Source organism: Leucobacter sp. GX24907, assembly GCF_053567335.1.
Genome location: NZ_JBSGPD010000007.1, coordinates 1 through 85,041, shown reverse-complemented (window position 1 = coordinate 85,041; position 85,041 = coordinate 1). Strand labels below are relative to the sequence as shown.

83 protein-coding genes and 2 riboswitches are annotated in these 85,041 nt (G+C 65.8%); of the genes, 43 read left to right on the top strand and 40 right to left on the bottom strand.

Annotation, left to right across the window (positions count from 1 at the left end):
- Nucleotides 1-373: 373 nt before the first annotated feature.
- Nucleotides 374-1,858 carry a serine hydrolase domain-containing protein gene (locus ACUYV6_RS11710; protein WP_449278859.1) on the bottom strand — a complete coding sequence of 495 codons (1,485 nt, stop codon included), beginning with the start codon at nt 1,856-1,858 and terminating at the stop codon, nt 374-376.
- A 122-nt stretch (nt 1,859-1,980) separates the two neighbouring features.
- Between ACUYV6_RS11710 and ACUYV6_RS11705 the strand changes: the two genes are divergently transcribed.
- Nucleotides 1,981-3,114: a sensor histidine kinase gene (locus ACUYV6_RS11705; protein ID WP_449278858.1), complete on the top strand. Its 1,134-nt coding sequence runs from the start codon at nt 1,981-1,983 to the stop codon at nt 3,112-3,114.
- A complete protein-coding gene (locus ACUYV6_RS11700) occupies nt 3,111-3,791 on the top strand; it encodes a response regulator (RefSeq protein ID WP_449278857.1) in 681 nt (226 codons plus the stop codon). Before ACUYV6_RS11705 ends, ACUYV6_RS11700 begins: the two co-directional genes overlap by 4 nt.
- Before the next feature lie 645 nt (nt 3,792-4,436).
- On the opposite strand, the gene ACUYV6_RS11695 is transcribed toward ACUYV6_RS11700, so the two are convergent.
- Entirely contained in the window at nt 4,437-5,054 is a 618-nt protein-coding gene (locus tag ACUYV6_RS11695; RefSeq protein WP_449278856.1) for a flavodoxin family protein, read from the bottom strand.
- 165 nt (nt 5,055-5,219) lie between these two features.
- Between ACUYV6_RS11695 and ACUYV6_RS11690 the strand changes: the two genes are divergently transcribed.
- Nucleotides 5,220-6,596, top strand: a complete 1,377-nt coding sequence (locus ACUYV6_RS11690) for an APC family permease (RefSeq protein WP_449278855.1) — start codon at nt 5,220-5,222, stop codon at nt 6,594-6,596.
- On the opposite strand, the gene ACUYV6_RS11685 is transcribed toward ACUYV6_RS11690, so the two are convergent.
- The 4 genes from ACUYV6_RS11685 to ACUYV6_RS11670 form a co-directional block, all read right to left on the bottom strand.
- Nucleotides 6,535-7,650, bottom strand: a complete 1,116-nt coding sequence (locus ACUYV6_RS11685) for an FUSC family protein (protein ID WP_449278854.1) — start codon at nt 7,648-7,650, stop codon at nt 6,535-6,537. The two genes, ACUYV6_RS11690 and ACUYV6_RS11685, sit on opposite strands and share 62 nt — an antisense overlap.
- 10 nt (nt 7,651-7,660) lie before the next feature.
- Complete coding sequence (locus ACUYV6_RS11680) at nt 7,661-7,948, bottom strand: hypothetical protein (RefSeq protein WP_449278853.1); 288 nt, start codon at nt 7,946-7,948, stop codon at nt 7,661-7,663.
- An 85-nt stretch (nt 7,949-8,033) separates the two neighbouring features.
- Entirely contained in the window at nt 8,034-8,393 is a 360-nt protein-coding gene (locus tag ACUYV6_RS11675; protein ID WP_449278852.1) for a hypothetical protein, read from the bottom strand.
- A gap of 131 nt (nt 8,394-8,524) precedes the next feature.
- Nucleotides 8,525-10,318, bottom strand: coding sequence for an NAD-dependent epimerase/dehydratase family protein (locus ACUYV6_RS11670; protein WP_449278851.1), 1,794 nt, complete (start codon nt 10,316-10,318; stop codon nt 8,525-8,527).
- Between the two features lie 53 nt (nt 10,319-10,371).
- Between ACUYV6_RS11670 and ACUYV6_RS11665 the strand changes: the two genes are divergently transcribed.
- The 10 genes from ACUYV6_RS11665 (at nt 10,372) to ACUYV6_RS11620 (ending at nt 16,572) form a co-directional block, all read left to right on the top strand.
- Nucleotides 10,372-10,614: a hypothetical protein gene (locus ACUYV6_RS11665; RefSeq protein WP_449278850.1), complete on the top strand. Its 243-nt coding sequence runs from the start codon at nt 10,372-10,374 to the stop codon at nt 10,612-10,614.
- A gap of 35 nt (nt 10,615-10,649) precedes the next feature.
- Complete coding sequence (locus ACUYV6_RS11660) at nt 10,650-11,660, top strand: iron-containing redox enzyme family protein (protein ID WP_449278861.1); 1,011 nt, start codon at nt 10,650-10,652, stop codon at nt 11,658-11,660.
- Entirely contained in the window at nt 11,657-11,863 is a 207-nt protein-coding gene (locus ACUYV6_RS11655) for a CDGSH iron-sulfur domain-containing protein (protein WP_449278849.1), read from the top strand. Before ACUYV6_RS11660 ends, ACUYV6_RS11655 begins: the two co-directional genes overlap by 4 nt.
- On the top strand, nt 11,863-12,819 hold the full coding sequence (locus ACUYV6_RS11650) for a glycosyltransferase (protein WP_449278848.1): 957 nt from the start codon (nt 11,863-11,865) through the stop codon (nt 12,817-12,819). Before ACUYV6_RS11655 ends, ACUYV6_RS11650 begins: the two co-directional genes overlap by 1 nt.
- An 81-nt stretch (nt 12,820-12,900) precedes the next feature.
- On the top strand, nt 12,901-13,458 hold the full coding sequence (locus ACUYV6_RS11645; RefSeq protein WP_449278847.1) for a CinA family protein: 558 nt from the start codon (nt 12,901-12,903) through the stop codon (nt 13,456-13,458).
- Nucleotides 13,452-14,135, top strand: a complete 684-nt coding sequence (locus ACUYV6_RS11640) for a LuxR C-terminal-related transcriptional regulator (protein ID WP_449278846.1) — start codon at nt 13,452-13,454, stop codon at nt 14,133-14,135. The genes ACUYV6_RS11645 and ACUYV6_RS11640 overlap by 7 nt, the downstream gene beginning before the upstream one ends.
- Before the next feature lie 187 nt (nt 14,136-14,322).
- Entirely contained in the window at nt 14,323-14,616 is a 294-nt protein-coding gene (locus ACUYV6_RS11635; RefSeq protein ID WP_449278845.1) for a DUF7882 family protein, read from the top strand.
- Nucleotides 14,617-14,809: 193 nt separating this feature from the next.
- A complete protein-coding gene (locus ACUYV6_RS11630) occupies nt 14,810-15,259 on the top strand; it encodes an SRPBCC family protein (RefSeq protein WP_449278844.1) in 450 nt (149 codons plus the stop codon).
- Nucleotides 15,260-15,269: 10 nt separating this feature from the next.
- Nucleotides 15,270-15,512 carry a hypothetical protein gene (locus ACUYV6_RS11625; RefSeq protein WP_449278843.1) on the top strand — a complete coding sequence of 81 codons (243 nt, stop codon included), beginning with the start codon at nt 15,270-15,272 and terminating at the stop codon, nt 15,510-15,512.
- Between the two features lie 121 nt (nt 15,513-15,633).
- Entirely contained in the window at nt 15,634-16,572 is a 939-nt protein-coding gene (locus ACUYV6_RS11620; RefSeq protein ID WP_449278842.1) for a glycosyltransferase family 9 protein, read from the top strand.
- 18 nt (nt 16,573-16,590) lie between these two features.
- On the opposite strand, the gene ACUYV6_RS11615 is transcribed toward ACUYV6_RS11620, so the two are convergent.
- From ACUYV6_RS11615 to ACUYV6_RS11600, 4 genes are all read right to left on the bottom strand, one after another.
- On the bottom strand, nt 16,591-17,202 hold the full coding sequence (locus tag ACUYV6_RS11615) for a hypothetical protein (RefSeq protein ID WP_449278841.1): 612 nt from the start codon (nt 17,200-17,202) through the stop codon (nt 16,591-16,593).
- Between the two features lie 131 nt (nt 17,203-17,333).
- A complete protein-coding gene (locus ACUYV6_RS11610) occupies nt 17,334-17,636 on the bottom strand; it encodes a DUF7882 family protein (protein ID WP_449278840.1) in 303 nt (100 codons plus the stop codon).
- A 22-nt stretch (nt 17,637-17,658) separates the two neighbouring features.
- A complete protein-coding gene (locus ACUYV6_RS11605; RefSeq protein WP_449278839.1) occupies nt 17,659-17,979 on the bottom strand; it encodes a DUF7882 family protein in 321 nt (106 codons plus the stop codon).
- 411 nt (nt 17,980-18,390) lie between these two features.
- Nucleotides 18,391-19,962 carry a molybdopterin-dependent oxidoreductase gene (locus ACUYV6_RS11600; protein ID WP_449278838.1) on the bottom strand — a complete coding sequence of 524 codons (1,572 nt, stop codon included), beginning with the start codon at nt 19,960-19,962 and terminating at the stop codon, nt 18,391-18,393.
- 494 nt (nt 19,963-20,456) lie between these two features.
- Between ACUYV6_RS11600 and ACUYV6_RS11595 the strand changes: the two genes are divergently transcribed.
- The 3 genes from ACUYV6_RS11595 to ACUYV6_RS11585 all read left to right on the top strand — a co-directional run bounded on the left by ACUYV6_RS11595 (nt 20,457) and on the right by ACUYV6_RS11585 (nt 26,954).
- Nucleotides 20,457-24,365 (top strand): SpaA isopeptide-forming pilin-related protein, encoded by a 3,909-nt coding sequence (locus tag ACUYV6_RS11595; protein WP_449278837.1) that lies wholly within the window; start codon nt 20,457-20,459, stop codon nt 24,363-24,365.
- A 113-nt stretch (nt 24,366-24,478) separates the two neighbouring features.
- On the top strand, nt 24,479-25,954 hold the full coding sequence (locus tag ACUYV6_RS11590; RefSeq protein WP_449278836.1) for a SpaH/EbpB family LPXTG-anchored major pilin: 1,476 nt from the start codon (nt 24,479-24,481) through the stop codon (nt 25,952-25,954).
- An 88-nt stretch (nt 25,955-26,042) separates the two neighbouring features.
- Nucleotides 26,043-26,954 carry a class C sortase gene (locus ACUYV6_RS11585; protein WP_449278835.1) on the top strand — a complete coding sequence of 304 codons (912 nt, stop codon included), beginning with the start codon at nt 26,043-26,045 and terminating at the stop codon, nt 26,952-26,954.
- Nucleotides 26,955-27,039: 85 nt separating this feature from the next.
- Here ACUYV6_RS11585 and ACUYV6_RS11580 read toward each other — a convergent pair whose 3' ends face one another.
- Both ACUYV6_RS11580 and ACUYV6_RS11575 read right to left on the bottom strand, forming a co-directional pair.
- Nucleotides 27,040-27,819 carry an ABC transporter permease gene (locus tag ACUYV6_RS11580; RefSeq protein WP_449278834.1) on the bottom strand — a complete coding sequence of 260 codons (780 nt, stop codon included), beginning with the start codon at nt 27,817-27,819 and terminating at the stop codon, nt 27,040-27,042.
- Complete coding sequence (locus ACUYV6_RS11575; RefSeq protein WP_449278833.1) at nt 27,816-28,574, bottom strand: ABC transporter ATP-binding protein; 759 nt, start codon at nt 28,572-28,574, stop codon at nt 27,816-27,818. Before ACUYV6_RS11575 ends, ACUYV6_RS11580 begins: the two co-directional genes overlap by 4 nt.
- Nucleotides 28,575-28,684: 110 nt before the next feature.
- Here ACUYV6_RS11575 and ACUYV6_RS11570 point away from each other — a divergent pair, with 110 nt between their 5' ends.
- The 4 genes from ACUYV6_RS11570 to ACUYV6_RS11555 all read left to right on the top strand — a co-directional run bounded on the left by ACUYV6_RS11570 (nt 28,685) and on the right by ACUYV6_RS11555 (nt 36,791).
- On the top strand, nt 28,685-29,794 hold the full coding sequence (locus ACUYV6_RS11570; protein WP_449278832.1) for a sensor histidine kinase: 1,110 nt from the start codon (nt 28,685-28,687) through the stop codon (nt 29,792-29,794).
- A complete protein-coding gene (locus ACUYV6_RS11565) occupies nt 29,791-30,480 on the top strand; it encodes a response regulator (RefSeq protein WP_449278831.1) in 690 nt (229 codons plus the stop codon). The genes ACUYV6_RS11570 and ACUYV6_RS11565 overlap by 4 nt, the downstream gene beginning before the upstream one ends.
- 285 nt (nt 30,481-30,765) lie before the next feature.
- Nucleotides 30,766-33,966, top strand: a complete 3,201-nt coding sequence (locus ACUYV6_RS11560) for a hypothetical protein (RefSeq protein WP_449278830.1) — start codon at nt 30,766-30,768, stop codon at nt 33,964-33,966.
- Between the two features lie 338 nt (nt 33,967-34,304).
- Complete coding sequence (locus ACUYV6_RS11555) at nt 34,305-36,791, top strand: LuxR C-terminal-related transcriptional regulator (protein WP_449278829.1); 2,487 nt, start codon at nt 34,305-34,307, stop codon at nt 36,789-36,791.
- A 203-nt stretch (nt 36,792-36,994) separates the two neighbouring features.
- Here the strand turns inward: ACUYV6_RS11555 and ACUYV6_RS11550 are convergent, their stop codons facing one another.
- From ACUYV6_RS11550 to ACUYV6_RS11540, 3 genes are all read right to left on the bottom strand, one after another.
- Nucleotides 36,995-38,014 carry a hypothetical protein gene (locus ACUYV6_RS11550; protein ID WP_449278828.1) on the bottom strand — a complete coding sequence of 340 codons (1,020 nt, stop codon included), beginning with the start codon at nt 38,012-38,014 and terminating at the stop codon, nt 36,995-36,997.
- Between the two features lie 625 nt (nt 38,015-38,639).
- Entirely contained in the window at nt 38,640-41,333 is a 2,694-nt protein-coding gene (locus ACUYV6_RS11545; protein ID WP_449278827.1) for a LuxR C-terminal-related transcriptional regulator, read from the bottom strand.
- A 188-nt stretch (nt 41,334-41,521) separates the two neighbouring features.
- The gene (locus tag ACUYV6_RS11540) at nt 41,522-42,481 is read right to left on the bottom strand and encodes an NAD(P)/FAD-dependent oxidoreductase (RefSeq protein ID WP_449278826.1); all 960 of its coding nucleotides are present in this window, start codon (nt 42,479-42,481) and stop codon (nt 41,522-41,524) included.
- A gap of 48 nt (nt 42,482-42,529) precedes the next feature.
- Between ACUYV6_RS11540 and ACUYV6_RS11535 the strand changes: the two genes are divergently transcribed.
- From ACUYV6_RS11535 to ACUYV6_RS11520, 4 genes are all read left to right on the top strand, one after another.
- Nucleotides 42,530-43,114 carry a helix-turn-helix domain-containing protein gene (locus ACUYV6_RS11535; RefSeq protein ID WP_449278825.1) on the top strand — a complete coding sequence of 195 codons (585 nt, stop codon included), beginning with the start codon at nt 42,530-42,532 and terminating at the stop codon, nt 43,112-43,114.
- A gap of 11 nt (nt 43,115-43,125) precedes the next feature.
- Nucleotides 43,126-43,746, top strand: coding sequence for a class I SAM-dependent methyltransferase (locus ACUYV6_RS11530; RefSeq protein ID WP_449278824.1), 621 nt, complete (start codon nt 43,126-43,128; stop codon nt 43,744-43,746).
- Between the two features lie 202 nt (nt 43,747-43,948).
- Nucleotides 43,949-44,809: a substrate-binding periplasmic protein gene (locus ACUYV6_RS11525; protein ID WP_449278823.1), complete on the top strand. Its 861-nt coding sequence runs from the start codon at nt 43,949-43,951 to the stop codon at nt 44,807-44,809.
- A gap of 278 nt (nt 44,810-45,087) precedes the next feature.
- Nucleotides 45,088-46,188, top strand: coding sequence for a mandelate racemase/muconate lactonizing enzyme family protein (locus tag ACUYV6_RS11520; RefSeq protein ID WP_449278822.1), 1,101 nt, complete (start codon nt 45,088-45,090; stop codon nt 46,186-46,188).
- A gap of 40 nt (nt 46,189-46,228) precedes the next feature.
- Here ACUYV6_RS11520 and ACUYV6_RS11515 read toward each other — a convergent pair whose 3' ends face one another.
- Entirely contained in the window at nt 46,229-46,531 is a 303-nt protein-coding gene (locus ACUYV6_RS11515) for a hypothetical protein (protein WP_449278821.1), read from the bottom strand.
- A gap of 52 nt (nt 46,532-46,583) precedes the next feature.
- On the opposite strand from ACUYV6_RS11515, the gene ACUYV6_RS11510 reads away from it, so the two are divergent.
- Nucleotides 46,584-47,036 (top strand): MarR family winged helix-turn-helix transcriptional regulator, encoded by a 453-nt coding sequence (locus ACUYV6_RS11510; protein ID WP_449278820.1) that lies wholly within the window; start codon nt 46,584-46,586, stop codon nt 47,034-47,036.
- On the opposite strand, the gene ACUYV6_RS11505 is transcribed toward ACUYV6_RS11510, so the two are convergent.
- The 8 genes from ACUYV6_RS11505 to ACUYV6_RS11470 all read right to left on the bottom strand — a co-directional run bounded on the left by ACUYV6_RS11505 (nt 47,027) and on the right by ACUYV6_RS11470 (nt 54,382).
- Complete coding sequence (locus ACUYV6_RS11505) at nt 47,027-48,157, bottom strand: FAD-dependent oxidoreductase (protein WP_449278819.1); 1,131 nt, start codon at nt 48,155-48,157, stop codon at nt 47,027-47,029. The two genes, ACUYV6_RS11510 and ACUYV6_RS11505, sit on opposite strands and share 10 nt — an antisense overlap.
- A complete protein-coding gene (locus tag ACUYV6_RS11500) occupies nt 48,154-48,849 on the bottom strand; it encodes a CE1759 family FMN reductase (RefSeq protein WP_449278818.1) in 696 nt (231 codons plus the stop codon). Before ACUYV6_RS11500 ends, ACUYV6_RS11505 begins: the two co-directional genes overlap by 4 nt.
- A gap of 67 nt (nt 48,850-48,916) precedes the next feature.
- A complete protein-coding gene (locus ACUYV6_RS11495; RefSeq protein WP_449278817.1) occupies nt 48,917-49,414 on the bottom strand; it encodes a MarR family winged helix-turn-helix transcriptional regulator in 498 nt (165 codons plus the stop codon).
- Nucleotides 49,415-49,607: 193 nt separating this feature from the next.
- Complete coding sequence (locus ACUYV6_RS11490; protein WP_449278816.1) at nt 49,608-50,432, bottom strand: aldo/keto reductase; 825 nt, start codon at nt 50,430-50,432, stop codon at nt 49,608-49,610.
- 116 nt (nt 50,433-50,548) lie between these two features.
- Complete coding sequence (locus ACUYV6_RS11485) at nt 50,549-51,268, bottom strand: DUF1361 domain-containing protein (protein WP_449278815.1); 720 nt, start codon at nt 51,266-51,268, stop codon at nt 50,549-50,551.
- Nucleotides 51,269-51,294: 26 nt separating this feature from the next.
- Entirely contained in the window at nt 51,295-52,464 is a 1,170-nt protein-coding gene (locus tag ACUYV6_RS11480; protein WP_449278814.1) for a GTPase, read from the bottom strand.
- 117 nt (nt 52,465-52,581) lie between these two features.
- Nucleotides 52,582-53,163, bottom strand: coding sequence for a TspO/MBR family protein (locus ACUYV6_RS11475; RefSeq protein ID WP_449278813.1), 582 nt, complete (start codon nt 53,161-53,163; stop codon nt 52,582-52,584).
- 262 nt (nt 53,164-53,425) lie between these two features.
- Entirely contained in the window at nt 53,426-54,382 is a 957-nt protein-coding gene (locus tag ACUYV6_RS11470) for an EamA family transporter (RefSeq protein WP_449278812.1), read from the bottom strand.
- Nucleotides 54,383-54,450: 68 nt separating this feature from the next.
- On the opposite strand from ACUYV6_RS11470, the gene ACUYV6_RS11465 reads away from it, so the two are divergent.
- Together ACUYV6_RS11465 and ACUYV6_RS11460 are read left to right on the top strand one after the other, a co-directional pair.
- A complete protein-coding gene (locus ACUYV6_RS11465; protein ID WP_449278811.1) occupies nt 54,451-55,308 on the top strand; it encodes a LysR family transcriptional regulator in 858 nt (285 codons plus the stop codon).
- A gap of 269 nt (nt 55,309-55,577) precedes the next feature.
- On the top strand, nt 55,578-57,434 hold the full coding sequence (locus ACUYV6_RS11460) for a BCCT family transporter (protein ID WP_449278860.1): 1,857 nt from the start codon (nt 55,578-55,580) through the stop codon (nt 57,432-57,434).
- Between the two features lie 174 nt (nt 57,435-57,608).
- Here ACUYV6_RS11460 and ACUYV6_RS11455 read toward each other — a convergent pair whose 3' ends face one another.
- From ACUYV6_RS11455 to ACUYV6_RS11435, 5 genes are read right to left on the bottom strand one after another with little or no spacing between them, the layout of a single operon-like run.
- Nucleotides 57,609-57,986 carry a RidA family protein gene (locus tag ACUYV6_RS11455; RefSeq protein WP_449278810.1) on the bottom strand — a complete coding sequence of 126 codons (378 nt, stop codon included), beginning with the start codon at nt 57,984-57,986 and terminating at the stop codon, nt 57,609-57,611.
- Nucleotides 57,983-58,909, bottom strand: a complete 927-nt coding sequence (locus ACUYV6_RS11450; protein ID WP_449278809.1) for a hypothetical protein — start codon at nt 58,907-58,909, stop codon at nt 57,983-57,985. Before ACUYV6_RS11450 ends, ACUYV6_RS11455 begins: the two co-directional genes overlap by 4 nt.
- 8 nt (nt 58,910-58,917) lie before the next feature.
- Nucleotides 58,918-60,006 (bottom strand): membrane dipeptidase, encoded by a 1,089-nt coding sequence (locus ACUYV6_RS11445; RefSeq protein ID WP_449278808.1) that lies wholly within the window; start codon nt 60,004-60,006, stop codon nt 58,918-58,920.
- Nucleotides 60,003-61,946 (bottom strand): hypothetical protein, encoded by a 1,944-nt coding sequence (locus ACUYV6_RS11440; protein ID WP_449278807.1) that lies wholly within the window; start codon nt 61,944-61,946, stop codon nt 60,003-60,005. Before ACUYV6_RS11440 ends, ACUYV6_RS11445 begins: the two co-directional genes overlap by 4 nt.
- An 18-nt stretch (nt 61,947-61,964) precedes the next feature.
- Complete coding sequence (locus tag ACUYV6_RS11435) at nt 61,965-63,425, bottom strand: aldehyde dehydrogenase family protein (protein ID WP_449278806.1); 1,461 nt, start codon at nt 63,423-63,425, stop codon at nt 61,965-61,967.
- Between the two features lie 216 nt (nt 63,426-63,641).
- Between ACUYV6_RS11435 and ACUYV6_RS11430 the strand changes: the two genes are divergently transcribed.
- The 4 genes from ACUYV6_RS11430 to ACUYV6_RS11415 all read left to right on the top strand — a co-directional run bounded on the left by ACUYV6_RS11430 (nt 63,642) and on the right by ACUYV6_RS11415 (nt 67,525).
- The gene (locus ACUYV6_RS11430) at nt 63,642-64,622 is read left to right on the top strand and encodes a LysR substrate-binding domain-containing protein (RefSeq protein WP_449278805.1); all 981 of its coding nucleotides are present in this window, start codon (nt 63,642-63,644) and stop codon (nt 64,620-64,622) included.
- Between the two features lie 215 nt (nt 64,623-64,837).
- Nucleotides 64,838-65,701, top strand: a complete 864-nt coding sequence (locus ACUYV6_RS11425; RefSeq protein WP_449278804.1) for an ABC transporter substrate-binding protein — start codon at nt 64,838-64,840, stop codon at nt 65,699-65,701.
- A gap of 22 nt (nt 65,702-65,723) precedes the next feature.
- Nucleotides 65,724-66,737, top strand: a complete 1,014-nt coding sequence (locus tag ACUYV6_RS11420; protein WP_449278803.1) for an amino acid ABC transporter permease — start codon at nt 65,724-65,726, stop codon at nt 66,735-66,737.
- A complete protein-coding gene (locus ACUYV6_RS11415; protein ID WP_449278802.1) occupies nt 66,734-67,525 on the top strand; it encodes an amino acid ABC transporter ATP-binding protein in 792 nt (263 codons plus the stop codon). Before ACUYV6_RS11420 ends, ACUYV6_RS11415 begins: the two co-directional genes overlap by 4 nt.
- A 143-nt stretch (nt 67,526-67,668) precedes the next feature.
- Here ACUYV6_RS11415 and tagD read toward each other — a convergent pair whose 3' ends face one another.
- Nucleotides 67,669-68,067 carry a glycerol-3-phosphate cytidylyltransferase gene (gene tagD, locus ACUYV6_RS11410; protein WP_449278801.1) on the bottom strand — a complete coding sequence of 133 codons (399 nt, stop codon included), beginning with the start codon at nt 68,065-68,067 and terminating at the stop codon, nt 67,669-67,671.
- Nucleotides 68,068-68,233: 166 nt separating this feature from the next.
- Here tagD and ACUYV6_RS11405 point away from each other — a divergent pair, with 166 nt between their 5' ends.
- A complete protein-coding gene (locus ACUYV6_RS11405; protein WP_449278800.1) occupies nt 68,234-68,455 on the top strand; it encodes a hypothetical protein in 222 nt (73 codons plus the stop codon).
- Nucleotides 68,456-68,512: 57 nt separating this feature from the next.
- Here the strand turns inward: ACUYV6_RS11405 and ACUYV6_RS11400 are convergent, their stop codons facing one another.
- Both ACUYV6_RS11400 and ACUYV6_RS11395 read right to left on the bottom strand, forming a co-directional pair.
- Nucleotides 68,513-69,214 carry an ABC transporter ATP-binding protein gene (locus ACUYV6_RS11400; protein ID WP_449278799.1) on the bottom strand — a complete coding sequence of 234 codons (702 nt, stop codon included), beginning with the start codon at nt 69,212-69,214 and terminating at the stop codon, nt 68,513-68,515.
- Nucleotides 69,211-70,299, bottom strand: a complete 1,089-nt coding sequence (locus ACUYV6_RS11395) for an ABC transporter permease (RefSeq protein WP_449278798.1) — start codon at nt 70,297-70,299, stop codon at nt 69,211-69,213. The genes ACUYV6_RS11400 and ACUYV6_RS11395 overlap by 4 nt, the downstream gene beginning before the upstream one ends.
- Nucleotides 70,300-70,449: 150 nt before the next feature.
- Here ACUYV6_RS11395 and ACUYV6_RS11390 point away from each other — a divergent pair, with 150 nt between their 5' ends.
- The 4 genes from ACUYV6_RS11390 to ACUYV6_RS11375 all read left to right on the top strand — a co-directional run bounded on the left by ACUYV6_RS11390 (nt 70,450) and on the right by ACUYV6_RS11375 (nt 73,486).
- Complete coding sequence (locus tag ACUYV6_RS11390) at nt 70,450-71,679, top strand: histidine kinase (RefSeq protein ID WP_449278797.1); 1,230 nt, start codon at nt 70,450-70,452, stop codon at nt 71,677-71,679.
- Nucleotides 71,676-72,296 (top strand): response regulator, encoded by a 621-nt coding sequence (locus ACUYV6_RS11385; RefSeq protein ID WP_449278796.1) that lies wholly within the window; start codon nt 71,676-71,678, stop codon nt 72,294-72,296. Before ACUYV6_RS11390 ends, ACUYV6_RS11385 begins: the two co-directional genes overlap by 4 nt.
- 75 nt (nt 72,297-72,371) lie before the next feature.
- A complete protein-coding gene (locus ACUYV6_RS11380; protein WP_449278795.1) occupies nt 72,372-72,776 on the top strand; it encodes an acyl-CoA thioesterase in 405 nt (134 codons plus the stop codon).
- A gap of 140 nt (nt 72,777-72,916) precedes the next feature.
- On the top strand, nt 72,917-73,486 hold the full coding sequence (locus ACUYV6_RS11375; RefSeq protein ID WP_449278794.1) for an HdeD family acid-resistance protein: 570 nt from the start codon (nt 72,917-72,919) through the stop codon (nt 73,484-73,486).
- A gap of 77 nt (nt 73,487-73,563) precedes the next feature.
- Here the strand turns inward: ACUYV6_RS11375 and ACUYV6_RS11370 are convergent, their stop codons facing one another.
- Genes ACUYV6_RS11370 through ACUYV6_RS11350 form a run of 5 tightly spaced genes read right to left on the bottom strand, consistent with a single transcriptional unit; the run spans nt 73,564 to nt 76,517 of the window.
- Complete coding sequence (locus ACUYV6_RS11370) at nt 73,564-74,040, bottom strand: SseB family protein (RefSeq protein ID WP_449278793.1); 477 nt, start codon at nt 74,038-74,040, stop codon at nt 73,564-73,566.
- A gap of 54 nt (nt 74,041-74,094) precedes the next feature.
- Nucleotides 74,095-74,706 carry an energy-coupling factor transporter transmembrane component T family protein gene (locus ACUYV6_RS11365; protein ID WP_449278792.1) on the bottom strand — a complete coding sequence of 204 codons (612 nt, stop codon included), beginning with the start codon at nt 74,704-74,706 and terminating at the stop codon, nt 74,095-74,097.
- Complete coding sequence (locus ACUYV6_RS11360; protein WP_449278791.1) at nt 74,703-75,479, bottom strand: energy-coupling factor ABC transporter ATP-binding protein; 777 nt, start codon at nt 75,477-75,479, stop codon at nt 74,703-74,705. Before ACUYV6_RS11360 ends, ACUYV6_RS11365 begins: the two co-directional genes overlap by 4 nt.
- A 10-nt stretch (nt 75,480-75,489) precedes the next feature.
- Nucleotides 75,490-76,152 (bottom strand): biotin transporter BioY, encoded by a 663-nt coding sequence (locus tag ACUYV6_RS11355; protein ID WP_449278790.1) that lies wholly within the window; start codon nt 76,150-76,152, stop codon nt 75,490-75,492.
- On the bottom strand, nt 76,149-76,517 hold the full coding sequence (locus tag ACUYV6_RS11350) for a CHY zinc finger protein (RefSeq protein WP_449278789.1): 369 nt from the start codon (nt 76,515-76,517) through the stop codon (nt 76,149-76,151). The genes ACUYV6_RS11355 and ACUYV6_RS11350 overlap by 4 nt, the downstream gene beginning before the upstream one ends.
- Before the next feature lie 95 nt (nt 76,518-76,612).
- Here ACUYV6_RS11350 and ACUYV6_RS11345 point away from each other — a divergent pair, with 95 nt between their 5' ends.
- From ACUYV6_RS11345 to ACUYV6_RS11320, 6 genes are all read left to right on the top strand, one after another.
- Nucleotides 76,613-77,221, top strand: a complete 609-nt coding sequence (locus ACUYV6_RS11345; RefSeq protein ID WP_449278788.1) for a TetR family transcriptional regulator — start codon at nt 76,613-76,615, stop codon at nt 77,219-77,221.
- A gap of 316 nt (nt 77,222-77,537) precedes the next feature.
- On the top strand, nt 77,538-78,752 hold the full coding sequence (fdhA, locus tag ACUYV6_RS11340) for a formaldehyde dehydrogenase, glutathione-independent (protein ID WP_449278787.1): 1,215 nt from the start codon (nt 77,538-77,540) through the stop codon (nt 78,750-78,752).
- 279 nt (nt 78,753-79,031) lie between these two features.
- Nucleotides 79,032-79,772 carry an HpcH/HpaI aldolase family protein gene (locus ACUYV6_RS11335; RefSeq protein WP_449278786.1) on the top strand — a complete coding sequence of 247 codons (741 nt, stop codon included), beginning with the start codon at nt 79,032-79,034 and terminating at the stop codon, nt 79,770-79,772.
- A 31-nt stretch (nt 79,773-79,803) separates the two neighbouring features.
- Entirely contained in the window at nt 79,804-80,448 is a 645-nt protein-coding gene (locus ACUYV6_RS11330; protein ID WP_449278785.1) for an SOS response-associated peptidase family protein, read from the top strand.
- A gap of 100 nt (nt 80,449-80,548) precedes the next feature.
- The gene (gene trxA / locus ACUYV6_RS11325) at nt 80,549-80,944 is read left to right on the top strand and encodes a thioredoxin (RefSeq protein WP_449278784.1); all 396 of its coding nucleotides are present in this window, start codon (nt 80,549-80,551) and stop codon (nt 80,942-80,944) included.
- 53 nt (nt 80,945-80,997) lie between these two features.
- Nucleotides 80,998-81,092, top strand: a riboswitch (TPP riboswitch).
- A gap of 92 nt (nt 81,093-81,184) precedes the next feature.
- Nucleotides 81,185-82,030, top strand: a complete 846-nt coding sequence (locus ACUYV6_RS11320) for a 3-oxoacyl-ACP reductase (protein WP_449278783.1) — start codon at nt 81,185-81,187, stop codon at nt 82,028-82,030.
- Here ACUYV6_RS11320 and thiD read toward each other — a convergent pair.
- The 3 genes from thiD to thiM form a co-directional block, all read right to left on the bottom strand.
- The gene (gene thiD / locus ACUYV6_RS11315; protein ID WP_449278782.1) at nt 82,020-82,883 is read right to left on the bottom strand and encodes a bifunctional hydroxymethylpyrimidine kinase/phosphomethylpyrimidine kinase; all 864 of its coding nucleotides are present in this window, start codon (nt 82,881-82,883) and stop codon (nt 82,020-82,022) included. The two genes, ACUYV6_RS11320 and thiD, sit on opposite strands and share 11 nt — an antisense overlap.
- A complete protein-coding gene (thiE, locus tag ACUYV6_RS11310) occupies nt 82,880-83,524 on the bottom strand; it encodes a thiamine phosphate synthase (RefSeq protein ID WP_449278781.1) in 645 nt (214 codons plus the stop codon). Before thiE ends, thiD begins: the two co-directional genes overlap by 4 nt.
- On the bottom strand, nt 83,521-84,453 hold the full coding sequence (thiM, locus tag ACUYV6_RS11305; protein WP_449278780.1) for a hydroxyethylthiazole kinase: 933 nt from the start codon (nt 84,451-84,453) through the stop codon (nt 83,521-83,523). Before thiM ends, thiE begins: the two co-directional genes overlap by 4 nt.
- A riboswitch (TPP riboswitch) is annotated at nt 84,444-84,542 on the bottom strand. Its footprint overlaps the gene before it by 10 nt.
- A gap of 185 nt (nt 84,543-84,727) precedes the next feature.
- Here thiM and ACUYV6_RS11300 point away from each other — a divergent pair.
- Nucleotides 84,728-85,041, top strand: a 314-nt coding sequence (locus ACUYV6_RS11300; RefSeq protein ID WP_449278779.1) for an ATP-binding cassette domain-containing protein, incomplete at its 3' end; no start/stop codon positions are given.

Below are 85,041 nucleotides of genomic sequence, written 5' to 3'. Positions count from 1 at the left end.
CAGACACACGGTCGAGTTGAGAGAGGTCGGCACAGTTAAGGGTGCCGGACTATAACGATCCTTGTTCTACCGCGTGATCCTGCGGCTAGATCAGGATCCCATCCACTCCTTCTGGCCTATAACCCCCTTGCTCAGATGGGCGGCGAAGCGGGTCACAGCCGACCGCTCCATGGTCGGTCGGGGTGACGTGGGAGTAGATGTTCATTCAGAAGAACAGGGATGAGTTAGAGGAGCCTGCGCGGAGCGGAGGAGGGAAAGCGAAGCGTTGCTGCGTTGGGCGAGTATTCAGCGCTTATCGACGAGGCAAGGCTTGGCTGCCATCGACGGGAGAGTGACTGCGCCGCGATCGACAGCAGGGTTCTACGTTTTCCGTTTACTGACCATGCTGATCTGTCGCAACACAGGCGATGAGGTGAGCGAGTCGCGCGATGGTGAGCAGGCCAACTCCGACCGCTACTGCTAGGACCGCGATGACGGGGATCGGTGCTGCAGCGAACAGGATGGGCCAGGTAGCGGCGCGCCCCAAGATAGCGGAGCCCCATACGGGAACTGTGAACAGCACCGCTGCCACGACAGCGCCGATCCCGACCGTGATGGCGGCGCGGATCTTCCCGAGACGCCTTGCCCAACGCGCGCTCCGCACAATCCCTCGCGTGCAAAGGCTGAGAAGCGCAATGGTGACGAGGGTGATCACGATGTCGCGGCCCGGCCCCGGTGCTGATGGCGGGCCCCGGAGTTCCCCGGTCGACGACGCTTCATATAGCGAGGCGGCTATCTCGTAGGGATCCGGTGCCGAACTCGCCTGCAGGACTGCTATGCCGGTCTCGCCCGGGAACAGCCCCTGGTAGGCACCGGTCCCGGCGCCGACACCGGAGTGTGAGACCCGCTCGACGCCGCCATCAGCTGGTGGGCCGCTGTACCAGCCCAGCGCATACAGGCCCCCTTCCGGTGCTTGGCGGCGGTGCATCTCGTCGCGCATTGCCGTGGACAGCACCTCCCCACCACCGGGCAGCACACCGTGCTGGAAGCGGAGCCAGATGCCCAGGTCGTGAGCCGTGGATGTCACGCCACCAGCCCCAGCGACCCAACTGTCGGGACCGGTGACTCGAACCGGTGCCCCAAACGCCTGCGCATGCCCCGGAGCACCCTGAACCTGACCGCTGGTGGACGCACTCGTAGTCTCATCCATTCCTAGCGGGTTAAGGATGTTCTGTTGCAGATAGGTATCCAGATCTTGGCCGGAGACTTTTTCGATGAGCTGGGCGCAGATCCAGTAGTTGGGATTCGAGTAGGCCCAATCCGTTCCGGGGTCGAAGGCAAGTCGACTGCGCGACAGCAGTTCGCCTGCTTCTCGCGGAGTCTGCGGTCCGGCAGCGTATTGGTCGAACCCGAGCGTCGCGTCGCTGATTCCGCTCGATTGATTCAGGAGTTGTCGCACAGTGATGCTCTCGGCACGCTCGTCATCGAGTCGCAGATCCGGCAGATACTGCGTTACCGGCACATCGAGGTCAACCCGTTTCTCCTCGACGAGTTGCATGACCGCGGTCGCGGTAAACGATTTCGAGAGCGACTCGATGCGGAATGATGTGTGCTCATCGACCGGGCGACCGTCGACCTGCCCTGCGCCAGCTTCCACCGCGATCTCGTTCCCGTGTGTGACGACGACGGCGATCGCCGGAACTCCGCTCGCGACCACCTCATCCAGCCATCCCTGGACGTCCTCCTGCGGTGCAGCCGAGGCGGCCTGGATAGGCATGATCTGCGCCATGAGCGCGAGGGCCACGCCAATGGCAGCGGCCACACGAGTGCGCGTGAATCGGGAGTGCGTCGTCGTTGCTATCGTTACCGTCCTGCTCATGTATCTCACGGTAGAAACTTGTGAACGCGCGGCGGCAGGGCCGTCCGGCCCCTCCTCGCATAGCAAAGTACCCCCGAACGGCGGGGTGTATGCGGAAAGGTAAGGCCGGGAGAATGTGAAGCATGTCTGATGTCTTGGTTTGGGTCGCGATCTCGCTGCCAGTGTCCGTCGCGGCTGTGCTTGCGGGGCGTCTGCTGCTGTTACGCCGTCAGGAGGCAGAACTTGGTTGGGAACTCGCAGCGCAGAAAGAATCGCGCGCCGTCGAGACCGAGCAGCGTATCCGTTCGGAGTATGCCGCCGAGCTTTCGCGGACGATCCACGATGATCTCGGTCATCGCCTCACGCTCGCTTCGATCGAGGCCGCCGCTCTACGCACGCGCGCAGGCACGCATCTCGCTCCCGATCTCGAACGGTTGCGCGCTTCCATCGCAGAGTGCGTCGAGGCGCTGAACCGGTCAGTCAGCGGTCTCAGCCTGGAGGCAGAAGACTCGGGATTGGAGGAAAGTATCGAACACATCGCCGATACTGTCCGTCAAACTGAGACCCCGGTGCAGGTCGATATTCAGGTCGCGAGGAACCTGGCTGGATTGACGCCGTCGTCGACCACGACCAGCACCGCGATTTCGGTGGTGCGAGAGGGATGCACGAACGCGCTGCGCCACGCACCCGGAGCACCGATCCGCATCCGTATCCGAAGCGACCGTGGCGAGGTCGTCATCGGTGTGGAGAACGATGCAGTCGATACCGCGGTCGGGCCGACCATCACACCCACAGGCGGACGCGGACTGCGAGGGCTTCGCACCCAGGTCGAAGAGTTGGGCGGTTCACTGAAAACCGGACCCAGTGGTGACGGTTGGCATATCCGAGCGAGTCTGCCGCTACAGGCCACCACCGGAGTGAACGAAGCTCGACATGCGCTCGCGCATCGGCGCCGCCGAACGCGGCGGATGCTCATCGCTCTTCCCGTGGCGACTGCCGCGCTCATGATCGCGATTCCCGTGGGCATGGTGCTCGGTCAGGCTGCGCTCTCCCGCCTTTCCGCCACAGATTTCGCCGCCATCACCGTCGGGGAATCTGAGAGCAGCGCCCGCTCCCGGCTTCCGATTGTGGAGATGGAAGCACCGCCGCAGCAAGTGGGATCAGGGGACTGCCGCCACTACGAGTCGACTTTCAGTCCCTTCGAGCGAACCGAGGTCTACGAAGTCTGTTTTACGAACGGGCAAGTGAACTCGACGACGATTATCCCAGCACCATGACCCCGGCACCGAATGTCAACGACGGTTCCCAGGCGATCCGTGTCGCACTGATCGACGACGAACCGCTCATCCGAGCGGGCCTGCGCACGATCCTCGAAAACGATCCACGCATCCGTGTCGTCCTCGAACACGGAGACGGTCTCGGCATCGTTCCCGCGGTACGAAAGGCTCAGTGTGACGTTGTGTTGATGGACGTGAGGATGCCGGGCCGATCGGGGCTCGATGCGATCGCAGACCTGCGCGCGGCAGGGGTACCTGCGCGACTGGTCGTGTTGACGACGTTCGCCGACACTGAGTATCTGCGACGAGCTGTAGAAGTGTCGGTAGACGGATATGTGACGAAAGCCAGCGCCCCGGAAGACCTGGTCAACGCGGTGCACACCGTCCAAGCTGGCGGTGCGGCATTATCGCCCGTCGTGGCCCGCTGGTTACTGGAGAACGCTGCCGGTCCGATGACGAGGCAAGCCGACGCCCACGAGCTTGTCTCACGACTCACCCCGCGTCAACACGAAGTCCTCCTCGGGATCGCACGAGGAGAGGACAACGCCCGAATCGCCAGCAGCTTGTATCTCTCCGAAGCAACAGTTAAAGGCTATGTCAGCGAAGTGCTTCAACGCCTCGGCGTAGAGCGTCGAGTACAGGCCGCCGTACTCGCCCATCAAGCCGGTCTGCTCTAGTCAACCAGACAAATGATGAGTGCTCCGATACGAACTAGCGAGTTGAAGCCTCGTAGCAGGTCGGCCAAGGGTGTAGCCCGAACCGAGGTTCCACGGTTCTCCAAGCCGCAAGAAGTGCTAACGAAAGTGCTAAACAACCTGTAGGCCGGGGTATCGAGATGGAGTTATCCACAGGTCAGATGTCGTAGATCGTCGGTTTCATGCGGCAGAACGCTCTACGAGATTCGCGGCGCGAGGGGGCCGAGGTCAGTTCAAGTCCCCCCTCGCCCACGAGTGTCCTGAGTCGCGACATCGTTGACAAGCGGTGTCGCGCTCGGGACTTTTTCGTGGGTTCATCGTGTTGACACCCGATCAGGTCTAAACACCGGCATGCGCGCGCCCGACGCCCAGGTGACGGAGTCCACCGGCGTATCTGAGGGAGAGTTTCCCATTGCGGTCGACTGCGTCGGTGCGGGATCGCCACTCCGGTGCCTGTCTCTCGTTCGGGATGGCTTTGGGAAGCGCAGTGTCGGTCTTCTCTCGGGGTACCGCAACCATCCCCTGCTGCTACGGTTCAGCTCCGCGACTGAACCATTGAGATCGACCGGACTGTTCTTGTCCGGATCTCGTTGTCGTCGCCGGGACGCTCGCGCCGAGGATATGGCGCTAGCGAGGTGACGGGTAGCCACCGTCGCGGAGACTGCCTGCGAGATGCACGGCATGTGTCGCCGCGGTCTCCATCGACGACTTGACGGTGTCGGGGGTCTCGGCGAGATCCTTGAAGTCGGTCTTGTGCATGGCCTCGCCGTTCCAGTAGACCGAACCCTGTGCGGGCACGGTGTAGCCGATGTCGTTCAGCGCCTGGAAGAGCACTGCGGTGATGTGGTGGGCACCATCCTCGTTGCCGACGACGCCGACGACCGCCACTTTGTCGAAGAGGATCGGCCGGCCCTCGTCGTCGGTTTCGCTCAGCTCGGCGTTCAGGCGCTCCAACGTCCGCTGAGCCACGCTCGAGGGCTGACCGAGCCATGTCGGCGTCACGAATACCAGGATGTCGGCGTCGAGGACCCGGCGACGCAGTTTGGGCCAAGCATCCCCCTCGCCCATGTCGGCCTCGACGCCTGGCAGTACATTGTGATCGACGACGCGGATCGCATTGCCGTCGACGCCGCGTTCCCGGAGTCCGTCGAGGAGCAGTTCGGCCATCAGTTGGGTGCTCGATTCGGCGGGCGAGGGCTTCAGCGTGCAGTTCAGCGCCAGTGCCTTCAGCTTCTGATCTCTCATGTCGGCGAATCTAGGTGCAGTGTGTGCGGCAGGCCAGGGGGTTTCGGATTCGGGGCGCAGCGGGTATGGGCACCGCCCTGCGCGACCGTACGGCACGAACCGGAGACGCGTGCGACTGTCAATCCCCTTGTCGGCGGTCGTGACATGGGGGTTCGATGTTCGACCATGACGACCGATACGCAACCCCCTGAGCGCCTGAGGCGCGCCATCACCGGTCCCCTGCTGTTCGCGTTCATCCTCGGCGACGTCCTTGGCGCGGGCGTCTACGCGCTGATGGGCGTGCTCTCCGAGAAGGTGGGCGGGCTCCTCTGGGCGCCGCTGCTGCTGGCTCTGCTGCTGGCGATGCTGACGGCGGGCTCCTACGCGGAGCTGGTCACGAAATATCCGCGAGCGGGTGGGGCGGCGGTGTTCGCGGAGCGGGCCTTCCGCAGCCCCCTCGTGTCCTTCCTCGTGGGGTTCTGCATGCTGGCCGCCGGGGTGACCAGCGCCGCGGGGCTCTCGATCGCGTTCGCCGGAGAGTACTTCGGAACCTTCGTGGAGTTGCCCGTGACACCGGTTGCGATCGCCTTCCTCGCCCTCGTCGCGGCGCTGAACGCGCGCGGGATCCGTGAGTCGCTGGGCGCGAATCTCGTGATGACGGCGATCGAGGTGAGCGGTCTGGTCATCGTCATCGTCGTGGTGGGGATCTTCGTCGCAGGCGGAGGCGGCGACACGGCGCGCGTCCTGCAGGCTCCGGAAGGAACTGGCGTCGGAGCGGCGGTGCTCGCGGGCGCGGTCGTCGCCTACTACTCGTTCGTTGGATTCGAGACGTCCGCCAACGTGATCGAAGAGGTCAAGGCGCCGACGAAGACGTATCCGAGGGCGCTGTTCGCCGCTCTCGCCGCCGCGGGCGTCGTCTACGTGCTCGTGGGCCTTGCCAGCGCCTCGGCCGTTCCCCTGGATGAGCTGCAGGAGTCCAGCGGGCCGCTGCTGGCGGTGGTCGAGGCGACCGGCGTCAGCGTGCCGTCGTGGCTGTTCAGCCTCATCGCCCTCATCGCGGTGGCGAACGGCGCGCTGCTCACGATGATCATGGCGAGCCGCTTGGCGTACGGGATGGCCGAGCAGAACCTCCTGCCCCAGGCGCTGGCCCGCGTGCTCCCCCGGCGGAAGTCGCCCTGGGTAGCCATCGTCGCCACGACGCTGGTCGCCGTGATGCTCACTCTCGTCGGCGACCTGACGACGCTCGCCGAGACGGTGGTGCTGCTCCTGCTCTTCGTGTTCCTGAGCGCGAACGTTTCCGTTCTCGTGCTCCGCCGCGACCAGGTCGAGCACGCGCACTTCCGCGTCTGGACGTTCGTCCCGGTGCTCGGAATCGCCTCTTGCATCCTGCTGCTCACGCAGCAGCGCCCCGTCGTATGGCTGTTCGGGGCGGCGCTGCTCGCCGTCGGCGTCGTGCTCTATCTGCTCGCGCGATGGGAACGGCGGCGCACAGGCGCGCGGATCACGAAGGATGCCCAGGATCGCGCTGCTGATCCGATGCCTGTGCGCAGGCCTCGGCGATGATCTGACGCAGGGTATAGGCGACCACCGACACGCGTTGCCGGAGGTGCACGTCCGTCGACTGGTCCCCGTCGAAGCTCTTCTCGACTTCGTGCAACTTCGCGAGTGCCCTCTCGCGCTGACCGCGGTCAGCGCGGTTCTGTGGATCTCGGATGAGGGCGGCGGCGCTCATGCCGGCGATCGCGAGGCTGTCCCGGATTCTTTCGGGGATGCGCGGAGCCGCTTCCTGCTCCGGCGCTTCGCCCTCGCGCGCATCGACGATGAAGGCCTGGGCGAACTCGTGGAGCTGCCTGATGATCCGCTGCAGGCTGGTGAGCACGGATTGCGTGTCGCCCACGCGCGCCTGCGAGTTACGGGCGCGGAGGTTGCCGCGTCGGCTCAGGCGGGCCAGGCGCAGATCATCGTGTGCTCCGCCCGCCGCGGTTTCGAGGTCGGTGATCAGATCGGTCCACGACGAGCCGATGCCGGTGTCGTCGCCGAGTTCGTCGACGATACGCTCCACGACATCCGCGACGCGACTGCGCAGATCCTGAACCGAGTGCTTGGCCGTGGCCGTCTCCAGCGGCGGCGGGATGATGATGTTCACCGCGATCCCGAGCACCGCACCGAGGGCGAACTGCACGGCGAACCCGAACGAGAAGTCTTTCACGTCAGGACCGCCGACGACGAAGGCGAACACCGCGGCGAGCGGGATGTAGTCGCGACCGGTGCCGAGGCCCGGGATCCCGGCGAGCATGGTGCTGATGCCGACGGCCAGGGCCACTGCGAGAACGCCGTTGACGCCCATGAAGATGAGCGCCCACGCAGCGAGCAGCCCCAGGAGTACACCGATGAGCGCCTTGATGCTCGAAGTCAGCGACGACATGATCGTCGGCGTCATCGCGATCAGCGCCCCGAACGGTGCGTAGTACGCGTAGTCGTCGAGTTCACCCGGAATCAGGTTCCCGACAACCCACGCCGTCGTCGCGGCGACCGTCATCTTCAGGGCGACCAGCAGTCGCGCCGGCCGCACCATCGCGACCGCGGCGGTGCCGACACGGTGCAGAAACTGCTTCATCCGTACCTGTTCATCCGGGCGTCGTGTTCTCGTCCGCTGCGGCGACCCGTTCAGGGTCGGCCTCCTCCGGAAGCTCCGATGCCACGCTCAGCACGACGTCCTGCACTTTCCAGTCCAGGCGTGTAATGCCCTCGGACGCCTCCTCCATGCGTCGGAGCGAGACGTGAGGTCGACAGGGTTGCACGAATGCCTCGACGTGGAACACCTGGCCCTGGTCGCGCATGCGCACCGCCGCATCGCGCACCCAGGTGAGAACTGACCGCAGTCGCAAGGATGAAGAGCGTGTCTTGGTCAGCATTTGGATAGAAGGCGAGGGAGCTCGCGAGGTGGACCTCCCGTACCGCATCGAGGGGCGCATTCGGCGGCTGCCGGCCACTCAGTCCTCAGTAGGTGCCTGTGGTCGACGTGCGCTTGCCGTCGTCGAACTGCTGATCGCGGACCCTCTGCACCCTGCGCGCCTCCTCGCGGGTCTCGCGCACTCGGGCGGCCTCGTCCGGGTCGAGGTGCGAGGCCGTCTCGGCGGGATCAGTAGCCTGGCCATCCGGCGACTTGCCCGCCGCGTTGGGCGGATCGGCGGCGTCGGTTCCGCGGGTGCCCGCATGCTCCGCCTCCTCGTACACCGACTTCTCGACGGAGTCGGGAGCGGTCGCGGTCGTACTGCGCTCGCCCCGGCCGGAGCGCGGAGTGCCGCCCTCGTCCGGTTGCGGGATCTGCGGGATGCCGTCGGGGTGCTGAGCGTCCATGATGAGTCCTCCTTCGCCGAGCCGTGGTGGCGGTCGTGCGCACGACACTACTGATCGCCTCCGCTCCGCAGGAGGGGCTTGCGCGCCGCTCCGGGCAGGCGTATGGGCGGCATCGTCCGAACGGAAGCTGCTCAGTAGTGCGCGGGAGGATCGCTGGCCGGGAAGGACTCTTCTCCCCATTCATCGGCGAGCGCGTCGGCGTGCTCGCGCGAGACCTCGTCCGTTCCCGGTTTCTCTGCGATGTCGGTGGGAGTCTTCTCGAACCCCGCAGTGTCCGCCATCGCGGCGGCATCGGCAGGGGACTTCTCGGACGCCTCCGCACCGCCTGACAATTCGTAGCCGCTCCGCAGCGCGTGCGAGCGTGCGTAGAGGTGGACCTCGTCGAGCGATGCGAGCTGACGCCGTGCCCCGTCGGAGAGGTCTTCGAAGAGCTGCGCGTCCAGGTTCAGATCCTCGGCATTGGTCGCGAGCGTTTGCCACAGGCCCAGCTTGCCCACCACCGCGCTGCGCATCAGCTCGGACTCGATCAGGAGGCTCAACGGCGAGCGGGTCAGCAGTCGGCCGTTGCTCTTCAGGCGTCCGAGGCGCTCTCCGGCCCAGGCGACCGCCTGCCGGTACGACCGCTGCCGGAGGCCGAGATCGTCTATGAGCTCGTTCAGGAAGGCCCGCTCCCAGCGCACCTCCTGCGTGAGCTCCGAAAGGCGCGCGTACACCGGGGTGTCGATGTAGGCCTCGGACATGCGCTCGAAGCGCTCCACGCCGGCCGTCGCGCCCGTGAGGTGGTCGGAGAGATAGAGCTCGAGAAGCTCGGAATCGAGGTTCTCCGAGACATACCCCGCCTCTGATGGGACCTCGTGGCCTGCGGCGCCGGTCTCGTCGAGAGGCTCGATGCTGCGCGGGCGCAACGGCACCGAGGAGGCGCCGCGTCCCTCGACCAGACCCTCGACCAGCTCGCGCAAGGCCTCCGCCGCAGACCGTTTCGGCTCCCAGCCGAGCTCCGCTTTGGCGCGGCCGTTGTCCATCAGAGGTGCGGAGACCGCGAGGTCGACCCAGCCCGCATTCGCGGCGACGAGACCGGTCTTGTGCCCGCCCGAGAGAAAGGCTCGAACCACCCGCGTGGGCAGTTCGAGGTAGCGGCCGTGATCGAGGATGTCCGCGAGATCCTGCGGGCCGAGCACGTCATCGGCGCAGATGTTGAACGCCCCTGGTGCGCGCTTCAAGACGGCGGCCGCATACGCACGGCCGAGGTCGTCCGCGTGCACGGCCTGCACGCCTCGCAGGCCCTTCGGCAGAGGCAACGTGGGAAGCGCACCCGAGCCCAGCGCCTGGACTGGCATCCGCTCGCCCAGGAAGTAGCGCTGCACCTCGGAGGCGGCGTCGGCTTGGAACACGAGGGCCGGGCGAAGCCTGGTGACGACCATTTCGGGGTGCGAAGCCGCGAACTCGTCGAGCAGCCGCTCCTGCGCCGCCTTGTCGACGCTGTAGTGGGACGTCTGCACGCCCTGGACCGGCCAACTCTCATCACGACGGCTCTGCTCCGGGTCGGGGGAGTACGCGCCCACCGATGACGCCGCGATGAGATGCTTCACGCCGGCTTCTGCAGCCGCCCGGGCAACGCGCGCTGTTCCCTCGACGTTGACGCGTCGCAGCAGGTCGCGCTGCGAGTTCGGCTGCACAAGCCAGGCGAGGTGGATCACGGCCTCTGCGTCGCCGAAGGCCTCGCGCAGGCGCGCCACGGCTTCCTCCTCCTCGGAGGCCGCCGCGATGTCGATCGCGCTCCACTCGCAGAGCGAGTAGGGCATCGCGTCGGTGTCTGGCATGCGCCGGGCGATGCCGAGCACCGAGGTCACCTCGGGCGTGGCGGCCAACGCCCTGAGCGTGGTCGTACCGGTATTGCCGGTCGCACCGACGACTACTACACGCATCAGAACTCTCCTTGTGGGGTCCGCCCGGTCAGCGGGATCTCATCTTCTGCTCGGTGGACATCGTGAAGCAGTTCTCTTCCCGCGGCGTCTCATCGCGCCCGATCGAGGACGACCTTGATGCACCCATCTTCCGCATCCAGAGGCGGTCAACACAGGGCCTGGACATCTCCGACCGCATCGCGTATTTTCGCAAGGCGCTCAGCGCGCTATCCGAACACCGTCCCCTCGTCAAGGCCTACTGCCCACAGCAAGCGGAGAGTCACTATGAGGAGGTCAACGATCGGAGACCGCAGTGAACATTCCCGCCCTCTCGCCCGACCCCGTCGCGACGATGTCGCCTCGCGGGGCGTTGAGCGAAGCCGTGCTGGGCAGACTCCAGGGAACCGGAGATACGCCCGGACATACCCTCGTCGTGCTCGCCCAGCGCACCATCGAGCAGTCGGGCGATGTCGTGAGAGACGACGACCTGCAGCTCGCGCTCTTCGCGCTGTACGCATCGTCGTACGGATCCTTCGGCCGGCTCGACGCGGAGCTTGAGTGGGACACGGGGCTCATCGAGACACGGCGCTCGATCGAGGCGGTCTTCGAGCAGGATCTGCGCGACCGCATCCCGGTTCCCGACCTTCCCGAGCCCAAGTCCGACACCGTCGCCCGAACGCTCTTCGACCTGACGGAGGCCGACTCCGGGCCCGGCCTGTCGCGATATCTCGCCAGGCGGGCGACGCTCGAGGAGGCGCGCGAGTTCTTGATCCAGCGCTCCATCTATACGCTGCGGGAGGCGGATCCCCACTCCTGGGCGATCCCGCGCCTGCGCGGGAGGCCCAAGGGCGCGCTCGTCGAGATCCAGTCGGACGAGTACGGCGGCGGCCGCCCGGAGCGCATCCACGCGGAGATCTTCGCGGCGACGATGCGAGGTGCCGGTCTCGAGGACGCCTACGGCGCCTATGTCGATGATGTTCCGGCGATCACGCTCGCCTCCGTCAACATGATGTCGATGTTCGGTCTCAACCGCCGCCTCGTGGGCGCAATCGTCGGTCATCTCGCCGCCTTCGAGATGACCTCCTCGATTCCGAACCGCATGTACGGCGACGGCTTCCGGCGTCTGGGATATGGCCAGGACGTCACCGACTATTTCGACGAGCACGTCGAGGCCGATGCGGTGCACGAGCAGATCGCCGCGAGGGATCTCGCGGGTTCGCTCGCCGAGGACCGTCCCGATCTCGTCCCCGACATCATGTTCGGGGCCGCGGCCTGCCTCGCCGTCGACGACTGGGCCGCGGAGCACATGATGGGGGCCTGGTCGCGGGGCGAGACCTCCTTGCGCAATCGGAGCGCGTTATGAGCGACGAGCGGCCCAGCATCACACCCTGTCCCGACGGACCACTCCTGATCCGCGGAGACGTCGATCTGCGTACGGCCGATGGCAAGCCGATTCCCCGGAAGCGGCGGACGATTGCACTCTGCCGATGCGGGCTGTCGAGCATCAAGCCGTTCTGCGATGGCACCCACAAGCCGGCCGGTTTCCGCACGGAAGAGGGATCCTGATGCCCGACAGACTCCGGGCCGAGTACGTCCTGCCCCTCCGCTGGGAATCGGACGAGGAGCTCCCCGAACTCACCGCCTATTTGCGCGCGCTGAGCACGTGGGTCGACGTGACAGTGGTCGACGGCTCGGATCAGGATGTCTTCGGCGCGCATGACCGCGCCTGGGGTGAGTTCGTGCGCCACATACCGGTGGACGCCCCGCCCGGGGCGAACGGCAAGGTGAGCGGCGTGCTCACCGGCCTCGCCGTCGCGCGGCACGACGCGGTGGTGCTCGCCGACGACGACGTGCGCTACCACCGCGCTGCGCTCGCCGCCGTGGTGGCGGGTCTCCATGGGGCCGACCTCGTGAAGCCCCAGAACTTCTTCGACCCCCTGCCCTGGCACGCGCGCTGGGACACCGGTCGCATTCTCGTCAATCGAGCGCTCGCCGCAGACTATCCGGGAACCTACGGCGTCCGCCGATCCCGGCTCGAGTCTGCCGGCGGCTACAGCGCCGATGTTCTGTTCGAGAACCTCGAGATGGAGAGGACGATCATCGCGGCGGGCGGGATCGTGCGCAATCGCCCGGACATCTACGTCGCCCGCCTTCCTCCTTCGGCGCGACGCTTCTGGGAGCAGCGGGTGCGTCAGGCGTACGACAGTTGGGCGCAGCCGTGGCGGCTCGCACTGGAGGCTTGCATTCTGCCGATCGGCATCTGGGCGAGGTGCAGGCCGGCCCGCATCGGATCGCTGATCGCGGCCGTGGTGCTGGTCGCGGAGTGCGGCCGTCGTCGAGCTTCGGGCGGCGAGGTGTTCCCGGCGACGAGCGCGCTCTGGGCGCCGGTCTGGTTCTTCGAGCGCGGGATCACGGCCTGGGCGGCTATCGCGCTGCGGGTGCGCGGCGGGGTGCGGTATTCGGGGAAGCGACTTGGGCGCTCCGCGAGGTCGGTCGGGGCGATCCGGCGCACGCTCTGGTAGGGGTCGGAGGACTGCAGCGCAAGCCCTGGATCGGACCGGGGGCGGTGCGATCTACTGGGATGACGAGCAGAGGAGGCGATCGTGGAATCCTGCCTGGATGAGCAGACGGACGGCTTGGTGCGTGAAGTCGCCGAACTCGTGAGCGGCCGTCGCTGCAGCGTGGCGACGGCGGAGTCGTTGACGGGCGGTCAACTCGCATCGGCACTCGCGGCGGGCGAGGCGGCCGGGGAATGGTACTGCGGCGGCATCGTCGCCTACCGCCCGGAGGTGAAGCACTCGTTGCTCGAGACACCCGACGGTCCGGTCGTCACGGCCTCCACCGCCGAGACCATGGCCTGCTCGGCAGCTCGTCTGCTGGGCAGCGACTACGCCGTCGGTGTCACGGGCGTCGGCGGCCCGGAGTCGCAGGGAGGAGAGCCGGCGGGCACCGCCTACATTGCCACGAGCATCGCAGGTGAGCAGCCGATCGCCGAGCTGCACCGCTTCGCGGGCGAGCCGCTCGCGGTGATGCAGCAGACCGTGAAGGCCGCTCTGGCGGCGCTGATCGAGCGGGTGCGTGAAGCGGAGACTCGGCGTACTCTTGAGAGCGAACAGCCCGTCTCCCGCGGAGGGAGGGAAGGGAAGGAAGACGCGTGTTGAACCTCACAGGCCCGCTTCGATTGCGTCTTCTCAATGATTTCGAGATTGTGGTGGCCGGGCTGCGCGCGATGCTTGCGCCCTTCGAAGGACGGATCCGAGTTGTCGAGTCGGACCTCCTCGACGAAAAGGCCACCAGCGATTCCGATCTCACCCTGTACGACACCTTCGGCAAGTCGCAGTTCGCCGATTCAGAGCTCGAGAGGCTCATCTCGGATCCGTTGGCCGGCGCGGCTGTGGTCTACAGCTGGAATACGCACCCGGCCGTCGTGAACAGCGCTCTCGAAAAGGGTTGTCGGGGATACATCGACAAGTCGTTGAGCGCGTCGGAACTGGTCGACCTTCTCGAGCGGGTCGCCGCGGGTGAGGTCGTGGTTCCACTACGGCGGGGAACAGACTCGGAGGGCTCTTGCTCCGGGACCTGGCCGGGACAGCGCGAGGGCCTGAGCGAGCGCGAGGCCGAGATCGTCACCCTCATCACGCGAGGCCACACCAATTCCGACATCGCAACGCGCCTCTACATCACGGGCAATTCAGTGAAGACCTACATCCGTTCCGCCTACCGCAAGATGGGTGTCGAACGCCGTTCCCAGGCGGTTCGCTGGGGCCTGGAGCATGGAATGATTCCACCGAATCTCGAGGGCGAGATCCTCCCGGAAGGCGCGACACCTCGAAGCTGATCCGCCTGCGAACGACAGAGCGAGAACCCCCCAGCTTAGGAGAGTCCGCAGGGCTTCGATTCACCCCTCTGGGTGGTAGGTCTGATGGCTACAGTGTGACCTGACGGGGGCGCCCGGTCGGTCGTCGACGGCGGGCGGTCCGAGCGCCCCGATCCGGTCCGTATCGGTAGCTATTCGAAGGCGCATCATGGGAACACTGATCTACAACGACACGCTCCGATTGCGGATCGACGACCGCACCCTCGAGCACCTCCGATTCGTGGTCTTCGAGAAGCTCCGCAAGAAGGAGTCTTTCGCTCTCACCTGGGTGGATTGCAAGTCCTCCAAGCAGGCGGCCTCGACGTCCATCTGGATCTCATCGGAGATCCCGATCGGCTTCCAGCTGTCGGGAGAGAGCGAGGCTGAACTGTCGCGGGAGCAGCTCGAGACCCTGATGAAGATGTCCTACAGCAACCGGGGCCTGATCATTCGATCCGAGTGAGGTACTCGGGTTGTCTCCCTGCCGACCTGAGAAGTCAACCCCGCAGACGGCGGCGTTCTCGCCTCGTAGGCTCGAGACGCCCCGACGGGATTCCGGCGAACCCGATCTCCGGTCGAGGCCCATCACACGAGAGAGCACCGAGCCGAGGCTGATACCCGATTCCGCCTCGCCGAAGTGCAGGAGGAGGCCTCCTATGAATACCGTCAGCAATGACATCGATATCGATCTCCCCGTACGTACCGTCTACGACCAGTGGACGCAGTTCGAGGAGTATCCCGCCTTCATGACGGGCGTGGAAGAAGTGCGTCAGCTCGACGACGAGCACCTCTATTGGGCCGTGCGAGTCGGTGGAGTCGAGCGGGGTTTCGAAGCTGAGATCACCGAGCAGCTGCCTGATGAGCGCATCGCGTGGAAGAGCACGAGCGGCCCGAAGAATGCCGGGGTGGTCACCTTCCATCGCCTCAACGACCAGCAGACCCGCGTGCGTCTGCAGCTCGAGTGGGAGCCCGAGGGGTTCGTGGAACAGGTCGGAGCCGCGATGCAGATCGATGATGCTCAGGTGGCGGACGACCTTCGCGAGTTCGCGCGTCTGATGGAGAACAACGGCTTCGCCACGGGGGCGTGGCGCGGCACGATCGAGTGAGGAGAAACCGATGGCGAATGTATGGGGCCAGAACGAAGAGAAGAACGAAGAGGATGAACTCGTCGTCACAACTCATCGGGACGAGCCGGATCCGGCGGTGACACCCGCGGAGGAGCAGGCCGTGGAAGTGCCCGAGGGGGAGGATCCGAGGGACGCGCTCGACGCGCTGGGTGAGGATGTCTCGTCATCGCCCGCTCGCCGCGGCCGCGAGGATCTCCAGGCGGAGTCGAGGAACGCCGACGAAGACTCGTGACCGACGTTCACACCGGGGCGCAGCCGTACGTCGAACAGCGTATCCGGGCAGTCCTCCGAGATCGTCGTGATCTTGGCGACGCCGGTGCCCCGAAGCGCTCTCGCCGGCAGAGTTGCCCGACATGACAGAGGGACGACCCGTACTGCTCGCTCTACGCGCGCTGAAACTCGGCGACCTGCTCGTCGCCGTGCCCGCGCTCAAGGGACTGCGGCGCGGCTACCCGTCGCATCGGCTCGTGCTCGCCGCGCCTCTCTGGCTCGCACCGCTCGTGAGACTCACCGGGGTCGTCGACAAACTGCTGCCGACACCGGGGCTGGACGATCTCCTGCCCTTCCGGCCGGGAGAGGTCGATATCGCGGCCAATCTGCACGGCAACGGGCCTCAGAGCCGGAGCATCATCGACGCGCTCGGAGCACGAGTGCGGATCGTGCACGCCACGGCGCCGGGAGCCTTCGGAGAGCCCTGGGTGGACGGAATCAACGAGCGCGTTCGATGGGCGAGGCTGGTCTCGGCGTTCGGTGCGCCCGCCGACCCCGATGACGTGAGCATCGCGGTGCCCGAAGCGTCGCCCCTCATCGACGGAGCCGCAGTCATCCACATCGGCGCGCATCACGGGTCGAGGCACTGGCCCCTCGAGCGTTTCGCGGAGGTGGTCCGAGCGATGACCGCCGACGGCTGCGAGGTCGTGTTGACGGGCGGTGAAGCGGATGTGCCTCGAGCGCTCAGAGTCGCGGAACTGGCCGGCCTCGACGCTCGTCGAGTGCTCGCGGGGAAAGCGGATCTGGAGGAGTTCGCGGCCCTCATCGCGCATGCCGAAGTGCTCGTATCGGTCGATACGGGGGCCGCGCACCTCGCCTCGGCCTATGGCACCGCGTCTGCGGTGGTTTTCGGGCCGGCGCCGCCCGAGGAATGGGGGCCGCCGCCCGGACCGCACACGGTACTCACCGATGCGAGCGTTCGGCGGGGCGAGGCATTCGCGTCCGATCCAGATCCGGCGCTTCTCGCCGTCACCTCCCGACAAGTGATCGAGGCGGCGCGTTCGCTCAGGGGCACGCTGTGAGCGGGCCCGGTGGAGAGCCTATCCCCAGATCTCGTCGGCCGAGCCGATCATGGTCCACAGGATGATGGCGAGCGGGCCTAGCCAGAGCACTGCCATCAGCAGCGCTTCGACACGCAGCCGAGCGCGGCGACCCAAACCGCTCGCGCGGACGATGAGCATCAGCAGCAGCGCGACTAGCGCCACCACGACCCCCACTCCGCACCAGACCGGGTTCCACCGGGCGAGCACGAGGAGCGCGATGGTAACGATGGTGGCCGCGATCATCGACGCATAGAGCCAACGGTTCGTTCGTGTCGTGTTCAGCGCGGGTTGTCGGCTGACGAGAGCGGGGTCGGCCTGCCCTCGATACGGATTCGGCACCGAGGCCTCTGCGATGGGACTTTGGGTAGAGCCGTCAAGGATTGGGCGATCCTGAGTGTCATCGCCGCGGGGCGGGTTCGCAGCGGTGCCCTGGCCGGTGCCGGCGTCGTAGCGACCGGGCGGATGAGGGGCGTCGGGGATCTCCTCGTTCAGGCGCTCCCTGCTATCGGGATCGATGGGCGGCTCCAGGGCGTCATCATTCGTGAGGGGGATCCGATCCACGGGGTCCGGGGTCTCATCGTTCTCCCGCGCTTTGCCGTCTTCTCGCATGGTGGGCCCCCTTCTGCAGTGCGACCCGAGCGGTCGCTCCCTGTCGGGAGGAAGTTAGCATGCGCTCGGAGGGCGTTTTTATGGGGTCGACAAAGCCGCGGTCATGACGTAATGTGCGAGCTTTGCGTGCGCTACGAGAGGCGCTTCGACCGTCCCGGTTCCGGCTCGCAGCGCAGGCCTCCGGGCGAACTCGCGAGCGCGAGCAGGTGCTCGATCCAGTCCGGATTGAGGTCGGGAGTGACGTCGTCACCGAATTCGAAGTACAACGGAATCGACGGGTGCAGCCAGAGGCTGTGCTGAACACCTTCGGAGTTCCACGTGAACACGAGGCTTTCAAGTAGGTTGAACTTCGCGAAGATCACGGTGCGCAGGTGCGTCAGCAGGCGATCCTCGAAGTGGAAGGAATCGGTGCCCGCGTAGTGCAGATATCCCATGAAGAACTCTTTCGTTTGCCGGTTATTGCTCGACGGCGTGCTTCTTCGCCTCATCCTCAGAGATGACGACGAGTCCGCGAGGCGTGTTCGACAGGTCGTTGAGCACTGCGAGCCAGACCTTGCTGAGTTGAGGGGAGCGACTTCCCGAGAAGCGGAAGATCAGCGGGACATTGGGCGTTAGCCACACTGAGAGGCGGCCGGCACCCTTCTCGGGTGGATTCACCCAGCTCATCAGAAAGCTCTCTTGGCGGCGGAGCTTGATCGTGATGGCCGCTTTGAGGTGCGCAAGAGTACGGTCCTCGAACTCATACTCCTGCGTTCCCCCGTATATAAGGAATCCCATGCCCAATAGTCCCACCACGGGGAGGCAAAGACAAGGAGAACAGCGAGAGTCGACCGGGGCGTGCTGTCGGTGACGCGGCCATATCCGCACAGCCTCCTTTGAGCACGCCAAACGTCACCACTTTGTCGTCTCAGTGCAGCACAATGAACGCACCATATCGCTCAGTCACTGAAGCCGAATCCTCGGACAGTGGCGAGGTACGGAAACCGAACACTGTTCTCGGCTCCACATCGAGAGGCCTTGAACTGCAGTCGACCTTCATGAGCCGAGCCTAGCCTGCATATCGGCGTACAGTCCCGCATCAGTTTCGTTCCGTTGCGAGGCGGAGGAAAAGTTTCTCGAGCTCATCTTGCCCGCTTTGTCGTGCGCGTGGCTCGAGGCGAGGGGGATCTCCCGTGCGCAGCGCACCTGTCAGCCTCGGGCGACTCTCGCGTCGATCGAGTGCCAACCCGTGGCCCCATCCGGGGCGGGCGCAGCGCGCTGCGCTGTCTGAACCTCGCCGTTCGCGCTGATCGCCCGGCAGGTGATGCGATGCGTGCCTGGGGTGGCGCGCCACGGCAGCCGCCATTGCACCCAGGTGTCTTGAGAGATCGCCTGGGCAAGTTCGGCGCGCTGCCAGGGAAGATCGTCCACTCGCACCTCTACCGCTGAGACACCGGTGCCGGGCTGCCATGCGACACCGGCGATCACGGTCTCGCCTGCCGGCAATGCGGTGCCGAGGCGGGGCACGTCGATTCGCGACTGGAGCTTGATCGGGCCGTGTGCCGACCAACCCCGGTCGGTCCAGTAGGCCTGCGCCCGATCGAAACGCGTGATTTCGATGTCGACCACCCACTTGGTCGCCGAGACGTAGCCGTAGAGGCCTGGCACCACCATGCGTACAGGAAACCCGTGCCGCTGCGGCAGCGGTTCGCCGTTCATACCTACGGCGAGCAGCGCACTGCGGTCATCGGTGAGCGCCTCCAGTGGCGTGCCAGCGGTGAAGCCGTCGACCGAGCGAGAGAGCGCCATGTCTGCTTCGGGCAGCGGTTGCGCCTGGGAGAGCAGGTCTCGAATCGGATATCCCAGCCAGACAGCATTGCCCACGAGGCCGCCTCCCACTTCATTCGAGACGCAGCTGAGGGTCGCCACGGACTCTTCGAGGGGCAGCGCGAGCAGGTCGTCCCAGCTGAGTCGGACTTCCTGCTCCACTAGACCGTGGATGCGCAGCTCCCAGTTCGCCGGATCGATATTCGGGATCGTCAGCGCCGTGTCGATGCGGTAGAAGTCGTGGTTCGGGGTAATGAGCGGGGCGACGCCGTCAACGCCGAGCTCTGCTCCGACGGGGAGCGACGGCGCAGGTACCGCCGGGCGGGGAAGGCGGACCGCATCGCGGACCGCGGTCGCGGCCGCCGCCCCGGCGCGCAGTAGATTTCCGCCGATGGTCGCGAGCACGCCGACTGCCGTGGCGGAGCCGGCGAATACGAGGAAGGTGCGTCGGGAGGCTTGGGAGGTGGGCTCTGGGACGGTGACCGTATCGCCGACCCCATCGGACGCTGCACGAGGTGATGCTCCCCTGCGCACGAGCGGGCCGAGCGCGAGCGCGGAGACGACTCCGGCGACGGTCGACGGGAGCCACGCGACCCACGTGGCGTCCGCTCGTGCGAGCGCCAAAGCCCCGACGCACAGTCCCAGCGCGAATGCGGTGGCCGCTCCCGCGTGCCTGCGGCGGGCCTCCCACAGACCCGTGGCGGCAGCGATGATCGCCACGCAGACGCCGATGCAGATGAGTAGGACTGCCTTGTCACCGGTGCCGAAGAGCGCGATCATGAAGTCTTTCGCCCAGGATGGTGCGAGGTCGATGATCCATCCGCCGATGACGGTGAAGGGCCCGGACTGCGCGGCGAAGAATCCGGCGCAGAGTTCGCCCGCCCCGGTGCCGAGCGCGGCTGAGGCGATGCCGGCGGTGCCGGCGGCCCAAGCGGGAGTGCGCTGATCCGTCATGATCGTCAGCTTAGGTTCGTCTCCTGAGCGGTCGATCGGTTGTCCGAGAGCACTGTCACGCCAGGTGAGCGGGTTGCGACCCACGAGGACGAGGAAGTGTGGACCCCGCTCGCACAGACCGTATGACCGGCCGGTTGCGAATCTTCACCCCCACCAGCGAGCATCTAATTCGTCACATGATGCGAAACTACGTAATTCACCCTGATGTGTGCAGCCTTGCCAATTCCTAATGTGGCGAACACACACGGGGGACTTTGTGGCGAGGCATTCGCAACCGTCGAAGGGATGAGAGCGAGGGTCAACGCAACAATCCTCGGATGACCTGAAGCCGGGACGAGGAACCAATGAAGACGCCACAGGCGCCGCAGAGCAGAAACTCGCGGTCACACACATTCGCAGAGGGTGATGGATCTCGTCGATCACGACGAGTTTCACGAGGCGCATGCCTGAGTCGGGGACGGGACAGCTTTCTCGCCCTGCTCGCGGCGGCATCTATGGTGTTCCTCGGTGTAAGTCCGGCGCTCGCCGAAGGCGGCGTTGACAGTGGGGTACAGGAGGGTGCCGGCGGTCAGGCCGCCCAGAACGCGCAGGAAGCTGCGCTCCGGCAGGATCCTGACCCCGCACCGGCGAAGAAGCCCGCACCCGATCCCGCCCCGGACCCCGCACCCAACCCGGCTCCTGTTCCTGAGCCGGCCCCGAATCCGGCGCCTGTGGCGGAGCCGACTCCAAGCACGGAAAGCGGTCCGGCAGCTCCCACGCCTGCAGAAGGCAATGGTTCGGCTGGCGAGGCGGACAAGTCCGACACCGCCAGCACAGAAGAAGATGCAGCGGCAAAGGACAAGAAGCCGGAGCTGCCGTATCTGCGCTGGGCGGTCACCGACAGTGGGGGTGCAGTGCAGCCAGGGGTGACGCTGCGTGTACAGGGCCCCCGTGACGATGCGATGGCCGATGACGGCGAGGACAGCCAGTGGGTGAGCGCGCTGACCACCACCGTGACGGACAACACCGGACAGGAAGGGTACAAGGGTGACGATGAGGATGATCGCCTCGGTCACTTCCTGGTGACCACTCTCACCGACGACGATAATGCGGATCGCACGCACGACATCGTCGAGGATGACACCGCGCGGATACGGCCCACGGAGGTGCCCGAAGGGTTCACGACCGATGACGACGTCTGGACCGAGATCGCTGCCACCACCTCCGAAGGTCAGAAGGTCGACGCGGTCGAACTGTCGAGAGAGGCGTCATCGGAGTCCACCTCATCAGAGGCTTCGGAAACTGCTCAGAAGTCGGAACCTCTCAGTGCACAGACCGAAGATCTCGGGTTCGGGATCCTCGCAGCACCACCCGGTGCTGACCCGACTGGGGCCTACCACGCCGATTCTGATGACAGTAATCCGACAACGTGGTATTCGTCCGGTGACCCTGCAGAAGCCACGAAGATCAACGACTTCTCGTCGCAGTATGTGCAGTCAGGAAACACCTACACGCTGCAGGCGACCTGGACGCGCCCGAGCGCGACAGGCGCAAAGGGGTGGTCGATCGAGTACACCGTCGCACCCGAGCGCTGGGGGGCGAGTTCAGGCAGCACGCTCGTTCCGCAACCTGACCGTTCAGCGGGTGGCATGGTCGTCATCATCGAGAACAGCAATCAGCAGAACTACACCACTCAGCGATGCATCTACACAAGCCAGGCGAACTATCCGGGAACCTGCACGACTGTGTCGAATGCGCTGACCTCCGACGACGGTGGGTTCACGATGGTGCTGAATATGCAGATCCCCCAGAACCTGTCTGGAAACCAGGGCTGCCCATCAACACTCGGATCGACCGGATACATACGCTCGTGGACGGGCAACAGGAACATTCAGGCTTGGGTGGCTCCGGTCAGTGTGGATCCGCCCTCGAACTGCGGCAAGATCGTCGTACACAAGGAAGTCCTGCGCGGGTCAACGGACCGGGTCGAGGGCGCCACGTTCCAGCTCTACACGAATCAGGGCGGAGCTCCCGGTGCGCCGGTGAGCGGCGATTGGGCGACCTGCACCATCGGCGCTGCACCGGCTACTACCTGCACGATCACGCTCGGCACGAATGCGGCGCATAACCAGACGTACGGGGTTGTCGAAACAGACCCAGGGGCCGGTAATGGCACCTGGGCGCTCGAGCACATCGCCACGGGCTCGGCGACCGGAGCACTTACGAACCAGGCCTACCCGGGAAGCACTGGCAATGTGAGTCTCGGCGCCACGGTGAACGTGCCGCGCTCGAGCGTGCAGGGCAACACCGCACTATCGAGTATTGGGAAGACAGTCAACGCGATCACAAACCCCGATCTTGAGGTGTCATGTACTGGGGGGTTGAACATCGGCCTCGTGCTCGACCTTTCTTCCTCGATCGATGCCTCGGAATCGGTGGCCTACGCACACGCTGTGCGATCCCTCGTGAACAACTTGAGTACACCGGGCGACCTCGTGAATATCGGCACGATCACGTTCAACAGTCAGGCCGCGCTGCGCCCGACACTGAGCGGAACAGCGGGCAGCTCGGTTGCGAACGCCCTGCATAGCTATCTCAGCAACACCAGCAACTATTCGGCCGCAACGAACTGGGATGCGGCCCTCAGAGTGGCGAGTGAACAGAACTATGACGTGGTGCTGATGGTCACGGACGGGGCTCCCACGCAGAGCGCGGCAACTTCGCAGGCAGACTCCGTACGTGTCTTCCACGTCGAGAACGCGGTGCTGTCGGCCAACGCGGTCAAGAACGGTGACGTACCGGTCTGGGCAGTCGGCGTCGTGCTACCCGGTGGGTCGGAGACGAACCTTCAGGCGATTTCGGGAACGAACCTGAATCAGGACTACTTCACAGCGGACTGGACCGAGCTGGAGAGCAGGCTCCGTTCGATCGCTCAGACCCTGACCTGTCAGGTGCCGATTACTGTCACGAAGACGGAGATTCCGTTCAATGGCCCGGAACGTCAGGTGGCCGGTGGATGGGCCTTCACTGCGACGAAGACTCCGGCTGACGCTCCCGGGACCCTGAACGGAGCTGCAACGCAGACTACGGTTCAGGGCAACGCAACCGCCGTCGAGTGGGTGCACAACTTCACCGATGAGACCCACACCGCAGGGGTCACGATCGCAGAGACTCCGAGGTCGGGATGGAGCCTCGATGACATCACCTGTCGGAACCGAGGGTCGACGGACGTTCCGATCACTCAGAGCGGCAACAGTTGGACCGTCTCATCGTTCGGCGTCGGCGACAACATCTCGTGCGTCGTGAAGAACAAGGAACTGCCGCCCCCGGTTGACCTCACTGTCACGAAGACATGGGTGGTGGATGGCCAGATCTACACGGACGGCAATCAACCGACTGAGGCGGGAACCGCAGCGTTGACGTTGACGCCCGCGCCGTCGGGGGTGCAGAACCCGCAGTTCGGTACGAGCTATGAGTACAGCGTAGGTGCGGAGGTCAGCATCGATGAGACCTACACGCCAGGCAGTGACGGGTGCCGCCTCGATTCGAGCGAGGTGACCTCAGTCAACGGGCTGAGCGCAACCCATGAGCTCGCATTTGAGCACACGCTGACCGTCTCGCCAGACCCGAATACGGTGACGATCACGAACACCGTGACCTGCGACGCGAAGCTCACGCTGGTCAAGGACTTCGATGTCTCATACGGTGCGCCGGAGGATACGAGCGAGTGGACGCTCACGGCGGGCGGCCCGACAACACCGATCAGCGGGACGACCGGGCAGGCTGCGGTCACGAACCGTACGGTGTCGCCCGGAGCATATGAGCTGAGTGAGTCAGGGCCGGACGGGTACATCCCCAGCAACTGGGTCTGCCTCGACGGTGATACCGCAGCTCAAATGGACGGCGACACGGTCACGGTACCGATCGGTGGCAACCTAACCTGCACCATCACGAACTCCGACAAACCGGGCTCAGTGAAGTGGAACAAGGTTGCCGCGGTCACGGATGAGCTGCTCGAAGGCTCGGAGTGGAAGATCGTCGGGCCGAGCCCCGATACCACGGAGACCACGATCGTGGACTGCGTCGAAGAAACTGCGGCGGACTGCGAAGGCTCCGACCAGGATCCTGACGCGGGCAAGTTCTTGTTGGAAGACCTCCACTGGGGAAGCTACACGGTGACCGAGACGAAAGCCCCTCCGGGGTACGTCGCGGACGCCTCCTTCACCTTCACCGTCACTTACGGGAACGCGGGAACAGTCATCGACAAGGGCGACCAGACGAATGCGCAGCAAGCACCGGTCGAATTGCCGATGACCGGGGGTCTCAGCACCGACCTCTTCACCGGATTGGGCATCGGGATCGTCGCGCTCGCCGCGGCCGGGTACTGGTGGATCCGCACGCGTCGGAAGTCAGGGGTTGCATGATCCACAAGTCCCGATTCTCTGACGTGCCACACGACAGGCAGCGCCGTGAAAGACCACACAACGCAAGCATCAGGAGCGCTCAGCGACGAGCACTCGATGAGAGGAAGACAATAATGAGACACCAAGATCGCGGGAGCGGAGTGCGAAAGGTGCTGGCCGTCATCGGCACAGCATCGCTGATACTCTTCGGCGCCGTCGCGGGGAGCACCGCTGCGTCGGCAGAAGTATCGCCGGCGAACATGCCTACTGGAAACGGGAAGTTGACGATCCACAAGTACGAGCAGCCAGCGGGAGAGACTCCGGATGCTACGGGCAATCCGCTGGATCCGGTGCCGACCGACTGGGAAGCCATGAACGATGTTCCGTTCAAGGTCGAACGGATCACCAATGTCGACCTCACCACGAACGCCGGGTGGGACCAAGCCAACGCATACGCTGCAAACCCGGCGTCGATCCCCGCCGCGAATCTGGTCGAAGTGGCGAACGCGGAGACCGCGGGCGGAGTGGTCGGGCCGCTGACGCTCCCGATCGGCGCATACCTCGTCACCGAGCTCGACATGACGGGCGGCAACATCGTGCACAAGGCTGCACCGTTTGTGGTCACGATCCCGCTGCCAGATGAAGCAACCAAGGGTTGGATCACGGACGTACACGTGTATCCCAAGAACTCTGTCGCCGAGGTGGATAAGGACGTGACGGCGCCCGATGCTTACGGACTCGGCGAGACGGTCACCTGGCCGATCGATGTCAAGATCCCGACGCTCCCACCGAATATGAGCTTCACCTCGTTCAGCATCTCTGACACGCTCGACGACCGTTTGGCGTATGAGGACTACACCCTGCAAGTGGACGGCACGGATGTCCCGGCCGCAGCCGTGTCGGTGACAGAGCCTACTGCGGCGACCGGCGGTACCTTCGGTGCTGTCTTCGATGTGAGCCATGCGTTCCTCACCACGAACGCGGGAAAGACCATCACCCTGGTGCTGACGACCACCGTCGTGGGGCCGGTCCACGATGGTGTCATCGAGAACGTTGCGAACGTCGACGTGAACGGCAACGAGTTCGCACCCGATTCGTTCAGCCGGTGGGGTGACCTCTTGATCCTGAAGATCGACGAAGCAGAGCGCCCGCTGGCAGGTGCGACGTTCCAGGTCTTTGCAGGAGAGTGTGGAGCGGAAGGTGGAGTCGGCACGGCGATCTCTGTGACCGCACCGGGCGGTGCGGCCGCGAGTGAGTTCACATCGAGCTCGTCAGGCGTAGTGCACATCGCGGGGCTGTGGGTCGGTGACGAGAACAACGACGTCACGGAGCGCGACTACTGCGTCGAAGAGACCGCGGCCCCCGCCGGCTACGATCTCGCGGATCCCGCTTATCAAACCGTGACGGTCGTCGCCGGTACGACAGAAGAGGGCGAGTACGACGCGACCTTCGTCAACCCGCAGAAGCCGCCGGTAGCACTGCCGCTGACCGGGTCGACCGGAACCGCACTGTTCATGGCTGGTGGCCTGGCGCTCATGCTGCTGGCGGGTGGCGTCGCACTGATCGCGTCGAAGCGGAAGAAGGGACGCATCGACCGAGTGATCGAGTGATGCATCGTTCGGATTGAGGTAACCAGGTCGGTGAGGGGGAAACGTACGCTTCCCCCTCACCGCCGCATCTTTCAGGCAGGAGTGCATCGTGAGCATCGTGATCGAGGAGGCGCGGCCACCCCACGAAACGTCGCTTTCGAAGGCGAAGTGGCGATTTCCGCTGGGCCCCTTCATCCTCGCCGTGATTGCTCTCGTCGGTCTGCTCGTGTTCATGTATCCGACCGTGGCGAGTTGGGTGGCTCAGTACAACCAGTCGCAGGTGATCATCGGCATGGAGGGGAGTGTCGGGCTGGGCCCTCAGAGTCGTCTCGATGCTGAGCTTGACCGGGCGCGCGCCTACAACGATGCGCTGGTCGGTGGGGCGCATCTGGAGGCGAACTCTCATGTGCCGATCGGAGAGGGGGAGGAGAGCGGAGGGTACGCGTACGATGACCTGCTGAACACGGATACGCTCGGTACGATCGGGCGCCTGCGCATCCCCGCGATCCATGCTGACCTGCCGATTTACCACGGCACCTCTGATTCCGTGCTCGAGCGAGGAGTCGGTCACCTGCGGGGCACCTCGCTTCCCATTGGGGGCGCCGATCAGCACTCGGTACTCACCGCGCACCGCGGCCTCGCGAGCGCTGAGCTCTTCTCAAATCTCGATCAAGTTGAGAAGGGTGATCGGTTCGTGATCGAGGTGTTCGGGGAAGTGCTCACGTACCAGGTGATCACGACTCAGGTCGTGCAACCCGATGAGACCGAGTCGCTGTATCCGCAGATCGGTGAGGATCTCGTGACTCTGGTCACCTGCACGCCGCTCGGCATCAATACGCATCGGATCCTCGTGACCGGGGAACGTATCGAACCGACGCCGCCCGAGGATCTGGCACGAGCGGGCAGCGTCCCCGATGTTCCGGGGTTCCCGTGGTGGGTCGTCATCATCTCCGGGACGGTGGTCGTGCTCGGCGGTGCGACCTGGCGGGCCGGGGTCGTGCGCCCCATGCGTGGGAGCTGATGCTGCCAGGGGTGCGCGCGTGACTCTGGTGTTCAGGGAAGCCACCGGGAGTACATCGACGCAGCATGATCAGCGGATCGACGTCTCACTCCCAGCGGAAGAACACCAGGGAGACCAGCGAGCTGATGGCGATCACGCACAGAAGCGGTACGACTGTCATCGGATCCACCGGCTGACCCGTCCAGCTCGCGGCAAGCAAGTCGGCCGATGCACCAAACGGGAGTGAGTCGCTGACGGGCTGCAGTGCATCTGGCAATGCGCCGCGGCCGCCGAACATACCGCCGAGCGCGCCGAGTGCGAGGAAGAGAATGATGCCGAATGCGATGGCCGAGTTCGTTGTCGGTGCGAGCGCGGCAACGACCATGCCGATGCTGTACATCGTCACCATGGCGAGCACACAGGCCCCCGCGACGGCGAACGCGTTCGCGGGCGCCACCGCGTCGAACAACAGGAAGGCGGCTGCAAGCGCGAGCACGATGCCCACGAGCGACAGCAGCGCGCTGACAATGATCTGGGACGCGAGGACCATGATGGGCGACGCCGGTGTCGCACCGAGCCTCCGCAGGATGCCCGACTTGCGGTAGTGAGACAGGTACGTGGGCATGTTGAGCAGCCCGATATAGGCGAACACCATCGTGAGCACGATCGGTAGCACGAAGAACTCGAAAGCGGTGAAGCCGGTGTCGCCGATCGGTTCCGCGGATGCGATCCCGGCGCTCGTGACCAGTACGAGCAGCGGGAGTCCCAGCGGCAGGAGCAGGCTGGCGTAATCGCGGACGAGCGACTTCGCCTCGGAAAGGATCAGCATGCCCCACGCGCGAATGCCGGGACGATGGACTCGGATGGGGCGGTCGGTGGGGGTCATGCTGCGGCCTCGTCCTCATGAGATTCGAAGCCGGTGAGTGCGACGAAGGCCTCTTCGAGGGTGTCTGCGCCTGCGAGTTCGGTGAGGCTTGCGGGCGTGCCTTCGGCGAGCACGCGGCCGTCTTGCAGCAGTGCGACCTGATCGCAGAGCCGGTCGACCTCGTCCATCGCGTGGCTCACCATGACGATAGTCGTACCGTTCTCACGCAGATGCTCCACCGTCGCCCAGATGCGTCGGCGGGCCGTAGGGTCGAGCCCCGTCGTGATCTCGTCGAGGATCACCACTTCGGGTCGACCGACGAGAGCCAGCGCGATCGACAGGCGCTGCTGCTGACCGCCGGAGAGCTTTTGGAATCGCGTGTTCCGACGGTCCCAGAGCTCCACGAGACCGAGGCTCTCCTCGGCGGATCGAGGATGTGGGTAGAAGCTCCGGTAGAGATCGACGAGCTCGCGCGCCGTGAGCGTGTCGTGCAACAGGGCGCTCTGCAGCTGCATGCCGAGCACCTGTCGCAGGCGGGCGCGATCGCGCCGCGGGTGCAGACCCAGCACCGAGAGTGTGCCTGAATCTGGTCTGCGCAGACCGCCGATCATCTCGACCGTGGTCGTCTTGCCTGCGCCATTCGGTCCGAGGACCCCGAATATGGACCCGCGGTCGACGCGCAAGCTCACTCCGTCGACCACTGATCGACCCTTGTAGCGCTTGCGGAGATTCGTGACCTCGATGGCCGGTGTCTGTTCGCGCTGCACTCGTGTCATGCTTCGACGTTACGAGGGTCGTGGAGCCTCGCGCACCTGCCGTCCGTCACGGCGTGCGTACATGACTTTCGGCACGGGCGACCATCATATTGGTGGCATACCGTGGTGATGTGCGACGAGTAACGGCCGATCTCTGGGCGGGCATCGCCATGCTCGCAGTGGTCATCGGCGCCGCAAGCCCAGTGCTGTTCGGTCTCGTGGACCCCTTCATCCACTACCCGGCATGGGTGGGTCTCTTCGTCGTGATGCTCGTAGCGGTCGCGATCAGCATGTTGGGCGGCCTCGGACGTGCATGGTCGAGCCTCGTCTTCGGGGTGGGAGTGGTGGCGTCCTGGGCTCTGCTACTGACCACCGTCGGCAGCACGGGCTTCCTCGCGATCGTCGTAGTGGTGCTTGCGGCGGTGAGCGTCTATCTTGTGCCGCGAATCATGACTGTCGGCATCATCGTGGGCAACACTGTCGTGCTGGCGACATCGTCGTATCTCAGCACGCACGAGATGATGGAAGTGGTGCTCGTCACCGGCCTGTACCTGCTCCTGCAGATCGGCACTGTGCTGTCTTCGATCGCGATCCTGCGTGAACAGCAGATGCGGATGAGACTGTCGGAGGCGAACATCGAACTGCAGGCCTCCGGGGTGTTGCTCGAGGAGAGCGCCCGGACCGCTGAACGCCTGCGGATCTCCCGCGACCTGCACGATTCTCTCGGTCATCGGCTCACGGTGCTGAATCTCGAGCTTGAGGCTGCGCGTCACAGCGATGGTGGGGCCGCGCGGATGCATGTCGAGAAAGCGGCGTCAGAGGCGCGCGGTGTGCTGGGTGACCTGCGCGCCACCGTGGGTGAGATGCGTGACGCGCCCAGAGATCTTGCGACTGCCCTGGGCATCGTGGTCGATGGCATACCCGACGTTGCAGTCTCATTGCGCGTGGATCCCGACTTGCAGGTGGGTGGTGAGACTCAGGAGGTGCTCGTGCGGGCGGTGCAGGAGATTGCCACGAACACGATGCGGCACGCTGCGGCACGAAGGCTTCGGATCGCGGTCAGCAGGGACGAGGACGGTTCTGTGCGCCTCGAATCCCAAGACGACGGCCGGGGATCTGCACGCCTCGCTCTCGGCAACGGACTGCGTGGAATGATCGAACGCTTCGATACCCTCGGTGGTGAAGTCGAGGTTGATGGTTCGCACGGATTCATGATCAGAGCGAGGATTCCTACCGCATGACCGGATCACGTGAAGCGGCCGCCGCGCAGACCGGAGAAGAGCTGCTGCGAGTGGTGATCGTGGACGATCAGGCTCTCGTCAGGCAGGGCATTCGTGCGCTTCTGACCATTGCCGGAATCGAGGTCGTCGGGGAGGCCGACGACGGCGCGCGAGCCCTCGAGCTCATTGATGAAGTTCGCCCAGATGTGGTGCTGCTCGACCTCCGCATGCCGCGTTATGACGGGCTTTGGGTGCTTGAACAGCTCGGTAGACAGGGCCTTGAGGTGCCGGTACTCGTGCTGACGACTTTCGATGACGACACGCTCGTGCTCGACGCCCTGCGTGCCGGGGCCCGCGGCTACCTGCTGAAAGACGTCACACTGGAGCAGCTCGTACAGGCCGTCAGATCGTTGGCGGCGGGCGGTACGCTCGTGGCCCCATCCATCACAGATCGTCTCCTGCGCGCGATCAGGTCGAGTTCGTCGCTGGGAGCTGCTCAGGCGCAGCCGGTTCAACCCCTTACAGAACGGGAGACCGAGGTATTGAGGCTCCTCGCTGAGGGATACAGCAATCGACAGATCGCTGAGGCACTGTTCCTGGCCGAGGGCACCATCAAGAACCACGTCTCGACGCTGCTGGCGAAGCTCGGTGCTCGCGACCGAACGAATGCGGTGCTGCGCGCCCTGCACGAGGGATTGCTCAGTTAGTTGCGGAGGTGGTGACTCGACATCCGGTGACGCACGCATCACGGCATCCGCAGGGGTGAAATTGAGGGTGAAAGATACTCGTCTGATGAGGGAGTGCCTGGATTCTCCGCTTGGATAGAACCGGCACAAAAACGGATCTCGTATGTCTCGTGCGCCGACCATCGCGTCGGGTACGGCAAGATGGGATCCGGTGAAGGCGCAGCTTGGGGATGCGAGCCCGCATCTCTCTCATTGAGCCTGCGCTCTGTGCAGAACTGAATATGCTTCGAGAACTGGGGAGATCTCATGAGGATCCGTTGGAGAAATTGGACATCTGGAAGGCAGAACAGAGCAAGAATCGCCTCGCGCGTCATCGCTCTCCTCTCTGCCTTCGTTCTGGGCCTCGGCTTCGCCGCAGCGACGGCGACGACTGCACAGGCCGCAACCCCAGGCATTGCGATTGACGTGCTGCATAACGGGTCGGCGCTGCAAGACGGCGACGTGGTTCCCGAGGGCGATCCGCTCGTGCTGCGCGTCCAATACGACGCGGCTGAAGACATCGCCGGTAAGGAGATTGTTCTCACCCTCCCGGCAAACATCGACGCCGGTTCCTTCCCCAACAACGAAGCTATTGAGTCGATCGTTCAGAACGATGACGGCACCATCACGATCACATTCAAAGACCCTCTCCCGAGCGGGGTCACCGAGGGCGTTCTCGCGATTAATCTGACCGCGGGTGAGGTCGACGGCAACACCGAGTCGCCCATTTCGTGGCGCATCGACGACGATCAGGGCGGCGTCGATATCGTCATCGAGAACGTCGAAGAGCCCCCGGTTGAGGTCGAGGACGGTGCAGCCAAGTCGGTGAGCCCGAGCAATCTCGATGGCTTCGTGCAGACATCTGGCTCGCCCGACTACGAGTTCACTGGTCTGAGCGATGATCTGCTCGGTCAGGAGCTCACTTACACGCTGACCCTCGACTCGGCCGAGGCTCGTGCCGGCTATGCGATCACGGACACGCTCCCCGACTACTTCAGTATCGTGCCCGACTCGTACTCGGCGACGCTCACCGCAAATGGTGAGACCAACCCCTTCGCATTCGCGCCGACCACCGCAACCGATGGCAGCGGCTTCACCGGTTCAGTGGACGTGCCCGAGCAGTCGCAGCTCGTCATCACCTACAAGGTGAAGGTCACTGACCAGGCTGCCCTTGGGGAGCTCGAGGATCTGCTGCGAGAGCAGTACGAGGCGCGCAACGACCGACCCGGCAACTACCAGATCCTCCGTACGAACACGGCGTCGTTCGGCACTGACTACGAACGCACCGCGGATGTGAGGTTGCGCGGCAGCATTCCGGGAGTTGGGGTCGGCGAGCTCTTCGACAAGACCGGCAACTGGACTCTGCAGGACGTCGTCACCGACGAGGACGGGAACCTGGTTCCCGCAGCAGAGATGAACTACGAGCTGAAGGCGGACCTCTCTGCGTGGGACGGCCGCAACCCGAACTTCACGCTGCAGCAGAACGTGGTCATCAGCGACGAGCTGATTGAGCAGGCTTCCTGGGTAACCGGAGATGACTTCATCTCCGTGACCGGTGACGGCCCGATCACTTCGCTGACAGAGGCGAGCGGCTTCACCGGTACTGCGGTGGAGTTTGCGCACGATGACTACGTCGGTCAGTGGGCCATCGTCGACAACACGCTGCTCATCAACGTGGGCAAGAACGATCCCGCCAACCCGACTGACATCACGATCCACGCGAAGGCGCAGTTGGACACGATTGACGGTCTCACCGAGACCGATACCACGGTCCAAGGTGGCACCGGCTACGAATGGAACAACACGGCGAGCTTCTACTACGGTGGCAGCAACCCCGCGACGCACGACCACGATGCGACGGTCGTGGACATGCCCGACGACCGTGACGGCGGCGTGAACGACTCGTCTGCGTTCAACAAGACTGCCGACAATGGCGAGGTGCGGGTCAATCCGGGCGAGACCGCGCAGGTGCCCTACACCTTCAGGATCGACACGAGCAAGCCGAACATCGATGCATTGAACTTCCGCATCATCGATGAACTCGACACTGATGTGTTCGACGTCTCTGACCTCGCGTCGACGCCGATTTCCGGTGACTACGGTGGCCAGGCGATGTCGAGCGAGCACTTCGTGGTCGGTCTGAACGACGACGGAAATGTCGAGATCGTGCTGAGCGAAGCGGGCAAGGAGCTCGTGGGTAACGCTGATCCCGATCAGGTGCTGACGATCAACGTTGCGTTCACGACCGTGGCATTCGAGGGCAAAGAGACCTTCGAGATCTACAACCGTGCTTCGCTCTTGAGCGAGGGCAGCGAGTGGGATTACTGGAGCGACATCAACTCCGAAGCCACCTCCTACGGTGACGAGGCCGAGATGCGCAAGCGCATCTACAATGAGGTCTCCGAAGACTGGGTCGCCGACCTCGACGCGGCGATTGAGGGCGGCGAGTTCGTGAACGACCTCTTCGTCTATTCGATCGAGCTGATTCCGCGTGGCAACTACGGCCAGGATGTTCCGGTGAAGATCTTCACCCGTGAAGACGTGCTCCCAGACGCGGTGGACTTCCGCGGCTTCGTGACCCTCGACGAAAACGGGGTGCCCTCGCTCGACGGTGCCAGCTCAGACGATGTCGACATGAACGGCAACGTGGTGGCGAGTTACGCCGATGGCGTGGTGACCGTGCAGCAGCGTGCGGATACGAACCTCGACCCGAATGACGGACGGATCGTCGTGTACTTCGCGGTGCAGGCGAACGATGCCTCGCAGGTGATCGTGAACACGATCGCAGGCTCCGAGACGACGATCACGCCGAAGGGTGATCCGAGCATCGATATCGAGAAGTGGAACGACGAGGGCGAGGCGCCGGAGTACGACGAGACCGGTGCGCTGTTGAACGATGGCTACGCTGGCGACTTCGATGAGGCACCGGGCAAGCAGCTCGAGGCGGGTGAGCTGGTGGACATTCACTTCACCGTCTCGAACGATGGTCGCGAGGCGCTGACCCAGGTCAAGGTGAGCGATGAGCTCGTGAGCGGCAAGGGCGCGATCGAGAATCTCGTCTGCGTCTTCCCCGACGAGTCGACCGGCACTGAGTGGGACGGCCCGTTCGCGATCGGTGAGCAGTTCCAGTGCACGGGTCAGCTTCCCGCGATGCTCGCTGGTGACACCCACGCCAACACGGCGAAGGTGACTGCGGTCGGGGAGTTCACCGGCATCGAGGTCGACGACGAGGATTCATGGAACTCGTTCGTGCCGAAGAGCGACGACGAAGGTTCTAAGGGCGACGATGATGGTACTTCATCGACCACCAAGGGTCCGGATTCTGACAACGACTCCGACCTGTCCGTGACCGGTGCGGGTTCACCGTACTGGATCGCAGCGGGTGCACTGCTCCTCCTCCTCGCCGGCGGAGCGACGATGCTGCTGCGTCGTCGCGGAGGCTCGGCCATGAGCGACGCGACCGAGTAATTATCGAAAGTTGAGTGAGTACGTGAGGCGTCGATCCATTCGAGGGTCGGCGCCTCACTACTGTGCTCGAGACGCACCACAGCATGGTTCTCCGCTGAAGCCCCGTCCATCAATGCGGGGGTGCGGCTACCACGCGAGACCGAGCAAGTCGTCGAACCGGTGAGTGCATGTGGGGTGCTTCACTGCAGAGTTCATCGAGGTCGTCTGTTCGTCAGAGTATTCTTGTCCACAAGCTGGCCCGATCCGTCACCGCGAAGTAGCAGGGAGACGGCGGGACATTGGTCGTTGGAGCGGCACCCGGCAAGATGTGAACAATTGCAGAGTGAAAGGATCAATGAATGGGTGACCCCGCTCCACCCTTCACCGCACCCAGACTCGCGCCCGGGCATATTCGCCGCGAACGACTCGTCGAACGACTCGATGCCGTTGCCGAGGCCAGTCTGATCTTTGTGCACGCTCCGGCCGGAGGTGGGAAGACGAACCTCGTCGCCGGTTGGGTGCGCGAACGCGCACCGTATGAACCGTGCATCTGGGTCAGCTTCGGGGAGCGAGGATCGACGCCAGAACGGTTCTGGAGCGAGGTCACTACCGCTGTCGAGCAGTTCACAGCCCGCCCCAGTCTTTCGCAGGATGACCTTGCGGCGGTATTGAATCGTCATGGGCAGCAGTTCACGCTTGTGATCGATGATGCGCATCACGCCGACGCCGAGTTGCGCGAGGACATGTTCAGACTCGTGCGCGAGTTGCATATCGGCCGAGTGATGGCGCTCACACGGACGCTCGATGCGACTGCGCTGTCAGCATTACGATTGCAGGTGCACACTGCAGTCATCACCGCCCAGGACCTGGCGTTCACACGAACAGAGGCGCTCGAACTGGTGACAGCGCGCGCTGCGCGACAGGAACCGGTTCCAAACGGCACGGACTTTCCGATCATCTTCGAAGCGAGCGGCGGACACCCGCTGTTACTCAGGCACCTGCTTTCCGTTCCATACTCCCGATCAGAGGAACTCGCTCAGCGGGCGACCGATGCATGGGCTGCGGCTCTGTTGAGCAGTGAGGCCAAGAGCACTTCACTCGAATTGGTCCTCGCACCGCGAGTCGATGCCGAACTGGCTCGAAGGATCACCGGCGTATCTGAGCCTGCAGCAGTGTTGGCTGTGCTCGCCAGTGACGCACTCGGCGAGGTTGATGCTGATGGCTTCTTCCACTTCTATCCGGCCGTACGATCCGCCGTGCACTACCGAGCGCGACAAGATGTGCCGGCATCGCGTCGCCAGGAGATCCGTGAGCTCGCGGCCGACTACCTGCATGAGGTCACCGGAGACACTGATGCGATGCTGTCGATTCTCGCGGAGAACGGCAGATACGAAGACATGTGGCAGCTGTTCGCCGCACGTCTCTCGGATCAGGCATTACGGCTCGAGGCACACGCAGACGATTCCCCGCTCGCGGCAACGCTCGGCGCAAGCGATGAAGCTGCGACTGTCGCCGCGGTGGTGCAGTCGGCGCACGCTCCGTTCCCCTCGATCGGTCTGCTTCGCCTCGTCGACCAGGCGCTAGAGGATCTCCAGCAGCGTCCGCCGCTGGACGACCCCGAGGATGCTGTGTATCGCGAGGTCGCGATCCATGCGCTGCTCTGGGCGGCGAACCGATTCGAGGAAGGGGCCGGCCGCACCGGGTCGCTGTTGCAACTCACCGAGCGGCTGAGTCCATCCTCTCGAAGCGGGGTCTGGTCCGCCGCATACTGGGGGCTTCTCTATTCTGCGGTGATGCTCGCCCTCTCCGGTGAGCTTCACGAGTCTGAACGCGTGCTGAGGCTTCTGAGCTCTGATCTCGATGACGAGCGGAGCAGCCAACGAGCTGTTCAACAGGCCTTCATCCACGCGATGCGTGGAGAGGTCGTCGAAGCTGCACGGTTTCTGGCATCGGACCCGACGTCGGGCAGGGTCTCACCTGAGTGGGCCGCAAAGCTGACAGTGGCGCGGGCCGCCGTGCAGCTCGAAAGCGGTCAACCTGAGGATGCCCTTGCTACGCTCACCGAGCTTGAACCTGAGCTGGGTTCGGTGCGCGAATGGCCGTACTACCTCATCGTGCTCGCGCGTACTCACATCGCCCGAGACCCGCGCGTCGGCCTCGAAGAGCTCAACCGCCTGGTTGGAGTGCATGGCGAGCGCACCGCCAGCAAGAAGTTGCTTGACATGCTTCACGCCACTCGCGCGGATCTCGCACTCGCGGCCGGCGAGCTCGGGCAGGCGAAACGGATCGTCGCGGGGCGAACCCGCAACGATCCGGCGCAACGTCTGACCGCAGCTCGCATCGCGCTCTTCGCCCCCGATGCCTCTGTCGTCGCCGACCTGCGTGATCTCATCGACGAGAACCAGATCTGGAGGAGGGGGCGTGCTATGGCCTTCTTCTTGCTGTCTGTGCACGCGCATCGTCAAGGAGATGACAACCAGGCGGGAGAGGCCCTCAGGAGTGCGCTGGCCATTACCGGTAGTCACGGGATTCGACTCATCATGTCGTTGATTCCGCGCAGCGAGCTCAGCGAGATCGCGACAGCAGCTGGTGTGGAGCTTCCACCCAACGTGAATGTTGCGAATCCGCTCGACGAGTTCCTCGCGCCGGTCATGCTGACCCCGCGAGAGCAAGTGTTGATCGAGTTGCTCAAGAGCCCCCTGCGCCTCAAGGACATCGCGGAGAAGGAGTTCGTCACGCTCCATACGGTCAAGTCGCAGGTCACCAGCATCTACCGCAAGCTCGGCGTGAGATCTCGGACTGCCGCGGTGCATGAAGCGAGTCGGCGGGGGCTTATTGAGAGCTGATCTCCTGCTCATCCACCCAGCGCAGCCCACCGGGTGAGTTGGCGAGGGTGAGGAGATGCTCGACCCGGTCGGTGTTCAGCTCGGGGTCACTGCAGCCTCTGGATGGCAGGCGGGGGCACGAGGAGCGGGCGAAGCGAAGCCCCGGTGAGAACCTGCATGTGGGGAGCAGAGGCAGGCACCGAGGCTCCGCGGCTATTGAGAGGCTACTTCTTCGGGCGGAGCACCTCCCTCAGTCGCCTCGTGAGGATCATCGCTCCGCCGCTGGCAGCGAGTAGTGCGATCATCAGTGCGAGCGATGCGTGAGCTCCGGTGACCCCGGTCTCCACCAGTGCCGGCTGCGCTGCTGCCGGTGCCGCGGGCGGACTCGTCACCGGATGTGCGGGCACCTGAGCGCCCGGCACCGTCGAGACCGGCGTGTCTGCCGGTGGCTCAGTTGGGTGGTCCGATGGCGGATCGACTGGCGGATCGACTGGCGGCTCCGGCGGGTCCGGAGGCTGCGGACAATCATCCGCAGTGAACTCGATGCTCACCTCGTTGATCGTGTCGACGATCGGCCCGGCCGTTGTCGCTGTGTATGCGGTTGGCGCGGGGAACTCAGGGGAGCCTTCACCCATCGGTCCGGATACGGTGGCGACGTATGTTCCGGGGCCGGGCAGTTCGACGATGAAGACCGCCGTATCATCGTCTGGGACGATGCTGCGGCTGTCGATCTCGCCTTCGGGGCCGGTGATCTGAACCTCGTACTGCTTGCCGATGACCAGGGACGTCAGCGTGACCTCAGCGGTACGCGGCACCTCGCTTCCCGGGGCGGGGCAGTCGCCGACGGTCACCGCGATGCCGGGCACGGGGTCCGGGTCCGGATCAGGTGGCGGCGTTTGCTTGCAGCCGTTGCTGTGGATGGCCTGACCTGCTGCGTCCCAGTTCTGGCCCGGGAAATGCTTGGCCTGACCCTGTGCCCGGTAGTCGAACGGCGGGATGATGTCACGGCCATTCTGGTGATGGGCCCCGGCGTGCCCGTTGATCACACCGTTCGCGTTGAGTGTGATCGAGTTGTACGGGTTCTTCTTGGATCCCGTGGCGTGGCAGATGGAGATCTTGTTCTGAGGGTTGTTGTTGCCGCTCTGGGTCTGCTGCGGGGCCTCGCCTGATCGCGCGCTCGCCTGACCCTGTTGGGTATCCGGCTGCGGGGCCGGCTGTGAGGGTGCGGCTTCTGGTGCGGGCAATGCTTCTGGAGCTGGAGCTGGAGCTGGAGCTACCGGCTCTGGTGCAGAAGGTGGAGGAGCGACTGGTTCGGGAGCCGGTGCCGGCGGTGGCACGGGCGGCACAGGTGGTGGCGCGGGAGGCGCCGGTTCGGGCGGTGCTTCCGGCGCTGGAGCCGGTGCGGGCTCGACCTCAGCAGCAGCCTGCGCGACCGCAGCTCCGTCGGCGAGTTCTTCCGCAGATGCGGGGAGCGTCGGAGCGAGTCCGAACGCGAAGACGACGACGAGGGCGATCCCCCATCTGCCACCGCGATTCAGGCGCCGCACATCTGTGTGTCGGCGCGCTCGGTGAGTATGCATGATGAATCAACCGTTCTCAAGGACGCGGCGGTTCGGGCACCACTACCGCTGCGCCGCGGATCCAGACCCCAGATCTTGGCGAGCAGTGATCGTTCGAGCGGCTGCTTGCACATCGCCGAGACCCCCTTGCCTGTGACGATTGGCCCGGTGCGACACCGTGTGTGTCGAGTCGAGCGGTGCCTGGTGCTCAAGATATGCACGGGTAGGCATTGCCACATCCGTGCCAATCACGTATCTCGACGAATGTCGTGTTTCGGAGAATGGTGAATACGGCGATCGAGGTCCTGGTTCAGTGCTGGAAGCGATCCCGAGCGAACCAGCGTCGCAGCTCGTCACGGTCTGTTACGCCGATCTTGTCGTAGACGTGGCGCAAATGAGTCTCCACTGTGCGCACCGAGAGGTAGAGTCGATCGGCGACGACGCGATTCGAGTAACCGAGCGAGGCGAGCAGTGCGACCTCACGTTCTCTGGACGAGAGTTGACCAGACTCGGGAAGCGGGGTCCACACTCCGAGGTCAGCGAGGTAACGCACCGTTGTTTCGTCCATCGCCGCATGCTCCGCAATATGCGCGATCTGGTCGAGGATCGCGTTCCCGAGCGGAGGGTCGACGAGTTCAGCGATGTAGCGTGCTCGTAACAGCACCTGTTCCGCCACGCGATGCGAACACGCGGCCGCCGTGTGCAGCGCGAACAGCTCGATCAACGCGAGATCCTCGCGCTCCGCCCACTCGGCAAGCCGCAACGCACGTGCTTCGGTGCTGGGATCCCGCAGCCAGTGCGCGGCATGCAGCACGAGCACTCCCACGTATCCGCCGAGGGCCTGTGCGAGCCCCGGCGTGTCGCTCTCTGCGCTGCGCATCGCGGCCAGTGCGCCGGATCGCTGGCCGAGTGCGGCGAGCGCCAGCGCATCGATCGCGTGCAGGAGCGGCAGAATGCCGAGCGGGTCATGGCGTGTCAGCTGCGCGACCAGGCGATCGCACATGCCGGCGGCATCTTGCCAGCGACCATCGCCCAGTGCGACGAGCGCGTGCCCCGTGCTGATGAGGCCCGAGGATGTGGCGAGCAGGTGCATATGCACGGACGAGTGCTGTTCGATATCGGCGAGCAGGTGCTTTGCCCCCTCCTGATTCCCACTGACCCAGTAGGCGAGGAAGGCGCTGAACCCTTGGAGGTCGAGCGACTGCAGGAGGTGCCGGTCACTGAGCGCGAGCAGTCGTCGTGCGGTCTCCGCGCTCTGTAGGGCAGCTCGGAGTTGGCCACGCTGCTGCAGAACGAGTGCTGCGCAGGTGCGCGCCGAAACTCTCGCCCACTCGACTTCGATGTTCTGCGCCTGCTCAGCACCGGGGCAGGAATCGAGCACGCTGCCCAACCTGCCCGTGTAGGCGAAGATGCGCATCCGCGAACTGCGCAGCAACTGGAGGGCCACGGATTCGGGGTGGTTGTCGGGATCGTGCCCGACATGTGTGCGTGCTTGGACTTGCAGCGTCGCTTCGAGCTGATCGAACTCCTTGAGCAGGTCGTCGAACTCGTCCGTGCCGAGGCGCTGCATGATCTCTGCGAGGCGCATGCTCGCACGCAGGGCCGGATCGGCCGCGGCCATTCGCGTGGGGTCAGATACGAACGCGGTGAGACGTTCCCGGGCCTGCGTGTGTTGCTGCGCGTCACCCATCAGGTGCGACACTTCGAGCGCGCACAGGGCGGCGAAGCCGGCCTGTGCCGGATCCTCGCTCTCTGCAACGACGAGTGCGATGCGAAGCAGCAAACGCGGGTCGACGCCTTTCTCCGCGAACTGCAGCGACTGCCACAGCCACGACGCGGGGAGCGACCTGCCGCACTCCAGCCCGAACACGACGAGTCGGAGCACGCGTTCCGGATGCATGGGTACGCCGGGTGCCGTACCGTTCCACTGCGGGTGTGCAGCTGGCGCGAGCGCGCAGAAGAGCTTGTCGTACCACTGCAGTCGCTTGAGAGGGGACATCCGTTCGCGTATCGAGGCGGCATAGAGCGAGTTCGACAACGCAAGTGCGACTTCCCCGCTCGATCGCGACCTCGATACGAGCACCCCGCGCTCCAGCAGCGCTTCCAAAGCCACTGCGTCGAGCGTGCGCAGCAGCTCGGGCTCGAACACGGGCTCGGCGAGTGAGACCATCTCGAGTGTTTCGATCTCGGCAGGGGAGCAGCTCTCATGCAGGTAATCGGCGAACTCGGTAGGCACTGGGTCGGAGCCGAGAGGCACCCAGGCCATGCCACGGTTGCGCTTCAGCAGGCTCTGTCGTTCGCTGCTCAAAGCGAGGAGCGCCAACGAATACGCATTGCCCGCTGTCGCGGCGTGCCAGCGCTGGAGCGTATCGGGCGCGATGCGCTCCACTCCCAGCATGCGTACGAGGTACTCGGAGGTTTCCTCCAGGGTGAGCGGCCCGACCGCGATCTGCCGCACTCCGGGGTCACGGGCCAGCCGCTCCGCCGCTCCGACAAGGCGGCCTGCAGTGGCGAGAATGGTCACTCGGCGCGAGCGCGCCAGGTACTCGAGCATGAATGCCGGTACCGGTGGGAAGCGATCGACTTCGGGGATCACGAGCACCGGATGCTTGCCATTCGCGGCCGTCTCAATTGCGGCGAGAAGCTCACGGGCGAGGTCATACGGCCCGGGCACGGCGTGCGCAACGTCTGCATTCTCGTTCAGGTGCAAGATCTCGGGGAAGTAGAAACTGAAGATCGTGCCCACCCCGCTGCGCAGTGGATCTGACGGGGGCGACATCACCGTCACCTCGACAGCGTCCGGACGTTGCTGCGCGAGCTCCCAGGCGGTCTCTTCGGCGAGTCGCCGTTTGCCGGTGCCGGGTTCTCCGATCAGCAAGGCCGAACGCCCGGGTTCCACGATCGCGTCGAGCACGCGACGCAGGCGGCCGGGAAGCGCCGGGCTCGACTCGTATGCTGTCTCGAGTCGTCGCGCGTCAGAGCGGGGTCCTGGTTCTCTGCCCATTGCTCCCCCTCCCGATCACCGCTTCCGAGAGGGATCGAGACCCGTCTCTTTCCGGGAAGAGTGCCGGCCCGAAGGTCGGAGTGTCCTCTCCGAGGAGCGACTGTGAGAATTTTACCTCACTTGTCGAGTGGGGACCGTGGACGGCTGCAGCGCCGGCCTCTGCTCGGTTCAAGCGCCCGGCGATGGGCCTAACGCGACTGCCGCACGTTGCGATCGAGGTCCGCGAAACAGAGGTCGCCGTGCACTCCGGCGCCTGCGCTGACTCCCGCCGCCGCTGACGCCACGACCATCGCCATCGGGTTTCCGGCGTTCCCTGCGGCCCAGATTCCGGGCACCGGGGTCATGCCACGCGGGTCGGCAGGGATCTGCCGACCGAATGGCGTGGTTTCGGCGGCACCGCCGAGGGCCTCGTAGAGTTCGGTTCTCGCGTTGAAGCGGGGTACGACGACGGCCGCATCGGTTGCAAACGTCTGCCCATCTTCGAGTTGCACGGTGCGCACCTGTGTTCCCTCCACGACGAGCCGGTCGATTCTCCCGCGAATCAGTGGTACGTCGAGCGCGGTGAGCTGATCGAGCGCTTCTCGCCCGGGTTCGGCGGCGTCGTGCAGGAAGACCGTGACGTGTTCGCTGAGTTGACTGAAGAGCATGGCTTGATGGATGGCTACCTCGTCACGGGCGAGGATCGCGATGCGTTGATCGCGCACCTCCCACCCGTGACAGAACGGGCAGTGCAGCACCGAGTGGCCCCAACCGTCACGTACACCTGGGATGTCGGGCAGGTCATCGATGAGTCCCGTTGCGAGGATGATGCGACGTGCGCGGATGCGATGTGCGCCTGCCCCGACCTCGACCGCGAAGTCGTCGATCGTTCCTGAGATGCGTGTGACCTCACCGGGCAGCAGCCGCACGCCGTACGACTCGGCCTCCGCGCGGCCGCGTTGGAGCAGTTCGAGCGGTGAGAGTCCCTCCTGGCCGAGAACGTTGTGCGCGCCTTCGGCGGGGGCATTGCGCGGTTTGCCGGCGTCGATCACTACGACGGTTCGGCGGGAACGTGCGAGGGCGACGGATGCGGCGAGCCCTGCGGGGCCACCGCCGATCACAACGACGTCGATGTCAGGCGAGTGCGGGGAAGAGTGCTGAGGGTTCATGCTGTGTACGCTAACCCGAATTTCCATTCTACGCATACACTCTTGCGTATGACGCAAGAAGAGACGGATTCGATCGTCAGGCAGCGCATTCGCGGATTGCGCATCGCCCGTGGGTGGACGCTCGATGCCCTCGCGACGCGCTGCTACCTCTCGCCCTCGACGCTCAGTCGTATTGAGACCGGACAGCAGAGGCTCGCACTCGAGCAACTCGTCGCGATCGCCAAGGCACTCGGCACCTCGCTTGACCAGCTCGTCGAACCCGAGGGTGATGAGGATGTCGTGATTCGCCCCGAGCCCGAGACGTTCGATGGCGCCACGATCTGGCTGCTTTCCCGTGAGCGAGATCGGCGCGGGGTGACTATTGCCAAGATGCGTCTCACCGAGGTGCCCACGGTGATGGATCCGAAGGTGCACCCCGGGTACGAGTGGTTCACGGTGCTCAGCGGCATCGTGCGGTTGCGGCTCGGCAGCAGAACCATTCTGGTGCGACCCGGGCAGGCTGTGGAGTTCTCGACGATGACGCCGCACGTGCTCGAAGCTCACGAGGGCCCGGCAGAGCTGCTCACGATCTTCGATCACGATGGTGAGCAGGCGCACCTTCCACGGGGGCGCGGCTCTCGGCCGAACGGATGAGATGAGAACGTATGCACTGGGAACCTATGAGCGCGGCGCAGGTGCGTGCCGCCTACGGTGCTCGCGCGGCGGAGTACCGTGCGCTGCTCGGCACGATTGCGGACACGGCCGAGCCCGATCGTCAGCTGGTGCTCGAGTGGGCACTGTCGGTTGACGGGGCCGTGATCGACGTCGGCTGCGGCCCGGGGCAATGGACAAACTTTCTGCGCGAAGGCGGGGTCGAGATCGAGGGTGTGGATCCGGTTCCCGAGTTCGTGGAGGGCGCTCGGGCCGCGTATCCCGAGACAAGGTACCGTGTCGGACGCGCTGAAGATCTGCGGGTGGCTGATGGGAGTCTGGGCGGGATCCTCAGTTGGTACTCCCTCATCCATGTCGCGCCCGAAGAGATCGATGCCCCGCTCATGGAGTTCGTGCGCTGCCTGAGACTGGGCGGTGGGCTGGTGCTCGGCTTCTTCACCGGTCCGGAGCTCGTTGCATTCGACCATGCGGTGGCGACAGCCTATTTCTGGCCGATCGATCGCTTCGCCGAACGGGTTGAGGCCGCGGGATTCACGGTGCTGCATTCGGAGACGAGAACTGATGCCGGTGCACGGCCGCACGCGGTGATCGTTGCCGAGGGAGTTGCGACGTAGCCGGCGCAGTGCCCTGGATGTTGGATGGGGCTAAGACCGTGTCCCATCCACGGGTTGTTTGTTCAGCCTGCGCAACCTCCAAATGTAACGATTTGTCTGATTGTCAGTCAATCGCTTGTGATCACATCCAACCGCTGTTTGACTGGTTTCAGTCCAAGGACGGGCTGCTGTTACCTCTTCAACGATGAAAGGTCCTATCGAAATGTTGAATCGCACTGCTCAGACCTCCCGGGTGCTCGCTCTGGGGGGCGTCACGATTCTCGCCGCGGTATCGCTCGTCGCCTGCTCGGGTGGAGAGAGTACGGCCTCCGAGGATTGCACTCCGGCCCATGAGTTCGAGACCGTGAATCCGGGCGAACTCACTGTGGCCTCGTACGCGTACCCGCCTCTCACTGTCATCGACGGGGATACCCTCACTGGTGTCGAGGGTGACCTGCTGCAACAGATCGCGGACATGGAGTGCCTCACACTCGTACTCGACGCTGCCGGCGGCGCGAGCGCCTCGATCCCGAATGTGCAGAGCGGCCGTGCCGATCTCGCCGCGGGGTCGTGGAACCGCACGAAGGAGCGTGCCGAGATCGTCGAGCTCGGTACGCCGGTGGTCTCCGACGCCTGGAGCGTTGTCTCACTCGACGGCACCACCGTCGATGAGCTCGAGGGCAAGAAGGTCGGCTCTGTCGTCGGGAATCTCTGGAACGATCAGTTGCAGAAGTGGCTCGGTGACGACTTCTCCATCTACCAGGATGACGAATCGATCTACGGCGACCTCGAAGCTGGCCGTATCGATGTGCTGATCGCATCGACCGCGTCGGCGGCGAACCGTATGGACGAGAACCCAATTGAGGGTGTCCAGCTCGTTGAGGTCACCCCGAACGAGAATGCTCCGGTGTTCGATCAGTTCGGGCAGGTGAACTGGCCGAGCAACAAGGACAACCCTGAGCTGCGCGCCGCGATCGACGAAGATACCGAGACACTCAGGGAGGACGGAACGATCGCCGAAGTGCTTGAGCAGTGGGGCCTCGAGCCGTCTGCTGCCGAACCGGGCGACCCGTTCGACCTCTAACGAGGTCTCCACGTACTCGCCCCGGAGAGGTTCTTGCCTTGCGTCTCTCCGGGGCGACCTGCCGCTCAGGCAGTGTCCATGAAATGTGGCCTGCCGGTAGTGAGCTACGGTGCGGCGGTGAGCATTTTGGGGCTTGTCTTCACCTCACCGCCGAGCCTGGAATGCATCTAGATCGACCTGCTTCTTGTCACTATAGTGTCATACATTCAGACATTCACTGAAGCCAATCGGGGCCGGTTGGCGGGTCTGAATAGATACCCAAAGGAGGGTAGAGGCACATGCGCATCCAGAAGATCAGACTCTTCACGTACGACCTGACATTTCGTCACGGGACGTACAAGATGTCGGGCGGGCGAACGGTCACCAAGCAGTTATCGTGGGTGGTCGCAGTTGAGTCAGACACCGGTGTAACCGGTTGGGCCGAAGTCTCGATTCCCGGAGGAACTTACCTGCCCGCTTTCGAGCAGGGGGTGCGAGCCGCGATCAATGAGCTTGCCCCTGCTCTGGTGGGCGCCGATGCGCTCGACATTCGAGGCGCGCATCGAATCATGGATGGCGTACTTCTCGAACAGCGGGTGTCCAAGAGTCCGTTCGACATCGCACTGTGGGACCTTCTGGGGCGAGCGACGGACCAGCCGATCGCTACCCTGACCGGTGGAATCCAGAACAAGGACTTCCCCCTCTACTGGGCCGTTCCGTTGGACGCCCCGGAGGTCATGGTCGACTTCGTCGCAGCGCGGATGGAAGAGGGGATTCGCAGCTTCCAGATCAAGGTCGGCAATGAGCCCGAGCGTGACGCAGAGCGAGTGCGAGCCGTACTGGATGCGGTCCCAGAAGACGTGATCATCTTCGCCGACGCAAACGCCGGGTGGAGCATCCATGACGCTCGCAAGGCAGTGAAGCTCATCGGGGATGCGCCGATCTACATCGAACAGCCCTGTCGGTCGCTTGAAGACAACATTCTGGTTTCTCGCCACATGCCGCAACAGCTGATCCTCGACGAGTCTATTGTGACCCTCGAGGACTTGTACCGTGCAAAATACGAAGCCGGGATCTCTGCGATCAACATCAAGCTGTCGAGGGTTGGCGGCTTCAGCAAGGCGCTGCAGATTCGCGACGCTGCGCAGACGCTCGGCTTGAAGGTCTCGATGGAGGATACCTGGGGAGGAGACATCGCCTCAGCGGCAGTGAATCATCTCGCAGCAACCACCCGCCCGGATTCATTGTTCAACGTATCCTGCTTTAACGACTGGACCAACGAACACGTTGCCGGCTACCAGCCGCGCTCTCAGAACGGCCGGGCTTCTGCCATCACTGCTCCTGGTCTGGGCATCGATATCGACGAGAGCAAGCTCGACCTTGTCGCAGTGTTCGAGTAGTCCATTGGTCCTGCACTCAAGCTCACCGTAAGGGGTTCGGTCATTCCGGTAGGGGCGCAGGGTCGGCGCCCTTCAGTTCGGGCTCCGCTGCGGCGGCCGGCGGGCATTTCATGTGCGTCGGCTTGCCGGGGCCTCCGCGTTCAATGCGGTGATCGCTCATTGATGCGGCGCAGATCGGACATTTCGGATCTGCGGGCGGCACGTAGGCCGGCTCGTTCGGGTCGCCTAACTGTGCGGTTCCCTCGAATTGGTAGAAGAAGCGCTGCATGGCGGCGTAGAACCCGGGCACGCCGTCATACGGAGTCTCGTGCCAGAGTCGGCGTCGCGGAGTTCGTTTGCCCACAAACGAAATACTAGCATATCTCGTTAGGGGGCGAACGAGTTAGGATGGGTGAGTGGAACCACTTCCAGAGGACGCACTCGAACTCGATCGCCAGGTCTGTTTTGCCCTGGCCGTGGCAAGCAGAAGCGTCATCGGAATCTACCGTCCGATTCTCGAACCGCTCGGCCTGACGCACCCCCAGTATCTCGTCATGCTCGCCCTGTGGAGCGACGGGCCGCTCCGCTTCGGAGAGATAGCGGAGATGTTGCGCCTCGACCCGGCGACGCTCTCGCCAATCGTGAAACGACTTGAGCAGTCGGGGCTTGTCGAGCGCCGGCCCGTTGATGGTGATGAGCGTACCTTCCAGCTCGTACCGACGGAGGACGGGCGGGCTCTGCGCGAGCAGGCGCTCTCAGTGCCGCCGGCAGTCATCGAACGGCTCGGGCTCCCGGTCGAGCGCCTGATGGCGCTGCGCGATGAACTCGCGGTGGTGATCGAGGCGGTCGAGCGTTCCACTCACGAGTGAGTGATCGCGCGAACGGCGTCGCGTCCGGCGCGATTGGCGCCGACCGTCGACTGCGAGGCCCCGTAGCCGATGAGGTGGATGCGCGGATCGGCGACCACCTGCGTGCCGCGAACCTCGATGCCGCCGAGCTCGTTTCTCAATCCCAACGAGTCGAGATGGCGCAGATCGGCGCGGAAGCCGGTCGCCCACAGGATCGCGTCGACCCGGGTGAGTGAGCCGTCGTGCTCGCGAACGCCGTCCGGCTCGATTCGCATGAACATGGGTCGGCGCTCCAGCGCTCCGCGCTCCGCGGCGGCGAGCGCATACGAGCTCCAGAGCAGACCCGTGTACGAGACGACGCTGCGTGCGGGCCTCCCCGCCTCGGCATCGGCGGTCACGCGCTCGATCACCGAGCGGCCTTCGATCTCGGGGCGGAAGTCGCCGTCGCGAAACACCGGCTCGCGCCGGGTGTACCAGAATGTTGTCGCGGAGCGCGAGATCTCTTCGAGCAGTTGTACGGCGGAGATCCCGCCCCCGACCACGGCGACTCGCTGCCCGGCGAACTCTTCAGCGGAGACGTAGTCGCGGGTGTGCAGCTGGCGACCAGTGAAGCTCTCGTGCCCCGGATACTCGGGTAGCAGGGGGTTGTTCCAGGTGCCCGTCGCGTTGATGATCGTGCGGGCGAGCCAGCGTGTGTTCGCGTGCCCGGTGCTGATGCCGTGCCGGCTGGCCCCTGCAGCTCTGGTCTCGATGAGCAGCTCGCCAGCGGGGTCGTCGTCAATGCGGCTGACCGATGTCACCGAGACGGGGCGCAGGATGGGGAGTTGCATCCGCTGCTCGAACTCGGTGAAGTAAGCGGGAACGGCGTCGCGGCTCGGCGTCTCGGGATCGATCGTCGGTTTGGGCAGGCCGGGTAGGTCGAAGATGCCGTTGACCGTCGCCATGCGGAGCGATTCCCAGCGGTGCTGCCAGGCCCCGCCAGGCGCGGGGTTTGCGTCGAGCACCACGTAGGTGTGGGCAGCATCAGGTTGGTCAAGTGCGCTCACGAAGCCGCGGCGAGCCAGGTGGTATGCGGCCGAGAGCCCGGCCTGCCCGGCGCCGATGACGACGACGGTTGCGGTGCTGTCCGGTGCTGCAGTCATCCGCCGGTGGCCAGCCGCATGAGGTCGGTATCGAAGTCGACGTCATCGATGCTGTGCTCGGCGCGGGCCGCGCGCCCGTCGAAGGTGTGGTTGTATCCGCCCCACGCGGCATCGGCGATGCGGGTGGCGACGCCCGCGCTCACCAGCTGCGCGAACTCGATGGCCGCGCGGTCGATCCGCTTCGTCATAGCCGGGTCACCCCAGTCTTCGGGGGCGGCGAACAGCGCAGTCGGAACGGGAATCGCGCGCAGGAAGGCGAACAGGGGCCGGAGGTGATCGTCGGCGACCATCGAGTGGCGCGGGCTGCCCGCGGTCGCGGCGAGGATCACCGGCTTGGCCACGATCAGGTCGTTGTCGAGGATGTCGAGGAACGATTTCACGAGCCCGCTGACGCCTGCCTTGTAGACGGGGGAGGACAGGATGATGCCATCGGCGTCGGCGAGCGTCGCGATCGCGTCGTTCACGGAATCCGCGGGGATGCCCGACACGAGCGTGCGAGCGATGTCGGTCGCGAGCGGTGCGAGGTCGATGCTGGAGACCGTGGCATCGCGGCCGGCCTCACGCAGTCGCTGCACGGCCGCCCCGGCAGTGCGGTCAGCGAGCATACGGGTGGTCGAAGGCTCGCTCACTCCGCCGCTGATGGCGACGATATGTGCGGGAGTGGTGCTGGTGCGGGTCGTGGTCTCCGTCATGATCGGTGCTCCTGAGTCATCGTGGGTGTCTGGTGGCGTACGCGCCGTTCGTGCAGCGAGTACGGAATCATTCCGAGGTGTCGGCTGTCTGGCTCGCATCGAAGCGGAGCCGCAGCGCGTCGACTGCCTCACCGAGCGCTGCGAGTTGCTCTGGCGCGAGTGAGTCGACGAACAGCTCGCGGATATCGCGTAGGTGGGGGATCGAACCGCGTCGGAACTGTTGGAGCCCGGCATCGGTGAGTGAAACGAGCGATCCGCGGCTGTCTTCAGCGCAGCGGCCGCGGCGGATCAGCGCGCGCTTCTCCATGCGGCCGAGGTGGTGCGACAGGCGGCTGCGATCCCACCCGATCTCATCGGCGAGCTCCGAGGCGCGCATCGTGCGCTCTTCCGCCTCGCTCAGTGCGAGCAGCACTGAGTAGTCGGCCCAGGAGATGTCGGACGCGTGCTGCATGCGTCCGCTCATGACCCGACGCAGCAGTTCGGAGGTCTCGATGTAGCTGCGCCAGATGCGCAGCTCCTCTGGCGAGGGGAGACCTCGCTTCGTGTCACGCTCGGGGACAGGCATCGAATCACCTCAAGTAGTTGATGTGTCAATCATAACTCGAAGTAGTTGATGTATCAACTAATGGATTCCGCTGCGGCGATGGGTGGATGCGCCGAATCTGCCGCGTTACCGAGATGCGCGTGCTCGGGACGAGCGGCCGAAGGCCGGAAGTGAAAAGCTGGAAGCGAACGGCGGGAAGTGAGCGCTGCCCGCCCTACTCAGCCGAGTCCCGCTCATCGAGGTCGCGCAGAGTCTCCATGTCCTCCTCGTCGATCGTGAACCCCAATTCGGCGTTCTCGCGCATGTGCTTGGGGTTCGCGGTCTTCGGCAGCGGTTGCGCGCCAAGCTGCAGTGCGTAGCGGATGCACAGTTGCGGCACGCTCGCCCCGTACTTCGCCGCGATCGCGGTGATCTGCGGCCGCCCCAGCAGCTTGCCATGGGCGATCGGCGAGTAGGCCTGCACAAGAATGCCCGCGCGCTCGCAGTACGACATCAACTCAGATGGGGTGTTGCCGGCGTGGAGCAGGATCTGATTGACCTGCGGAGCGACGGTGCCGTTCTTCAGGATGTTGTCGAGATCCTGCTGCAGGAAGTTCGAGACCCCGATCGAGCGGACCGCGCCTGACTGATGCGCTGCTTCGAGTGCGCGCCAGGCCGCAAGGTTGCCCTCGGAGTAGTCGCCACCACGAAAGTCGTCCCAAGGCTGGGGGCTGTGAATCAGCATGAGGTCGATGTACTCGATCTCGAGCTTCGTAAGCGACTCGTCGATCGCGGCCACCGCCTCGTCGTAGTCTTTGATCTCTGCGGCGAGCTTCGTCGTCACGAAGAGCTCTTCGCGCGCGACACCGCTCGTGCGCACACCCTCACCGACACCTCGCTCGTTGCCGTAGGCCTGCGCGGTATCGATGTTGCGGTAGCCGATCTCGATCGCGGAGCGCACGGCATCGGCTGCCCGGTCGTCGTCGATGAACCAGGTGCCGAGGCCGAGCTTCGGAATCTTCGCGCCGTTCGACAGCGTGTAGTTCTCGTTCAGGATCATCGTGTCGCTCCTGCCTCAGGTGCCGGCTTCGGTGCCGGCTACAGTGCGCGAGGTCCGGGGTTCTGGCCCTGGCTGCGCCGTGTTCGGGTGCTCCGGACTCCAGAATAGGCACGAGATCAGAGCATTCGCAGCCCGCGGAGCGTCTCCAAGTCCAGGATCGTCTCGATGACCGGGCCGGCCGTGATCAGATAGATCAGCCCGAGGAACACGGCGTAGGTCAGCGTGAATCCAAAGCAGACGAGTACGTTCTGGCGGTCTGAGAAGTGATCCCGCATCTTCTTCACGAACGAGGAAGGATGGCGGATGTCCCAACTGTTGAAGCGCGGGTAACGACCCAGGTACATGCCGAAGGCGATCAGGATCAGCACGCCTCCGACAGCGATCAGCACCGGTGCGCGAACATAGCTGAGCACTCCGATGTCGTCGAGTGAGAGCGCCAGCAGCGTGTGCGCGGCGAGCACGTTGATCACCGTGTTGACGACTCCCGACATGGCGAGCGTGATCACGAGAATGATGTCGAACCAGAGCGGAACCGGATCGTCATCTTTGCGCTGCGACTGATTGAGCTCCGTGATGAGGTAGCTCGCGTTCGGCAGCATCAGCAGCCAGGCGATCCCGAGCAGCGTGATCGCCGCGTAAGCGAGCGGCCGCGAAACAAGCAACAGGATGATCCAGGCAACGATCGCGACGAGCAAGATGAGGATCGGCGCCACCGACAGCCAAATGTTCCACAGCATCGGCCGGTACAGCTTGGTGCGATACACGAGTGCACGGGCGAGCACGAGCACGACGGCGTACAGGTTCAGGCAGAGCGCACCGATCGCGAGGGTCACCATGGATCTGATTCTCGCAGCACCGGGAGTCAGCGCTTCAGGGCACGCTGCTCCACGAGCTTCTTGACGACGCCGACGACGCTCGGGCTGTACTCACCCCAAGCACGATCGACCCGCGACAGATCGACCTTCCCCGTATGAATCTGCTCGCACAAGCGCAGCCAGCCCTCGCCGGCCGCTCCGGTCAGGGCGAACGCGACGCCGGCGTTGACCGCGCTGCCGACCCCCGGAATCAGCTTCACAAAACTCCGTGCCAGAGCCTGTCCGGTGATCTGCGTACCCATCTGTGCGAGCGCCGAAGCCGACAGCATCGTGGTCATCTCGAGCTCGTAGATCGCCGAGATGCGTCCCATCATTCCGAGCTGGATCGGCGCCAGCGTCGCCGCGTCTGCGATCGGGATGGGAACGGCGGCTGCGGCTGCGGCTGCTGAGGAGGCTGCCGCGATGACCGGCCGCGCCATCTCCCTCTTCCACGGGAGGTTGAGTCGTTGCGCGATGCGAAACGCATCCTTCTCGTTCTCCGGCGATAAGGCGAGAGTGTCCGCCACGAGATCACCGAGGCCATGCCCCGCTTCCTTCCCGTTTCTCCCATGGGCCGAGGTGAGCACCACTCGGCGGACAGGCAGATGGAGCGGCCGACCGTGCTCATCGACGGGATGCTCCAGCCAGTCGCGGAACTCCTCCACATCCTTCGGTGCCCGATACTTTCCGGTGACCGGGTTCCTCGTCCAGGCGACCTTCGTGAGCACGAGGATCACCGGCAGTCCGGCCGCATCGAGTTCACGGATCATCTCGACGTCGGGGCGGGTGAGCCGGTCGGCGGTGGAAGCGACGCAGTACCAGACGACTGCGATCTGCTCGTCGGCCGGCCGCTCGGAGATGGTGCGCAGGTGGGCGCGCAGCGTCTCACCCGGAGCGGCCGTGGATCCGATCTCGAAACCCTCGAAATCCCAAATGCCTAACGACTGGTCGTGGTAGTAATTCACGCCGCTCGTCACGGGCAGACCCTTGCCGACTCTTGCGTGCTCGCGCCCGAACACGGCGTTGACGAGCGATGACTTGCCGACGCCGGTGCCGCCCACGATGGCGAGATTGAAACGTCCGTATTTGTGCTGGGTCTGCGCGCTGGCCTCGACGAACGGTGCCCGGGTCGGGATGGGCACGGTGTCGTCCGTGCGATCAGGGAGTGAGTTCGTCATCTCGGTGCTCCGCTCCATTCGGTCCGATTCTCAGAGGTGCCGCGTGCACGGCGCTCGCCGCAGAGAAGGTGCAGGTCAGAATAGTCCCTCGGCATGAACGGATCGGGGATGCGTCCGTCAGTTCAGCGCGATGATGCCCACGTTGAGCGTCGATGCGTAGAGCAGCCACAGAAGGTAGGGGAGAAGCAACCAGGCTGCGATCCTCGAATGCCTACCCACCGCTCGCATGAGCAACACCACGGTCACCATCAGCGCGATGATGACCACGAGCGCACCCCACCAGGCCAAATTGCCCACGACCGGATAGCCGGCGAAGAAGAGCGGGGTCCAAGCGGCGTTGAGCACGAGTTGGATCACGAAGAGCCGGAGCGCCTCATGCGCGTGGTTCGAGCGGCCCTTGCCCGCGTATCCCGCCCGCCACGTCAGGAAGCCCGCCGCCGCGATCATCACGTAGAGCACGGACCAGACCGGGCCGAAGACGGCGCCCGGAGGATTCCACGGCACCTTCGTGGCGTCCGCGTACCAGCCATCGACGTTCGGCGAAGTCGCGAGCGAGCCGAAGAGTGCGACCGCGGTGACCGCGACGAGGAGTATTGCCGCGATTGCGATCTGTCGTGTGGTGCGTGGGGTGGGGGTTGTCGTTGCGGTTGCGGTTGCCTCTGTCGCTTGGTTCGACTCTCCCATGAAGTTCTCTCGCATGGCCCCGCCCCTCCCGCTCGTGATTGATCGTCGAGCCTACGCGTTGGCCGGGGCTCTCGAAACCCCCTTGCTCCGAGGCACCGCAGCCAGGGTCGGCTTCGCGCTCCCGGCCCAGACCCCACACCTTGACCCCGAGGCTGCGCACCCGGCCCTGCCCACCGAGATGAGGATTGTGGGTGCTTCAGCGACGGGAAGCAACAACAATGCTCATCTCGCGTGGGGAAAGGAGGGCGGGTTGGCAAGGGAGCCGGGCGCGAACGCCTCAGCTCCGGAGCAGCGCACGCAGCGAGACGATCAAGCTCGCCGTGATGATGAGCGCGATGCCGATCCACTCATTGAGCAGGAGCACCTGCCCGAGCACCACGAGCCCGGCGAGCGCCGCCCACACGGGATTGAGGCTTGTGAAGATGCCGAACACTCCGGCTGGCACGCGACGCAGGGCCAGCATGTCGGCCACGAAGGGCACGATCGAGGCGAGCACGCCGCAGGCGAGGGCGGCGAGGATCGCTCCGAGTGTCGGTGGGTGGAGGATGAACCAGGTGATGCCGACTGGCACCCACAACGCGCCGGTGATGAGGCTCGCGGCCGCGGTGCCCTCGAGGCCGGGGAGTCGCTGTCCGACGGAGCGAGTAATCAGGATGTAGGCGGCCCATCCCCCGGCTGCGACGAGCGCTAGGGAGATGCCGAGCACGTCAGTCGAGGGCCCCGGGTTGGTCAGGGTGACGACGCCGACACCGGCGAGAACGGCGCAGATGATGTCGATGAGCCGACGCGACGACGCGATCGCGATGGAGAGCGGGCCGAGGAACTCGAGGGTGATCGCGAGCCCGACACCGATTCGTTCGATCGCGAAGTAGAGCGGAAGGTTCATGAGGTTCATCACGAGCACGAGGCCGAGGATCGGCAGCCACTGATCGCGTCGGAGTCCGCGAAGGCGGGGGCGTACGAGTGGCACCAAGACGAGGGCGGTGAGGATCTGCCTCACCGCGACCACGCCGACCGGTCCGATGGTGGGGAACGCCTTGGCGCCCACCGAGGCGCCGACAGGCATCAGCATGGAGCTGGTCAGCATCAGGGCAAAGCCGGTGGCGCGCTGCCGAGGCGTCGCAGTGTCGGCGGACAGCGGCGGGTGTGCTTCGAGCGGGGTGCCCCGCAGCGGAGCGCCTTCGGGGGCGCCCGGCGCAGTGGCGTGGACGACAGGGATCGAGGCGGTGGTCATGAGGCCAGAATATGGCCGGTTTCGCTATTGACCTAGTGCATGATCTCTGAGATCTATACGCTGAAGTCATGGACTGGACTCTGCGTGAACTCCGCTTCCTGATCACCTCCGTCACCGCAGGGTCGTTCACCGATGCCGCAAGCGAGTTGCACGTCTCGCAGGCCGCCGTATCTCGCACGATCGCGAGTCTCGAGCGGACGGTCGGAGCGCGTTTGCTGCGTCGGGCGGCTCACGGTTGCGAGCCCACTCCGGAAGGGCAGCGTGTCGTCGCCGAGGCCCGTCGGGTGCTGGCGGAAGCCGACCGTTTCGAGACCTTCTTGCGAACCCGGCACGATGTGATCAGACTCGGCTACGCGTTCGGAGGCCTCGGGCGTCACACATCGGCGCTGCAGCGGCGGTGGGCCAAAGATCACCCCGGCATCGAGTTGCAGCTCGTACGGTTCAACGCGCCGACTGCGGGGCTGATGGAGGGGCGCAGCGACGTCGCGATCGTGCGCCGTGAGATGGATGAGCGGCGCTTCGAGTCCGTCGTCGTCGGACTCGAACGTCGCCTTGCAGCGTTCGCCTCAGACGACGAGCAGTGGGGGCGTCGGCGACAGATCGGCATGGCGGAGTTTCTCGATCGGACGGTGCTCGTGGATCCGGCGGTCGGCATCACGCTGCCATCTCTGTGGGACGGCTACGATCGTCGCCCCGACTTCCTCGAGACCACCGACGTCGACAGCTGGCTCGATGTCATCGCGGCTGGTCGAGCGGTGGGTACGACGACTGAGGCGACGGCCTTCCACCACCCTCGACCCGGCGTCACGTATCAGCCGGTGAAAGATGGCCCGCGTGTGCCGGTGCGTCTGGCCTGGTGGCGCGACAGCCGACCGCGAGGGGTCGACGAGCTGATCGACGCCGTGACTCGCCTCTATCACGCTTGACCTCAGGCAAGAACCCCGCTTGACCGGGGTTTTTCCCAGCTCGACCGAGGATCCGCGGGCGAAATCACTTCTCCCCGGGTTTGCGCGATGACGCGAAGCCCGAAACAGTAGTGAGGGTAATCGATCAGCGACAGAACGGCATACCGACTATGAGCGATTCGACGCCAGACCCTTCCACGCCCGGCTCCGCGACCGGCGCTGGGCCCGACGCCGGAGCCACTCCGGCAGCCACTCCGGCGGCCGCTGCGACGGCGGACGCGCGCCCCACGATGACACAGGCGGCAGCCCAGGCAGCAGCTGCACCGCCTGCGACGGAGCCGGTGATCCCGCTCGATCCGACGCTCCCTGAGACGGTGCACCTGCCGCTGTCCGTGCACATCGCCGAAGACGACTCCGACGATGAGATCACCCAGAAGCTGCGTAGCCACGGGGTGAAGATCGGCAAGGGCATGATCGCGCCCGGCGTCTTCTGGCCGTCGCTGCTCGTAATCGTTGGCGTGACCCTCTTCGCGTTCTTCATCCCCGACGCGGCGGGCGAAGTGTTCGGTGCGGTGCAGGGCTGGATCGTCGAGAACCTCGGCTGGTACTACATGCTCACCGTCGCCGCCTTCATCGCGGTGGCCGCGTTCATCGGCTTCTCGCGTATGGGTCGCATCACCCTCGGCCGTGATGGCGACAAGCCCGAGTTCGGCGTGCTCTCGTGGTTCGCCATGCTCTTCGCCGCGGGCATGGGCATCGGCCTCGTCTTCTACGGCGTGGGCGAGCCGCTGACCTACGCGACCGTGCAGCCGAAGCCCGGCTGGAGCGGCGACCAGGCGGAGCTGGCCGGTCTCGCGATGGCGCAGACCTTCGTCCATTGGGGGCTCCACCCCTGGGCGATCTACGCAGTCATCGGGCTGTCAGTCGCCTACGCGATCCACCGCCGCGGCCGCCCCGTCTCGATCCGCTGGGCGCTTGAACCCCTCTTCGGCGAGAAAGTGAAGGGATGGACGGGCGACCTTATCGACGTGCTCGCCATCTTCGGCACCGTCTTCGGTGTCGCCACCTCGTTGGGCCTCGGCGTGCAGCAGATCTCGGCCGGCATGGCCGAGATCGGCATCGTCGACAGCGTCGACAACACCTTGCTCGTGGTGCTGATCCTGGTCATCACGTTCATCGCGACGCTTTCGGTGGTGAGCGGCATCGGCGCAGGCATGAAGTGGCTCTCGAACATCAACCTCTCACTGGCGGGCGCGCTGCTCATCAGCGTGCTGCTGCTCGGTCCGACTGTGTTCCTGTTCAGGACGTTCACGGAGTCGATCGGTCTGTATCTCGCGAACTTCATGGGGATGACCTTCGACGTGGGGGCGTTCCAGGCGGGCGAGGCGACGAGCTGGTTCTCGGGATGGACGATCTTCTACTGGGGCTGGTGGATCTCGTGGTCGCCGTTCGTCGGCATCTTCATCGCGCGGATCTCCCGCGGACGCACGGTGCGCCAGTTCATCGCGGGTGTGATGCTCGTGCCAACGCTCGTGGGCTTCCTGTGGTTCTCGGTGATGGGTGGTTCGGGTCTCTTCCGCCAGCTGTTCGGCGCCGGCGACCTGGTCGAGGACGGGGCCGTGCACGTCGAGAGCGCGCTGTTCCAGGTGCTCGGTGATCTGCCCTTCGGCATGATCTTCTCGGTGATCGGGATCCTGCTCGTCGCGATCTTCTTCATCACGTCATCCGATTCGGGATCGCTCGTCGTCGACATGCTCGCCTCGGGCGGCCACCCCAACCCGCCGGTCTGGTCGCGCGTGGTGTGGGCGGCGCTCGAGGGCGCGGTCGCTATCGCGCTGCTCATCGCGGGCGGCCTCCAGTCTCTGCAGGCCGCTGCGCTTGCGACGGCGCTGCCCTTCAGCATCGTGCTGCTGCTGATGAGCTGGGCGACGATCAAGGCGCTGCGCATCGACGACAAGGTGCTGGATCGGGCCGAGCGCATGGAGCGTGTCGATCGGCTCACGGCGCACGTTACGAACGAGCTCGCGGGCACGCTGTCGGAGAATCCGCAGGTGGAGTCCTGGGTCGACGATCGCATCGACTACCGGCTGTCGCGTACGCGCGGCATGCGTGACCGCAAGCCGCACGAGGGCGGTCCGCGCCGCTGACCTCTGTGTCGCCGCTGACCTCGGTGCCGGGCGGGTACTGCTCGCGACCCGCTCCGTCCGGCTCCCGTCCCCGTCCGGCTCCCGTCACCGGCAATGGGGCACGAAGTGTCGTTAATCTGAGGTGATAGCGACAGAACGCGCCCTATTGCTCACGCGTCGACGCCGGGGTGAGGATCAGCGGGCCGCCGCGACCGCGTCCAGTTCGATGCGCTTCTGCCCACGGAACCCCGCCACCTGGACGGTCGTGCGTGGCGGCAGCGTCAATCCGTCGAACATGCGCAGGTAGGCGGTGTTGTATTCGTCGAACTCTCCGAGGTCCGACAGGTAGACGGTGATCTTCAGGATCCGGTCCCGTGACGATCCGGCGTCATACAGCACCGTGTCGAGGTTCGCGAAGACCTGCTCGACCTGCGCGGTCATGGTCTCGGCGATGCTGCCGTCGGCGGCGACTGGCACCTGCCCACATGCCCAGACGGTGCCGCCGAAGCTCGCTGTCGCCGAGTAGGGGCGGGGTTTGCCGTCTCCATGGCTGCGGTAGGCGACGTCGTTCATCGGGTGTCCTCTCGTTCGGGTTGCAGGTAGCCGCGGGCGATGCGTTTGAGCCCGAGCCAGGCTTCGGCGTCGACGTGCACTCCGTGAACGGCGGCATCGCGGCGGATCGCCGCGCGTTCTTCGTCAGTGGTCCAGGTGAGCACGGCGGCGAAATCGTCGTCCACCGCTTCTGGCGGGAGGGCGATGACGCTGGACGTGTCGGGCTCGGGCAGAGGGATTCCCGCCGCAGCGAGTGTCGCGAGCACGGAGTGCTCGGATCCCAGCAGCGATCTGTGACCTGCGGCATCCGCGCCGAGGCGCCCGCTCGGGGTGGCGCATCGCACCGCGAACGCGCGCTCAGTGCGATCGACCACGAGGATCGCCTGGCCTGTGATCGCCGCGGCCCGAATGAGTGGTGCCTCGAGCAGCTCGGGAGCGCTGCCGGCGAGGCCGGGTCCGCAGTCGACGGTATTGATAGGTCCGGTATTGATAGGCCCGGTGTTGATACTCGGGGTGCGGGGATCTGGCGTTTCGTCGGCCGAGTCGCCGCGGTTGTGTACCCCCGCCCTGGCCACGGCGGCGGTGAGATCGAGGATCAGCTGCCCGGCGCGCAGCGGCCCGGAGAGGTCGCCGGTGACGATGGTCTGCGATCCGGAGCGCGTGGACGAGAGCCCGGTTTGGGGCCACGGGCCGCTCGCGAGGTCTTCTACGAGTGCGGAGACGCCGGTTCCGTGCTGCACCTCGGTGTACTGCGCCGCTTCGGCCGCTGCGGTGGCCTCTCCGTGACTGGCGCCGGTCGCGACGAGTGCGCGGTAGGCGACCTCGCGGATCTCGCGGATGCTCCGACGGAATGTGCCGTCGGCCCCGACCGGTTCGGCCGCGGCCGCGTCGGCGGTGCCGGCCTTGCGCACGATCGGCGCGTCACCGCTGCGCATATCGGTCATGCCGGTGCTCATCGCGCACCTCCCGTCGCTGTCGAGCTCGTCATCGCAGCGGTGCCAGTCGCCGCAGCCGGGCCATGCGCCGCTGCGGTGTCGGCTGCGGCGGCGGAGCCGGGAGTCGCGGCCGCCGGCATGCCGGGGAAGACCGTGTCGAAGAGGCGCAGCCAGTTCTCGCCGAGCACTCCGGTCACGGTGGTCTCGTCGAGCCCGGCGGCAAGCAGCCCGTCGGTGATGCGGGGGAAATCTGAGGGGCCCGCGAACCACTCCGGCCAGGCGGGCCAGGTGGCCGGTTGCTCGGTCGGGGGGCGCCAGCGTCCACCGCGCAGCCACTCGACGAAGCCGTTGTCCCAGTTGCGAGTGCAGTCGCTGCCGAGTGCGACGTGCTCGGGCCCGATCTCGTCGACGAGGCGGCGCACCATGTCGCAGAATCCATCGAGGGAGGCTTCGGCTCCGCCGATCACGAGCGGGTACAGGCAGCAGCCCACGACCCCGCCCTTCTCGGCGACCGCGCGCAGCACCTCGTCGGGCTTGTTGCGCGGGTTGTCGACGTACCAGGTCGGGTTCGAGTGGGTGATTGCGACGGGCTGCAGAGACGCCTCGGCCGCATCGATCGAGGTGCGGTTGCCGACGTGCGAGAGATCCACCAGCATGCCGACCCGGTTCATCTCGGCGATGATGTTGCGCCCGAAGCGGGTGAGCCCGCTGTCGTGCGGTTCGTAGCAGGACCCGCCGACGGTGTTCTGCAGGTTGTAGGTGAGCTGCACGATCTTCACGCCGAGCCGTGAGAAGGCTTCGACGAGGCGGTAGTCGTCGCCGAACAGGCTCGTGTTCTGGGTGCCGAGCACGATGGCGACGCGACCGTCGCGCTTCGCCTCGCGAATGTCTGCCGAGGTCTCAGCGAGCGTCATCAGGTCAGCATTGCGCGCGGCGAACTGGTACCACTCGGCGACCATGCGCAGCGATTCCTCAGCGCCCTCCCAGACGGTGACGGTGGCGTTGGCCGCCGTGACGCCGCCCGCGATGAGCTCTTGGAGCACGTCTCGCGACCAGTTGTTGATCTGCAGCCCGTCGACGACGACGGCTTCGCGATGCAGGCTCATGCCTCGCTCCTCTCAGTGTTGGGGCGGAGCGGGAACATCCACCCATCGTCAGCGGTGCCGGCGGCGAGTTCGGAGACGCGCGGCGCCCCAGAGAGCAGCGTGACGCGCAGCCAGTCGGTCGACTGCGGGTTGTAGTTCTCCATGCCGTACATCGCGAGTTGCACGCGCTGCGGGTCGAGCGGCACGAACTGGCTCGAGAGCAGGTTTGCGCGCAGTTCGGCGTAGGGGAGCCCGCCGACCCGCTGCACACGGACGACCGCGGCGCGTTGCCGCGGGTGCTCGAGCAGGAACTCGCCGACGGTCGTGGTGGCGCCGGTGGTGGTGGCGGAGTCGCTGCCTGCATTCAATGCGTCACGAAGTGCTGCTTCAGCGGGCTTGGTAGTGCCATTTGCGCCGTATTGCGTGCCAGAGTCGGTAGTGGCATCGGTAGCGGCACTGGCGGCGCCGGTGGTAGCGGTACTGGCGTCAGAGTCGAGCCCGCGCAGTGCCTCGCGCAGCTCGAAGACCATCCGTGCGATACCGACACCGTGCTGCACCCGTTCGCCGGGGTGCTCGGAGCCGGTGACGGCTGCTACGGCGCGACGGGGCTCTTCGCTGCTCACCGAGGTGAACCAGAAGCGGTCGCGCTCGGGGGCGGTCGTGAAGTCGAAGGCGTCGATCCACCCGTACTCGCGTTCGATCGTCGCGAGCAGATCTGCGCAGCTCATGCTCGGATCGATGCTGCGCTCTTCGGTGCAGCGCAGCCCGGCCTCGATCTCGGCGTCGAGGTCGCCGGTGAGCTCCACGACCGCGGAGGCGATGATGCCGCGCTCTTCGGGGCCGATCGCCGCGGCTCGATCGTGCAGTTCGCGCCAGGGAAGCTCGATCGGGGTGCCGTCCATGGTTCCGGATCGCCGGTACTCACCCAGCAGCGCGCGCAGGGGCGCGACACGTTCGGCGATCCGCCCCCCTGGTGTGTACGGTGCGCAGTCGTCGTCGCCCTGCTCTCGCAGGAAGAGGAGAAACCTGTCGAGCTGCGCCACGACCGTTTCGACGGCGTCGCTTTCGGGAGCGTCGCGACGCGCGAGTGCGTGCGCGAGAGGCAGTTCGCGTGCATGTATCCACGAGTTCAAGATCTCGGGGTGCTGCACGGCGTAGGGCACGAGGCCGAGCCCCGTGGCGTTGCCGAGGCCGAGGTAGCGACGCCAGTCGCCGCGGAGCCGCACCGCATCCGGGTTGAGTGCAGTCGCGCAGTGCTCGACCAGGTCGTAGCCGAATTCGCGCAGCATCCAGGCCGCCAGCATGTGCGCACGGTACGGGACGGCGAGCGGGTGGTCGGCGGGGAAGCCCTCGAAGTCGCGGATGCCGAACTTGCCGTTGCTGTAGAACGCGGTCGATCGCAGCAGGTACGGTGACAGCCCGAAGGTGTCGGGGTCGGGTTGCCGGCCCTCGGCGAGGCGTCGCGCCACGATGTCGAAGAATCGGGCGCTGCGGTTCGCCCGCCCCCAGATGAGGGTGCCGGCTTCGGCGCGTCCCTCCTCCTGCCGGCTCACCTGCGGTCGGAGTCGCTCGAGGGCCTCATCATCGACGGTGCCCTCGACGAGTGCCGAGGTGACATCCCAGGCCTCGGCGATGACGCGGTCGGTGCGGATGGACTCGTCGATGATCTGCGAGAACACGACGAGGCTCCAGAGGTGGCCCTCGGCGCGCACCTCGTAGACGGCGGTTCCACGACCGGCGCTGTCGAGGTCGAAGCGGGTGCGGTCGATGCGCCAGTCGGCTGCGGCCGCGTGGCGGATGAGGGCGCGGGTGAAGCTGTGCCGGGTCGAGCGCGCTCCGCCGAGGTCGTGCATCGACATCACGGTGTCGGCGGGGCGCAGCTCGACGTGCGTATCCGCCGCGGTGCCTGGCACTGATTCGGTCTTCGCCGCTTGTGCGGTGTGCTCGGTTGCGATGGTCATGGTGCGGGTCTCGTCGGTTCAGGCTTCGGGCGCGAGGCGATAGTAGGCGGCCTTCGTGATGCTGAAGAACTCGGCGGCCGAGTCGGAGGCCTGCTCGCGCGGCGCCGGGAAGGAGGACGCCGCGAGCCCGCCGAAGGGGGCGTGCACCTCTGACCCGGTGGAGGGTGCGTTGATCTTCACGATGCCGGCGGTGACCTCGTTCACGCAGCGGCGGATCGCCGCCTCGTCGCGGGTGAAGACGGAGGCCGTGAGGCCGAACGCGGTGGAGTTCGCGAGCGCGATGGCCGCGTCGAGGTCGGCTGCACGCAGCAGCACGGGCACCGGCCCGAAGACCTCTTCGCTGCAGATCGTGAGTGACGGGTCGCCCTCGAACAGCGTCGGCTGCACCCAAGCGCCGGGGGTCTCGGGCACGTCTGCGGTGGCGAGCACGGCGGCGCCCTCGCGCTTCGCCTGCTCGATTGAGGCGTTCACCTCGTCGGCGGCGCGCTGCGAGATGAGCGGCCCCACCTGCGTCCCGTCATCGAGTCCGCGGCCCACGCGCAGCGCCGACACTCGCTCGATGAGCGCGGCGCGCAGTTCGTCGTAGGCGTCGCCGACCGCGATGATGCGGCGGGTGGCGGTGCACTTCTGACCGGTGCTGTTCGTCGCCGCGGTGATCGCCATGGTGGCGGCGTTCGCGATGTTCGCATCGGGCATGACGATGGCGGGGTTATGGCCGCCGAGCTCCATCTGCAAGCGCCCGCCACGGGGTACGACGGTGTCGCGGATCGAGGCTCCCACTTCGACCGAGCCCGTGAACGTCACGGCAGCGATCTCGGGGTGGGCGACGAGCGCACCGCCGAGCGAACCGGGGGCGAGTACGAGGTTCAGCACCCCGGAAGGGACTCCGGCATCGACGAGGATCTCGGCGAATGCGACGGCCATCGCGGGGGTGTCGCTGGCCGGCTTCCACACGACCGGGTTGCCCCACAGCAGGGCTGGCGCGATCTTCCAGGCGGGAATCTGCAGGGGGAAGTTCCAGGGCGTGATGACGCCGACGGGGCCGACGGGGCGGCGCACGGTGCGGACGATCTCGTCGGCGGAGCCTGACGGGTAGGTGGCGCCGTCGGGGCGGCGCGCGGCTTCCGCGTGGTAGTGCAGGGTCTCGACTGTTGCGCCGACCTCGAGGCGGGAGTCGCCGAGGGTCTTGCCGTGCTCGCGCGTCATGAGTACTGCGAGCTCTTCGGCGCGTTCGGTCACGAGTTCGGCCGCTCGGCGCAGGACGCCTCCTCGAGCGAGAATGCCCATGGCATCCCAGGTCTGAGCTGCGCCCGCAGCGGCGCTGACTGCGGATTCGAGCTGCTCGGCCGTCGCCGTCGTGTACTCGGCGACCGGGGCGCCGCCCGGGTCTGCGGGGTCGATGCTTCGAGCGGGCGTGCCCGCGCCCGCGATCCACTCGCCTGCGATGAGGTGTTTGAGGGGGGCGGGGGACTGGCTCATATGCGATCTCTCCTGTGCTGGGAACAATTGGTCGTGTGTGAAACGTCGGCGCTGTTCGGCACGTTCGTGACTGTCGTGCTGCCGGCCGTTGGTGCACGCTGTCATGCGTTTGTGCGGACGTGCGTTGAGCGCCACGTTAATGAGACTGAAGTGTGTTCGTCAATGAGATGTTTTGTCTCGATTGATTCATATTCATGATTGATGTAGAACCGAGGTATGGATCTCAGACAGGTCGAGTGCGCGGTGGCCGTCGCGGAGGAGCTGCATTTCGGGCGTGCGGCGGATCGCCTGCGCGTGCCGCAACCATCACTCTCGAGGCAAGTGCGCGACCTTGAACGCGAACTCGGTGTGCGCCTCTTCGAACGCACGAGTCGAAGAGTGGAGATCACGGCGGCCGGCGAGGCCTTCGTGGATTCCGCCGGTCGTCTGCTCGCGATGGTCGACGAGACACGCAGCGCGGCCCGCGCGGCAGCTGAAGGGGCGACGGGCCGAGTCACGCTCGGGTTCGTCTCATCGGCCGCGATCCGCGCCCTGCCCGCCGTGATCGCCCTGCAGCGAGAACGTGCGCCCCGCGTGCGCGTGACGCTGCGTGAGATGAGTTCGACGGGTCAGGTGGAGGCGCTGCGAGCGCGATCGATCGATGTCGGGATCGTCCGAGACCTCGCCGACCCCGAAGGGCTGCGGACGACGCCGCTCTTCCGGGAGCCGCTGTACGCCGCTGTTCCTTTGGGGCACCCGTTACTCGGCAGCGGCAGCAACGGCGATGGCGGCAGTGATGCCGATCGCGACAGCGCCTCTGGCGTCGAATGCCGCAGACTCGTCGAGTTCGACCTGGTGACACTGCCCACGGCCGCAGCACCGCGCATTCGGGGGCTGCTCGAGAGCGCAGCGCACGTCTCAGGTACCGCGTTGCGTTGCGCGCAGGAGGCCAGTCAGTATGCGACGCTGTTGGCGCTCGTCGCGGCGGCGGTAGGTGTCGCGGTGATCCCCGACTCGGTGCGCGGACTGCGGCAGCACGACGTCCGCTACCTGCCGCTGCGTGACGCCGGAGCCTGGAGTGAGCTTCGGGCGATCATCCGTGACGACGAGAGCGCTCCTGCGGCCCGCGGCTTGCATGCGACGGCCGTCAATGCGTTGCGTGGTGCTGATCAAGGGGCAGGATCAGCAACGGGACCGGGCGGAATCACACCCGTGTAATTCATCCACAGCCTGTGGAGGAATCGGTGGACAACCCGGTGAACCGGGTGCGGGAGGGTCCGGCCGGCAAGCGGAGGTTGCGCCGACCTTTCGTGATTGTTCCCGGACCGTGTCCAAATCGTGAGGCGACGCGGAGCGCCCGGCTCGAACGCCGACTAGACTCTTGCTGATCGGCGCCCCGGCGGGCGCCCCAGCAAGACTCGAGGAGAGAATCAATGAAGATCCGCTACGCGCTCCCCGCGCTCGCCGCAGTCGCGGCCCTGACCCTCACCGGTTGCGTCAACAACGAGGCTTCCGAAGGAGACCCTGACGGAGACTCGGGCAACGTCTCGATCACGACCTGGGAGGACGTGCAGGAGGCCGGCGTACTCGTCGTCGCGACCGACGCCGAGTATCCGCCGAACGAGTACAAGGACGACGCCGGCGAGCCGACCGGCTGGGGCGTCGAACTCGCCAACGCGGTCGCAGCAGAGCTCGGAGTCGAGGTCGAGTGGCAGATCATGGGCTTCGACGCGATCATGCCGCGTATCGAGGAGGGAGTCGTCAACATGGGCTCCTCGTCGTTCACCGATAACCAGGAACGGCAGAAGACGGTCGACTTCGTAAACTATCTGAACGCGGGCAGTCAGTGGGCCGCCCCCGCCGGTGAAGATGTGGACCCCGAGGATGCGTGCGGCCTCACCGTCGCAGTGCAGCAGGGCACCGTGCAGCACACGGATGAGCTGCCGGCGCGCAGCGATCAGTGCGTCGAGGATGGCAAGCCCGCCATCGAGATCCTCCCGTTCGACGGCCAGCCCGAGGTGACCAACGCCGTGATCCACGGCCAGGCCGACGCCTTCTCCGCGGATTCGCCCGTCACGGGCGACGCCGTCGCGAAGACCGACGATCAGCTCCAGATCGTCGGTGAGCTCTTCGACGCCGCACCTTATGGATTCGCAGTGCAGAAGGACTCCGGTATGGCCGAGGCGGTGCAGGAAGCGCTGCAGACGCTGATGGATAATGGCACGTATGAGGAGATCCTGACCGAGGCCGGCATCGAGTCGGGCGCACTGCCCGAGGCGACGATCAACGCGGGCTAACGACAGCGGAGCGAAACGACCCATGACGCACACGAGCCATGCGGAGGCCGGTTCTCCGCAGTCCGATGGGCACGAGGTGCCGCAGCCGATCGAGGCGATTCGGCTGCGGCACCCCTGGCGTAACGCCTTCGCAGTCGTCATCGCCGTCATCGCCCTGCTCTTCCTCTACGACGCGGCCTTCAACCGGCCGGTCTACGCGTGGGACGAGGTCGGCAAGTACCTCTTCGACGTGCGCGTCATCTCGGCGATCGGATACACCCTGCAGCTGACGCTGTACTCGATGGTCATCGCGATCATCCTGGGCGTGATCCTCGCCGTCATGCGGCTCTCACCCAACCCGGTGCTCAGCGCTGTGGCGTGGTTGTTCCTGTGGGTGTTCCGAGGCACTCCGGTGTACGTGCAGCTCACGTTCTGGGGTCTCATCGGCGTCATCTACAAGACGATCGACATCGGGGTCCCGTTCACCGAGCCCTGGGTGCAGTTCGACACGAAGTCGCTGCTCAGCTACTTCACGTTGGCCGTCATCGGCCTGGCCCTCAACGAGGCCGCCTACATGGCAGAAATCGTGCGCGCCGGTCTGCTCTCGGTCGACAAGGGTCAGGAGGAGGCGTCGTCGGCGCTCGGGCTCGGCTGGTGGCACACCATGAGCCGCGTGATCCTGCCCCAAGCGATGCGCGTGATCATCCCGCCGACGGGCAACGAGGTCATCTCGATGCTCAAGACCACCTCGCTGGTCACCGCTGTGCCATTCACGCTCGAGCTCTACACGCGCACGCGAGACATCGCGGCCGTGACGTACAAGCCGGTGCCAATGCTGATCGTCGCGTCCATTTGGTACCTCGTAGTCACCTCCATCTTGATGGTCGGCCAGTACTACATCGAACGGCACTTCTCGAAGGGGGTGGGCGCCAGGCCTGACGCGCCGAAGCCCGACGCCGTGATCGGTTCCATCGGCAGCGAGCCGCGCGTGAACGCCGCGCTCACCGTCGACTCGGATGCTCATCGAGATCGGCGCGATCAGGGAGGCAACGCATGAGCGCCACAGCGGCCGCGCAACCGGCAGGCACGCCCATGGTGAGATCTGAGGGCGTCTCGAAGTCGTTCGGTTCGAACACGGTGTTGAAGTCGATCTCACTCGAGGTGAACCGCGGCGAGGTGCTGTGCCTGGTCGGGCCATCCGGATCAGGCAAGTCGACCTTCCTGCGCTGCATCAACCACCTCGAGACCATCAGTGCGGGCCGACTGTGGGTTGACGGCGAGCTCGTCGGCTACCGCCAGCAGGGCGACAAGATCTACGAGCTGCATCCTCGTGAGGCGGCACGTCAGCGACGCGACATCGGCATGGTGTTCCAGCGCTTCAACCTGTTCCCGCACAAGACGGCCCTCGAGAACGTGATGCTCGCACCCGCGCTGCTGAAGAAGGGCGGACGCTCCGCACTGCGGAAGCGGGCGATGGAGCTGCTCGACCGCGTCGGGCTGGCGGATCGCCACGACTACTACCCGGCCCACCTCTCAGGCGGGCAGCAGCAGCGGGTCGCGATTGCTCGTGCACTCGCCATGGATCCGAAGCTCATGCTGTTCGACGAGCCGACCTCGGCTCTCGATCCCGAACTCGTCGGCGAAGTGCTCGATGTGATGCAGGGGCTCGCCGAAAGCGGCATGACGATGATCGTCGTCACGCACGAGATGGGGTTCGCGCGGCGGGTGGCCGACACGCTCGCCTTCATGGACGGCGGTGTGATCGTCGAGGCAGGAGACCCCGCCCAGGTGCTCTCGAACCCGCAGAAGGACCGGACGAAGGCCTTCCTGTCGAAGGTGCTGTAGCCAGGTCCGAGAGGCCGGGTTTCGGGCACGTACGCGTGACTGCGTACTCATGATGCGCAGCTTCGCTTTTCGCACATCATTCATCCGCAGATGCTCCCGCTCCCGAAACCCGGCCCCTCGGAACTCGCGCCGTCCTCGGGAAACTAGGCGTTGACGCCGAGATCCTCCTTGATCTTGGTGGTCGAGACGCCTTCGGTGCGGTCGAGGTAGATGACCTCGCAGTAGTCGCGCAGCACCTCGAAGCGCTCGTCGCCCTCCCAGTCACCGCCCATCACGACGGCGTCGATCTCGTACTTCTGCACGTCTCGAATCTTCTGATCCCACGCCTCCTCGGGAATCACCAGGTCGACGTAGCGCACGGCCTCGAGCATGTTCTTGCGCGTCTCGAAGTCGTGGTACGTCTTCTTGCCCTTGCCCTCGTTGAACTCTTCGGTGGAGGCGGCGACCACGAGGTAGTCGCCGAGTGCGCGCGCCCGGCGCAGGAGACGGATGTGCCCCCAGTGCAGCAGGTCGAAGGTGCCGTAGGTGAGAATGCGCTTCATGGAGCACCATCTTATGCTCCCGGAGTGCTCTGGCCGCTGAAGAGCCCTTCCGCTCGCCTTCGGCACGCTCGTGCGTGCGAGGGGCTTCTGCGGGCCTGGTCAGGGCCCGAGAAGCGGCGTATCCTGCGAATACACGCGATCCCAGCGCGGCAGAAGGGAGCGAATCATGAACGAGCAGATTCGCAGGCCGGATCACGAGTCCGATCCGGCTCACAACGTCGAGCTCGGCCAAGACTGGAGCGACGAGGGCGGGGCGACCGCCTGGGGCCCGGCAACGCACCCCACGGTTCTGCCGATCAACGATACCGACGGTGCGGGTTCCGGCGGTGCTGATTCCGGCGGTGTCGACTCCGATGGTGTCAGTGCCGAGGCTGTCGTCGAAGGCTGATCAGCCGCAGAGACTGCGAGCATCATTGAGCCCGCGAGTCTCTGGCGGGGCCGCACGTCAGGCGGCGACCCCTGCCGCGATGCGGCCATCCACGACGGTGACGAGCTCGTCGAACGCCTCGCGGTGAATCAGATCGTGCGTGACGAGCAGTGTTGCCGTGCCGCGTTCGTGAGTGAGGCGGGAGATGAGCTGCATGATCTCGGCGCCGCGCTCCTGATCCAGCGCGCTCGTCGGCTCATCGACGAGCAGCACCTCGGGATCATTGACGAGGCCGCGGGCGATCGCAACGCGCTGTCGCTGCCCACCTGAGAGCTGGTGCGGGCGCTTGTCGGCGTGCTCCGCGAGCCCGACGGCGGTGAGCAGATCGTCGACGCGATCCTCGATCTGTGCCCGCCTGCTCCGTGTGATGCCGCCACCGAGCCGGGCCATGACCTGCACCTGTTCGCGTGCGGTGAGTGCGGGCAAGAGGTTGGATTGCTGGAACACGATGCCGATGCGTTCTCGGCGCAGCGCAGTCGCCTCGTCCTTCGACAGCTGTGCCGCATCGACCGTGTCGGATCCACTGCCGATCAGTACTCCGCCCGAATCGGGGCGGATCAGGGTGGCGGCGATGGCGAGCAGGCTCGACTTGCCCGACCCTGACGCCCCGGTGATCCCGGTCACCGTGCCACGGTCGCCTCGGAGGGTGACTCGGTCGACTGCGGTGATGCGGTGATCTCCGTCGGGGAAGGTGAGGGTGACGTTCTGAAGTTCGATCATCGGTTGCTCCCGAGGGCTGTGAGAGGGTCAGAGTGGGTAACGGAACGCAGCGCGAAAGCCGCGCCTGCGAGGCCGAGAACGGCCATGATGGCGGCCGGTGCGAGCGTGGTGAGCGGACTGATCACGAAAGGCAATGCGCCACCCGCGAGAGTTCCCAGGCCGACCACCGCGAGCAAACCGACGCCGATGCCCGCTGCCAAGACGATGAGCGCTTGACCCAGGGCGTCGCGCACGAGCGACCCGGTGGTCGCTCCGAGTGCCTTGAGTACCGCGATGTCTCCGGCGCGCTGCATGGTCCAGACGGTGAAGAACGCCCCGACGACGAGTGCGGAGATCCCGAAGAGCATCGCGATCATCAACCCCAGCGACCCGATTTCCGACCGGAACGCATCCAAGGCCGACAAGCTTGCGAGCGGTGCTTCAGCGACCGTGCCGCTCGAAGCGCCGGTGGTCTCCCAGTTCGCGTCTCCGGTCACTGCGAGCACCGTGGGGTCGCCGGTGCCGCCTATGCGCTGGCTCGCATCGCTCCACGCATTCGGGGACAGTACGACGACCGGAGTGTGGCTGTACCAGAGATCCCCGCCGATCGAGGCGACCGTGAAGTCATCGCCTGTGATCGAGATCGTGTCGCCGATCGCGACGCCGAGATCGTCGGCAGCATCCGCGGAGAGACCGACCTCATCGTCAGAGCTCGGCGCGAGTTCGAACAGCGGATTCGACTCGGAGAGTGCGGCATCCTGCGGCAGACCGAACAGGGCCACGCCGGTGGGCTCGTCTCCATTGGCAGAAGCACGAGACTGGGAGATGCCGACCGACGTCACCGACCCGACTCCGTCAGTCTGCTCCCATGCTCGTACCGCGTCTGCATCGAGGGAGGAGGTCGCATAACTGGGGGTGCCGTTCTCCGGCTGCTGCAGCACGAGCCGATCACCCGGAAGATGCAGTACGGAGGAAATGTTCTGAGATGCAAGCCCTCCGGTCAGGCCCGAGAGGAAACCGACGAGCAAGGTGATCAGAGCGACGACGCACCCGATCAGCAGGAACCGGCCGCGGGCGAACCGCAGCTCTCTCCACGCGACGAACATGGTGACAACCTTCCCGTTCGTGCACTCTGCCCGAACTCGCTTTCCAGCCTCCTCTCAGCGCCTTCGGTGGGCATCGCCAGAACCGTGGGATTCGCAGTCAAACTTTCGGTTGATGGACACCGAACACGGCTCGCATAGGCTGGAAGCCTGATGTCGCACTCGACCCTTGCCCCGGTGTTCACGGGGCTCCGCCTCGGCCTGCACGCCCTCCTCATCGGGCTCACGGGCTTCGCGGTCGCGCGTGCCTTCGTCGTCTCGTCACCGTATGCGCCGTGGACGCTGGTCATCGGGGTCGCGTTCGTGGCGGTGTACCTCGCGGGCACGTGGCTCGCACGCGTACGCGCCAGTGGCCCCGGGCTCGCACGCGTCAGCGAGCCCGGGGTCGCCGGTTCTCAGCGGGGCTTCGCCATGGGCTGGGTCATCGCACTCACCCTGCTGTGGGCGGTGCTGACGTGGCTGAGCCCCGAAGGGGCGTACCTCGTCTTCCCACTGTTCTTCCTCTACCTGCACTTGTTGCCTGGCGCGGGCGGGGTGGCCGCGATCGTGGTTGCCACCCTGTTCGCGATCTGCGCCCTCGGCCTCCACTTGGGGTTCAGCGTCGGGGGAGTCCTCGGTCCGCTCGTCGGGGCCGGAGTTGCGCTGCTGATCGGCCTCGCCTATCGTGCGCTGACGCGCGAGGCCGACGAACGTGAGCGACTGCTGGAAGAGCTGATCCGCACCCGCCAACAACTCGCTGACACTGAGCGCGAGCAGGGGGCGCTCGCCGAACGTGCCCGGCTTGCCCGGGAGATTCACGACACAGTCGCCCAAGGCCTCTCCAGCATTCAGATGCTGCTGCGTGCGGCTGAGCGCGATACGCCCGAACCCGGCGCCGGTTATCTGCAGCTCGCTCGTGAGACCGCCGCTGACAGTCTCGCCGACACTCGACAAATCATCCGTGAGCTCACCCCGGCCCGTCTCGATGATGGTCTCGCGGCGGCTCTCCGCAGGCTCGGCCGTGAACAATCCGAACGGACGTCAGTGCCGGTTGAGGTGGTGGCCGAAGATCTCGACCTGCCCATGGGCACCCAAACCGCGCTATTGCGCATCGCCCAGGGGGCACTCTCAAACGCGCTTCGTCACGCGGACGCGTCTCGCATCGTCATCGAGCTGACAGAGGACGGCGATACGACAACCCTGCGCGTTCGCGATGATGGACGAGGCTTCGACGTCTCCACCGCGGTCGCGGATTCGCGCATGGCCGACTCCTTCGGCCTGCAGGCGATGCGCGAACGGGTCGAACAGCTCGACGGCGCACTCGACATCGACTCGGCACCCGCCCGGGGCACGACCGTCGTCGCACGGCTGCCGCTCGGTTCGGCCGCGGGGAGGGCGTCATGATCCGGATCCTGCTCGTCGACGACCATCCGGTCGTGCGTACCGGGCTGCGCGCCATGCTCACGGGCGAGCCCGCGCTTGAAGTCGCGGGAGAAGCGGCGACGCCCGACGAGGCGGTGACGCTCGCTGGAGAGCTGGCTCCGGAGGTCGTGCTGATGGATCTGCAGTTCGGGGGCGATCAGACCGGGGCCGATGCGACCCGTCGAATCCGAGCACTGCCGAGTCCGCCGGCCGTGCTGGTACTGACCAATTACGACACCGACGGTGACATCCTCGGTGCGGTCGAAGCGGGGGCCAGCGGCTATCTGCTCAAAGACACTCCGCCCGACGAACTCATCACTGCGATTCGTGCGGCCGCGGCGGGGGAGACCGCGCTTGCGCCCGCGATCGCGGGCCGACTGCTCGCCCGGATGCGCGCTCCGCAGCCGGTCTTGAGCGCGCGCGAGACCGAGGTGTTGAGGCTCGTGGCAGAAGGCGCGACGAACAGTGAGATCGCGGCACGGCTCTACATCAGCGACGCGACCGTGAAGTCGCATCTCGTGCACATCTACACGAAACTCGGCGTCTCCTCGCGTACTGCTGCCGTCGCCGCTGCTCGCGAGAGCGGGCTCTTGAGGTAGTGGGGGCCGTGGGCGCGGGGCGCTGCGAGCGCGGTGATGCCACTGGCCGGCCCGTATCGCTCTAGGCTGGATCGCATGAGCGAGCTCCTGTTCACCGTGCGCAAATGGGTGAAGCCCGAAGACCTGAACCAGCACGGCACGCTGTTCGGCGGTCGCCTGCTGCAGTGGGTTGACGAGGAAGCTGCGATCATCGCTGTCGCCCAGCTGGGCAGTATCGAGGTGACGACCCGTCACCTCTCCGAGCTGGATTTCCTCGCGCCCGCTGCCCGAGGCGACCTGCTCGAGCTCGAGTACCGGGTGACGGGATTCGGGCGGACCTCGGTCACGATGACTTGCCGTGTCGAGAACGCAGTGACGGGCCAGGAGATCTTGACCCTTGATCGCATCGTATTCGTGGCCCTCGATGCGAGCGGCCGACCCGCTGCGCATGGCTACACCGAAGCCACCTCGGGCACGGAACGCGTGCGGTCAGCGCGCTGATTGGCGTGCGTTGATGGGCGAACGCTGCGGTGCGGGAGCTCGGTTGCGCGGGCACCGCACCGGCACTGGACCGGGCCTCGAGTATCGACGTTTGCGGCGCGGATGCCTCACGGAGGGTCGGATGCAGAGATAATGCACCCATGACTGCTTCTGATTCCGGCACGAGCCCCAAGCTCGCCGATGGTATTCGCACCGCACTCGGCATCGGCGGTCTCATCGCCCTGGTGCTGGGCCTCCTCATCATGTTCTTCCCCGAGAAGTCTGGGGCAGTCGCGATGCAGTTCGTCGCGATCGCCATGGCGGCGTACGCGCTCGTCGTCGGCGCTGTCTACCTGGGCAGTGCGGTCTTCGGCACCTCCCGACAGGGATGGGCCCGCACCGGCCACATACTGCTCGGCCTCCTCTACGTGGTCGGCGGCATCGTCGTCTTCGCAAACCTGGGAGCGGCCGCCGCGGTGCTCGCGGTCTTCCTCTCGGTGACGATCGGCATGCTGTGGCTCTTCGAGGGCGTCATGTCGATCAGCCTCGTCAAGCAGACCACACGGAAGGGGTGGACGATCTTCTACGGCCTCGTCAGCCTCGTCGCCGGTATCGTGCTGATCGCCTCGCCGATCCTGGGGGCAGTAACGCTCTGGCTGCTGCTCGGCATCTCGATGGTCGTGCTCGGTCTCGTGCAAGTGGTGCGCGCCTTCTCGCTCAGGCGCGAGTAAGGGAGGATCGGGCGGCGGCCCGCCTTCTGAGCGCACGCGGCCCGCTTGCTTCCCGCGCGCCTAGCGCATGTTCCCGTCTACCGCATGTTTTCGAGCCGCTCCGCGGTGATGGACTCGTCGGTCACGGCGAGGGTGACGTACTTGCGCAGCATCACCAGTGAGTCGGGCGAGCCCTTATCGAGTTCGGCCGCCACGAAGCGATCCGAGGCGATGAGGGCGAGTGCCTCGCGGGCGGGCATCACGACGCCGCGCACATCGTCGGGATTCGTGGATCCCGCTGCCGCGCGCAGCCCTTCCATCGAGGTGAAGAGCGGCAGCACGAGCTGCCCCTTCGTCGAACGGATCGTGCGTACCCGAGGGCCTTTGCCGCGCTGCCTCTGCCGCTTCGCGGAGGTGCCGGTGACGTCGGCGATGAGGTAGCCCTCTCGCAGCGCATTCAGCAGTGCCGCGAGACGCTCGTAGTCGGGTGCGCTCTGCAGCTCGTGCAGTGCCGTCTGCACGGCGGTGTTCGCGTAGTCGGCGGAAACGTCGTCGGGAATCTCGTGCGCTGCCATGCGTTCCAGCCTAGAGGTCGACCGACCGCGCGCGGACCTTGCCGGCTCCTCGGGTCAGTCGTCGATGACGCCGCGCGCGTGCAGGGCCTCACCGGTGTGTTGCGCGTGCGCGACCGTGCGCAGCGCCATGGGCACCAGGTAGGCGCGTGGGCTGCGCTCGAGCCCGCGCGCTCGCGCAGCATCGCGGGTCTCTCGGGCAACGCCGAGCAGCGTCGGAATCGTGCGGAGCACGAGGGAGAACGCGAGGGCCACACGCTCGGGCTTCGCCCCGAAGCGGCGGAATGGGCCGAGCGCCCAGGTGATGGTCTCGACGGTATCGTCGGCCGCGGTCGAGGCGGTCACGGCGCTCGCCAACAGGAGCAGCCCGAACAGCGTACCCACGACTGCGAGGCCGTGCTCCCAGCCGTTCTGCCACCACTGGAACGCGAACAGGATCACGGCAACGATCGCGAACCGGCGCGTCAGACGCCAGAGTTCGCGCGGACGCAGCCCGGCCAGAAGCGCGAGCGAGACACCGATGGCGAGCACGATGAGCGCGCTCGGCACCGAGCGGAAGATGATCGAGAGTGTTGCGATCCCGAACAGACCCAGCAGCTTCGCCCCCGGGCGCAGCCGATGCAACGGCGAGGTGCCCGGCAGGTAGGCGCCGAGCGGCGAGAACGTCATGGGGTGCCGTTCTGCGACACGGGAGCCTCATCGGTTCCCTGCCCGGGGTACTGCGCCGCGGCCCGGTAGAAGTCGATTGCGGCGCTCGGGTCTCCGTCAAACACCACGCGCGCGTCGTCGACCACCAGCGTGCGCTCGGCCCGCGCCGCGAGGTCGAGGTCATGCGTCACGACGATGACCTGCTGCGGCAGGCTCATGAGCAGATCGCCGATCATGCGGCTGTTCCACAGGTCGAGCAGGGTCGTGGGCTCATCGGCGACCAGGATCGCAGGATCGGCCGCGAGCACGCTCGCAATGGCGAGGAGCTGTCGCTGCCCGCCCGAGAGCGTGTGTACGGATCGCTCGGCGAGCTCTGCGATCCCGAACCTCTCGAGCACATCGAGTGCGGCACGCTGCCGATCGGGCTTCTTTCGGTGCGTGCGCCGCAGCGACAGCGCGACATCTTCCGCAACCGTGGGCATGACGAGCTGGGCGCTCGGGTCGGTGAAGACGAATCCCACCTGGCGGCGCACGGCCGCGCCCTGAGCCCGGGTGTCGAGCCATGCCGTGTCGGCCGCACCCGTCGCTTCGTCCGCCCGCATGCGCACCCGCACGTCGCCCGTCACCGGCTCCACCAGGCCGTTGAGCATTCGGGCGAGCGTTGACTTCCCCGAGCCGTTCGCTCCGATGATCGAGATGCGATGCTCGGCGAGCGCGAGCGACGTCGGATGCAAGATGACGGTCTCGCCCTCGGCGGTGGGCGCGGCCGCGCAGGCCTCTCGCAGTTCGATCATGCTGGAATCCTTACACCTGGGCGCCCACGCCCGCCACCGCTCGGCGGCGCGGCAGCAGTGCGGGGAAGGCGCGGTGCACGGCCGATGCGACGATCGCGGCGAGTACCGCCTTCACGATGTCGCCGGGCACGAAGATGAGATCGGCGACTACTGCGGGGCCGAATCCCATGCCGCCGAGCAGGGCGAGACCCACGATGCCGAGGGCGTGGTTGACCACCACGCCGACGAGGGCGGCGAGGAAGATGAACAGCGTCGTGATGCCGATGTTGCGGCGCGGGATGCGCTCGACGATGAGTCCGGTCGCGGCGGCTGCGAAGGGGAACGACACGAGGTAGCCGGCGGTGGCGCCGGCAAACGGTGCGAGACCGGCGGCGCCGCCCGCGAAGACCGGGAGGCCGATAGCGCCGACCGCCAAGTAGAGCAGGGCGGCGAGGAAGCCGCGGCGAGCACCGAGCACGGCGCCGGTGAGCAGGATCGCGAGGGTCTGCAGGGTGAAGGGCACCGGCCCGGCGACGGTGATGGCGGGCAGGATCGCGCAGACCGCGATGAACGCGGCGAATACCGCGATGAGCGCGATATCTACCGCAGGGTTGCTGCGCGACTTGCCGCGCGAGGCGTCTTGCGGTGTGCTGCCCGGTTCGTGGGCGGAGCTCTGCTGGGTCTGGCTGGTCATGATTTCTCCGTTGCGGTCGGGTGCGGAAAGTCGAAGTAGAGGTCGTGATGCAGAAGGCAGCCGGGATTGAACTGTGCATCGCAGTCCGGGCAGACGGTGGCTGTCAGGTAGTCATCGATGCTCAAGAGATGCCGGCATACTCCGCAGAGCACGGCACGCGCGGCGCGATCCTGCGCAGCCCACCGCGTCGCCGGATGCTCGGCCGCCTCGTGGCATGCGAAGCACGGATAGAAATCACCGCAGCACTTGAACTGCAGGGCGATCACATCGGATTCGCTGCTGTAGTGGATGCATCGAGTCTGCTCATCGATCGTGGCGCCGAGCACACGGGGGCCGTGCCCACGCGGGTCGATCGATGCGGTCACGGTTCCTCCGATCTGCGGATGGGGATCAGGCCGGCCTCCGGCCACCTGAACAGTGTTCTGGTGAACGGTGTTCAGGTTAGCGCTAGGATCGGATCATGCGCAATTCTCGCTCCGACGTCGTCGCCGCAGCGTTGCGAGTGCTCGACGAGCACGGGCTGGAATTCTGTTCGATGCGCCGCGTCGCCGCGGAGCTCGAAGTGCAGCCCAGCGCGCTCTACCATCACGTGCCCAACAAGCAAGAGCTGCTCGCGCTCATGGCCGACGAGATCACGCGTCCGGTGTTGTCGGTCGTGGGTGCTGACGGAGCGGAGCGCGCTCACGAATTGGCGGGCGCCGAGTCGGCGGATCGCGCGACTGCGGCGCGGGAGCTCTGCCGTGCGCTACGCAACGCGATGCTCGCCGTGCGCGACGGTGCCGATGTGGTGGCGACCGCGTCGGCCTACCGCCTCGGGGCCTCGCAGGTCGAGACCGAGCTTGCGGCGCTCGTCGGAGTCGAGGGAGCCCGCACCCTGCTGCTCTTCACCTTCGGACACGCGCAGTCGACCCAGACCCAGCGGCAGGCGATCGAGTTCGGGGCGCTCGTAGGGGGCGCAGTCGCGGCGGGTGCTGCTGCAGAAGGCGAAGAGACGGATCGTCTCGAAGCCTCCTACGAGCGCGGGCTCGGCATCATCCTCGCCGGTCTTGCCAGCTTGGCAGCGGGCTGACGAGCTGAACATTGCGCACTGGGCACCTTGCGTCGAAATTGCACGGTGCCCGGCTGAAATTCGCATCAGATCTGCAGGCTCTGGCATGAGTGGCCGAGACGCCCCACAGTGGCGGGAATATGCGCGAAATCATGCGCGTGCACGAGCACCCAGGCGGGCCGCGCCGCCACTGTCGCCGTCGACGATTGATATATGACCAGATCAAGGGCCTTGCACCGCTGACGTACCCCTCGTACGGTGGAAGCACCGCAGGAGCCCAAAGGAGGGCACCGCAGCCCCGCTCGGCGGTGGAAATACGTGTGAATGGAGACCAGGCATGGCTGGCAACAGAGTCGTCGTATACGCAGGTCCGGGCGAAGTGAAGATTGAGAGCTTCGACTACCCCAAGCTCGAGATTCCCAAGGAAGTCGCCGATGGGCTCGGCATTAAACAGGCAGCACCGCACGCCGTGATCCTGAAGCTGGTGACCACGAACATCTGCGGCAGCGACCAGCACATGGTGCGTGGACGTACCACCGCGCCGGTCGGGCAGACGCTCGGTCACGAGATCACGGGCGAGGTCGTCGAGGTCGGCGATGACGTCCTCTTCCACAAGGAGGGCGATATCTGCTCGGTGCCCTTTAACATCGCATGCGGCCGCTGCCGCATGTGCAATGAGGGCAAGACCGGCATCTGCCTGAACGTGAACCCTGCCCGCGCCGGAGCCGCGTACGGCTACGTCGACATGGGCGGCTGGCTCGGCGGCCAGGCGGAGTACGTGATGATCCCCTACGCCGACTTCAACCTCTTGAAGTTCCCGGATCGCGACGCCGCACTCGAGAAGATCCTCGACCTCACGATGCTCTCCGACATCTTCCCGACCGGCTACCACGGAGCGGTATCCGCAGGAGTCACCACCGGCTCCACGGTCTACGTTGCCGGTGCAGGCCCGGTCGGCCTCGCGGCCGCGTACTCGGCTCAGTTGCTCGGCGCCGCGCACGTCATCGTGGGTGACATGAACGCCGACCGGCTCGCGCAGGCGGCCAGCTTCGGTTGCTCGACGGCCGACCTGTCGAAGGGTGACAGTCTCACCGACATCATCGCCGACCTGGTAGGCGAGCCCGAGGTCGATGCCGCAGTCGACGCCGTCGGTTTCGAAGCGCGCGGCCACGGTCACGGTGCAGGCGAGGCCCCGGCGACCGTGCTCAACGACATCATGAATGTCGCGCGCGCGGGTGCGTCACTCGGAATTCCGGGCCTGTACGTCACGGGTGACCCCGGCGCCGTCGATGAGGCCGCCAAGCACGGTCAGATCGGCGTGCGACTCGGCCTGGGCTGGGCGAAGTCGCACCAGTTCGTCACCGGTCAGTGCCCCGTGAAGCAGTACAACCGGCAGCTGATGAACCTGATCCTCGCTGATCGGGCCCACATCGCCAAGGCGGTCAATGCGGCGACGATCAGCCTCGACGAGGCGCCGCAGGGTTACGCCCAGTTCGACAAGGGTGCGGCGACGAAGTTCGTCATCGATCCTCACGGGATGGTGAAGTCCTAACCAACACCTCGGATCCGCGTCGGCGGAACCCGAGAAAAGATGGCTTGGGTGCTCTATGCGTTTGGATAGAGCACCCAAGCCATCTTTGCTGTGTCGCGGGAGCCCGACTCGGGCGCCTCGGAGTTCTGGGCGGGGTTCCGGTCGACTGCTGAGCCGAGCCGGCACTTCGACTGACGCAGATGATGATCATCAACCGGCCATGAGCTACATTTGCGTCAGTTGAATGCGCATCCGACCGGCACCGGCGGACGCGACACTGAGAACGCGAAGGAGACTATGATGCCCAAACTCGCCACACCCGCGCTCGGAGCCTGGGTGACGCTCGGCTCGACCATCGCGGTCGAGCAGCTCGCGAGACAGGGCTTCGACTACGTGTGCGTCGACGGTCAGCACGGCCTGCTCGATTACGGAGAGACTCGTGACGCCCTTGTCGCGATCACCGCCGCGGGCGGGCCGGTCCCGTTCGTGCGAGTCTCCGAGAACAACGCGGCCGAGATCGGGCGGATGCTCGACGCCGGTGCGCAGGGCATCATCGTGCCGCTCATCGAATCCGTGGCCGACGCGGAGGCCGCGGCGCGGGCCATGCGCTATCCAGTGTCAGGCGGCGGGCGCTCCTGGGGGCCATTCCGCGACGGCACGCACTTCGCGGGAAGCCCGGCCGAAACCGATGCCGGAGTGACGCTGCTCGTCATGATCGAAACCGTCGGCGCGCTCGATGACGTCGAGGCGATCCTCGACGTTCCGGGCGTCGACGGTGTCTACGTCGGTCCTTACGATCTTTCGCTGGCCCTCGGCGCGCGGGTGCCGTTCGAAGATGCGATCCTGCCCCGACTCGAAGACGCGCTCGCCCGCGTGCGCGATGCTGCGCTCGAGCGCGGCAAGGTGGTCGGCATCCACTGCGCCGACGGGGAGCAGGCGCGGGCGCGCGTCGAGCAGGGCTTCACGCTGGCGACCGCTGCGACCGATATCTCAGTGCTGTGCGGGGGCATGCGGGAGCAGCTCGAGGCCGCCCGCGGCTGAGCCGTGAGACGACGCTCCCTAGACTGGCGGCATGTGCGCAGTATTCGGTCTGGGCGGTGGCGCGGTAGGCAGCCTGCCCGAGAGCCTCGGAGCCCTCGATGAAGAAGATCACCGATCGCTGCTGCACGACTGGATCGGCGAGCGCGGCGGCCGGGCCGAGGTCACGAAGTGGCATCCGGATCACCTCAACCCGGTGATTCTCGGAGGGGCGAACGGTCGTCGCGAGCTGGTGCTCGGGTACTGGTGGATCTGGCCCAACGCGTCGGGCCCGGCCGAGTTCGATGCGTTCAACAGCAGGGTGGATCGGCTCGCGCTCTCGCCGGCCTGGCGAGGGCCGTTCCAGCGCCGCGCGCTGTCTCCAGCATCCTGGTATCGCGAGAAGGGTCGAGATTTCGAGCTCCCCGGCGGCGAGGCGTTCGGCATCGCGACGATCACGCGTACGGTCCCGATACCGGGCGGTGCACAGCTCGTCACCTACTCGCTCGTCACCCGGCATGCGGTCGGCGAGGCAGCGGACACCTGGCATCGGATGCCGCTGATCCTGCCCCGCGACGCGCATGACCGCTGGCTCGACCCCGCCCAGACCGGTGATGAGGAGTTGGCCGAGTGGGCGCTGCGCGAGTCGGAGGGCATCTCGCAGGCGATGACGAGGGTGACCGATGACATGCTGTTCTGATGCGGCGGAAGCCCCTGGTCGTCGAGAGGCCCAGCATGTATCGTGGCGGCTCAGGATCCCGACGAAAGGACAGGGGGGCGCCTGCCGGGCGCGGAACACTATGAGCACCATCGAGATCACCAAAGACAACCTCGAAACCACTCTCGAGAACAACGACATCGTCGTGCTCGACTTCTGGGCGGAGTGGTGCGGCCCCTGCCGAGCGTTCGGGCCGGTCTTCGAGAAGGCATCTGAGAAGCACGACGACCTGGTGTTCGGCAAGATCGACACCGAGGCGCAGCAGGAGCTCGCCGCGATGTTCCGGATCTCGTCGATCCCGACGCTCATGGCGTTCCGCGATGGGATCGGCGTGTTCGCGCAAGCCGGAGCCCTGCCCGAGGCTTCGCTCGAGCAGCTGATCACCGGAATCCGCGGGCTCGACATGGATGAGGTGCGCAAGCAGGTTGCCGAGCAGCAGTCGGGCGGCCAGCAGTCGGAGGCGCAGCCGGCCGAGTAAGCGGCAGGGCACGCGGACTGCGTTCGCGTGCCAGCGGGCTGTGATAGAACAGAGGCAGTGACACGGGGTGCCGCAACCGGCGGCTGAGACCACACCCGTCGAACCTGATCCAGTTAGCACTGGCGAAGGGATGTCCTGTATGTTCGCGATGCCTGCGCAGCCTCGGCGCGCGCTCTCACCCCGCACCACGGGGCGATCGATCTGGGTACCCTTCGCCGCCGAACCGAAGGAAGCCCGACGATGACCGCCCAGAACACGACCGCCGAGACGCCAGCACCCGCCTACGCCGCACCCACGTGCACCGACGCTCCTTCTGAGAGCGCCCTCCCGATCAACCGCCAGCTGGTGCTGGTCACTGGCGGGGCCCGCGGGCTGGGGGCCGCGATCAGTGAGGCCTTCCTCGGGGCCGGCGCGAGCGTCATCGTCAACTACCTGCGCTCGGAGACGGCCGCGCAGCAGCTCGTCGAACGCTTCCCCGAGCGGGCAGTCGCGCTCGCCGCAGACGTGCGGGATCCTCAGCAGGTCCGTGACCTCGTCGCTCGCGGCACCGCGCACTTCGGGCGACCCGTGACAACGCTGGTGAACAACGCGCTCATCGACTTCTCCTTCAACGGAGACGGCCGACCGAAGGCCGACGAGATTGCGGCGGAGGAACTCGCGGCGCAGTTCGTCGGCTCCGTGCAGGCGCCGGTGGCGCTCATCCAGACGGTGCTCGACGGCATGCGCGAGCACGGCTTCGGACGCATCGTGAATATCGGCACGAACCTCTTCCAGCACCCCGTGGTTCCGTACCACGATTACACCGCTGCGAAGGCCGCGCTGCTGTCGATCACGCGAACGTTCGCCGACGACCTCGGTCAGTTCGGCGTCAACGTCAATATGGTGTCGGGTGGTCTGCTGCGCACAACCGACGCTTCGGCTGCGACGCCTGAGGCGGTGTTCGACGCGATTGCGGCGGGCACTCCGCTGCGGCGCGTGACGACCCCCGCCGAGCTCGCCGACACCGTGCTGTTCCTCGCGTCGCCGTGGGCGCGCGGAGTCACGGGTCAGAATCTCATTGTCGACGGGGGTCTGGTCAAGGGGTGAGGCCGTCGCCGTGCCAGAGACCGGCGAAGTGGTGGATCGGCCCATGGCCCGATCCGACCTCAAGTTCGTCTGCGGCGGCGAGGCTCTGCGTGAGCCACGCCTTCGCCTCTCGCACGGCGGCCTCCCACTCCCCATGACGGGCGACCCGCGTCGCGATCGCTGAGGAGAGCGAGCAGCCGGTGCCGTGAGTGTTGCGCGTGCGAACGCGCTGCCCCGAGACCTCGACGATTCCCCCGTCAGGGGCGACAAGTGCGTCGACGGCCTGCTCATGCCGGGGGGCCGAAGCGTTCGCTCGGTGAGATTCGGGATCGCGCACGAGATGGCCGCCCTTCGCGAGCACGCGGACGCCGGTCTCCTGTGCGAGGCGACGGGCCTGGTCGAGTGCGACCGCCCAGTCGGGGGCGACATCCTCACCCAGCAGCACACCGAGTTCGGCAAGGTTCGGGGTGATGAGGTCTGCCTGTGCGACCAGCCGGAGGAGCGCGTCTTCTGCAGCGGTGTCGAGCAGGCGATCCCCACTCGTCGCCACCATGACCGGATCGAGCACGACATGCGGCACCGGGGTGCGCCGCAGCCACGCGGCCACGGCGCCGATGACCTCCGCATTCGCGAGCATGCCGATCTTCACCGCGTCGATGGTCACGTCGGCCGAGACGGAGTCCAACTGCGCGGTGAGCGATGACGCGGGCGGCACGAACACGCCCTGCACGCCGAGGGTGTTCTGGGCGGTCAGGGCGGTGATCGCCGCCATCCCATACCCGCCGTTCGCGGCGATCGCCTTGAGGTCTGCTTGAATTCCCGCCCCACCGCTGGGGTCGCTGCCCGCGATGGAGAGTACACGCGCGACCGTCATGAGGCCTGCTCCCACTCCAAGCGCAGCGCGCGTGCCGAGGCCGCGGGATCCTCAGCCGAACACAACGCCGACACGACGGCGATGCCCGCCGCCCCGCCCCGGCGCAGGGCCGCGATGTCTGAGGTGCGCAGGCCGCCGATCGCGACGCAGGGTAGCGGTGTGCCGCCCGCGAGACGCGCGAACCCCTCGACTCCGAGTGCCGGGGGATGATCGGGCTTGGTCGAAGTCGGCCGAATCACGCCGATGCCGAGGTAGTCGACGGTGCCAGAGGGGAGACGGTGCACCGCGTCGAGATGCTCGGCGGTGTTCGCCGTGAGACCCACGATGGCGTCTGGCCCGAGTACTGCACGGGCCTCGAGCGCGGCCGCATCGCCCTGACCGAGGTGGATTCCGTCGAGCGCCAGCCCCCGCTCTCGGGCGGCGACCGCGACATCGAGGCGGTCGTTGATGACCAGTCGGGCGCGCCCGTCGACAGCGTCCGCGAGCTCCTCAAGCTGCCGCAGCTGGGCCGCTCCATCCGCGAGCTTGTCGCGGAGCTGCACGATCGTCGCCCCGCCATCGACCGCGCGCCGCACGGTTTCGGTCACACCGCGCTCGCCGCATAGGCCGGCATCCGTGACGAAGTACAGGCCGAGGTTCATCGCGTGAATTCCTCGGCGGCCACGGGACCGGGTGACGACGGTGACGAGGATCCCTCGGCGCCTTCCACCCGCACGCGCGCCGCGACCGCCACCTCTGCCGGAGTGACCGAAGCGAGCGCATCGAGGAAGCGTACGGCGAAGATACCCGGACCGTCAGCGCCTGCTGCGGCGTGCTCGGCGGCGATGCCGTAGACGACGTGCGCCGCGGCGACGGCCAGGAGCTCTGAGAGTTCGCCGCGCACGCCGGGTGCGAGGAATGCCGCGATCACCGAGCCGAGTGCGCAGCCGCCGCCCGTCACCCGGGTGAGCAGCACGTCGCCGTTTGCGACGCGGATCACGGAGTTGCCGTCAGTGATGAGGTCCTCCGGCCCCGAGACCGCGACGATGCCCGTGGACCGACGAGCCAGGCTGAGCGCAGCGGACGCCGCCGCCTCGGGCGAGTCTGCGGAGTCGACGCCGCGGCCGCCGGATCCCGCCCCCGCGAGGGCCAGAATCTCTGACGCGTTCCCTCGGATCGCTGCGGGCCCGGCGGCGAGCATCTCTGCGGCGAGGGCGGTGCGGATCGGCAAGACACCGATGGCGACCGGATCGAGCACCCAGGGCGTGCCGGCGTCGCCCGCCCCGGCAACCGCCTCGCGCGCGGCATCGCGCTGCTCGGGGGAGGGCGTGCCGAGGTTCACCAAGAGGGCGTCGGCCACGGTGGCAAACATGCCGGACTCGCCGACGATGTCGACCATCGCGGGCGCCGCGCCGATGGCGAGCAGCGCGTTCGCGGTGAAGCCGGTCACCACGTTGTTGGTGATGCTGTGCACCAGCGGCGAGCGGGAGCGCAGCGCCGCAAGGAGCGAGCCCGCGGCCTCGGCGACTCGATTCGCCTCGAGCTGAGTCGCATCGCTTGCTGGCGCGGGTGGGCAGGGTTGTGTGTTCATGCTGACATTCCTTCGCTAGTCCGAACTAGATCAGGTTCGACGGGTGTGATCTCAGCTGCGGACCATCCGCAGCACCCCGTGTCACTCACGACACAGCATAGTTGCCTCAGGCAGCTGTTCTTTCTGGGGCCATGACGGAATATGACAGCGCCACCCCCGGCATTCGTGAAATTTCAGTTAAAGAACCAGAAAGGCCGTGATCTGGGGTTTTCGACACGATTCTTGTCGTTGAGGCGAATTTTCGACACCTGGGGTCTCCCGCTCTCGCGCACAGATGCCTACTATGGACGACGGAGCTCACGGCTCTTCGGCGCGTTACAGGGCAGTGCGTGCCGTTATTCGGGAGGTATTTGAGGATATGGTCTTCAGTTTTGGTACGAAAACTTCTCCGATTCCGTTGTCGGGAGGTGTGCAGGTTGCTGGGCTCGGGAAGAGTTATGGCGATCATCGGGTCCTCTCGGGTGTGGATCTCGCGATGGACGAGGGTGAGGTCGTGTCGATCATTGGTCCGTCGGGTGGTGGGAAGAGCACGTTTTTGCGGTGTTTGAACTATCTCGAGGTGCCTACTGAGGGCACGATCACGATTGG

What these genes read in the sequence shown, in the direction of transcription:
- ACUYV6_RS11575 (WP_449278833.1), bottom strand. Translation starts at nt 28,574, where the DNA reads ATGACACGAGTGCAGCGCGAACAGACACCGGCCATCGAGGTCACGAAT.
- ACUYV6_RS11635 (WP_449278845.1), top strand. Translation starts at nt 14,323, where the DNA reads ATGGGAACACTGATCTACAACGACACGCTCCGATTGCGGATCGACGAC.
- ACUYV6_RS11535 (WP_449278825.1), top strand. Translation starts at nt 42,530, where the DNA reads ATGACGCAAGAAGAGACGGATTCGATCGTCAGGCAGCGCATTCGCGGA.
- ACUYV6_RS11495 (WP_449278817.1), bottom strand. Translation starts at nt 49,414, where the DNA reads ATGCCTGTCCCCGAGCGTGACACGAAGCGAGGTCTCCCCTCGCCAGAG.
- ACUYV6_RS11455 (WP_449278810.1), bottom strand. Translation starts at nt 57,986, where the DNA reads ATGAACGACGTCGCCTACCGCAGCCATGGAGACGGCAAACCCCGCCCC.
- ACUYV6_RS11670 (WP_449278851.1), bottom strand. Translation starts at nt 10,318, where the DNA reads ATGCGTGTAGTAGTCGTCGGTGCGACCGGCAATACCGGTACGACCACG.
- ACUYV6_RS11525 (WP_449278823.1), top strand. Translation starts at nt 43,949, where the DNA reads ATGTTGAATCGCACTGCTCAGACCTCCCGGGTGCTCGCTCTGGGGGGC.
- ACUYV6_RS11630 (WP_449278844.1), top strand. Translation starts at nt 14,810, where the DNA reads ATGAATACCGTCAGCAATGACATCGATATCGATCTCCCCGTACGTACC.
- ACUYV6_RS11555 (WP_449278829.1), top strand. Translation starts at nt 34,305, where the DNA reads ATGGGTGACCCCGCTCCACCCTTCACCGCACCCAGACTCGCGCCCGGG.
- ACUYV6_RS11425 (WP_449278804.1), top strand. Translation starts at nt 64,838, where the DNA reads ATGAAGATCCGCTACGCGCTCCCCGCGCTCGCCGCAGTCGCGGCCCTG.
- ACUYV6_RS11705 (WP_449278858.1), top strand. Translation starts at nt 1,981, where the DNA reads ATGTCTGATGTCTTGGTTTGGGTCGCGATCTCGCTGCCAGTGTCCGTC.
- ACUYV6_RS11700 (WP_449278857.1), top strand. Translation starts at nt 3,111, where the DNA reads ATGACCCCGGCACCGAATGTCAACGACGGTTCCCAGGCGATCCGTGTC.
- ACUYV6_RS11610 (WP_449278840.1), bottom strand. Translation starts at nt 17,636, where the DNA reads ATGGGATATCTGCACTACGCGGGCACCGATTCCTTCCACTTCGAGGAT.
- thiM (WP_449278780.1), bottom strand. Translation starts at nt 84,453, where the DNA reads ATGAACACACAACCCTGCCCACCCGCGCCAGCAAGCGATGCGACTCAG.
- ACUYV6_RS11355 (WP_449278790.1), bottom strand. Translation starts at nt 76,152, where the DNA reads ATGACCAGCCAGACCCAGCAGAGCTCCGCCCACGAACCGGGCAGCACA.
- ACUYV6_RS11690 (WP_449278855.1), top strand. Translation starts at nt 5,220, where the DNA reads ATGACGACCGATACGCAACCCCCTGAGCGCCTGAGGCGCGCCATCACC.
- ACUYV6_RS11430 (WP_449278805.1), top strand. Translation starts at nt 63,642, where the DNA reads ATGGATCTCAGACAGGTCGAGTGCGCGGTGGCCGTCGCGGAGGAGCTG.
- ACUYV6_RS11530 (WP_449278824.1), top strand. Translation starts at nt 43,126, where the DNA reads ATGCACTGGGAACCTATGAGCGCGGCGCAGGTGCGTGCCGCCTACGGT.
- ACUYV6_RS11365 (WP_449278792.1), bottom strand. Translation starts at nt 74,706, where the DNA reads ATGACGTTCTCGCCGCTCGGCGCCTACCTGCCGGGCACCTCGCCGTTG.
- ACUYV6_RS11680 (WP_449278853.1), bottom strand. Translation starts at nt 7,948, where the DNA reads ATGCTGACCAAGACACGCTCTTCATCCTTGCGACTGCGGTCAGTTCTC.
- ACUYV6_RS11560 (WP_449278830.1), top strand. Translation starts at nt 30,766, where the DNA reads ATGAGGATCCGTTGGAGAAATTGGACATCTGGAAGGCAGAACAGAGCA.
- ACUYV6_RS11695 (WP_449278856.1), bottom strand. Translation starts at nt 5,054, where the DNA reads ATGAGAGATCAGAAGCTGAAGGCACTGGCGCTGAACTGCACGCTGAAG.
- ACUYV6_RS11395 (WP_449278798.1), bottom strand. Translation starts at nt 70,299, where the DNA reads ATGTTCGTCGCGTGGAGAGAGCTGCGGTTCGCCCGCGGCCGGTTCCTG.
- ACUYV6_RS11625 (WP_449278843.1), top strand. Translation starts at nt 15,270, where the DNA reads ATGGCGAATGTATGGGGCCAGAACGAAGAGAAGAACGAAGAGGATGAA.
- ACUYV6_RS11420 (WP_449278803.1), top strand. Translation starts at nt 65,724, where the DNA reads ATGACGCACACGAGCCATGCGGAGGCCGGTTCTCCGCAGTCCGATGGG.
- ACUYV6_RS11400 (WP_449278799.1), bottom strand. Translation starts at nt 69,214, where the DNA reads ATGATCGAACTTCAGAACGTCACCCTCACCTTCCCCGACGGAGATCAC.
- ACUYV6_RS11415 (WP_449278802.1), top strand. Translation starts at nt 66,734, where the DNA reads ATGAGCGCCACAGCGGCCGCGCAACCGGCAGGCACGCCCATGGTGAGA.
- ACUYV6_RS11500 (WP_449278818.1), bottom strand. Translation starts at nt 48,849, where the DNA reads ATGACGGAGACCACGACCCGCACCAGCACCACTCCCGCACATATCGTC.
- ACUYV6_RS11330 (WP_449278785.1), top strand. Translation starts at nt 79,804, where the DNA reads ATGTGCGCAGTATTCGGTCTGGGCGGTGGCGCGGTAGGCAGCCTGCCC.
- ACUYV6_RS11545 (WP_449278827.1), bottom strand. Translation starts at nt 41,333, where the DNA reads ATGGGCAGAGAACCAGGACCCCGCTCTGACGCGCGACGACTCGAGACA.
- ACUYV6_RS11660 (WP_449278861.1), top strand. Translation starts at nt 10,650, where the DNA reads ATGTCGCCTCGCGGGGCGTTGAGCGAAGCCGTGCTGGGCAGACTCCAG.
- tagD (WP_449278801.1), bottom strand. Translation starts at nt 68,067, where the DNA reads ATGAAGCGCATTCTCACCTACGGCACCTTCGACCTGCTGCACTGGGGG.
- ACUYV6_RS11615 (WP_449278841.1), bottom strand. Translation starts at nt 17,202, where the DNA reads ATGCGAGAAGACGGCAAAGCGCGGGAGAACGATGAGACCCCGGACCCC.
- ACUYV6_RS11710 (WP_449278859.1), bottom strand. Translation starts at nt 1,858, where the DNA reads ATGAGCAGGACGGTAACGATAGCAACGACGACGCACTCCCGATTCACG.
- ACUYV6_RS11565 (WP_449278831.1), top strand. Translation starts at nt 29,791, where the DNA reads ATGACCGGATCACGTGAAGCGGCCGCCGCGCAGACCGGAGAAGAGCTG.
- ACUYV6_RS11390 (WP_449278797.1), top strand. Translation starts at nt 70,450, where the DNA reads ATGTCGCACTCGACCCTTGCCCCGGTGTTCACGGGGCTCCGCCTCGGC.
- ACUYV6_RS11595 (WP_449278837.1), top strand. Translation starts at nt 20,457, where the DNA reads ATGGTGTTCCTCGGTGTAAGTCCGGCGCTCGCCGAAGGCGGCGTTGAC.
- ACUYV6_RS11620 (WP_449278842.1), top strand. Translation starts at nt 15,634, where the DNA reads ATGACAGAGGGACGACCCGTACTGCTCGCTCTACGCGCGCTGAAACTC.
- ACUYV6_RS11675 (WP_449278852.1), bottom strand. Translation starts at nt 8,393, where the DNA reads ATGGACGCTCAGCACCCCGACGGCATCCCGCAGATCCCGCAACCGGAC.
- trxA (WP_449278784.1), top strand. Translation starts at nt 80,549, where the DNA reads ATGAGCACCATCGAGATCACCAAAGACAACCTCGAAACCACTCTCGAG.
- ACUYV6_RS11370 (WP_449278793.1), bottom strand. Translation starts at nt 74,040, where the DNA reads ATGGCAGCGCACGAGATTCCCGACGACGTTTCCGCCGACTACGCGAAC.
- ACUYV6_RS11475 (WP_449278813.1), bottom strand. Translation starts at nt 53,163, where the DNA reads ATGCGAGAGAACTTCATGGGAGAGTCGAACCAAGCGACAGAGGCAACC.
- ACUYV6_RS11465 (WP_449278811.1), top strand. Translation starts at nt 54,451, where the DNA reads ATGGACTGGACTCTGCGTGAACTCCGCTTCCTGATCACCTCCGTCACC.
- ACUYV6_RS11480 (WP_449278814.1), bottom strand. Translation starts at nt 52,464, where the DNA reads ATGACGAACTCACTCCCTGATCGCACGGACGACACCGTGCCCATCCCG.
- ACUYV6_RS11320 (WP_449278783.1), top strand. Translation starts at nt 81,185, where the DNA reads ATGACCGCCCAGAACACGACCGCCGAGACGCCAGCACCCGCCTACGCC.
- ACUYV6_RS11460 (WP_449278860.1), top strand. Translation starts at nt 55,578, where the DNA reads ATGACACAGGCGGCAGCCCAGGCAGCAGCTGCACCGCCTGCGACGGAG.
- ACUYV6_RS11490 (WP_449278816.1), bottom strand. Translation starts at nt 50,432, where the DNA reads ATGATCCTGAACGAGAACTACACGCTGTCGAACGGCGCGAAGATTCCG.
- thiE (WP_449278781.1), bottom strand. Translation starts at nt 83,524, where the DNA reads ATGAACCTCGGCCTGTACTTCGTCACGGATGCCGGCCTATGCGGCGAG.
- ACUYV6_RS11385 (WP_449278796.1), top strand. Translation starts at nt 71,676, where the DNA reads ATGATCCGGATCCTGCTCGTCGACGACCATCCGGTCGTGCGTACCGGG.
- ACUYV6_RS11655 (WP_449278849.1), top strand. Translation starts at nt 11,657, where the DNA reads ATGAGCGACGAGCGGCCCAGCATCACACCCTGTCCCGACGGACCACTC.
- ACUYV6_RS11360 (WP_449278791.1), bottom strand. Translation starts at nt 75,479, where the DNA reads ATGATCGAACTGCGAGAGGCCTGCGCGGCCGCGCCCACCGCCGAGGGC.
- thiD (WP_449278782.1), bottom strand. Translation starts at nt 82,883, where the DNA reads ATGACGGTCGCGCGTGTACTCTCCATCGCGGGCAGCGACCCCAGCGGT.
- ACUYV6_RS11605 (WP_449278839.1), bottom strand. Translation starts at nt 17,979, where the DNA reads ATGGGATTCCTTATATACGGGGGAACGCAGGAGTATGAGTTCGAGGAC.
- ACUYV6_RS11440 (WP_449278807.1), bottom strand. Translation starts at nt 61,946, where the DNA reads ATGACCATCGCAACCGAGCACACCGCACAAGCGGCGAAGACCGAATCA.
- ACUYV6_RS11345 (WP_449278788.1), top strand. Translation starts at nt 76,613, where the DNA reads ATGCGCAATTCTCGCTCCGACGTCGTCGCCGCAGCGTTGCGAGTGCTC.
- ACUYV6_RS11590 (WP_449278836.1), top strand. Translation starts at nt 24,479, where the DNA reads ATGAGACACCAAGATCGCGGGAGCGGAGTGCGAAAGGTGCTGGCCGTC.
- ACUYV6_RS11540 (WP_449278826.1), bottom strand. Translation starts at nt 42,481, where the DNA reads ATGAACCCTCAGCACTCTTCCCCGCACTCGCCTGACATCGACGTCGTT.
- ACUYV6_RS11685 (WP_449278854.1), bottom strand. Translation starts at nt 7,650, where the DNA reads ATGAAGCAGTTTCTGCACCGTGTCGGCACCGCCGCGGTCGCGATGGTG.
- ACUYV6_RS11435 (WP_449278806.1), bottom strand. Translation starts at nt 63,425, where the DNA reads ATGAGCCAGTCCCCCGCCCCCCTCAAACACCTCATCGCAGGCGAGTGG.
- ACUYV6_RS11520 (WP_449278822.1), top strand. Translation starts at nt 45,088, where the DNA reads ATGCGCATCCAGAAGATCAGACTCTTCACGTACGACCTGACATTTCGT.
- ACUYV6_RS11580 (WP_449278834.1), bottom strand. Translation starts at nt 27,819, where the DNA reads ATGACCCCCACCGACCGCCCCATCCGAGTCCATCGTCCCGGCATTCGC.
- ACUYV6_RS11380 (WP_449278795.1), top strand. Translation starts at nt 72,372, where the DNA reads ATGAGCGAGCTCCTGTTCACCGTGCGCAAATGGGTGAAGCCCGAAGAC.
- ACUYV6_RS11600 (WP_449278838.1), bottom strand. Translation starts at nt 19,962, where the DNA reads ATGACGGATCAGCGCACTCCCGCTTGGGCCGCCGGCACCGCCGGCATC.
- ACUYV6_RS11470 (WP_449278812.1), bottom strand. Translation starts at nt 54,382, where the DNA reads ATGACCACCGCCTCGATCCCTGTCGTCCACGCCACTGCGCCGGGCGCC.
- ACUYV6_RS11335 (WP_449278786.1), top strand. Translation starts at nt 79,032, where the DNA reads ATGCCCAAACTCGCCACACCCGCGCTCGGAGCCTGGGTGACGCTCGGC.
- ACUYV6_RS11375 (WP_449278794.1), top strand. Translation starts at nt 72,917, where the DNA reads ATGACTGCTTCTGATTCCGGCACGAGCCCCAAGCTCGCCGATGGTATT.
- ACUYV6_RS11405 (WP_449278800.1), top strand. Translation starts at nt 68,234, where the DNA reads ATGAACGAGCAGATTCGCAGGCCGGATCACGAGTCCGATCCGGCTCAC.
- ACUYV6_RS11505 (WP_449278819.1), bottom strand. Translation starts at nt 48,157, where the DNA reads ATGACTGCAGCACCGGACAGCACCGCAACCGTCGTCGTCATCGGCGCC.
- ACUYV6_RS11485 (WP_449278815.1), bottom strand. Translation starts at nt 51,268, where the DNA reads ATGGTGACCCTCGCGATCGGTGCGCTCTGCCTGAACCTGTACGCCGTC.
- ACUYV6_RS11450 (WP_449278809.1), bottom strand. Translation starts at nt 58,909, where the DNA reads ATGACCGATATGCGCAGCGGTGACGCGCCGATCGTGCGCAAGGCCGGC.
- ACUYV6_RS11650 (WP_449278848.1), top strand. Translation starts at nt 11,863, where the DNA reads ATGCCCGACAGACTCCGGGCCGAGTACGTCCTGCCCCTCCGCTGGGAA.
- fdhA (WP_449278787.1), top strand. Translation starts at nt 77,538, where the DNA reads ATGGCTGGCAACAGAGTCGTCGTATACGCAGGTCCGGGCGAAGTGAAG.
- ACUYV6_RS11445 (WP_449278808.1), bottom strand. Translation starts at nt 60,006, where the DNA reads ATGAGCCTGCATCGCGAAGCCGTCGTCGTCGACGGGCTGCAGATCAAC.